We start from the raw sequence: 115,343 nt of genomic DNA, 5'->3' as shown, positions 1-115,343 counted from the left end.
GATAAACGCCAGGGAGGTCATGACAATCGGCCGCAGCCGCAGGCGCGCGGCTTGCACCGTGGCGTCCACCAGGTCGTGGCCTTCGTCGTACAGGCTCTTGGCGAACTCGATGATCAGGATCGCGTTCTTCGCCGACAGGCCAATGATGGTGATCAGCCCGACCTTGAAGAACACATCGTTGGGCATGCCACGCAAGGACACCGCCAACACCGCGCCCAGCACCCCCAGTGGCACCACCAGCAGCACCGACGTCGGGATCGACCAGCTTTCATACAGCGCAGCCAGGCACAGGAACACGATCAACAGCGACAGCCCCAGGAGCATTGGCGCCTGGCTGCCCGAGAGGCGTTCCTGCAGCGACAGCCCGGTCCATTCCTGGCCCAGCCCGGTTGGCAGTTGCTCCACCAGGCGCTGCACTTCGGCCATGGCTTCGCCGGTGCTGTGACCCGGGGCCGGCTCGCCGGAAATGCTAATCGCCGGGTAGCCGTTGTAGCGGGTCAACTGCGCCGGGCCCTGGACCCAATGCGCGCGGACGAAGGCCGACAGCGGCACCATCTTCCCGGCGTTGTTGCGCACGTGGATCTTCATCAGGTCGGCAACCTGGCTGCGCTGATCGCCTTCGGCCTGAACCACCACCCGCTGCATGCGGCCCTGGTTGGGGAAGTCATTGATGTAAGCCGAACCAACGGCCGTGGACAGCACGTTACCGATATCGGCAAAGGAAATGCCCAGGGCGTTGGCCTGCTTGCGGTCCACCTCCAACTGCACCTGAGGCGCTTCGGCCAGGGCGCTTTCACGGACGTTGGTCAGGATCGGGCTTTTTTCCGCCGCCGCCAGCAACTCGCTGCGCGCTGCCATCAAGGCCGCATGCCCCAGGCCGCCCCGGTCCTGCAAGCGGAACTCGAAGCCGCTGGAGGTGCCCAGGCCGTCGATGGGCGGCGGCAACACGGCGTAGGCCACCGCGTCCTTGATCTCGCTGAGGGCCGCGTTGGCCCGATCGGCAATCGCCATCGCCGAATCGTCGCTGCCCCGGGACGACCAGTCCTTGAGGGTGGTAAAGGCCAGCGCCGCGTTCTGCCCGCTGCCGGAGAAGCTGAAGCCGAGGATCACCGTGCTGTCGCCGACCCCGGGCTCACCGGCGTTGTGCGCTTCGATCTGTTCCACCACCTGTACCGTGCGGTTCTTGCTGGCACCGGGTGGCAACTGGATATCGGTGATGGTGTAGCCCTGGTCTTCCACCGGCAGGAACGAGGAGGGCAGGCGGCTGAACAGCAGTCCCAGGCCCACCAGCAGCACGCCATACACCAGCAGGTAGCGTCCGCTGCGTTTCAGCGCGTGCACCACCCAGCGCTGGTAGCCCTCAGTCAGGCGTTCAAAGCGGCGGTTGAACCAGCCGAAGAAACCGCGTTTTTCCTGGTGTTCGCCTTTGGCCAGGGGCTTGAGCAGGGTCGCGCACAGCGCCGGGGTCAGGGTCAGGGCGAGGAAGGCCGAGAACAGGATCGAGGTCGCCATCGACAGCGAGAACTGCTGATAGATCACCCCCACCGAACCTGGCATGAAGGCCATGGGGATAAACACCGCCACCAGCACCAGGGTGATGCCGACAATGGCCCCGGTGATCTGCTGCATGGCCTTGCGCGTGGCTTCCTTGGGCGACAGGCCCTCGTTGGCCATGATCCGTTCGACGTTCTCCACCACCACAATGGCGTCATCCACCAGGATGCCGATGGCCAGCACCATGCCGAACATGGTCAGCACGTTGATCGAGAACCCCAGCAGCAACATGGTGGCGAAGGTGCCCATCAGCGCCACGGGCACTACCAGGGTCGGGATCAGGGTGTAGCGGATGTTCTGCAGGAACAGGAACATCACCGCGAACACCAGCACCATGGCTTCGACCAGGGTGTAGACCACCTTGGTGATCGAGACCTTGACGAAGGGCGAGGTGTCGTAGGGGATCTTGTATTCCACGCCCGCCGGGAAGAAGCGCGCCAGCTCGTCCATTTTCGCCCGCACCCGGGTCGCGGTGCTCAGGGCATTGGCCCCGGGCGACAGCTGCACGCTGACCGCGGTCGACGGTTTGCCGTTCAGGCGCGTGGAAAACTGATACTCCTGGCTGCCGATCTCGACCCGTGCCACATCGCCGATGCGCACGGTGGAACCGTCCTGATTGGCCCGCAGCACGATGTCGGCGAACTCCTGGGGCGTCGACAGCTGGCCCTTGACCAGGATCGAGGCGGTGATTTCCTGGGTCGAGCGGGTCGGCAGGTCGCCGATGCTGCCGGCCGAGACCTGGGCATTCTGCGCGGCGATGGCGGCGCTGACGTCAGCCGGGGTCAGGTTGAAACCAATCAGCTTCTGCGGGTCGACCCAGATGCGCATCGCCCGTTCGGAACCATACAGCTGCGCCTTGCCGACGCCATCCAGGCGGCGGATCTCGTTCATCACGTTGCGCGCCAGGTAGTCGCTGAGGGCCACGTCATCCAGGCGTCCGTCGCTGGAGGTCAGGGTGATCAGCAGCAGGAAGCCCGCCGAAACCTTTTCCACCTGCAAGCCTTGCTGGGTCACGGCCTGGGGCAAGCGCGGCTCGACCGCCTTGAGCCGGTTCTGCACGTCGACCTGGGCCATCTCCGGGTTGGTCCCGGGCTGGAAGGTGGCGGTGATGGTGGCGCTGCCGAGGCTGCTCTGGGATTCGAAATACAGCAGGTGATCGGCGCCGTTGAGCTCTTGCTCGATCAGGCTGACCACGCTTTCGTCCAGGGTCTGGGCCGAGGCGCCGGGGTAGGTGGCGTAAATTTCCACTTGCGGCGGGGCGACGTTGGGGTATTGCGCCACCGGCAATTGCGGAATGGCCAGGGCACCGGCCAGCAGGATGAACATCGCGACCACCCAGGCGAATACCGGGCGGTCGATAAAGAATTGCGGCATGGGGGTTCCTACCTACTGAGCAGCCTGGGCGAGGGGGAGAGGGCTGTCGTCGATCTGTACCAGCTCGCCGGGGCGGGCGTGCTGCACGCCTTCAACCACAATGCGGTCACCGGGCTTCAAGCCCTGGGTGACAATCCAGCGGTCCTGCAGCACCTGGCCCAGTTGCACCGGGTGCTGGCTGACGCGCAGTTCGCTGTCCACCAGCAGCACCTGGGCGATGCCGGCGCTGTCACGCAGGATGGCCCGTTGCGGCACGCTGATGCCTTGCTGGTTCACTGCCTGTTCCAGGCGCACCCGGACAAAGCTGCCGGGCAGCAGGTCGAGGTCGGGGTTGGGGAATTCGCTGCGCAGGATGATCTGCCCGGTGCTGGGGTCGACGCTGATATCGGCGAACAACAGCTTGCCCGGCAGCGGGTAGAGGCTGCCGTCGTCCTGGATCAGGGTGGCCTTGGCCTGGTCCTGGCCAACCTGCTGCAACTGCCCGGCGCGGAAGGCCCGGCGCAGGTCGTTGAGTTCGCGGGTCGACTGGGTCAGGTCGGCATGGATCGGGTCCAGCTGCTGGATCAGCGCCAGGGGCGTGGTTTCGTTCTGCCCGACCAGTGCGCCTTCGGTCACCAGGGCGCGGCCGACGCGCCCGGAAATCGGTGCGGTGACGGTGGCGTAGCCCAGGTTGAGCCTGGCCCGCTGCACCGCCGCCTGATTGGCCGCGACCTCGGCGGCGGTCTGGCGCGCATTGGCCCGGGCGTTGTCGTATTCCTGGCCGCTGATGGCCTGGTCGTCGACCAGTTGCGCGTAGCGCTGTTCCTGCAGGCGTGCCTGGAAGGCATTGGCTTCGGCCTTGCGCAGGCTGGCCAGGGCGCTGTCGAGGTCGGCCTTGAACGGCGCCGGGTCGATGCGGAACAGCACCTGGCCCTGCTTGACGTCACTGCCCTCGCGGAAGGTGCGTTGCAGCACCACGCCGGCCACCCGGGCGCGGACCTCGGCGATGCGCGGCGCGGCAATCCGCCCGCTCAGCTCACTGCTGATCGACAGGGGCCGGGCCTCGATGGTTTCGACCCGGACCTTGGCCGCAGGCGGTTGTTGTTCGCTGTCGGCGGAAGGGCCACAGGCGCTCAGGGTCACGGCCAGGGCGACCAGGCCAAGTTGCGCAAACAGGTTTTTCGACATGCTGATACCCCAATAATGACCCCGGCATGCTAAGGGCAAGGGTCAAGGGGCGCTGTGAAGCTCTGTAGGTGCTGTGTGAAAAAGTGTGAAGCGGGCACGCGCTGGGGCCTGAGGTTGTATATCCTCTGTGCCCCTCGTGAACTTTCGCCGCATGCTCGTCGGCAATTTCTGGACGTCCCCATGCCCAATATCCTTCTGGTCGAAGACGACACCGCGCTGTCGGAGTTGATCGCCAGCTACCTGGAGCGCAATGGCTACCAGGTCAACGTGATCAGCCGCGGCGACCAGGTGCGCGAACGGGCGCGGGTCAGCCCGCCGGACCTGGTGATTCTCGACCTGATGCTGCCCGGGCTCGACGGCCTGCAGGTGTGTCGCCTGTTGCGCTCCGACTCGGCGACTCTGCCGATCCTGATGCTCACCGCCCGTGACGACAGCCACGACCAGGTACTGGGCCTGGAAATGGGCGCCGACGACTACGTGACCAAACCCTGCGAGCCCAGGGTCCTGCTGGCCCGGGTACGCACCCTGTTGCGCCGCAGCAGCCTCAGCGAACCCCAGAGCGCCAGCGACCGGATCCTGATGGGCAACCTGTGCATCGACCTTTCGGAGCGCAGCGTGACCTGGCGCGAGCAGCCGGTGGAGCTGTCCAGCGGCGAATACAACCTGCTGGTGGTGCTGGCGCGGCATGCCGGTGAAGTCCTGAGCCGCGACCAGATCCTGCAACGCCTGCGCGGCATCGAGTTCAACGGCACCGACCGTTCGGTGGACGTGGCGATTTCCAAGCTGCGGCGCAAATTCGACGACCACGCCGGCGAGGCGCGCAAGATCAAGACCGTATGGGGCAAGGGCTACCTGTTCAGCCGCTCCGAGTGGGAATACTGAGTCCATGCTGCGGATCCTGATCCGGCTGTACCTGATCACCATCGTCACCTTCAGTGCCGCCATCTACCTGATCCCCGACCTGGTGGTCAGGGTGTTTCACGAGCGCTTTCTGAATTACAACCTGGACCAGTCCCGGGGCCTGCAAAACCTCATCATCAAGCAGTTCCACGCGGTGCCGGCCGAGCAGTGGCTGAGCCTGGCAGCACAGATGGACCAGGAGTTCCAGCCGCTGCACGTGGCCCTGGTGCGCATCGACGACCCCGACTTCAGCCTGTACGAGCGCGAGCGCCTGGAGCGCGGGGAAAATGTCGTGCGCGTCGGCGATTGGGGCTGGCGGACCCTGGCGGTGGCGCCGCTGGATGGCCAGCAGGCGGTAAAGCTGGTGGTGCCGCCGGACCCGCTGGACGTCAACCTGCTGTACTGGAGCATCAACGTGCTGATCGGCGCGGCGTTGCTGGCGTGCCTGCTGTTCTGGCTGCGCCCGCACTGGCGCGACCTGGAGCGGCTCAAGCGCACTGCCGAACGCTTCGGCAAGGGCCACCTGGGCGAGCGCACGCACATCGCCCCCAGTTCCAACATCGGCAGCCTGGCCCATGTCTTCGACACCATGGCCGGGGATATCGAAAACCTCCTCAACCAGCAACGGGACTTGCTCAATGCGGTGTCCCATGAGCTGCGCACGCCCCTGACCCGGCTCGACTTCGGCCTGGCCCTGGCGCTGTCCGACGAGCTGCCGGCGCCGAGCCGCGAGCGCCTGCAGGGCCTGGTGGCCTATATCCGCGAACTGGATGAACTGGTGCTGGAACTGCTGTCCTACAGCCGCCTGCAAAACCCGGCGCGCCTGCCGGAGCAGGTCGAGGTGGCACTGGACGAGTTCATCGACAGCATCCTGGGCAGTGTCGACGATGAGCTGGAATCACCGGACATCGTCATCGATGTCCTGCTCAACGGCGCCCTGGAGCGTTTCACCCTTGACCCGCGCCTGACTGCGCGGGCGATCCAGAACCTGTTGCGCAACGCCACACGCTATTGCGAGAAGCGTATCCAGATCGGGGTCCAGGTCAGTGCCGAGGGCTGCGAGATCTGGGTCGATGACGATGGCATCGGCATTCCCGAGGCCGAGCGCGAACGGGTGTTCGAACCCTTCTACCGCCTCGACCGCAGCCGCGACCGCGCCACCGGTGGTTTCGGCCTGGGCCTGGCCATCAGCCGCCGGGCCCTGCAAGCCCAGGACGGCACGCTGACCGTCGAGGCCTCGCCATTGGGCGGAGCGCGCTTTCGCCTGTGGCTGCCCAACCCCTAGCGGGTTCCCGGTGCTGGTGCCGAGCTGAAACTGACATTTTCTTCATGGGCCGCCAGGGGCGGGCAGGGCTAAGCTGAGCGCCATCGGCGATCCATCAGGAGCAGCGGACCATGAGCGAATCAACCCCAGCCATTCACCACTCGGCCGCTGACGGCTACAAAGGCGCGGCGGACACCTATGTGCGCGGCCGCCCGGATTACCCGCCACCACTCGAACAATGGCTGCGTGACACCCTGGGCCTGGGCCCCGGCCAGGTGGTGCTGGACCTGGGCGCGGGCACCGGCAAGTTCACCGGCCGGCTGCTGGCCACCGGCGCCAAGGTGATCGCGGTGGAACCGGTGGCGCAGATGCGCGCCAGGCTGGCGGCGGCCTATCCCGCGGCCGAGGCGCTGGATGGCAGCGCCCTGGCGATCCCCCTGGCGGATCAGTCACTGGACGCGCTGGTCTGCGCCCAGGCCTTCCACTGGTTTGCCAGCCGCGAGGCGCTCAGCGAAATGCAGCGCGTGCTCAAGCCTGGCGGCCGGCTGGGCCTGGTGTGGAACCTGCGCGATGCCCGGGTGCCGTGGGTCGCGCGCCTGGACAAGATCGTCAACGCCCTGCAGGGCGATACCCCGCGCTACTACACCGGAGCCTGGCGCGCGGCCTTTCCCCACCCTGGCTTTACCCCGTTGCAGGAACAGCACTTCAGTCACGGCCACAGCGGCGCGGTGCAGGACGTGTTGTTCAATCGGGTGCGCTCCACCAGTTTTATCGCCGCCCTGGGGGAGACGGAGCGGGCGCTGATCGATCGCCAGATCCAGGTCCTGATCGACAGCGAGCCTGAGTTGCGAGGCAAGACGCAGCTTACGGTGCCCTACGAAACCGCGGCCTTCTGCGCGATAAAACGTTGAGCCGGCGGAGGCGATAGCGGCCTGCAACTGGCCGCCAGGGCGCTGCCAGTCCCGCTTTTGGCCGATGCGCTGCCTTACTGGGTGGCGGCGGTGCTTGCTATAGTTCGGCCCTCATTTTCTGCCCAGTAAAGGATCACTGCCATGTCCGAATATCAAGCCTTTCGCGTCGAACTTGCCGACAACATCGCCCATGTGCAGATCAACCGCCCGGAAAAGATCAACGCCATGAACGCTGCGTTCTGGAGCGAGATCGTCGACATCTTCCGCTGGATCGACGACACCGACGCCGTACGCGTGGTGGTGCTCAGTGGCGCCGGCAAGCATTTTTCCTCGGGCATCGACCTGATGATGCTGGCCGGGGTGGCCAACGAACTGGGCAAGGACGTGGGGCGTAACGCTCGTCTGCTGCGGCGCAAGATCCTCAACCTGCAAGCCTCGTTCAATGCCGTGGACAGTTGCCGCAAGCCGGTGCTGGCGGCGATCCAGGGTTATTGCCTGGGCGGTGCCATCGACCTGATCGCCGCCTGCGACATGCGCTATGCCGCCGAGGATGCGCAGTTCTCGATCAAGGAAATCGACATCGGCATGGCCGCCGATGTCGGCACTTTGCAACGTTTGCCGCGTATCATCGGCGACGGCATGTTGCGTGAACTGGCTTACACTGGCCGCACCTTCGGCGCCGAGGAAGCGCGCGGCATGGGCCTGGTCAATCGCACCTACAGCGACGCCGCCAGCCTGCTTGACGGGGTGATGGGCATTGCCCGCGAGATCGCCGCCAAGTCGCCGATCGCCATCAGCGGCACCAAGGAAATGATCAGCTACATGCGTGACCATCGCATCGACGATGGCCTGGAATACATCGCCACCTGGAACGCCGCCATGCTGCAATCCACTGATTTGCGCGTGGCCATGGCCGCCCATATGAGCAAACAGAAACCCGAATTTCTGGATTGAGTGACTATGACTTCACGCTGGACCACAGCAGTACTGGATATCGACCTTCCCGGCGGCTGGGCCGTGGCCCGCAGCCGGGATGGTTTTCTGTGCGACGACAACGGCGCGCTGTTTCCCCGGGAATGGCTCAAGCGCCAGGACCTGTCGATCCTCACCGAGCACGGCATCGGGCATCTGGATGGCGAGCCGGTGTACCTGCTGGAGCTGAGCCATTCCAGTGAGGTGCCGGGCTGCAACTGGAAAGGCTTGCGGGCATTCATGCTCGAAGGCGACCACACCCTGTACAAGGTCCTGGGTTATGCCGCGCAGATCGGCACCTGGGCCCGCGAGCACCGCTTCTGCGGCAACTGCGGGCAGCCGATGCATCAAGTACCCCGGGAGCGGGCGATGTACTGCGAGCCCTGCGACTTGCGCAGCTACCCGCGGATTTCGCCGAGCATGATCGTGCTGATCACCCGGGGTGACGACGTGCTGCTGGCACGCTCGCCGCGTTTTGTGCCGGGGGTCTACAGCACCCTGGCCGGTTTCGCCGAGCCTGGGGAGTCGGCGGAGGAATGCCTGATTCGCGAAGTGCGCGAAGAAGTGCAGGTCGAGGTGCAGAACATCCAGTACGTCGGCAGCCAATGCTGGCCGTTTCCCCACTCGATGATGCTGGGCTTTCACGCCGAGTATGCCGGTGGCGAGATCGTGCCCCAGGCCGATGAGATCGAAGACGCGCAGTGGTTCAACATCCGCAGCCTGCCGCCATTGCCTGCCTCGCGCTCGATTGCGCGCTACCTGATCGACCTCTACGTCGCCCAGCGCCTGGGCCTACCCGAGCCCATCCTCCCAACCTGAGCAGAGCGCCTGTAGCCGCTGCCGCAGGCTGCGCTGGCCATTCGCAACAACGCAATACTTCAGGAATAACGCTGGCGCCTGTACCGGCCAGCGCAGCCTCGTGCTGCTCGGCAGCGGCTACAGCTGGCCATTCGCAATAACGCAACGCTTCAGGAATGACGCTCGCTGTCAGGCGACGCTGAACCAGTGTTGCCAGGCCAGGCGTACGGTCAGGCCCAGGACCACGGTGATGAACACCGGGCGAATGAATTTGGCGCCGCCACTGATGGCGGTGCGGGCACCGAAGAAGGCGCCGACCATGACCGAGAGGCCCATGCACAGGCCGATGATCCAGTCCACCTGCCCGGAAAACACAAACACCGACAGCGCCGCGGCGTTGCTGACGAAGTTCATGCTGCGCGCCACACCGCTGGCCTTGACCAGGTCGATGGGGTAGAGCAGCAGGCTGCTGACGGTCCAGAAGGCGCCGGTGCCGGGGCCCGCAATGCCGTCGTAGAAGCCCAGGCTGAAGCCCTGGGTCGATTGCCATTTCTTCTTGATCGGTGCATCGCTGTCCAGCGGTGCCTTGGGCGTGCCACCGAACAACAGGTACAGGCCGCAGGCAAAAACAATCACCGGCAGCATCTTGTTCAGCCACTCGGCAGGCAGGTAATGGGCGACCACCGCACCCGCCAGTCCGCCCACCAGGGTGCCGACGATGGCGTGGGTCCACTGCCGTGGGTGGAACAGCTTGCGGCGGTAGAAGGTAAAGCTGGCGGTGGCCGAGCCGAAGGTCGAACTGAGCTTGTTGGTGCCCAGCACCAGGTGGGGCGGCAATCCGGCGGTGAGCAGTGCCGGGGTGGTGAGCAGGCCGCCACCGCCGGCAATGGCGTCGATAAAGCCGGCGATAAAGGCTACGAGGGTGAGAATGGCGAGGGTGGTCAGGTCTACGCTGAGTTCGAAAGGCATGGGTTCGGCTTATTTCGGCGGGAAGCGCAAAGGGGGGCTGCGCGAAAGACCGACATATTACCTGCAACCCAGGTCGCCATGCGACCGTGACCGACGCTATTGCACACTGGCCGCAGCGCGGGCCCCTTCACCAAAGGGCCCCGGCTGCATCGTCCTAGGCTTTCTGCGGGCCGTTGCCGATCTGCCAGACAAAGGGAGGTTCGCTGCCGTTGATCACCCAGTCGCCGATGATCCGTGCCTTGTAGATCACCGGGTTGTGCGAGGACACGGTACGGGCATTGCGCCAATGGCGGTCGAGGGCCTTGCCCTGGCGGATGTCTGACGCCCCGAGGGCGTTGAACAGCTGGGTGGTGGCGCGCTGGATCAGTTCGCTGACCACCACCTGGGCGGTGGCCGATTCGATTTCCGCGGCGACGTTGGCTGCACGCTCCAGCGCCTCATCCCCGGCAAAGCGTGCCAGGTAGGCACGTTGCGCCGGCTCTGCGGCGCGCACCGCGCTGGCTTCGGCGGCGTACACCCAGGCCGCGACTTCGCCGACCACCTGCTGCACCTGGGGGTCTTCGCTGACCCGCGGCGCATTGCCGTGGCTGTAGATGCGCTTGCGGCTGCGCACTTCATGGGCCACGTCGCGCAGCGCGGCGCGGCCGATCCCGGCCAGGGTGGCCAGCAGCACCAGTTGGTAGAAGGCGGTCTGGTACTTGAAGCGGGTGGCGAAGTCGATGACGTTCTCGGCATCGACCACGGCATCGCGAAAGCGCGAAGTGCCGCTGCCCGTGGTGCGCTGGCCGAAACCGTCCCAGTCATCGCTGTGCTCGATGCCCGGCTGGCGCGCACGCACGGCCGCGATCACATCGCCGCCGGTGTCGCTGCGCTGGGCGTAGACGTCGATCCAGTCCGAGAAAATGCTCCCGGTGCTGTAGAACTTCTCGCCATTGAGCTTCCAGGCGTCGCCGTCGGGCGAGACCTTGGTCACCACATCGCCAATCGCCACGTTGCCGATCTCGGTCCAGGCGCAACCGACGATGTCGCCCTCGACGAAACGCTTGAACCACAGGTCCCGTCCCGGACCCGGGGCGGCGTTGAGGCGGTCCTCGGCAAAGGCGAAGTGCCCGCGCAGGGCCTGCGGCACGTTGGAGTCGGCTTCAGCCAGCTCGATCAGCAGCTGGAACAGTTGCGGCAGGGACGCGCCGCCGCCACCGTATTCCACCGGCACCCGCACCGCGCCGAACCCGGCCTGCTTCAGCCACTGGATCGGTTCATGGGGCAGGCTGCGGCTTTGTTCGCGTTGCACCGCGCCGTCGGCGATCTGCTTGAAGATCGGGCGAAAGCGCGCGGCCAGGGCCTCGTAGTCGACGCCAATGGACAGCGGGTTGATTACCTGGTGTTCGGTCATGGGACGGTTCCTTGAATCGGCAGTTGAAGACAGGTGTCTGTCCAGACGTTTGCACACTCCATGCCGCAGTCGCCGGCCCCGGTTTTTCTGGGGCCGGCGCTGGCTGTCGGGCTGGCAACTGTTGCTCGGCCAACAGCGCTTCAACAAATCGCTGTCTTTCATGGTCAGTGGCCGGGGTTTGGCGCGGCCTCCAACCGGCCGCGAACGCCCCCCGCCAAACAGCGCCCGATGGCCGTACTCCGCCCGCTACAGGCCATGGGAGTCGGGCCAGCGGGCGCAGCGCTGGCAACTGGCACGCTTGCTGCTCTGCTACCCGTACCTTCTCAAGTCCCGAGGACAAGCCAATGAGTCAGCAAGCCGTCAAATTTGCCTACTGGGTGCCCAACGTCAGCGGTGGGCTGGTGGTCAGCAAGATCGAACAACGCACCGACTGGGGCATCGACTACAACCGCAAGCTGGCGCAACTGGCCGAAGCCGCCGGTTTTGAATACGCCTTGACCCAGATCCGCTTCACTGCCGGTTATGGGGCCGAGTTCCAGCATGAATCCGTGGCGTTCAGCCATGCGCTGCTGGCCGCCACCAGCACGCTCAAAGTGATCGCGGCGATCCTGCCCGGGCCATGGCAGCCGGCGCTGGCGGCCAAGCAATTGGCGACTATCGACCAACTGACCAATGGCCGCATCGCGGTCAACATCGTCAGCGGCTGGTTCAAGGGTGAGTTCCAGGCCATCGGCGAGCACTGGCTGGAGCACGATGAGCGTTATCGCCGTTCCGAAGAGTTCATCCGCTCGCTGAAGGGCATCTGGTCCCAGGACAACTTCACCTTCAAGGGCGACTTTTACCGGTTCGACAACTACAGCCTCAAGCCCAAGCCCCTGGGCCAGCCGGAAGTCTTCCAGGGCGGCAGTTCACGTGCGGCGCGCGACATGGCGGCGCGGGTGTCGGACTGGTACTTCACCAACGGCAACACGCCGCAGGGGATCAAGGCCCAGGTCGACGACATCCGGGCCAAGGCCGCGCTGAACAACCATTCGGTAAAAGTCGGGGTCAATGCCTTTGTCATTGCCCGGGATACCGAGGAAGAGGCCCGCGCAGTGCTGGCGCAGATCATCGACCAGGCCGACCCCGAGGCCGTCAACGCCTTTGGCGATGCGGCAAAGCAGGCGGGCAAGGCCTCACCGGAAGGCGAGGGCAACTGGGCCAAATCCACCTTCGAAGACCTGGTGCAGTACAACGACGGCTTCAAGACCAACCTGATCGGCACCCCGCAGCAGATCGCCGAGCGCATCGTCGAACTCAAGTCGGTGGGGGTGGACCTGGTACTGGCGGGCTTCCTGCACTTCCAGGAAGAGGTGGAATACTTCGGCAAGCGGGTGTTGCCACTGGTGCGCGAGCTGGAAGCCAAGGCCGCGGCACAGCGCGAACAGGCCGCCTGATTCGCCGCGCGGGGCCGCCAGTGCCCCGCGCAGGCCTTGGTTACAACCCCAGCTCGCTGAGGCCCGGATGCTCGTCCGGGCGCCGGCCCAAAGGCCAGTGGAACAGCCGTTCGCTGGCCTTGATCGGCAGGTCGTTGATGCAGGCGTAACGCTTGGCCATCAGGCCCTGTTCGTCGAACTCCCAGTTTTCATTGCCGTAGGAACGGAACCAGTTGCCGGAGTCGTCATGCCATTCGTAGGCATAACGCACGGCGATGCGGTTATCGGCAAAGGCCCAGAGCTCCTTGATCAATCGGTAGTCCAGCTCCTTGGCCCATTTGCGGGTCAGGAAAGCCTTGGCTTGGGCGCGGTCATGGATGAATTCGGCGCGATTGCGCCATTGGGTGTCCAGGGTATAGGCCAGGGACACGCGCTCGGGGTCGCGGGAGTTCCAGCCGTCTTCGGCCAGGCGAACCTTCTGCAGCGCCGACTCGCGGCTGAACGGGGGCAGGGGCGGGCGAACTTCTGGGGCAGATGACATCGGGCGTCTCCAGTCAGGGTTGCGTGCAGGGTGTGTTTACACCCTTGTCGCGCTGGCGCCAACTGCCGGCCAGCCGCGGCGGGTCGTCGGTGGCATCGATAGCGGCCGTGACCACAGCCACAAGACCCGAGCGGTCGCTTGGTGTAAGCTCGTCGGCTCTTTGGATTTCGAGCCACTGCGAGCCCTATGCCGTCGCTTTTCAAACGCTCCCTGCTGCCCAAACTGCGCAGCTTTCCGTTGACCGCCGATGCCGTCACCATTCTTTCCGGCGCTGCCGAGTTCCGGCGCTGCTTGCTGGAACAGATCGCTCAGGCTACCCAGCGCATCTATATCGTCGCCCTGTACCTGCAACAGGACGAAGCCGGGCAGGAAATCATGGATGCCCTGCACGCCGCCAAGGCTGCCCGCCCCGAGCTGGACGTGGTGGTCGTGGTGGATTGGCTCAGGGCCCAGCGCGGCCTGATCGGCGCCGGCAAGCAGCCGGGCAACTCGGCCTGGTATCAGGACATGACCCGTACCCACGCCAGCGAAGTGCCGGTGTACGGGGTGCCGGTGCAAACCCGCGAGCTGTTCGGCGTGTTGCACCTCAAGGGCTTTGTGATCGACGACTGCGTGATCTACAGCGGCGCCAGCCTGAACAACGTCTACCTGCACAAATTCGACAAATACCGTTTCGACCGTTACCACCTGTTGCGCAACCAGGCCCTGGCCGACTCGATGCAGCACCTGGTGCAGCACGGCCTGGTGGCCTCGCGTGCGGTGCATCGCCTGGACCTGCCCGGCCTGCCGACCACCCGCAGCCTGCGCAACGACATCGGCGACCTGCGCAGCCGCCTCAAGCATGCGGCCTACGACACCAGCGCCGGGAGCGTGATCAAGGGTGAATTGTCGGTCAGCCCGTTGCTCGGCGTGGGCAAGAACAACCCGCTGAGCCGGGTGATCTGCGAACTGATCGCCAGCGCCCAGCAGCAGTTGACCATCTGCACCCCGTATTTCAACCTGCCGTTGGCGGTCACCCGCGAGATCAACCGGGCCCTGGCCCGTGGGGTGAAGATCGACATCATCGTCGGCGACAAGACCGCCAACGACTTCTACATCCCGCCGAGCGAGCCGTTCAAGGTCATCGCCGCGCTGCCTTACCTCTACGAGATCAGCCTGCGCCGCTTTGCCAAGCGTCATCAGCGGGCGATCGACAGCGGCCAGCTCAACCTGCACCTGTGGCGCGACGGCGATAACACCTACCACCTCAAGGGCATGTGGATCGACCAGCGCTACACCTTGCTCACCGGCAACAACCTCAATCCGCGGGCCTTCCGTCTCGACCTGGAAAACGCCTTGCTGCTGGACGACCCCAAAGGCGAGCTGCTGGAACCGCGCGGCGTCGAACTGGAGGAGATCTTCCGTCACACCCGGCGCATCGAGCACTTCCAGAACCTGGAAAGCCTGGTCGACTACCCGGCGGCGGTCGGCAAATTCCTGCGCCGGGTCAGCCGGGTACGGATCGAACGCCTGCTCTATCGCATCCTCTGATCCGGCCGGCGCCGGTGACCACAGCCCTGGGCTGCGGTCATGGGCGCTGCCCGGTCAAACGGGCCGGGGCGGGGTTTTGCTGTCCGGCCACAGGGCGACCAGGATCAACAGCAGCGCTGCCATCAGGTACGGCAGCCGTGGCTCGACGGCATAGATCAGGGCGCCCGTCAGCGGTCCGATCACCGCCCCGAAACCTTGCGCCGCGCCAATCGAGCCGGCGGTAGCCCCTTGCTCCGACGCCTCCACGGCATTGGCGGCGAGGGCCGAGAACGAGGGGAAGATGCCGCCCATGCCCGCCGCCGCTACAAAGTACGCCAGCCACAGGCCCCAGGCGCTGTCCACCAGCATGCTCCCGGCATAACCGCAGGCAGCAATCAGGGCGCCGACGCGGATCATCCGCAACGGCGGCCATTCCAGCTTGCGCACCACCAATTGCGCGCAAATCAGCGCCACTCCGACCATGGCCAGGGCGATGCCGGCGGCTTGCGCGGCGTCGGCCGGGTTCAGGCCGAGACGGTCAAGGGCGTAAAAGCTGACGGTGATCTGCGACACCGACACACACAGCATGGCCACGAACGCCACCGCCATCGGCTGGCGCAGGCGCGGATCGGACAGGCGCACCGAGCGTGGCGGCTGCTTGAGGTGCAGCTCCTGGCGCGGCAGCTTGAACAGCAGCACCAGGAAGGCAATCAGCGGCAACAGGGCCATGGCATACAGCGGCAGACTCAGGCTGATTCTGGCCAGCATCGCGGCCAATGCCGGCCCCAGGACCAGGCCCACGGCATTGGCGGCGCCCAGGGTGGCCATGGCGCGGGCGCGGTGCTCGGGTTCGACGTTATCGGCGATCAGGGCGAAACCGCCCACCGGCACCGCGGCATAAAAAACCCCGACCAGGCCACGCCCGAGCATCAGTCCGATAAAGGCCAGCCACATGCTTGGCAGCACCCGCAGGGAGACGTCGATAAACAGGCACAAGGCCCAGTAGGCGAGGGTGAAGCCGGCCGTGCCGACCAACAGCACCCGACGCCGGCCAAAGCGATCGCTGGCCGCGCCCCAGGGCCGGGCCAGAAGCACCCAGATCACCCCGGACACGGTCACGGCGGCGCCGGCCTGCCAGGTGGCCAGTGCCAGCTCGCGCGACAGCGGGCCGATCAGCGAGACGAAAGCCATCATCGACATGGTGCAGGCCATGTACGCGATCATCAGTGGGAACAGTTTGAACGGGGTGGCGGTCAGCGGCTTAGAGGTGGTGGCCGTTGAACTGGGCATAAAAAATCATCCATGAGGAGCGGGCGTTTCGCGACCTTATACAAGCAGCGGGCGAAGGATCAGGGGTGTTGGCGCGGCTGATGGTAGCCCGACCGGGCGCGCGCGGGTACCGGCGAGTGTGTGCAGATGCTTAAGGGGCAAAGCCGCCGCCGGCATAGTCTGCCGGCGCGACAGGGGCAGTGGGGGTCAGTTCAGGCCCAGTTTGCCGCGCAGGGTCGACAGGTCTTCGGCCAGGGTGTTGACCGGGCCGACCAGCGCCTTGCGATCGTTTTCCTTGACCTTGTCATAGGTCTGGAACCCACCGTCGGCGGTTTTGTACTTGGCCAGGATCTTGTTCACCGTGGCGAAGTTCTTGTCGACCTTGGCCACGAAGGCCTTGTCCTGCTTCTCGATCTGCGGACGGAACAGGTCAACGATTTTCTTCGCGCCGTCGATGTTGCCCTGGAAGTCATACAGGTCGGTATGGCTGTAGCGGTCTTCTTCACCGGAGATCTTGGTCGCGGCCACTTCTTCAAGCAGGGCGGCGGCGCCACCCACGACTTTTTCCGGAGGGAAGGTCAGGCCGGCCACGCGGCTCTGCAGGTCCTTGACGTCCTTGTTCAGGCCGTCGGCCAGTTCGTCCAGGCCCTGGGTGCTGTTTTCCGAGAACAGCGAATATTCCAGGCGGTGGAAGCCGGTGAAGTCCTCGGCCTTGACGCCTTTCTCGTGGTCGTCGACCCGGGAGTCGATGGACGCATCGAGGTCACTGAACAGCTCGGCAATCGGCTCGATCGACTCGTAGTACACACGGGTCGGGGCATAGAGCTTCTTGGCAGTGGCCAGGTCGCCTTTTTTCACGGCGTCGGTGAATTGCTGGGTGTGGCTGGCGAGCTCGTCGAGCTGTTCGGTGACGTAGATCTTGTAGTCGGAAATCGGCCCCACCAGTTCCAGCGGCGACGTGGCGGCAAACGCCGACAGCGGAACATGGAGCAAGCCAAGGGTCAGCAACACAGCGAGAGGCGACTTTTTCATGGGACGTTTCCGTGGGGGGTGGGTTGTTTCAAGCAGAGGTTTTGGGTTGTGTGGCGTTGAGCAACGTGCGACCGATAAAGTCCTGGTCGCCGGTCACCCCCGGCAGGGTGAAGAAATAACCGCCGCCGACGGGCTTGAGGTATTCCTCCAGGGGCTCGCCGTTGAGCCGGGTCTGGACCGCAATGAAGCCTTGCTCCAGGTCAGCCTGGTAGCAGATGAACAGCAGCCCCATGTCCAGCTGGCCGTTCTTGTTGACGCCGTTGGAGTAGTTGAACGGGCGGCGCAGGATCAGGTTCTTGTCGGTTTGCGCGGTGCGCGGGTTGGCCAGGCGAATGTGCGCATCGAGCTTGGTCAGCTTGCCGTGGGGGTCCTGCTGGTAGTCGGGGACCTGGGTTTCGTGCTGGCCGCCCATGGGCGCGCCGGTGGTCTTGATTCGGCCGATGATGCTTTCCTGCTCCTGCAGCGGCGTGCGGTCCCAGCGCTCGACAAAGTTGCGGATGATGCGCACTGCCTGATAGCTGCCGTGGGCGGCCCAGGCCGGTTCGTCGCTGCCCGGCTGGACCCACACCAGCCGCGTCATGGCGCTCTGGTCGTTGGAGTCGGGGTTGGCCGAACCATCGCGAAAACCCAGGAAATTGCGGGCGCTCTGCGCCGGTTCGCCGGCGCGGACCGGGGCCTGGGGCGGTACGCTGCCTTCCTGTTTCCAGCGCACCAGCAGCAGGTCCGGCAGGTTTTTCACGATGTCGCGCAGGGCGTGAATGTTGGTGTCGGTGGTGTTGGAGCAGAACTGCAGGCTCAGGTCGCCATGGCAGCAGTCGGCTTCCAGGGCGTCGTTGGGAAAGCCGACCATGCGGATCAGGCGCTTGGGTTTGGCGTCGCCCAGGCCGAAACGCTCGTCGAACAGCGACTCGCCGACCGAGACGGTGATGGTCAGGTTGTCCGGGGTCACCACCGGACCCAGGATGCCGGAGTCGGGCGGCGGCAGTTTCGGGTCGATCTCGGCCACCGGGCCGCCGCGCATCAGGAAGCTGATGCGCTCGTTGAGGGTGCGGAACAGGCGCTCCAGGTCGTCGCGGTCGCTGGCCAGGACGTCGAACGACACCAGCATGCCGGCTGCCGGGCGCGGGGTGACGATGCCGCTCTGGTGCTGGCCGTGAAAGTCGTGGCGGTCCTGGGTTTTGTCGCTGCTCGGCGCCTCGGTGACCTGGGCCGGTGTGCTGGCCGCCATCGCCGGGCAGCTCAGGGCCGAACCGGCCAGGGCGACGCCGGCGGCGCCCATGCCCAGTAGGACGCGGCGACGCTGGGCGGAAAATGACGGGTGTTGCTGATCTGAATCGTTCATTTCACAAAGTCTTCTGCTTACAGGCCGGACAGGCCAAGGGCGGGATCGATGGCATCCAGTGCGTCGGCCAGTTGCTTGGCCTGGTCGGCAATCTGCTGGCGCTGAGTGGCACTGACGCTGTCGTAGGTGCGGTAGCCGTCGTCCACGCGCAAGGCGGCGAACCGGGCATCCAGCCCACTGATGGCGCTGTCGATCGGCGGCAACAATTCAGCGGCGGCCTTGCTCAACAGAGGGCGCAACAGGTCGACGACCTTGCGCGTGGTTTGCAGGTTGCTGGCAAAGCCATTGAGGTCGCTGTGGCTGTAGCGTTCTTCCTCACCGCTGACCGCGCGCACTTCAGCCAGGCTGCGCAGGTTGCGGGCGACCACGCTGACCAGTTGCTCGGGTGGCAATGACTGGGCCAGCAGTTGCTGCTTGAGGCTGCTGACATCGTCGAACAGGCGCTGAGCCACGGGGGCCATACCGCTCAGGTCGCGTTGCTGGAACAGGGCGTATTCGAGGCGGTGGAAGCCCTGGAATTGCGGGTCCTGCTCGCGCTTTTCAAAGTAATCGGCGCGGGCATTGATCGTGTTGTCCAGCTCGGCCAGGCGTTGCGCGGCCGGGGCCAGGCGCTGGTAGGCCGCACGGGCCGGCAGGTACAAGGCCTGGGCCTGTTGCAGGTCGCCCGCCGCCACGGCTTGCTGCAGGGCGCCGACCGCCTTGATCAGGGCGCTGCTCTGGCTGCTGAGGTAGACCCGGAACTCCGACAGCGGGCCGATAAACGCCACCATCGAAGGGCGCGCCTTGGCATTGGCGTCGGACTCGGCCGTCGGCGTCACGTGCAGGGTGCCGCGCGGGTTGCTCAGCAGGCCGCAGGTGATGGCGTAGTCGCCGGGCAGCAGGTTGGCGTTGATCACCTGGCTCAGGCCCGGGGCGATGTTCTCGCGCTCTTCGACCACCAGCACGCCGTCAAGGATTTCCCATTCCACGGCGCGCTCGGAGCGGTTGACGATCCGGAAGCTGGCTCGCCCGGCCGGCACGCTCAGGGCGTTGGGCTCGCAGCTGTGGGGGTGGATGGTGACAGTGATTTCACCCTGGTTCTGGTTGCTCAGGCGCTTGCTGGCCGCGAGCTGCGAGGCGTAATAGAACAACCCGCCGGCGGCGATCATCACGATCACCGAACCGGCTACCGCCCAGCGCAGAGCGCGGGGTGGCGAGGCCTTTGGGGATGCTTGCTGGGTCATGGAGAACCTTACTGGCTGGAAACGGAAGACGAGGCGCTGGCCGGTTTGGCGGGTGGGGCGCTGGGCAGGAAGAACAGCACCAGGGTCACCACCAGGTACAGCAGGTAGGCGCCCAGGGTGCTGATGGTCGGCGCATCCTGGTAGCCGAACATGCCGGCCAGGACCGAACCCAGCGGGCCATCCATCGGCAGGCTGGCGCTGAAGTCGAAGAGCACGGTTTGCAGGTGGTTCCAGACGCCTGCTTCATGCAGGGCCTGCACCGAGTTGGCGAGGATCCCGGCGGCGACCACCAGGATAAACAGCCCGGTCCAGCGGAAGAACGCGCCGAGGTTCAGGCGCATGCTGCCGGTGTAGATCAGGAAGCCGACGATAATCGCCAGGATCAGCCCGAGCAGGGCGCCTATGGGGGCGGCTGGGCCTTCGCTCTGCTGGAACACCGCCAGCAGGAAGAACACGGTCTCCAGGCCTTCGCGGGCCACGGCGAAAAACACCATGGCGATCAGCGCAGTGACCTGGTGCTTGGAGCCCGCCAGAGCATGGTCCAGGGACACATGCAGCGAATGCTTGATGGAGCGCGCCACCTTGCGCATCCAGAACACCATGGAGCTGAGGATGCCCACCGCCACCAGCCCGACCACGCCTTCAAACAGCTCCTGCTGTTTTTGCGGGAATTCCGCGCTCATCAACTCCAGGCCGCCGCCTACCAGCAGGGCCAGGGCCGCGGCGAGAAAGACGCCGATCCACACCGCGGGCATCCACTGGCCACGACCGGTCTGCTTCAGGTAGCTGGCGATAATGCCAACGATAAGCGCGGCTTCAATGCCTTCGCGCAGCATGATCAAAAAGGGAACGAGCATTCAGCACCGGAGGGGAAGGAGTCTGGGTTTCAATTTGTAACATAATGATACTCATTGCTGAATGACTATTATTGGCATCTCCTGAACATGGGCTGAACGGGATTCGTTTACAAATAGCCAGGCCCCGGCTGTGACGGCGTAGCGTTGAATCTGGCGGGAATTGCCGTTCGTCGCCCACCACGCGCCCCGGGGCCGTGCGCGGCAGGCGAAGCGTGGATTGATCGAGGAGGAGGGGCCAGAAGGCCGATTTAGAGCGTCAGAAACGGCCTAGCCGAGGTTTTGCTCGGTCAGCCGTTGGACCGCCAGGCGGCGGTAATGGGAGGGGGTCATGCCCTTGAGTTGCTGGAAGCGCCGGTTGAAGTTGGAGATGTTGTTGAAGCCGGATTCGAAACACACATCGGTCACCGGCTTGTCGCCGTCGGCCAGCAACTCGCAGGATTTGCTGATCCGCAGGCGATTGACAAACTCGACAAAGCATCGCCCGGTGGCCTGCTTGAACACCCGGGAGAAATAGGTGGGTTTCATGCCCAGGTAGTCGGCGACTTCTTCCAGCGGCAGTTCCCGGGCGTAGTGAGTAAAGATGTAGTCCACCGCGCGGTTGGTGCGATCCACATTGTGTTCGTCGGCCAGTTGCACATTGGTTGCGCCGGACAGCAACTGGAAGTCGTCACTGGCTGCCAGCAGCTCCAGCAGGATGAAAAAGTGCCCCAGGCGCGTGACGCCGCTGGAATCGGCGATGCGCTGCATCAGGTTCATGGCCTGGGCAATGGTGCGCTTGCAGCGGAACTCGATGCCGTATTGCGCGCGTTCCAGCAGCGGGGCGAGGTTTTTCAGCTCGGCGAATACCTGGTAGCCGCTTTCGAACAATTCGTCGGTGAAGTTCACCAGCATGTCGCGCTTGGGCACCACTTCATCCTCGGCCACCTGGCTGATCCAGTTATGGGGCAGGTTGGGGCCGGTGAGGAACAGGGATTCGGGGTAGAAGTTGCCGATGTAGTCGCCGATGAACACCTTGCCCGAGCTGGCGACGATCAGGTGCAGCTCGTATTCCTTGTGAAAGTGCCAGCGCACCAGGGGGCAGGGAAAACCGTGCTGGCGATAGATGATCGACAGGCCGTTGTGGTCGTCCATCAGCTCATAGGAAGGGTCGGTGATTTTCGCGGATCGGCTCATGGCGCAGGGCTTTTCTTGTTGTTGGCCCGACGGATAATGCCCTCTGCCACCTCCTGGCACCAGTGCCAGGCTGCGTTGGCCATCTGTGGCGATGCATCTTCATCTGACACGGCACGGCGCCCTCACGGGCCAGCGCAGCCCGCGGCGGCTACGGAGTTGGGATGCGGTTTTTGGCTTCGATCCACTGGGCCATGTACTGGGTACTTTTGTGGTGATGGTGGCGCAGCATGGCGCCGGTGAAGTTGTCGCGGCGCAGTTGGGCCAGGTTGGCCCGGCATTCGGCCAGGCGCTGGATCAGGGCCGGGCCATGCACGGGCTGGCGGTAGCGGGCGGCGAGCAGTTGCTGGCCCCGTTGCTGGGCCTGAAGCCAGGCTGCCGGGTCTTGATACAGGCGCACTGCCGCTTCTGCCAAGGCCGTGGCCGATTGCGCGATGGCCCCCGGCCAGGGTTCGTCGGCGTGCATGGCTTCGGCGCCGACCGGGGTGGTGATGCTCGGCGTGCCGCAGAGCATGGCATCCACCAGCTTGCCCTTGATCCCGGCGCCGAACCGCAGGGGCGCCAGGCAGATGCGCGCGGCACTCATCACCTGCAGCGCGTCCTCGGCCCAGTTCATGATGTGAAAGCCTTGCCCCGGGTTATGCAGCGCCGCCGCCTTGGGCGGGGTGTAGGCGCCATATAGATGCAGCTGGGCGCCGGGCAATTGCTGGCGGATCAGCGGCCACAGGCTGTTCTTCATCCACAGCACCGCATCCCAGTTCGGCGCGTGGCGGAAGTTGCCGATGCTGAGAAAGTGCGCGCGCTCTTCATAAGGCACAAAGCGCTCGGGCACCTGCTCCAGCATCAGCGGGCACCAGTGCAGCAGGGCTGGCGGCAACTTGAAGTGCTCGACCAGCAGTTGGATTTCAAACTCGGAAATCATCAGGTTCAGGTCGCAGCGATAGATCGCGGCAATCTCGCGCTTGGCCAGGTCGGTCTCGGCCATGTTCTCGAACTCTTCGCGCAGCGCCGGGGCGAACAGGGCACTGAAGTCGTCGCTGTCAGTGCTGTCTTTCAGGCGCTGCTTGAGCCGGTCGTGGCGCGCGTGGCGCAGGCTCTGCAGGTCGGAGGTCTCCAGTACGCGCAAGGCGTTCGGGCAATGCTGCTCGACGCGCCAGCCAAACTGCTCCTCCATCATGAACTGATCGAACAGCACGATATCCGGCGCCAGCTCGGCGACAAAACGGTCGAAGCTGCTGTTGTTGAGCTCGATCGGGCACTCGCGAATGCCCAGGGCCGCCAGGTCTTCCTTGTGCTCGCCCTCATTGGCCGGGCTGCTGAAGGTGATGTCCCAGCCCTGTTCGAGGAAGGTCTGGAGTATCTGCATCATGTGTCCGCCCGCAGCGGAGGAACGGGGTTCGGGCCAGACGTAACCAATGATCAGGACTTTGGTTGCGGCGGTCGGACTCATGAGCGGGTATTCCTGGCAGGCGAGGGAAGAAATCGGGGCGCAATTAAACCACAGCTGGGCACAGGCGCCGCGATCAACGCAGCGCCTTCAGCAAGGCTCGGGCGGGAGGGGCAGGCTCAGCCTGGGTCTTCAGGCGCCGCCATCAGGCGAGGATGGAACGCACCTTGTCACGCAATTGGTCGATGGAGAACGGCTTGCCGATGACCGACATGCCGGGCGGCACTTCGATGTTTTCGGCATAGCCGCTGGCAAACAGAATCGGCAGGCTCGGGCGCAGTTCCCGGGCGCGTGCGGCCAATTGCTTGCCGTCCATGCCGGGCAGGCCGACGTCGGTCATCAACAGGTCGATGCTCAGGCCGGTGTCTTCGAGCAGTACCAGGGCGGCCTCGCTGCCGTCGGCTTCCAGTACCTTGAACTCAAGCTCTTCGAGCACGTCGACGATCAGCATGCGCACGATGGTGTCGTCTTCGACTACAAGGATGGTGGAAGCGATGCTGGACATAAAAGGACACTCTCGGAAAATTGAAATCGGTAGGCCGGGGCCGGAAAATCGCGGCCTCTTGCATCAGTAAGTCGCGACTGATCACAAGTTCCCGAAGCTGTACAAAAAACCTTTGCTGTACAACCGGCGCCCAGAATAACTGCTCTTGCGCCAGCAGGGCAGTGCGCAACGATAAATTGCCGGGCAAAACTCGCAGAAAAATAGCTCCAGGGGCCCTTTGTGGGGCAAACTCCGTGTTTTTTTACACTTCACCAAGGCCAAATCATGATCCGTCCGTCTTCGGTTGATGAACAGAGTTTTCGCAAACTCCTGAGTCGCAACATCTCTCTGCCATTGGGTGTCGGGGTGTTGAGTGCGGTTTTTTTCGTGTCCCTGATTACCTACCTGTTGTCGGTGATCCAGTGGGTCGAGCACACCGACCGGGTGATCAATAACGTCAACGAGGCCTCGAGGCTGACCGTTGACCTGGAAACCGGCATGCGTGGGTTCCTGATCACCGGCGACGAACGCTTCCTTGACCCCTATGAAGTGGCCAAGCCACGGATCATCGACGAGCTGCAAAGCCTGCAGCAACTGGTGGCGGACAACCCGCAGCAAGTCGACCGCTTCCGCCGCCTGGAAGCCTTGCAGGTCGAGTGGAACAAGTACGCCCAGGGCATGATCGACCTGCAGCGCCAGAGCGGTGACTATCGCGGCGCGGTGAAGGCCGGACGGGGCAAGCGCCTGACCGATGAAATCCGCAGGGAATACGACGAAGCCGTGGCCATGGAGCAGCAGCTGCGGGTGGCGCGCAATGAAGATGTCCGGCGCACCACCATTCTCAGCGTGACCCTGTACCTGGTATTCGTCCTGGGCCTGAGCGGGCTGCTGGCCTACATCGGCCGGCGTGACTTGATGGCCCTGTCGAAAAGCTACAGCGACAACCTCGAGTCCCAGCAACGAAGCGCCCGGCGCCTGGAGCAGCAAGCCTGGCTGCGCAATGGCCAGACCGAACTGGCCGAGCAGGTCCTGGGGCAACTGACCCTGAACCTGCTGGGGCGCAACATTCTGCAATTCTTCGCGCAATACCTGGGCTCGCCGGTGGCGGCTATCTATGTGCGTGAAGAGCACGGCGGCCTGAAACGGGTGGCGAGCTACGGTTTTTCCCGGGAGCAGGAGCAACAGGAACAGTCGATCTACAGCGGCGAGGGCATTGTTGGCCAGGCGGCCCAGGAAAACCGTCTGATCCGCCTGGACGAGGTGCCGGTGGACTACTTCAAGGTCAGCTCCGGCCTCGGCGACGGCGCGCCACGCAGTGTGCTGGTGGTGCCGACCAGCAACGACGAGCGGGTCAACGGGGTGATCGAGCTGGGCTTCCTGCGGGCCTTGACCGACCGCGATATCGAATTGCTCGAACTGATCGCCGACAACATCGGCACCTCCATCGAGGCGGCGCGCTATCGCCAGCGCCTGCAGGAAGTCCTGGCTGAAACCCAGCAGCTCAATGAAGAGCTGCAAGTGCAGCAGGAAGAGTTGAAAACCGCCAACGAGGAACTGGAAGAGCAGTCGCGGATCCTCAAGGAGTCCCAGGTCCACCTCGAAACCCAGCAAGTGGAACTGGAGCAGACCAACGAGCAATTGGCCGAACAGGCGCAGACCCTTGCCGAGCAGCGCGACGCCATGGACCGCAAGAACAACGAGCTGAACCAGGCGCAGACCCAGCTCGAAGAACGTGCCGACGAGTTGCAGCGTTCCAGCAAGTACAAGTCCGAATTCCTCGCCAACATGTCCCACGAGCTGCGCACGCCGCTCAACAGTTCGCTGATCCTGGCCAAGCTGCTGGCGGAGAACCCCCAGGAAAACCTCAGCGCCGAGCAGGTCAAGTTTGCCGAGTCGATCTACTCGGCCGGTAACGACTTGCTGAACCTGATCAACGACATTCTAGATATTTCCAAGGTCGAAGCCGGCAAGCTGGAAATGCGCCCGGAAAACGTCAGCGTGCCGCGCCTGATCGAAGGCCTGCGCGGCATGTTCCAGCCGCTGACCCTGGACAAGGGCCTGGCGTTCGAGGTCCAGGTGCAGCCCGGCACGCCGCAGATGCTGTTCACCGACCGCCAGCGCGTCGAGCAGATTCTGAAGAACCTGCTGTCGAACGCGGTGAAGTTTACCGAGAAAGGCCAGGTCAGCCTCACGGCCTTGCGTCAGCCAGGTGTCGGCATTGCCTTTACCGTGCGTGATTCCGGGATCGGCATCGCCCAGGATCAGCAGCAGAGTATTTTCGAAGCCTTCCGCCAGGCCGACGGCACCACCAACCGGCGTTACGGCGGCACCGGCCTGGGCTTGTCGATCTCCCGCGACCTGGCGGCCTTGCTCGGCGGTTCGATCACGGTCAGCAGCGAGCCGGGGCAGGGCAGTATCTTCACCCTGCAATTGCCTGAACACTACATCGAGCAGGCCGAAGGCAGCCCGTTGCCCGAGGCACCGACGGCGGTGGTCAGCACCACGCCGTTCACGCCACGGCCGGCCCCGGCGCCGTTGCCGGAGGTGGTTGAAGTGCCGATCGCGCGCTTTGCCGACGACCGCGACAAGGCTCCTTTCGCCACACGCTGCATCCTGGTGGTGGAAGATGAGCCCAATTTTGCGCACATCCTCTATGACCTGGCCCATGAACTGGGCTACCACTGCCTGGTGGCCCACGGCGCCGATGAAGGCTACAGCCTGGCGGCGCAGTTCATCCCCGACGCGATCCTGCTCGACATGCGCCTGCCGGACCATTCCGGGCTGACGGTGCTGCAGCGCCTCAAGGAGCATGCCGAGACCCGGCATATCCCGGTGCACGTGATTTCGGTGGAAGATCGGGTCGAGGCCGCCATGCACATGGGCGCCGTCGGCTATGCGGTCAAGCCCACCACCCGTGAAGAGCTCAAGGACGTGTTCGCGCGCCTGGAAGCCAAGCTGACGCAGAAGGTCAAACGCGTGCTGCTGGTGGAAGACGACGACTTGCAACGCGACAGCATCGCCCGCCTGATCGGTGACGACGACATCGAAATCACCGCCGTCGGCCTGGCCCAGGAAGCCCTGGACCTGCTGCGCCAGAACATCTACGACTGCATGATCATCGACCTGAAACTGCCGGACATGCTGGGCAACGATCTGCTCAAGCGCATGTCCACCGAAGACATCTGTTCGTTCCCGCCGGTGATTGTCTACACCGGTCGCAACCTGACCCGCGACGAAGAGGCCGAGCTGCGCAAGTACTCGCGCTCGATCATCATCAAGGGCGCCCGCTCGCCGGAGCGCCTGCTGGATGAAGTGACGCTTTTTCTGCACAAAGTCGAATCCCAGCTGTCCCATGAACGACAGAAGATGCTCAAGACCGCCCGCAGCCGCGATCGGGTCTTCGAGGGGCGCAAGATCCTGCTGGTGGACGATGACGTACGCAACATCTTCGCCCTCACCAGTGCCCTGGAGCAGAAAGGCGCGGTCGTGGTGATTGGCCGTAACGGCCACGAGGCGATCGCCAAATTGAATGAAGTCGAGGACATCGACCTGGTGCTGATGGACGTGATGATGCCGGAGATGGATGGCTATGAAGCCACGATCGAGATCCGCAAAGACCCGCGCTGGCGCAAGCTGCCGATCATCGCAGTGACCGCCAAGGCCATGAAGGACGACCAGGAACGTTGCCTGCAGGCCGGTTCCAACGACTACCTGGCCAAGCCGATCGATCTGGATCGCTTGTTTTCGCTCATTCGAGTCTGGTTACCCAAGATGGAAAGAATCTAGTGGAGCGCAATACCGAAATCGAACTGCGTTTGTTGATCGAAGCTATTTATCTCAAATACAGCTACGACTTTCGCGACTACTCCGGCGCTTCGATCAAGCGCCGGGTCAACCATGCCTTGCGCCAGTTCGAATGCAAGACCATCTCGGCCTTGCAGGAGCGGGTGCTGCATGACCCGACGGCGTTCATGCAACTGCTGCAGTTCCTGACGATTCCGGTCAGCGAGATGTTCCGCGACCCGTCGCATTTTCTGGCGATCCGCCAGGAAGTGGTGCCGCTGCTCAAGACCTATCCCTCGATCAAGATCTGGATCGCCGGCTGCAGCACCGGTGAAGAGGTGTATTCCATGGCCATCCTGCTGCGCGAGGAAGGCTTGCTGGAACGCACCATCATCTACGCCACCGACATCAACCCCAGCTCGCTGGAAAAGGCCAAGCAGGGGATCTTCTCCCTGGAGAATATCCGCGCCTACACCCACAACTATCAGCAGGCCGGTGGCCAGCGCTCGTTTGCCGATTACTACACGGCGGCCTACGACTATGCGATTTTCGACAAGACCCTGCGCGAGAACGTGACCTTTGCCGACCACAGCCTGGCCACGGACAGCGTGTTCTCCGAGACACAATTGATTTCGTGTCGTAACGTATTGATTTACTTCAATAAAAAGTTGCAGGATCGGGCGTTTGGGTTGTTTCATGAGTCCTTGTGCCATCGCGGCTTCCTGGTGCTGGGCAGCAAGGAAACCCTGGATTTCTCCGCCTACGGCAAGCATTTCGAACCCCTGGTCAAACAAGAACGGATCTACCGCAAGTTATGAGCCACGGTGTTATCGAACCTGAAACCCTGCCTCGGGTCGAGGCTGTAGTCGTCGGCGCCTCGGCTGGCGGTGTCGAGGCGCTGTTGAGCATCTTTGGCGAGCTGCCACGGGGCTTTGAGCTGCCGATCATTGTCGTGCTGCACCTGCCGGACGAGCGCCGCAGCCAGTTGGCCGAGGTCTTTGCCAAGCGCGTCGCGCTGCCGGTCAAGGAGGCCGAGGACAAGGAATCGGTGACCCCCGGTACCCTGTACTTCGCCGCGCCCGGTTATCACCTGTCGGTGGAGCAGGATCGCAGCCTGTCCCTGAGCCTGGAAGCGCGCCTGCATTACTCGCGCCCGGCCATCGATTACCTGTTCGAGTCCGCCGCCGATGCCTATGGGCCTGCCCTGGCGGCAGTGCTCCTGACCGGGGCCAATCAGGATGGCGCCCGGGGCCTGGCCGAGGTCAAGCGGCGCGGCGGCCTGACCGTGGTCCAGGACCCGCAGGAGGCCCAGGTCGCGACCATGCCGGACGCGGCGCTGGCCCTGCACCAACCGAACTATATTCTCCCTTTGCGCGGCATCAGCCGTCTGCTTGTCGAGCTGGAACGAATCGCATGTTAAGTACAATTCAAGCCAAGCTGCTGATCGTCGACGATCTGCCGGAGAACCTGCTGGCTCTCGAAGCGCTGATCAAGCGCGAAGACCGCACCGTGTACAAGGCGCTGTCGGCTGACGAAGCGCTGTCGTTGCTGCTGCAGCATGAGTTCGCCATGGCCATTCTCGACGTGCAGATGCCGGGCATGAACGGGTTTGAACTGGCCGAACTGATGCGCGGCACGGAAAAGACCAAGAACATCCCCATCGTGTTTGTCAGCGCCGCCGGGCGCGAGCTCAATTACGCCTTCAAGGGCTATGAGAGCGGGGCCGTGGACTTTCTGCACAAACCGCTGGATATCCATGCGGTGAAGAGCAAGGTCAATGTGTTCGTCGACCTGTATCGCCAGAGCAAAGCCATGAAGCAGCAGGTCGAGGCCCTGGAGCAGAGCCGGCGCGAGCAGGAAGTGCTGCTCAAGAAGCTGCAGGCGACCCAGAACGAACTGGAGCAGGCAGTACGCATGCGCGATGACTTCATGTCGATCGTGGCCCATGAAGTGCGCACGCCCCTCAACGGGCTGATTCTCGAAACCCAGCTGCGCAAGATGCACCTGGCGCGGGACAACGCCGCCGCGTTCACCCTGGACAAGATGCACGCCATGGTCGACCGCGATGAGCGCCAGATCAAAAGCCTGATCCGCCTGATCGAAGACATGCTCGACATCTCGCGCATCCGCACCGGCAAACTGTCGATCCGCCCCAGCCGCTTTGACCTGTGCCAGTTGGTCCGGGGCCTGCTGGAAAACTTCGCGCCCCAGGTCGATGCCGCCGAGTCGTCGGTGAGCCTGTGCGCCGAGGACAGCGTTGAAGGCCAGTGGGATGAGTTTCGCATCGAGCAGGTCATTTCCAACCTGCTGACCAACGCCCTGCGCTACGGCGCCAAGAGCCCGATCGAAGTTCGGGTCTACCGCCAGGGCGACGAGGCGCGGGTGGAGGTGCGTGATCACGGGATCGGCATCAGCGAAGACAACCAAAAGCGAATTTTCCAGCAGTTCGAGCGGGTTTCCGGGAGCCCGGTGGCCGCCGGCCTGGGCCTGGGATTGTTCATTTCAGAGCAGATCGTCGCCGCCCACGGCGGTTCCATCACGGTCCAGAGCCGGATCGGCGAAGGCGCGCTGTTTCGCGTGAGCCTGCCGCTTGGGGAAAACCACTAAACTCGACGCAACCTCTGCGTGACCCAGTGGTCGTATCAGCAGCAATTGACCGAACAAAGGCGCCCCATGAGTGAAGATGCACAAGACGTCGTATTGATCGTCGAAGATGAACCGGTGATTTTGATGTTGCTCGCTGACTACCTGTCCGGCCTGGGTTACCGGGTCCTGCAGGCAGAAAACGGCGAACAGGCGTTCGAGATCCTTGCCAGCAAACCGCACCTGGACGTGATGATCACGGATTACCGTCTGCCTGGCGGGATTACCGGGGTGATGATTGCCGAGCCGGCAGTCAAGCTGCGCCCGGACCTGAAGGTGATTTTCATCAGCGGCTACCCGACCGAGATTCTCGAGTCCGGCAGCCCGATCGCCAAGACCGCGCCGATCCTGGCCAAGCCGTTCGACCTCAACAGCTTGCAGGAACAGATCCAGGAACTGCTCGCCTGAGCGCCGGCCTGATGCCCCAGGGCATCAGGCCTTGATCATTTCCCGGACCTTGGCGGTCAGCAGGTCGAAGGTGAAGGGTTTGGTGATCATCTGCATCCCCGGGTCGAGGAAGCCGCCACGCACCGCCGCGTGTTCGGCATACCCGGTGATGAACAGAACTTTGAGCTCGGGGCGGATCTGCCGCCCGATCTCCGCCAGTTGCCGGCCGTTCATGCCGGGCAGGCCCACGTCACTGATCAGCAGATCGATGCGCTGGCCCGAGTCGAGAATCGGCATCGCCCCCACGGCATCGCCGGCTTCGACAAAGTTGTACCCCAGCTCGCTCAACACCGCGCTGACCAGCACCCGGACCGCCGTGTCGTCTTCGACAATCAGCACCGTCTCGCCGTTCTGGGCGTAGGGCAGCAGTTGCGGTGCCAGGTGTTCGTCCTGTTGCACGTCGCCGCTGAAACGCGGCAGGTACAGGCTGACGTCGGTGCCCCGGCCCAGGGCGCTGGAGATGCTGACATGGCCGTGGGACTGCTTGCTGAAGCCGTAGATCATCGACAGGCCCAGCCCTGTGCCCTGGCCGATCGGCTTGGTGGTGAAAAAGGGATCGAACACCCGGTTGATGATGCTTTCCGGCATGCCGCAGCCGTTGTCGCTGACGCGCAGGACCACGTAGTCGCCGGGTTCCAGGTTGTCATGGGCCTGGGTGAAGGCGGAGTCCAGATGCTGGTTGAACGTCTCGACCAGCAGCCGGCCGCCATTGGGCATGGCGTCGCGGGCGTTGAGCACCAGGTTGAGCAGGGCGCTTTCCAGTTGATTAGGGTCGGCTTCGGCGACCCACAGGGTGGGGTTGAGCTGCATCTCCAATTGCGTGCTTTCACTCAGGCTGCGGTGCAGCAGCTCAGCCATGGACGTCACCAGGGTGTTCATCTCCACCGGTTTGGAATCCAGGGACTGGCGCCGCGAAAATGCCAGCAATCGATGAGTCAGGCCGGCGGCGCGGTTGGCGGAGGTCACGCCGAGGTCGATCAGGCTGTCCAGGTCTTCGGTGCGGCCCCGGGCCAGGCGCCGCCGCAGCAGCTCCAGGCTGCCGATGATGCCGGTCAGCATATTGTTGAAGTCGTGGGCAATGCCCCCGGTCAGTTGCCCGACCGCTTCCATTTTCTGGGATTGACGCAGGGCTTCTTCGTTGTGCCGTAGCTGCGCGGTGCGCTCCTCGACCTGCTGCTCCAGGGTTTCCAGGGTGCTTTGCAGACGCAGTTCGCTCTGGCTGAGGTCGATCAACCGGTCCCGCGCTTCATACTGCCGCCGGCGTCCGCGCAGGGCGGTGCTGACCAGGCTGATCAGGGTGGCCGGGTGAAACGGGCGTTCAAGGAAGGTCACGTTACCCAGGTTGCCCAGGCCCGAGGACGGGTTCTGCTCCGGCCCGCCATGGTGGGTCAGGAGCACGATGGGCAGGTCGGACCATGCAGGTTGCTGCTCCAGGTGCTGCAACAAGGGTTCGATATCGGCCCCGCGCAGGGCCTCGGCGGAAATAATCAGCAGCCCGGCGCCGTGCTCCAGTTCCTCGCACAGCGCCGTCAAATGGGGGGTGATCACCCCGTGAAAGCCCGCTTCCTTGAGCATCAGTTGCGCCAGTTGGCTATCACGCCCCAGTGGCGTGAGCACCAGGGCGCGTTCGGAGAGCGGCTCGATAACGGTCACGGCTGCTCATCCTCGAGCAGCGGATTGCTCTCGCCCAGGTACGTAGGCACGCCGCGCAACACGCCCTGGAATGCGGCCAGGGGTTCGCCGATGGTCATGCCCTGGCTGCCGATACGGTATTCACGGATGGTCGATTCATGGCTGCCGGTACGCTTCTTGATAATGGAAATGGCCCGGCGCACCTTGCCCAGGGCCTCGAAGTAACGCAGCAGGATCACGGTGTCGGCCAGGTAGGTGATGTCCACCGGCGCCTGCATATCGCCGACCAGGCCGTGCTGGGCCACGGTCATGAAGGTCGCGGCGCCCTGGCGGTTGAGGTACAGCAGCAGCTCGTGCATGTGCAGCACCAGGGCGTTCTCTTCAGGCATGGCGGCCTGGTAGCCGTTGATGCTGTCGATGACCACGGTCTTGATATTGTCTTTGTCGACGCAGCGCCGGACCCGGTGCGACAGTTCGCCCGGCGACAACTCAGCGGCGTCGACCTGCTCGATCATCAGGTTGCCGGTGGCTTGCAGGGCCTCGAGGTCGATGCCCATGTTTTTCATGCGTTCAAACAGCAGGCCGAGTTCTTCGTCGAAGATAAACAGCGCGGCTTTTTCACCACGGGCCACGGCAGCGGCGGCGAAAACCATGGAGATCAGGGATTTGCCGGTACCGGCCGGACCGAGGATCAGGGTGCTGGAGCCGGTCTCGATACCGCCGCCGAGCAGGGCGTCCATTTCCCGGATGCCGCTGGTCAACTGTTGACGCACATAGCGCCCACGGTGCTCGGCGGCCACCAGCCGTGGGAACACGTGGACGCCGTCGCCCATGATGGTGAAGTCATGGAAGCCGCCGCGGTATTTCTGCCCGCGGTACTTCACCACGCGGATCCGTCGCCGTTCGGCGCCGTAGTTGGGGGTCAGCTCTTCGAGCCGCACCACGCCGTGGGCCACGCTGTGGACGGTCTTGTCCAGGGATTCGGTGGTCAGGTCGTCCAGCAGCAGGACGGTGGCGTCGTAACGCACGAAGTAATGCTTGATGGCCAGGATCTGGCGGCGATAGCGCAATGAGCTTTGCGCCAGCAGGCGGATCTCCGACAGGCTGTCGAGCACCACCCGGGTCGGCTTGACCCGCTCGACCACTTCGAAAATCTGCTTGGTGGCTTCGCCCAGCTCGAGGTCCGAGGAGTACAGCAGGCTTTGCTGGTGCTCGGCGTTGAGCAGGCTTTCCGGCGGGGTGAGTTCGAAGATATGGATGTTTTCGTCCAGCTCCCAACCGTGGGACTGCGCGCCCTGGCGCAGTTCACGTTCGGTTTCCGAGAGGGTGATGTACAGCGAACGTTCGCCGGCGCGGGCGCCAGCCAATAGAAAATGCAAGGCCACGGTGGTTTTGCCGGTGCCAGGCTCGCCTTCGAGCAGAAACACATGCCCGCGGGATAAGCCGCCGGAAAGAATATCGTCCAGACCTTCGATGCCGGTGGCGGCTTTGGCGCTGATCAACTCGGTGGATATCGTCAAGAAATGCCCTCGCGTGGCGACTGATCGTAATAGGCAGTGGCGCGCGAACGCCCTTCAAAACACTGCCTCAATACTTGACCGTCGCCGATGATGGCGGTTCAACATTTATTGTCCGTAGAGGCCGGAGGCGGGGGCTGTCCGGCGTTTACGAGGTATTGCAGAAGTTCAGCGCCCAACGACCTCCGTAGCCGCTGCCGCCAGGCTGCGCAGGCTCTTCAGGACGCTGGAGTGTGTCAGGTCGCAGCCTGGCGGCAGCGGTTACAGGCCTTGCTGCAAGGCCGGGTCGTCGGGGTTTTGCTGTTCGAGTTGGGCCAGCAGCACCTGGACGTTTTGCAACTGGCCGCTTTCTTTCCAGTAGCTGATCAGCAGCACCCGCGCCTTGCGGTTGGCCGGTTGGCGCTGGACGATTTCTTCCAGTTGTTTCTGCGCCGCTTCCAGCTCTTGCTCGCTGTGCAGGGTGGTGGCGAGGTCGTAGCGGTAGTCCGCGTTGTTCGGCTCCAGCTCCACTGCGCGCGACAACCCGAGCAAGGCAAATTCGCCCTGTTGGTGGTGCAGCAGCCACAGGCCCAGGGCGTGTTGCAGATAGGCCGAGTCCTGCTGCGCCTGTAGCTGCTTGGCCAACAGCTGACGCGCGGCGTCGCTGCGGCCCTGTTTATCCAGCACCTCTATTTGCAGCACCACGGCCTGCAGGTTATCCGGTTGCAGGCGCAGGGCCTGCTCGAGGGCCTGCTGGGCTTTGACCAGGTCGGCGTTGTGCAGGTACAGGCGCGCCAGTTGGTACTGGGCTTCGACATCGTCGTCCCGGGTCTTGAGGACCTGGGTGTATTCGTCGATCACCTGTTGCAGGGGCCCGAAATACAGCCCCTGGTCGTCCGGCGACAGCCCGAGCAACGCGGTGGCGGCGGCAAACCGCACGTCCTGTTCCCGGTCTTCCAGCAGCGGGCCCAGCAGCAGGCTGCGCTGGCCGTTGGGCACCAGCCCGAGCACGCTTTGAATGGCCGCCTGGCGCACTTCGGCGCTGGGGTGGTAGAGGTCGGCGTCGGCCAGTTTCAGGGCTTGCGGGCTGGGGTAGTTGGGCAGCTCATTCAACAGCCGGATGCGTCGGACATCGCTCAAGTCGGGGCGCGCCAATTGCTGATAAAGCACCCGCGCCGCGCCCCCCTGGCCGTTGCGTGCCTGCTCCAGAGCCTTGGCATAGCCATGCTTGATCGCCTCCGGCACTTGCGGCGGGCTGCTGCGCAGCATGAACCAGCCCAGGCTCAGGGCCAGGACAACAAGCAGACTGATCAGCAGGTAGCGACGGGGAGGGGACATGCAGGATTCCGGAGCAGAGCGACTTTTTCTAGAGGCGCAAGCTTCGGTCAGGAACCGGCTGGAGTCAAACCCGGACTCAGGTCAACACGTACTCCACCGGCTCCAGCGGCGGCGGCAGCGGGCTTTGCCCCAGCGCTGCCAGGACTTCGCGTTCGAGGGTGCGCAGGATCGCGTTGCACGGCAGATCGTTCTCGTCAAAGCCGAACGGGTCTTCCAGGTCGTCACCGATTTCGTCGAGGCCGAAAAAGGTGTAGCTGACGATCGCGGTAAAGATCGGCGTCAGCCAGCCCAGGGGTTCGGCCATGGCAAACGGCAGCAGGATGCAGAACAGGTAAATGGTGCGATGCAGCAGCAGGGTGTAGGGAAAGGGCAGCGGCGTGCTCTTGATCCGCTCGCAACTGGCCTGGACCTGGCTCAGGCTCACCAGGCGGGTTTCCAGCTGGGTATAACGCCACTCGCTGATCAGGCCCTGTTCGGCCAGGGCCGAGCAACGCCGCCCCAGGCCCTGCAGCAGGTTGTCGGTGATATTCGGATGACTGCGGTCGAGGGGTTCGCTGACCCAGGGCTGGCCGGCGCTGACTTCGTCTTCCAGGCGCAGGCGGGCGATCAGGCTGTGGGCGAAACCGCACAGCTCGCGCAACAGGCTGTCGCGCTGCGGGCTGTATTGAATGATCAGGGTTTCGCGGATCAGCGAGCGCACCTCGATGATCAACTGGCCCAACTGTTTGCGACCTTCCCACCAGCGGTCATAGCAGGCGTTGTTGCGAAAGCTCATGAAGATCGACAGCGACAGGCCGAGCAAGGTGAAGGGCGTGGCATTGACCTTGGAGAAGTACGCCGGGTGCAGGGTTTCCACCAGCACGATCACCGAGGCCAGCAGGGTCACGAGGAGGCTGCGCAGGGCGATACGCTTGGCAATCGACCCTTTGAGGGAGAACAAAATGCCGATCAGGTTCGGCTTGGGGCGGACAATCATGGAGGGGCTACGACCAATGGCGGACACGATGCCGCAGGGCTTGCACGGCGGGTTAAGGCTAGAACCCGAGCCCTGGGTTGTCCAATCGCTACGGCTGACAGGTTGATCAATATCATCTATCAGCGATCATCTCTTCATAAGCCAAAGAGCCCTCAGCGTTAAACCCGAGACCAAAAAAAGCCCCGCGACCGAATGGGGCGCGGGGCAAAAAATTGGTTGGTTGCGGCCAACCAAAGGAGCTCTGTCTGTTACTTGCTGGCCACCGTCTCGGGCTGCCAGCCGCCACCCAGGGCCTTGTAGATGGCGACGATGCCGCGATACAGGTCGACTTCGGCCTGGGCCTGGGAGTCTTCGGCGGCCAGGCGTTCACGCTGGGCGTCGAGCAGGACCAGGAAATCCACCGTGCCTTCGCGATAGCGGATCTGTGCCAAGTCGGCTGCGGCGCGACTCGATTCACTCTGGCGAATCAGCGAGATCAGCCGTTGCTGGCGCTTGCCGTAGTCGCTGAAGGCGTTTTCCGACTCTTCCAGGGCCAGCAGGACTTGCTGCTCGTAGGTCGCCAGGGCGCCATCGGCATTGGCGTCAGCACCGCGCAGGCGGGCCCGCACGCTGCCCAGGTCGAATGCAGCCCAGGTAATGCTCGGGCCCAGGGCCCAGGCATTGGCGGCCGAGGAACCGATCTGCGAACCGCGCCCGGCGGTAAAACCGAGGAAGCCGCTGAGGCTGACCCGTGGGAACAGGTCGGCCTTGGCCACGCCGATCCGTGCCGTCGCCGCCGCCAGTTTGCGTTCGGCGCTGAGAATGTCCGGACGACGTTGCAGCAGTTCACCCGGGTCGCCGATCGGCAGCGCCTTGGCGATTGCCGGCAATTGCGCCGGGCTCAGGTCCACGGTGAGCTTGTCCGGGCGTTCGCCGAGCAGGGTGGCAATGCGATTGCGCTGGCGTACCTGTTCCGCTTGCAGTTGCGGCACGCTGGCTTCGACCGACGCCAGGCGCGCATCGGCGCGCACCACGTCAAGCTGATCACCGACCCCGGCGTCGCGCAGGCTCTCGGTGATCTTGCGCGACTCCTGCTGGTTGTTCAGGTTGGCCAGGGCGATTTTTTCCCGCAACTGGGCGCCCCGCAGTTGGCCGTAGGCGTCCACCAGCTCGGCGATCATGGTCACTTGCAGCTGGTACAAATCAGCCTCGGCGGCCTGCTGGTCGGCGTCGCTGGCTTCCAGGTTGCGCTGGATGCGGCCGAACAGGTCCAGCTCCCAGGCCATGTCCAGGCCCAGGTCGTAGCGCTCGCTGCTGACACGCTTGGTGGTCTGGCCAGGGATCTGCCCCTTGGCCAGGTCACTGCTGGCGCGGCTGGTGATGGTCGGCATGGCGTCATTGCTGGCGTCGTCCCGAATCGCCCGGGCCGCACGCAGCCGGGCAAAGGCTACCCGCAGTTCGCGGTTGCCCTGCAACGACTGGGTCACCAGCTGGTTGAGGACCGGGTCCTCGAATTGCTGCCACCAGATACCTTCGAAGCGTGCACGGTCAAAATTCTTCTGTCCGGCGGCGCCATCGGTGGCGGCCGTGATATGGGCCGCCTCCAGGTTCTCGGTCTTGTAGTCCGGGCCGACGGCACAGGCGCTCAGCGCCAGTACCAGAAGGCTTGGCAGGAAGACTTTCGGGCTCATTGTTGCGCCTCCAGTTTCAGGGCGCGGGCGGCTTTGCGGGCCTCACCGCGCTCCACATAGTTGCGGATCAGGACGTAGAACACCGGAGTCAGCAGCAGACCGAAGAAGGTCACCCCGAGCATCCCGGAGAACACCGCGACACCCATGGCGTGACGCATTTCCGCGCCGGCACCGCTGGAGAACACCAGGGGCACCACACCCATGATGAAGGCGAGCGAGGTCATCAGGATCGGCCGCAGACGCAGGCGGCAGGCTTCCAGCACCGCAGCCAGCGGGTCCAGGCCTTCCTCTTGCTTATCCTTGGCGAACTCGACGATCAGAATCGCGTTCTTGCACGCCAGGCCCACCAGTACGATCAAGCCGATCTGGGTGAAGATGTTGTTGTCGCCCCCCGACAGGATCACCCCGGTAATGGCCGAGAGCAGGGTCATCGGCACGATCAGGATCACCGCCAGTGGCAGGCTCCAGCTTTCGTACTGGGCGGCGAGCACCAGGAACGCCAGCAAGACGCAGAGCGGGAACACAAACAGCGCGGTATTGCCCGAGAGGATCTGCTGGTAGGTCAGGTCGGTCCACTCGTAGGTCATGCCGTTGGGCAGTTCTTCCTTGAGCAGTTTCTCGATGGCTTTTTCGGCTTGGCCGGAGCTGTAGCCTGGGGCCGCCGCACCGTTGATTTCAGCGGTGATAAAGCCGTTGTAGTGCATCACGCGGTCCGGGCCCGAGGTGTCGCTGACCTTGATAAAGGTCGCCAGGGGGATCATCTCGCCTTTGTTGTTGCGCACCTTGAGCTGGCCGATCTGGTCCGGTTCGAGGCGGAACTGCTGCTCTGCCTGGACGTTGACCTGGTAGGTGCGGCCAAAACGGTTGAAGTCGTTGGCATACAGCGAACCCAGGTAGATCTGCAGGGTGTCGAAGATGTCACTGACGGCGACGCCGTGGGTCTTGGCTTTTTCCCGGTCGATGGCGGCATCGACCTGGGGCACGTTCACCGTGTAGCTGGTGAACAACCCGGCCAGTTCCGGCACGTTGTGGCTCTTGTTGATGATGTTCATGGTTTCTTTGTACAGCTCGTCATAGCCCAGGTTGCCCCGGTCCTCGATCTGCAGGCGGAACCCACCGATGGTGCCCAGGCCCTGTACCGGCGGCGGCGGGAAGATCGCCATGTAGGCTTCTTCAATCCCGGCGAACTGGCCGTTCAAGGCACCGGCGATGGCACCGGCCGACTGGCTTGGGTCCTTGCGCTCGTCAAACGGCTTGAGGGTGACAAACACGATGCCGGCGTTGGTGCTGTTGGTGAAACCGTTGATCGACAGGCCAGGGAAGGCCACGGCCGCCTCGACGCCGGGCTGTTTCAGCGCCAGGTCGGACATGCGTTTGATCACTTCCTCGGTACGGTCCAGGCTCGCCGCATCCGGCAGTTGAGCGAAGGCCACCAGGTATTGCTTGTCCTGGCCGGGTACGAAGCCGGTCGGGGTGCTGGAGAAACCGAAGAAGGTCAGGACCATCAACCCGGCGTAGAGCAGCAGGGCGATGCCGCTGCTGCGGATGACCCGGCCCACGGTGCCGACGTAGCCATGGCTGGCACGGTCGAAGAAGCGGTTGAATGGACGGAACAGCCAGCCACCGAAAATCTTGTCCAGCGCCTTGGAGAAGCGGTCCTTGGGCGCGTCGTGGCTTTTCAGCAACACCGCTGCCAGGGCCGGCGACAGGGTCAGGGAGTTGAAGGCCGAGATCACGGTCGAGATGGCGATAGTCAAGGCGAACTGTTTGTAGAACTGCCCGGTCAGCCCGGAAATAAAGGCCGCCGGGATAAACACCGCACACAGCACCAGGGCCGTGGCGATGATCGGGCCGGTGACTTCACGCATGGCACGCTGGGTGGCGTCCACCGGGTTCAAGCCGAGTCCGATGTTACGTTCGACGTTCTCCACCACCACGATGGCGTCGTCCACCACGATCCCGATGGCCAGTACCAGGCCGAACAGCGACAGGGCGTTGAGCGAGAAGCCGAACAGGTGCATCACGGCGAAGGTCCCGATCAGCGAGACCGGTACCGCCACCAGCGGAATGATCGAGGCGCGCCAGGTCTGCAGGAACAGGATCACCACCAGCACCACAAGAATCAGTGCTTCGAACAGGGTATGCACCACAGCCTCGATCGAGCCACGAACGAAGATCGTCGGGTCGTAAACAATGCTGAAGTCCATGCCTTCGGGGAAGTTCTTCTTCAGCTCGGACATCTTGTCCCGAACTTCATTGGAGATCTGGATCGCGTTCGAGCCTGGGCGCTGGAAGATCGGGATCGCCACCGCCGGCTGATTGTTCAGCAGGGAGCGCAGGGCATATTGGCTGGAGCCGAGTTCGACCCGCGCGATGTCCTTGAGTCGGGTGATTTCACCGTTGTCGCCGGAGCGAATGATGATGTTCTCGAACTCTTCCTCGGATACCAGACGCCCCTGGGTGTTGACCGACAGCTGGAAGCTGGTGGCGTTGGGGGCGGGCGGCGCGCCCAGGGTACCGGCGGCGACCTGGCGGTTCTGCTCGCGAATCGCGGTGACCACGTCGGTTGCGGTCAGGTTGCGTGAAGCGGTCTTGTTCGGATCGAGCCAGACCCGCAGCGAGTAGTCGCCCATGCCGAACAGCTGCACGTCACCGACACCGCCCAGGCGCGCCAGCTCGTCCTTGATATTGAGCAAGGCGTAGTTGGACAGGTAGAGCATGTCGTAGCGTTTGTCCGGCGAGGTCAAGTGCACAACCATGGTCAGGTCGGGCGAAGCCTTGTCGACGGTGATACCGATCCGCGTCACTTCTTCGGGCAGCTTGGGCTCGGTGCGGGTCACGCGGTTTTGCACCTGCACCTGCGCGTTGTCCAGGTCGGTGCCCAGGGCGAAGGTGATGGTCAGGGTGATTTTGCCGTCGGCGGTCGATTGCGAGGACATGTAGAGCATGTTCTCGACGCCGGTGATGGCCTGCTCCAGGGGAGCGGCCACGGTTTCGCCGATGACCTTGGGGTTGGCCCCGGGGAAGTTGGCGCGTACCACCACGGTCGGCGGCACCACTTCCGGGTATTCGCTGATTGGCAGCTGGAACAGCGAGATCGCGCCGGCAATCAGGATCAGCAGCGAAAGCACCGCAGCGAAGATCGGCCGTGAAATGAAGAATTGGGAAAAATTCATCGGAGTATCGTCCCTTAACCGCGTGGAGTCGCAGCGCTGGCCAGTTTCACTGCCGAGCCAGGCGCGCTTTTGGCGGGCGTGACTGGGGGCAGGTTGCTGGCTTCCAGTGCTTGTCGTTGTTGCGCCAGAGCGGCGAGGGTTTCCTTGGAGGCCATGGGGATCACTTCAGGCGTGACCGGCGAACCCGGACGCACCCGCTGCAAGCCCTTGACGATGATGGTGTCGTCCTTGTTCAGGCCGCTGCGCACGATGCGCAGGCCTTCGATCTTCGGCCCCAGTTCGACGGCGCGGTAGGCGGACTTGTTGTCGCCATCCATCACCAGGACGAACTTCTTGCCCAGGTCGGTGCCCACCGCTTCGTCGTTGATCAGCACGGCGGAATAGGTGCCGCTGCCCACCAGTTTCAGGCGTGCATAAAGGCCCGGGGTGTAGGTGCCGTCGCTGTTGTCGAACACGGCGCGGCCGCGGATGGTGCCGGTTTTCGGGTTGACCTGGTTGTCGACGAAGTTCATCTGGCCCAGGTGCGGGTTGCCGTCTTCGTTGGACAGGCCCAGGTACACCGGCGTGGTTGCACCGCGCTGACCCTGGCGTGCGAGCTGGGTGTACTTGAGGAACACGCGCTCATCGGCGTCGAAGTAGGCGTAGACCTTGTCGGTGGAGACCACGCTGGTCAGCGCGGTGGTATCGGCGGTCACCAGGTTGCCGGCGGTGATTTCCGCACGGCTGACGCGACCGCTGATAGGCGAGGTCACGCGGGTGAAGCTCAGGTTCAGTTTGGCCAGGTCCAGTTGCGCCTGGATCGCGCCGACGGCAGCCCGGGCTTCCTGGGAAGCGCTGGTGCGCGAGTCGGCCAATTCGGCGGAGATCGCATTGCTGGCACGCAGGCGTTCGCCGCGCTGGGCTTCGTTTTCACTGCGGGTGGCGTTGGCACGGCCTTGGGCGACCAGGGCTTCCAGACGGCGCACCTCAGCCTGGAATGGGCGTGGATCGATCTGGAACAACAAATCGCCCTTTTTCACCAGGGCGCCTTCGGTGAAGGCCACTTGATCGATCTGGCCGGAAACCCGTGGGCGGATTTCAACGGTTTCCGGGGCTTCGAGGCGCCCGGTGAATTCGTCCCATTCATTGACCGGCTGTTCCAGCACCTTGGCCACGCTGACTTTGGCAGCGGGCATGCTGGCGGCGGTTTCCGGGGCTTTACCGCAAGCACTCATCACCAGCACGGCCAGGGCCGCGAGTGGATAGCGCAAGAGTTTGAGTGACTGGTCCATGGTTCATCCGCCAAGGTAATTTAAGATGGGCGGATGATGAGCGGCAGGCTGTTATCGCACGAATCGAATGAAGCGAAGGTAACTATCATCGGGAATGATAGAGAGGCCCAGGCGAGCCCCCTAGCATGCGCCTTTCGTTAGGGGGCTATCAATTACAGGCTGCGCAATTCAGTGTTTCCATTCGTGCAACGATGCTGCAGGGCAGGGCGGCAGCAGCCCTGGGCAGATGCTGGTCATTTCAAGCCGTTAAGGCATTGCGTTTGGCGAACTCCGCCAGGTCCACCAGGGACGTGGCATTCAGTTTCTGCAGCAGACGGGTCTTGTAGGTACTGATGGTTTTGTTGCTGAGGAACAGCATTTCGCTGATCTGCTTGTTCGAGTAGCCCTGGGCCAAGTGCTGCAAGACCGTCAACTCGCGATCAGTCAGGGACTGAATCTGCATCAGCTCGGTGAGTTGTTCCGCCGGATTGACCGTGTCCGAGGCCAGTGGAGGAAAGAAGGTATACCCGCTGTCCACCGCCTTGATCGCGGTAATCAGATTGTCCATACCTTCTTCTTTATTGACGAAACCACGGGCGCCGAGCTGGATACAGCGGCGGCACACCGAGTCGGCAGGTTGCGAGGTCAATATCAATATTTCACTGCGCACATTGAGTGTCTTGATTCGGGTAATAACGTTGAAACCATCCAGTTTTGGAATGCCGATATCGAGAATCACCACCTGCGGTGTCAGCTCACGTACCAACTGAACCGCATCGATACCGTTGTCGGCTTCACCCACCACACGCATGCCGTTTTTTTCCAGCAGGGCCCTGACGGCAAATCGAATCACCGGATGATCGTCAACTATCAGAACACTGTGCATGGTGTGGTTTAACCTCTTGAAAATACGTCGGTCAGGGGACGTCTTATTGGGGGGGAAAGCTGACGCCATTATTAGCCGAGCCGGACAGCGGAGTACTTGCGCCTAGTTTAGCTTCGGAAAATTCCTGGATGACATAGGAAATTTCCCATTTAGGCCTCGGATGCAGCCTCGCACACTGATCATCTCCCCCTTTTTATGTGTAGACCTGCGATGCAAGACTTGATTGTTTTGGTGCTCGAGGATGAACCCTTTCAGCGCCTGGTTACCGTGACCGCGCTGGAAAAGCTGCTGCCGGGCCGTGTTCTGCAAGCGGCGGACGGTGATAAGGCGGTGGCTATCCTGGCCGAGTGCAGCCACGTGGATATTGTTCTCTGTGATCTGAAAATGGCCGGGATGGATGGCCTGGCCTTTCTGCGTCATGCCAGCAACAGCGGCAAGGTGCGAGGGGTGGTGCTGTGCAGCGAGCTTGAACCTATCCTGCGCCAGGCCACGGTGTCGATGATCCATTGCCTGGGCCTGCCGTTCCTCGGCGATTTGGGCAAGCCCTTCAACATGGAGGGCTTCTGCCTGCTGGTCAAACGCTACCAGGCGCGTTGCAATGCCGCGCCCATCTTGCTGTCGCCGGCCGAGATGCCAACGCTGGGCGACGTGCGGCAGGGCCTGGACGACCACCAGTTCGAGGCCTATTACCAACCCAAAGTCACCCTGCATGGGCAAGTCCTGGTGGGTGCAGAAGTGCTCGCGCGTTGGGCGCACCCGCAGTTGGGGATCTTGGCCCCCGCGCACTTTTTACCGGTGATGGAGCAGCACAACCTGATCGACAGGATGTTCTGGCGTCTGTTCGAACAGGGGTTGGCCCTGCACCAGCGGCTGGCGGCCCAGGGCCGGGGGATCAACCTGGCGTTCAACCTGCACCCGGCGCAGTTGGCCAACGCCGTATTGACCGAGCGCATTCCGATGCTGCTCAAGCGTGCCAAGGTTCCGCCGGCCAGCGTGATGTTCGAGATCACCGAGTCGGCGCTTATCAGTGCTCCGGCCAGCAGCCTGGAGAACCTGGTACGGCTGCGCATTCTTGGTTGCGGCCTGGCCATGGATGATTTTGGCGCCGGATACTCCTCCCTGGATCGGCTCAGCGAGCTGCCATTCAGCCAGATCAAGCTCGACCGGGCGTTCGTGCACAAAATGCAAAGCCAGCCCCGCAGTGCCGCGATTGTCAGTTGCTCGGTGGCACTGGCGCGGGCACTGAACATTTCGCTGGTCATAGAAGGGGTGGAAACCGTCGAGCAACAGGCTCGCCTGATCGAGTTGGGGTGCAGCATCGGCCAGGGCTTCCTGTTCGCCCGCCCCATGCCGGAAAATCACTTTATCGACTACTGCCTGGGCCGGGCGGCCAACCATGGGCCAGGCATCGATGATTAAGCCTGGCCAACGGCTTTGATCTATCATTGCGCGAGCCGCGACGGCTGCGTTTAGCCACAATACGGCTCCCGTATTCCCAGGCACTTTCGGTCTCTGAACTCCCATGTATTTACGCTCTTTCTGGCTGTCCTTGTGCCTGCTTTCCATCAGCGCCTCAGTGGCGGCGGCTTCGCCGGCTTTAGTGCCCAAGGCGCTCTCCAGTCAATTGCGCATCGACCGTCACGATATGGCGATTTCGCCTGACGACTGGCGCTGGCTGCGGCACAAGGCCGAACTCAAGGTCGGTGTGTCGCCCAGCGAGTCGCCGCCATTCTCGGTCAATGCCCAGGGCAACCAATACGAGGGCATCAGCGCCGATGCCACCCACCTGGTTGCACAGTTGCTTGGCGTCCAAGTGAAAATCGTCGCGTTCGCCAACGATCAGGATGCCGAGCAGGCCCTGCAAGCGGGCAGCATCGATATGGTCAGCCGCCACGGCAGCTCGTTGCCCAGTCAAGACCTTATTTTCAGCATGCCCTATGCTCGGGATCGGCTCGCGCTATTCAAACGCAACGCCGAGCCACAGCGTTCCCCCCTCGATCTGGCCGGCGTACGCGTGGCCGTCACGGGGGAGCACCTGACGGAGTTGCAGCAGCGCTACCCGAGTGCTGATTTCAGGGTTTTTGCCAGCCATGAGCAGGCGATTGCCGCCGCTGCCTTTGGCCAGGCCGATGCTTACCTCGACGACCTGTACAGCGCCTATTATCAAATCAATCGTGCGTTCTACGGCTATGTGCGTTTCGAGCGCTTTGCCGATCTGCCCCTGGGTGGCTACAGGTATGCGTTGCGTGGCGATAACACGCGCTTGCAGCACCTGGTGGATGTAGCCATCGAGACCATTGGTCATGATCAGTTGAACAGCCTGGCCAAGCGCTGGGTCGGCAACAGCTTTATCCCCGGTGAAGAGCCCATCCATCTGACCCCGGAACAGTTGCGCTGGATCGAGCGGCATCCGGTGGCGCGACTGGTGATCAATGACGACCTGGCACCCGGCGCCTATTTTGATTCCAACGGGGTCTTTTCCGGCGGGGTGATCGATATGCTGGAAGTGATCACCCTGAGTACCGGCCTGGACTTTCAAGTGGTCTCGCGCAGCGGCGGCTACCCGCAGATCATCCAGGCTCTGCAGCAGGGCGAAGCCGATCTGGCGCTGATGACGGCGAGCCCTGAGCGGGAAGAGTACCTGCGCTTTTCCAGGCCGTTGATTGCCGGCCCCTTTGTGTTGCTCAGCAATATCGCGCAGCAAGGCAAGCTGGGCGACCTGGTCAATAAGCGCGTGGCCATTCCTTCCGGTCACGTCGCCCTGCAGCGCCTGCGCCAAAGCTATCCGCAAGCGATAGTGATCGAAGCCGGCAGCACCCTGGACTCGATGAACCTGCTCTATGAAGGCAAGGCCGATGCCGCCGTCATCGCGCTGCCCGCAGCACGCTATTACACCGAGCGGCTGTTTCGCGACAAGTTGGTCATCAACCGTGACATCGACCTCGGGCCGAGTTCGGTCAACTTTGCCTTGCGCCGCAGCGATGCGGAGCTGCAGTCGATCATCGACACGGTTTTGCAGAGCATTGCGCCGGATGAATTGAACGCGATCTCCAATCGCTGGCGCTCCCCGCCAGGCATGAGCGGGCAGACCTGGGTCGATTACCAGCGGGTGATCAGCGAGGTGATCGCCGCGGCTTCGCTGCTGGTGCTGTTGTCCCTGGTGTGGGTGATTTACCTGCATCGACAGATCAAGGCGCGGCGCAACGCCGAGCGGATGCTCAACGATCAGTTGCGGTTTGTCGAAACCCTGACCGACTGCATGCCGCCACCGATGTACGTCTGTGACAGCTCTGGCTGCGTGCTGTCGTGCAACCGCAGCTACCTGAAAAGTGTCGGCCTGGACAGCGAGCAGGTGCTGAACAAGAGCGTGCACCAGTTGCCCGCGGAAAACTTCGAAGGCCCGGCTGATTTTCATCGTGACTTGCAGCAAGCCCTGAGCGAGGGGCAGACGGTCGAGTCGGTGCATGCCGTTCAACTGCAAGGCCGGGAAGTCTGGATCAGCCATTGGGCACATCCGTTTCAGAACGCCCAGGGCGTTTTCAAGGGCGTTATCTGCGGTTGGATCGACATCACCGAACATCGGCAACTGGTGCAGCAGTTGCAGGAGGCGAAAAACCACGCAGACGATGCCAGTCGGGCCAAGACCAGCTTCCTGGCAACCATGAGTCATGAAATTCGCACGCCCATGAATGCGGTCATCGGCATTCTGGAGCTGGCGCTCAAGCGCGCCGACAGCGAGCCCATCGATCGTTCGAGCATCGAAATCGCCCACACCTCGGCCAGAAGCCTGCTGGAACTGATCGGCGATATCCTCGACATCGCCCGTATCGAATCGGGGCGCCTGAGCCTTTCGCCCAAGCGCGCCAACCTGCGCGAACTGGTTGAGTCGGTCGCGCGGGTATTTGAGGGGCTGGCGCGACAGAAGCGCCTGAATCTGGTGCTGGAGATCGATTCGGGCATCAATTGCGATGTGCTGGTCGATGCCCTGCGGTTCAAGCAGATCCTCTCCAACCTGGTCAGCAATGCGATCAAGTTTACTGAAGAGGGCATAGTCAAGATCAGTGTCGTGGGCACCTTGACCGACAGCAGCCTGCTCAATGTGAGTATTCGTGTCGAAGACAGCGGCATCGGTATCAGCTCGGCCGATCAGCAACGACTGTTCCGGCCGTTTTTCCAGGTGCAGCGCACGATGCAGCACACCGAAGGTACGGGCCTGGGCCTGGTGATCTGCCGCTCGCTGTGCGAAATGATGGGGGGGCGGCTGAACATTAGCAGCACCTTGGGCCGGGGTACGCAGGTCGAAATCGAGCTGCGGGTGCAAGTGCTTGAGCCCATCAGCGTCACGCAGCTCTCGGCGCTACCACTGTCTCGGCAGCGTTATCGCCTGCAGGTGCTGGTGGTGGATGACCACCAGGTCAATCGCCAAGTGCTGTGCCAGCAACTGGAGTTCCTCGGCCACGATGTCAGCGAGGCGGAAAATGGCCAGAAGGCCTTTGAATGCTGGAGCGAGCAGCCTTTCGACATTGTCATTACCGACTGCCACATGCCAGTCATGAACGGCGTCGAGCTGACTCGGGCCATCCGTCGAGTGGAGCAGGAGCGGGCGCTGGAGCCTACGGTGATTCTTGGCCTTACCGCAGACGCCCAAGCCGAAGAGCTTGAACTGTGCATTCTGGCGGGCATGAACGATTGCCTGATCAAGCCCGTCGGGATTGATGACCTGGACGCTCGCCTGCTGGCGCTGCACCAGGCCGATCAGCTCGAACATTTCTCCTTGCAGCCACTGGACGCGACACCCGTGGTGGTGCAACTGGTCGATCTTGGCCCGCTGGAGTTGTTGATCAGCAACGAACCGGTGAAATTCCGACAGATCCTGGATGAACTGATCAACAGCAATCGCAGGGACTGCCAACGGATGTTCACGTTGTTGCAAGAAGGCGAGATCGACAAACTTTCGGAGCTGGCACATCGCATCAAGGGAGCTGCGCGGGTGGTGACAGGCGAGCAGTTGGTGGCGTGCTGTCGGCGCCTGGAAGCAGCATGCGAAGACTCGCAGGTGACCTCGGCGCAGCTCAGGCAGGTGGTGGAGGAGGTCGAAACGGCTATCAATGACCTGGAGCGGGCGCTGCTGAATCTCCAGCAGCGCTGAGGTGCCGTAGCAGATGGCGCTATGTCCGCTTGATGCTAGGCACCCATTCATCCCAAAACCGTAGGGCCTCGGCATCAGTGCCAAAGCTGGCGCCGTTGTCCAGGCTGCTGAACTCAACGACCGTGTGTGTTCTTGAGTCAAATAGGGGGGATTTGTAAGTGGTTAATGTTTAGAGGTTTATTGTTTGATGGGGTCGAACTGCTTTTCTTTGATAAACAGCGCGGGAATAATTCCGCAAATGAAATAGGCCGCCCCCATGATCAAGAAGCCGGTTCCAATGGACGCATAGGTGGCCAGGAAACCTATGGTTGCCGGAGCAATGGCGGCTCCAATACGCCCGATGTTATAAGCACCGCCCACGGCCGTTCCTCGAAACTTCGCTTCAAAGCTTTCCGTCATGTAGGTCGCGTTGACGGCATAGGGGATCCCGTACAGAAACCCAAAGGTCACCATTAGCGGCAAGATTGTTTCCGGTGTTTGAAACAACACGATGATGGGCAGGAATGCAGCGGTTGACAGTGTCCCAAATGCAAAGGTGGCTCGGCGGCCGAATTTATCCGCGGCGATGCCGGCTAATATTTTGCCTAATATCATGGCGGTGTAAGTTCCAACCATATAGGAAGTCATGGACTTGAAGTTGATCCCCAGTTCACCTTCGAGATATGAAGGCATCCAGTTGTTCACGCCAAAGTAACCAAACTGCAGGAAGCAGGCAGTGAGCGCCCAGAACATAAACATGCGGTTGGCGGCCGGGTCATTCCATATCTGTCTGAAGGTGCCAGCGCTTTTGCTGGGGGTGCATGTTCGCGGTTGAGTCCCTTTGTTTTTCAACCGCTCGGCGCGTGCTTTTAACCAGGTGTCTGATTCCGGAACAAAGATCTGCATGAATATCGCGAGCACCACGGGAATCGCGGACACATAAAATAACCAGCGCCAGCCGTGCTCGGGCAAGATCCAGCCTGCAAGCAAGGTCGCGACTATATAGCCGACCGAGTAGCCCGCCTGCAGGGTGCCAAGGACCGTGGTTCTATAACGCGTGGGCACGTATTCCGCCATAAGTGTCGTACAGGCCACATAAACCGCGCCCAAGCCCAGGGATGCGATAAAACGTATAACTGCAAATTGGCTGTAGCTATTCGCCAGCCCCAGGGCACCGCTGGCCAGGCTGAATAACACAATGCTCCAGATAATGGTCTTGACCCTGCCGAAGCGGTCACACAACCATCCACCGTAAATGCCACCAATGGCCATGCCGGCCAATGTCAAACTGCCTAAAGTCCCGGCCTCAAGACTGCTCAGCCCAAACTCTGATTTCAGGCTGCTTAAACTATAGGAAAGGAGCATCAGGTCGGTGCCGTCAGCGACTAGGCAGATAAAGCAAAAAAAGAAAACTGCAATCCAGGTTCGATCTTTATTCAGTGTTAGTGCTTGTGTCTGAGCAATATTGTTCATAGGTATGCCTGTGTTTTTTATTTTTATAAGGGTTTGACGTTATATGGGGTAAATATCTATCGGCACAGTGCGAGGTTGTGACTCGTCATCACGCCACTATCGTTAGTCGCTTTGTTGAAGTCGCTCAGGACCGCTTTATGCCATTTGCAACCAAGGGTGCCTGTCAGGTCCGTTTGTAGTGCGTGTTATTTGTATTTCGCCTGGGGCCACGATTTTTAGTTTTAAGGGTGATTTGAAAAGTACTCGGGAACTTCAAACCTGCACGTAGCTCTTGTGCGGAGGTGCGTAGGTCTCCAGTGGATTTACAGCGTTCACGGCGTAGGGCTTTTTTGCTTTGGGCGATTCCAGATCACGCCGGCAGCAGCCAAGTGTCGCAACTCATCAGTCGAGAGGTTGATCCACTGGCTCAGAATTTCTTCGGTGTGCTGGCCAAGCCTTGGCGGCTCGCGACGATAGTCGGCAGGTGTTTCGGAGAGCTTGCCAGGATAGGCCAGGGTGGGGATGTCAACGTTATCGTCTCGTACGAAATGGTGGACCGATTTTCTTGCTTCGATAAACGGGTCGGCAAAGACCTGGTCGATGGTGTTGACGGGGCCTGCGGGGACCTTGGCAGCGACCAGTTGCGCTATCAGTTGGTCACTGCGCCACGTTCCTACGATCTCTTCAAGTTCGGCTTCCAGTGCATCGCGGTGAATGACGCGCCCTGAGTTCTCCATGAATCGCTCGTCACGCGCGAGGTCGGGACGACCCAGCACCTCGACCAGTGCTTTGAACTGGTGGTCGTTGCCCACGGCGATGATCAGGACGCCATCCAGGCTTTCGAACGTGCGATACGGAACCACGGTCGGGTGCGCATTGCCCATGCGCCCCGGCACTGTGGCGCCCACCAGCCAGCTCATGGCCTGATTGGCGAGCATGGCAATCTGGGTATCGAGCAACGAACAGTCGATGTGCTGGCCGATGCCGGTTTTTTCTGCGTGACGCAGGGCGATCAGCACCGAGACGTTGGCGTAGATGCCGGTAGTCAGGTCGGTGATGGCGACCCCGACCTTGGTGGGAGCGGCATCCCGATCGCCGGTGATACTCATGAGGCCGCCCATGCCTTGGGCGATGAAGTCGTAACCACCGCGGTCAGCGTACGGGCCGTCCTGGCCGAAGCCGGTGATGGAGCAATAGACCAATTTAGGGTTGATTGCGCGCAGGCTCTCGTAGTCGAGCTGGTATTTTTTCAGCCCGCCGACCCGGAAATTTTCAACCAGGATATCGGCCTGTGCCGCAAGGCGCCGGATCAGGTCGGCGCCTGCCGGGTCCGCGATATCGATCGCCGCGGAGCGCTTGTTGCGGTTACAGCCAAGGTAATAGGCGCTTTCACCTGGCCCGCCCTCGCTGTCCTCGGGAAGGAACGGAGGTCCCCATCTACGGGTGTCGTCACCCACCCCGACCATTTCGATCTTGGCCACGTCGGCACCGAAATCTCCCAATATCTGCGTGCACCACGGGCCTGCCAATACGCGGGAGAGATCCAGTACACGCACGCCCTCCAAGGGGCGCTTGCTGGTGTTGGTGTTCATTTGTCAGTCATTCCTCAGCTCTAGAAAAAACAGGCCTCCGTCGTTGTCGGCGGTGTGAGTCGTGCTGTGGATGTCGAAGCTACTTCAAGTTGATTTTGTTTTCAATATGGAGAATGCTATTCAGCATGATGACTGGCACAAGGTATTTCAGTGCCAGGCTTAATCAGGGGTAAGGCCTTGATTCATCTGGATGTTGACGGATTTTTTTCAAGTTGAGCTCATTGTTTGTAGGGATTTTCCTTGGTTTTTCCGTTTTATCGTGCAGGGCAAGCTGGCGATGGATACAGGGCTGCGCATTTTGCTAATTTTCTGATGGTTGAGTGAGGTTCAGAATGGTGATTTTAAAAGACAAGGTCATTGTGGTGACGGGCGCCGGGGGCGGCATTGGGCGGGCCATGGCGCTGGAGATGGCGCGCGCCGGTGCGGCGGTGGTCATAAACGACGTCGGCGTGTCACTGGGAGGCGAGGGCGGTTCCTCCTCGCCGGCTGAGGACACCCTGAAACTGATCGAGGCCGAAGGCGGGCGTGCGGTCATCAATACCGACAGCGTTGCCGAGTGGAGTGGCGCGCAACACATCATCGCTTGCGCGCTGGATAGCTTCGGTCGGATCGACGGCGTGGTGAACAACGCGGGGATTATTCGTGACGTGATTTTTCACAAGATGAGCCCGCAAGACTGGTTGTCGGTGATCCAGGTCCACCTCAACGGCAGCTTTTTCGTCAGCCGTGCGGCGGCCGAGTACTTTCGCCAGCAGGAAAGCGGCGCCTTCGTGCACATGGTCAGCGCCTCCGGGTTGATCGGCAACGTCGGCCAGGCCAACTACTCGGCGGCCAAGCTGGGCATTGTCGCGCTCTCCAAATCCATCGCCCTCGACATGCAGCGCTTCAACGTGCGCTCCAACTGCATCGCGCCATTTGCCTGGAGCCGCATGACCAGCGCTATCCCGCAAGCGAGCCCGCAGGAGAAGGCGCGGGTTGAGCGCCTCAAGCAGATGACCCCGGAAAAGAACGCGCCACTTGCCGCGTACTTGCTGTCCGATCGGGCCAAGGATGTGAACGGGCAGGTGTTCACCGTGCGTCGCAACGAAGTGATGCTGATGAGTCAGAGCCGCCCGCTGCGCTCGGTGCAACAGAGCGAAGGTTGGAGCCCGCTGAGCATCGCGGAACATGCCATGCCGGCGTTGGCCGATGGCTTCACGCCCTTGCAGGTGAGCGCCGACGTGTTCTGTTGGGACCCGGTCTGAGCGCTCAGTCAGCAGCCACTCGATAAGGAAATAGAGCCATGCGCTTCAAGGGTCCGCAACAACGCTGTCTTGCCCGCTTACCGGAGGCTTGGCGATGAGCACTGAGCAACCTGAGGCACTCCAGGCCTGGCTGGGGCGCCGCGAAGTCTGCGAGGCGCTGCTCACCGAGCAGATGCTCGAGGCCTATCGCGCCACCCTGGGCCCGCATCTTTGGCCAACCGAAAGTCATGCGCCGCCGGGCCTGCACTGGTGCCTTGCTCCGTCCACGGCTCAGGCCGGCATGGATGCGCTGGGGATTGATGGGCATCCGCAACGTGGCGGCTTTTTACCGCCGGTGCCTTTGCCTCGGCGCATGTGGGCGGGGGGCGAAGTGCAAACCCTGGCCCCGCTGCCGCTCGGCCAGCCCATCCAGCGGGTGTCGACCATTGCCGATATCCGCTTCAAGAGCGGGCGCAGCGGCCAGTTGTGTTTCGTAACGGTCGAACATGAGTTGTCCTGCGCCGGAAGGTTGGCCATTCGCGAGCGCCAGGACATCGTCTATCGGGGCGCCGCGAGCTGCACTGCAGCCCCAGCCCCAGCCGAGGCCGCACCGCCGCGGCCGGGCCAGCGGCAATGCTGGGTGCAGACACCGCCAACCCTGCTGATGCGTTACAGCGCGCTGACCTTCAATGCCCACCGCATCCACTACGACTTGCCCTACGCCATCGGTGAAGAGGGTTACCCCGGGCTGGTGGTCCATGGGCCGCTGCAGGCCAGCGTGCTCTTCAACCTGATGGCCAGCCATGCCGGGCGGGTGCCGCAACGCTTTGCCTACCGTGGTCTAGCGCCCTTGATTGGCGGGCGGGCGTTTCGTGCCGCGGTGGATTGGCAGCAGCAGGGCGCGAGCCTCAAGGGGTGGACCCAGGATGCGGATAACCAGGTGAGCATGGAGGCCAGTGCGACATGTTGAGCAGCTCTTTTCGGGCGCCGATTGCGGCCTTGTTTGTGCCGGGCGACCGCCCCGAGCGGTTTGCCAAGGCTGCCGCCAGTGGGGCCGATGCCGTGGTTCTGGATCTGGAAGACGGCGTGGCGCCGGAGGCACGCGAAGCGGCCCGCCGCTCCGTGATCCGGCATGGGATTCAATCGGTGCCGGTCATTATTCGGATCAATGCCGCCGCCAGCGAGGCCTTCGAGGGCGATCTCATCGCGCTGCGCGCTGCGCGTTTTGATGGGCTGATGCTGGCCAAGGCCGAAACGGCCGCCGATATCCAGCGCGTGCACGATCTGCTGGGGCGCCAGGTGCCGGTGATTGCACTCGTGGAAACCGCCAGCGCCTTTATTGACCTTGCCAGCCTGCTTCAGGCTCCGGGTGTGGTGCAAGCGGCCTTGGGTGCGCTGGATCTTGCCCTGGACCTGGGCTGCCAGCCGAGCTGGGAGGCGCTGGCCTACTGCCGCGGGGCGCTGGTGTTGCAGTCGCGCCTGGCGGGCTTGCCGCCGCCGTTGGACGGTATTGCCACGCGTTTTGACGACCCGAAAGCGGTGCGCCACGAGGCATTGCTGGCCGCCGGACTTGGCTTTGGCGGCAAGCTGGCGATTCACCCACGCCAGGTGTTGCCGATCAAGCAGGCGTTCGTGCCGGATGCCCAGGCGATTGCCTGGGCGCGCGCTGCGCTGAAGGCCGGTGACAGCGGCGCCGCGGTGCAGCTCGATGGCGAGATGATCGACCGTCCGCTGATCGAGCGTGCCCGACGCATTCTTGCCCGGGCGAGCAACACCGGGGGCTGCGCAGTATGAACGCCTGGTTCGGCACTGCCCGGATAGCCGCTTCCAAGCCCCCGGTCGAGGGTGCCTGGTCAAAGGTCCTGAATGGGGGGCGTATCCCGCTTTGCGGCTCCTCGAAATCATTTCTCTAACAAGGTGAGTGAACACTATGCGTGAAGCAGTTATTTGTGAGCCGATGCGTACTGCGGTGGGTCGCTATGGCGGCATCTTTCGTGACGTTCCCGCTGTCGAGCTGGCAGCGCAACTGATCGGTGAGTTGGTCAAGCGCACCGGGCTACCTCCCGAGGTGATTGACGACGTTATTCTTGGCCAGTGCTACCCCAACGGCGAAGCCCCCGCTATTGGGCGGATCGCGGCGCTGGATGCCGGGCTGGGGGTTCGAGTCCCTGGTTTGCAGCTGGATCGGCGCTGCGGTTCCGGCCTGCAAGCGGTGATCGATGCTGCAATGCGAGTGCAGACCGGGGCCTGTGATCTGGTCATTGCTGGCGGTGCGGAAAGCATGAGCCAGGCTGAACACTACGTGCTGGGCAATCGCTGGGGCTTGCGCGGGGATTCCAGCCCATTGTGGGACCGCATTGCACGGGGGCGTATCACCTCGGGTGGCAAGCACTACCCGGTGGCGGGCGGCATGCTGGAGACCGCAGAAAACCTTCGGCGTGAGTACGCCATCAGTCGGCATGCGCAGGATGAAATGGCGCTGCGCTCGCACCAGCGGGCGATTGCCGCCCAGGCTAATGGCAGTTTTGAGGAAGAGATCGTTCCGGTCGCGGTCAAGACCCACAACGGGGTGATGCAGGTCAGCATCGACGAGCATCCACGGGCCGATGTGTCGATGGAAAGCCTGGCTGCACTCAAGGCGGTGCGCCTGGGCGCCGACCCCGAAGCCACGGTGACCGCGGGCAACGCCAGCGGCCAGAACGACGGCGCCGCCGTGTGCATTGTCACCACCCGTGAACAGGCCGAGAAGTTTGGATTGCGGCCTTTTGGCCGGCTGGTCAACTGGGCGGTGGCGGGAGTTGAGCCTGAGCGCATGGGCATCGGCCCGGTGCCGGCCACCGAGTTGGTACTGCGCCGTGCCGGGCTGACGCTCAAGGACATGGACCTGATTGAAATCAACGAAGCGTTTGCGTCGCAAGTCCTGGCATGCACCAGCGCCTTGTCGTTCAACGCAGGCGATTATGAGCGCCTGAACGTCAATGGTTCGGGTATTTCCCTGGGCCATCCGGTTGGGGCGACAGGGACCCGGATTCTGGCGACCATGCTGCGCGAACTGGGGCGGCGTAATGGTCGCTACGGCCTGGAGACTATGTGTATCGGTGGCGGCCAAGGGCTGGCGGCGATCTTTGAGCGGGTGAGTTGAGCGCTGTACGCAAGAGCCAACCCGTCAATAGATTCAGCGGCAGGAGCCAGGTCCCATGTACCCGTTCTTGAAAGGTTTACGTGTCATCGAATGTGCGTCCTTTATCGCCGCGCCTTCCTGTGCCCTGCATTTGCAACAGCTGGGCGCCGAGGTGATTCGCATCGACCCCATCGGCGGCGGCCCTGACTTTAAGCGTTGGCCGGTATCCAATTCAGGTGCGAGCTTGTATTGGGAGGGCCTGAACAAAGGCAAGCAGTCCGTGGCGTTGGACCTGTCGCGCGCCGAAGGTCGGCAGTTGGCCATCGACCTGATCACCGCGCCGGGGGCGAATGCGGGGATTTTCGTCACCAACTTTCCGGTGGGCGGTTTTCTTGCCCATGAAGCTTTGTGCAAGCAGCGCGCGGATTTGATTACGGTGCGGGTCATGGGCTGGGGGGACGGTACGTCGGCGGTCGATTACACCGTCAATGCTGCGATTGGCGTGCCCTACATGACGGGCGATGAGGCCAATGCAGAGCGCCCGGTCAACCATGTGTTGCCGGCTTGGGATCTACTGACGGGAGCCTACGCGGCTTTTGCGACGCTGGCGGCAGAGCGTCAGCGGAACCTGACCGGGCAAGGGCAGGAGGTTCGAATCCCGCTGTCCGACGTGGCCATGGCGGCACTGGGCAATACCGGGCAGATCGCCGAAGCCCTGCACAGCGGCGATCGGGCTCGTCAGGGCAATGCGTTGTTTGGCGCTTTTGGGCGGGACTTCGTAACGGCTGATGGCCAGTACCTGATGGTGGTCGCGATTACCGCCAGGCAGTGGAAAGGGCTGCTGAACGCTCTGCAGCTCAAACAGCGGATCGAGCAACTGGAAGGTGTGCTTGGCGTTTCTTTTGAGCGTGATGAAGGGCAGCGCTTTATCCATCGTGATGCCTTGTTCCCGATCTTCGAGCGCTGCATTGCCGAGCTCACCCTGGAACAGGTGACGGCCCGCTTTGCGGCCAATGACCTGTGCTGGAGCCCTTATCGCACCTTGGGCGAGGCGATGCAGGTCGACCCGCGCCTAGCGCTTTCTGCGCCGCTCTATACGCAACTGAGCCACCCCAGCGGGCTGACTTACCCAGCCCCCGGGCCGGCCGCGACTTTCGTCGGCACCCCGCGCGATGCCGGTGTGCGGGCGCCTTATCTCGGGGAAAACACCGATCAGGTCCTGGAGCAGGTGCTGTCACTGACCTCGGCGCAGATCGCCCAACTGCATGACAGCGGGTTGGTGGCGGGCAGCCGGCATGGATAACGGCGGTGCCTGGTTGGCAACTTCATGAATGCATTTATTGATTGAGACGGTTATGACAACAACAACTTCTTTTACCGCTCATTTGCAGGGTGCTGCGCAGGCGGCGCAACACTATGGCCACACCCTCCACGGGGCGGCTCGTGAGTTTTTCTGCAGTGACGGCCCGCCCGCTTCGGCCGTGCTCAAGCAGCATCAGCGCCTGCTCCATGGTTTGGCCTGGGTGGCGACGACTGTGGAGGCGATTGTTCGATCTGCCGAGTGGGGCCGGCAATTGGCGGCCAAGGGACACCTGGGCAAAGTGGATGAAATGGCCCTGGCCGTAGGCATCGCCGAATACCTGGCTCAGCTCGCTGGCGGCATCCCCATGGGGCAGAACGAGATATTTCGCCCTTGGGAGCTGGGGCTGGAGCCTGCGGCCCGGCGGCTTGCCGAACACCCGGATGTGCGCGCTCTGCAAGCCGCCGGTGGGGCGGCGGGGCGCTTGGCCCTGGTGCAGGCCTGGCGTGAGGGCGACAGGGTCAGCGAAACCCTGTTCGATCAGGATCTGGACCTGATTCGCGATCAGTTTCGGCGCTTTACCGCCAACGAAATCATCCCCTATGCCCATCAGTGGCACCTCAACGATGAGTTGATCCCCGATGCGTTGATTGCCCAGTTGGCGGAGCTTGGGGTGTTTGGTATCTGCATCCCTGCTGAATACGGCGGCATGGGGCTGGGCAAGCGAGCAATGTGCATCGTCACCGAGGAGCTCAGTCGTGGCTGGATCGCGGCAGGCTCGCTGGGCACACGCTCGGAAATCGCCGGTGACCTTATCGACTCGGTCGGCACCACCGAACAAAAGGCCCGTTGGCTGCCGGGGATTGCCTCGGGAAAAATCTTGCCAACGGCGGTGTTTACCGAGCCCAACAGTGGTTCCGACCTGGCCTCGCTGCGTACCCGCGCCAGTCGCACGGCCGATGGCAGCTGGCGCATTGACGGCAGTAAAACCTGGATTACCCACGCCGCCCGCAGCGACTTGATGACCTTGCTGGCGAGGTCAGAACCCGGGGTTGAGGGGCATGCCGGACTGTCGATGTTTTTGGCGGGGAAACCTCGGGGTACTCAAGCCGAACCGTTTCCTGCGGCGGGTATGACTGGCGGGGAGATCGAGGTCCTGGGGTACCGGGGCATGAAAGAGTATGAAATCGGCTTTGATGGTTTTGCAGTCGACGCTGACGGGCTGCTGGGTGGGGTGCAGGGCCAGGGCTTTCGGCAACTGATGCAAACCTTCGAGGGGGCGCGGATACAGACCGCGGCCCGGGCGGTTGGCGTTGCTTGGCGCGCGTTCGACCTGGCCTGGCAATACGCACTCGACCGCCAGCAGTTCGGGGCACCGATTATCGAGTTCCCTCGGGTGTCGGACAAGCTCGCGATGATGCTGGCCGAGGTGATCATGGCCCGTCAGCTCACGGTGTTTTCAGCGACCGCCAAGGAGCAGGGCCGGCGCTGTGACATCCAGGCCGGCATGGCCAAGTTGTTGGCTGCCCGGGTGGCGTGGAGCAACGCCGACGCGGGTTTGCAGATCCATGGTGGCAATGGCTATTCGTTGGAGTTCGAAATCAGCCGCGTGCTGTGCGACGCCAGGATCCTCAGCATCTTCGAGGGGGCTGCGGAAATTCAGGCCCAGGTCATCGGCCGCGGCCTGTTAGCCCAGGAACCCTGAGCATAGGTCGGAGGCAGACGAGTCAAGGGCGGTCAGGCAGCGGCCGATCGAACAATAAAAAGGCACCGAACAGGTCGACAGTTTTCGCAAGGCCGGTTGTCTGGGCCGATGGCGCTCAGCGCAACTGTCGATAAAAGGAGTCTAAAAAGCGAGGTAACCATGACACACCCTATGCACAACCTTCAGGCAGAAATGACAGAAATACTGGTCGCGATCGAGGATTCGGCGGAAAAATTTCTCAAGGACCGCGGAGGCCTGGATGTGCCTCGGCAGCACCGTGTATTCGAGCCCCAGGAATTGCCAAAACAGGAGTTCGGCCGTGACGACTGGCAGCAGATCGTCGCCCTGGGCTGGCCGGCCATGCTGGTGCCCGAGGCACTCGGCGGGCTGGAGCTGGGCCTTGATGCCGCGTCGTCGGTGGCGCGTAAAGTCGGGCGCTGGCTGGCGCCCGAACCGTTCACGGCGGTTGCTGGCGTGGTGGCGACGCTGCTGGCTGGTGCGTTAACCGCTGCATCTCGTGAACTCCTGGACGGGGTGTTAAGCGGCGAGCGTATCGTCGGCATCGCTCTGGATCTGGATGAGCGACTGAGTGCGTCGTCCATGGCCTGTCGAATCGAAGTTGGAGCAGAGGGGGAGCGTCGCCTGTATGGCGTGGCGCCGTATGTGGTGCCGGTCGATCCGGCCGATGGCTGGCTGATCGTTGCGCTGGATGAGCAAGGGGCGCCGATATTGCTGTACGTGGCAGCCGACAACGCAGGCCTTCGGGTCGAGCCGCAGATCGAGGCTGACGGGCGCTATCGGGCCCGCTTGTGCTTCGACGGTGTTCGCCTGTCGCGGCCGGCTATTGTGGCCCAGGGGCCTGAGGTCGTTGAGCTGCTGGGCCGAGCCGCCTCGATCGGTCGCCTGTTGTACGGCGCCGAGTTGCTGGGGGCCGCCGAGCAGATGCACGAACTGACCCGGGACTACATCTCGCAACGTCACCAGTTTGGCAAGCCGATCGGCAGTTTCCAGGTATTGCAGCACCGCTGTGTCGATGTGCTGATTCAGATCGAGCTGGCCCGTGCCAGCCTGCGCCAGGCTGTCGCGTGTGCCACGGATCAGGCGCTGAACATTGCCTCGCTGCAAGCCAATTTATGCGCCGGCCACGCGGCCATGGAGGCCGGTCAGGCGGCGGTCCACCTCCATGGCGCCATGGGCGTGACCGATGAGTGCGACGTAGGGCTTTATTTCAAGCGTGTGTTGGCGCTACTGCCACGTTTCGGTTCGGAGCAGACCCTGAAGCTGCGCTGGTTCGAGCTGACGCGAAATGACAACCCCGGGGACCCGGTGGTCAACGACTGGAGCGGTGAGTTTCCGAGGCATGACGATTGGGACTGTTGGTCAGACGGCGAATTTCGCCGCATGTTGCGGGCCTTTCTCGTCAGGCACTACCCAACACCCCTGCGGCATATGCCGCGCCGGGTGCATTGGCACGAAATCGGCGATTGGTACCGCTGCCTGTCCCAGCAGGGCTGGATCGCCCCAGCCTGGCCTGAAGCCCATGGCGGCATGGGGCTGCCCGCCGCCAAGCTGATCGCCTGGCACGAGGAGTTCGAAGCCTACGGCGTAGCAAGAGCCCCGGACCAGGGGATTTTGATGGTGGGGCCGGTTCTGATGCGGTTCGGAAGCGCCGAGCAGCAACAGCGTTTTCTGCCGAAAATCTTGAGCGGGGAGAACATCTGGTGCCAGGGTTATTCCGAACCCAATGCCGGCTCGGACCTTGCCAGCCTGCGCGCTGAGGCGCTGCTCGAAGGCGAGCACTTCATTGTTTCGGGCCAGAAAACCTGGACCACCCTGGCCCAGGATGCCACCCACATTTTCCTGCTGGTGCGCACCGACAAGGCGGCCAAACCGCAGGCAGGTATCAGCTTCCTGCTCTGTGACCTGAACTCACCGGGTATCAGCGTGCGTCCGATACGTGATCTCGCCGGGCACTGTGAGTTCTGTGAGGTGTTCTTCGACAAGGTGCGTGTGCCCCATGCAAACCTGGTGGGGCAGGTGAACCAAGGCTGGACCATTGCCAAGGCGTTGCTCGGGTTCGAGCGCCTGCACTTGGGGAGCCCCAAGCAGTCGCAGCATGCGTTGGGGCATTTGAAGGCGCTGGGGCAGCAGCTTGATTTGATGGACGACTCTGCCTTTCGTACCCGTTATGCCGAGTTGGCCCTGGATGTGGCGAACCTCACCGCGCTTTACACCCAGTACGCCGACTATGTGAAGCGCGGCGAACCTCTGCCGCCCTCGGTGTCGATGCTCAAGATCTGGGCGACTGAGACTTACCAGCGCATCGGCCTGGCCATCGTGCGCAATGCCGGCTCACTGGGCGCATTGTCCGGGGCGACGGCGACGGGAGACGGCCAGCAACACCTGCTGGCCGCGCTCTACAACGGCAGTGCCGCGAAGATCTACGGTGGCTCCAACGAAGTGCAGCGCAATATCCTGGCGCGCACGGTGCTGGAGCTACCGAGTTGAGGGGTAAATGGCGGTCAACCGCTTGCTGCTCAATGGCCGGCGGCAGGAACATCAAGCACGGGTGGCGGTGTAGCCACCCGGCTTTAACGTCAGCGATGGCCGAGGAGTACCGCAAATGATCGACAGACGTCATATCGGCGCCTTGGTTTCCAGTCACACGCAAGTGGTCGAGGCCGGCCGTCTGCGCTTTTTTGCCAAGGCGACCCAGCAGGCTGCGTGCTACAGCGACGAAGCGGCAGCGCTGGATGCGGGCTATCCGCGGTTGCCGGTGCCACCGACCTTTCTCTTTTGCCTCGACATGGAAGCCGGCGGCTCGGCGGCCACCCTCAAGCACTTGGGCCTGGATAACGGACGGATCCTGCACGGCGAGCAGGGTTTTACCTATCACCGCATGGTCTTTGCCGGTGAGCGCCTGAGTTTCGAGACCAGGATCGTCGACATCTATGACAAGAATGAGGGGGCTCTGGAGTTTGTGGTTCGCGAGACCCGTGTCACCGATGCCGATGGGCATTTGGTCGCGCAAATGCGCAATAGCCTGGTCATACGCCATTGAGGAGCCGTAGGTGAAACTTTCCGAAATCGAAATCGGCCACTGTTTGCCGCCGTTGACTGCCGAACCCATCAGCCGCCTGACACTGGCGTTGTATTGCGGCGCCTCTGGCGATCACAACCCGATCCATGTGGATATCGACTACGCCAAGCAGGTCGGTAGGTCCGATGTGTTCGCCCACGGAATGCTGTCCATGGCCTATCTGGGGCATGTGTTGACCCGCTGGGTGCCCCAGGAACGTTTGCTTCAGTTCTCGGTGCGGTTCGTGGCGCTGACCCAGGTCGGCGATGCTCTGAGCAGTTCCGGCAAAGTAGTTGAGATAGACATGGCTGCCGGCACCGCACGCCTGGAGATCACCAGCCGAAACCAGGCAGGTGAAATTAAGCTGTCAGGTGAAGCCGTGGTGGCCTTCGATGCGTGAAAGCGCTAGGCGCGCATGCGCCCGTTGACTGAGGTTTAGTAACCCTTAGAATTCATTCGCCATAAAGAATATTAATTCGAATAGTGAATATGACTTCAGAAAAAGAAAGCAACACCGCGACGGCGAGCGCCCCCGGTCCTAAAGAAGTCGGCGCGGTGGTCAACGCCATCCAAATCCTCCGTCACCTCGCCCAATGCACCGAGCCCAAAGGCGTTGCGGCTATTGCCCGGGCAACGGGCATCAGCCCCAGCAGTGCTTTCAACATCCTGCGCACCCTGACCAATGAACAGTGGGTGTCCTTCAGCGATAGCGGCAAGACTTACAGCCTGGGGCTGGGGCTTTCCGAACTGGCAGTCAGTTTTATCGGCCGCAGCTACGCTGACCTCATCCAGCCAGAGCTTGAGCGCCTGAGCCTGAACCACCGCATCATGGTCTTGCTGTGGGAGGTCACCGGCGATAACTACATGCACGCCATCGCCCGTGCCATCCCGGCCGTGGCGCATATCGACGTCAATCTCAAAACCCGCATGCCCGAGTTGTTGGGTGCCAGCGGGCGGTGTATTGCGGGCCTGCGCAATCTGCCGGAAGACGAACTGCGCCGGCGTTTCGCCCGCCTGCATTGGGAAAGCCCGCCGAGCTTCGAGAGCTATTTGGACGAAGCTCGTCAAACCTTGCACACCGGCTGGGCCATTGATGATGGCAACCTGTATCGCGGCGTCAGCGTGGTATCCAGTGCCGTGACTGACCACCACAACCAACCGCGTTTCGTGGTTTCCGGTATTGGCATCAGCGCCCAGTACGATCGCACTCAACTGGAGGCTCTGGGCGAGGCGCTAAGCAGCACGTCAGGGTTTATCAGCCGGGCATTGTTTCCTGGGGAAAAGCGCTGACCGCTCAACGCAGCTCGAGAGGCCCTCGCTTGCGGGCCCCAATACGGGAAGTGAGAGGCTCTCGGAATCTGCAAGGATAAAACAACACCGCCGGGGCCCTTATACGGGCCCCGGCAGTGCCGTACCAGTATTGAGCGGTCACACCGCCGTCCATCAGGAAGTCGCTGCCGGTGATGAATGTCCCTTCGGGGCCCATCAGCAGCGCCGCGACCGCCGCGCTTGGCCGCGCAGGATTCGATCATGCGGCGATACCCATCCCCACGCGGGCCCTTGAGTTCATCCCGGGCCAGGGGGGGAAGATAATGCCCGGGCGGATGGTGTTGACACGTGCGCCGCGCTTGTCCCAGCGAACGGCTTGCGCCGCCACGCGCAGCGAGTTGCCACGATCTGGTAGGCGTTCAGGGAGTCGGTGACCCGCTCGGGTGCAGCATTGGCAGCGCAAGAAGCGCTTCAGTCGGGGTCAACGCCAAGGCTTGGTTCTGCTCGGCGCTGAGCGCCGGCAAGCGGTGCCCTGACTGCGAGGCGATAACGATGTCCCCCTTTGGCGATGACCTCCAAACAGCTCCAGCACCAGGGCAGTGCCATATAAATCGACCAGGAGGATGGTGGCAGGCGTGGCCTGAGACGGAGAAACGCCTGCGGCGTGGATGACGCCGGTGATGTCGCCCATACGTGTCGTCTGGGCGACGAGTGCCTGGACCGACTCGCGGGATGAGACATCAACCCTGGCTGTTGTGACCTCGAAACCTGCGTCGCTCATGACCTTTGCGGCAGCGTCTGCAGTTGCTTGCTGCAGTCTGCCAGCAACACCTGTTTGCCAGCGCTGACGCGCCGAGCGATGGCTTGGCCGATCGAGCCGGCTCCGATAACTACAGTGACCTCGGTCATCTTTATGTTCCTGGGCGGGTGTGAGGCCACTTTAGGGCGCGCAGCGCTTGATGATTAGCCTTCCAGCAGCGCGTGGCCTTGTGAGCTCAATTCAGCAGTTGCCCCGTTCAAGCCCGGGCATTGGTGAAACACCCTCATGAGCCTATGCAGTCATGACCTGATTGAGTCGCCCCAGGTTTCGTAGCCAGCTCTTTTCTTAAACCCGGCTCAAGGGTTCTCTCGTAAACCCGGTCAGTAAAGATGTTACGCATTGGCCAACATTGCGTTGTGCCTGGATGTTCGCCGCGCAAAAGCTTTCAGTCTCGTTCTAAAGTGCGCACCGTCGCGGTCGATAATTCAGGGTACGCATGGGCTCTATCTCCTCATAACAACACATGCGACGTTCAGCACTAGCGTTTCCCCTTGCCAAAACTATAAATACCCGCAGGTGAAGTCATGAATATCAAGCAGAAGCTGACCTGGGCGTTCGCGGCTATCGCGTGCGTCCCGGTCATCCTGGTCGCCATTTTGGTAGTGCTGAATCTGCGAGAAGGGGCCCTGGCCAATTTCCTCGACAGCAGCGGTCGCGAGATCCGCCAGATCGACAATGGCATGAAGCAGTTTTTCGACGGCATCAGCCAAAACGTCGACTACGTAGCCAAGGACCCGCGCGTTGTCGCGGCCAAAGACCTCAAGAGCTACGCGGGCGCCGAAGCAGCGCAAATCCCCCTCACTCAGACCAACAAAGAGCTGCTGGCGATATTCGACCAGTTCGCCAAAAGCCATCCGAGTACCGCTTACCTGTCCCTGGGGCTGAGCGATGGCGGCTACGCCAGTTGGCCGGACGACACCAAACTGAACAACTACGACCCGCGCGTACGTCCCTGGTACAAAGCGGCCATCGCCGCGCCAGGCGCCACCGTGCGTACCGGTGCCTACTATTGGGCGCCGGACGATGTGACGCTGATCGGCACCGTGCACACTGTCGCCGACGCCGCCGGGAATATCCTGGGAGTGGTTGGCCTGGACGTGTCGCTCAAACAGCTCACCGAACTGGTGCGCAACATCAAGCTGGGCGACAGCGGCTACCTGATGCTGGTGGAAGCCAACGGCAACGTGCTGGTAGACCCCAGCGACGCCAAGCACAACTTCAAACCCCTGGCCGACCTGGGCCCCAACTACGCCGAACTCGCCAAGCGCGGCGACGGTGTGACCCAGATCGAGATCGATGGCGTGCCCTACATGGCCAACGTGGTCAGTTCCAAAGACCTGGGCTGGCGCTTTATCGGCCTGATCAAGCGTGACGAAGTGCTGGCCGACGCCACCCGCCTGACCTGGTTGATCGCCGCCATTGCTGCGGCCTTGGCGTTGGTGTTCGCGATAGTGGGCGCCAGCTTTGCCAGCGTCATCGTGCGTCCGATTCGCGGCGTGGCCGACGGCCTGCAAGAAATCGCCGAAGGAGAAGGCGACCTGACGCGCCAACTCAAGGTGCAGGGCAAGGACGAAACCGCCAGCCTGGCGGGCTGGTTCAACCAGTTCCTGAGCATGATCGCGCAATTGGTGCAGCGCATCGGCAGCGCTTCATCTGACCTGCAGACCGCCGCCGCCGACACCAGCGAAGTGGCCAACAACATGAACCAGGCCGCAGGTCGCCAGCGGGAAGCCGTGGAACTGGTGAGCACGGCGTTCAACGAAATGGTCGCTACTGCCAACGAAGTCGCGCGTTCGTGCAGTGCCGCCGCGTCGAGTGCCGACGAAGGTTATCGCGACGTACACGACGGCCAGCAACACATCGGCGAAGCCACCGGCAGCGTGCTCAAACTCAGCGAAGACCTGCAAAAGTCGACCCAGACCATGCAGCTGCTGGAGCAGGACAGTCAGAACATCAACACCATTCTCGACACCATCCGCTCGATTGCCGAGCAGACCAACCTGCTGGCGCTCAACGCGGCAATTGAAGCGGCGCGCGCCGGTGACCAAGGCCGAGGCTTCGCCGTGGTCGCCGACGAAGTCCGCGCCCTGGCCCGTCGAACAGCCGACTCCACCGGCGAGATCGACAGCTTGCTGGGCAATCTCGCCCGCCGCACCCAGGAGGTCACGCAACAGATGCAAGGCAGCCTGCAGGTGTCCCACGCCAGCGTGGAACGCATCCAGCAGGCACGTGACAGCTTCGACAAGATCCGTGGCTCGGTGGACTCGATCCGCGACCAGAATACCCAGATCGCCACAGCCGCCGAGGAGCAGCACCAGGTGGCCGAAGAGATCAATCGGCACATCGCGCAGATCCATGCCGATGCCCAACTGGTCGAAGGCTTTGCCCAGTCCTCACAGACTGGCTCGGGTCGATTGATAGAAATTTCCGGTCAGCTCAAAGGCCTGGTGGGTCGTTTCAAGTATTAGGATTCCCACCCGGATGAAAGCGGTGAGCACTCACCGCTTTCACTTGGCCGATCTACGCAGTTTTTATCGCTGAAAGCCTCAGGCCGCTCTATCGAATCGCAGAGAGTCCGGTCAGAACCATCCTCATCAATAGCCCGCTTGGCCTTAGGCAGGGGGGCATGCTTTGCAAACCCTCTAAAGCATGCCCGCAGATTTGCCCCCGATTATGGCAATCCACTGGAAGTGAATGGATCTTGAGGGGCTATGACAAGGCAGAAATGATCAGTCGAACAGCCTGCCCGACGACGCCTAAAGACTCTCAGGGTCGCCAAAGAACATCTGAATCCGCGAGCGCAACCAACGCTCTCCCGGATCGTTGTCCTGAGAGCCGCGCCAGGCCATGTGCAGTTCAAAGTCGCGTACCGGCAGCGGCGGGTCTTCGGCGCGTACGCCGCCGGCGGCGGTCAGGGCTTCGGCGGTGTAGTCGGGAACTGTGGCCAGGATATCGGTGCCCGCCAGCAGGGTGCTCAAGCCGTTGAACTGCGGTACGGCAAGCACCACATGGCGTTTGCGTCCGAGTTTTTCCAACTCTTCATCGATAAAACCGCTGAGGTCGCCGGCGAACGAGACCAGGGCATGGGGGCGGGCGCAGAAGTCATCCAGGCTCAAGGCGCCGGGTACGGTGTCGGCGCGCAGCAATTTGGGCAGGCTGCGGCGCAATACCTTGCGCTTGGCGTTGGCCGGCAGGTCGGTGGTGTAGCTGACGCCAATCGAGATTTCGCCCGAGGCCAGCAGCGCCGGCATCAGCAGGTAGTTGGCGCGCCGTACCACCAGCACGATTCCGGGAGCTTCGGCGCGAAGGCGCTTGAGCAGCATGGGCAGCAGCGCGAACTCGACATCGTCCGACAGACCGATGCGAAACACGGCGGTGCTGGTGGCCGGGTCGAATTCGGCGGCGCGGCTGACCGCGGTCGAAATCGAATCCAGGGCCGGCGAGAGCAGGGCGAAGATTTCCACCGCTCGCGCCGAAGGTTCCATGCTGCGGCCGGTGCGCACGAACAGGGGGTCGTCGAACAGGTTGCGCAGGCGCGACAACGCCGCGCTGATGGCGGGCTGGCCGAGGAACAATTTCTCGGCGGCACGGGTCACACTGCGTTCATGCATCAATGTTTCGAACACGATCAACAGGTTCAGGTCGACACGACGCAGGTCATTACGATTCATCTGGAGTCCTGGCAGAGTCAGCAAACTTGACGAGAGCGGCCATATAAGAACAATGGCCGGCGTGAATCTTACGGGGAAAGGCTGCTACTCTGCACCGGCTAATTGAGTTTCCTGCCAGGCAGGTTCGCTCTGGCGCGCGGTTTATAAGGGTTACCGGAGCTGCGGAATCAATGACAGGCATGTCGACTATTAATAGCCACTGATGGTCTTGCTGTAAAAGCCCAGATAAAGTTCAGGGCATTAGAGGTTACTTTGACGAGGTTTGCGATGTCCCGCACGATCCGTTTTCACAAGTTTGGCTCGGCCGAGGTGCTCAAATGCGAAGAGCATGCGGCCGCTTTGCCTGCGCCAGGCGAAGTGCAGGTGCGCGTCGAGGCGATTGGCATCAGTTGGTATGACATTCTCTGGCGCCAGAACCTGGCCTCGTCCCATGCTCGCCTGCCTTCAGGCCTGGGCCATGAGATGGCCGGTGTGGTCACCGCAGTCGGTGATGGCGTCGACGACCTGGCAGTGGGTGACAAAGTCGCCAGTTTCCCTGCCGAAAGCCCCAATGATTACCCGGTATACGGCGAGCAGATCGTATTGCCGCGTTCGGCCCTGACCCGTTACCCAGACATTCTCAGCCCGATCGAGGCCAGCGTGCATTACACGCCGCTGCTGATTGCCTATTTCGCCTACGCCGATCTGGCACGAGTCAAACCCGGGCAGTTCGCCCTGGTTACCGACGCCAGCCATTGCGCCGGGCCGTCCTTTGTCCAGTTGGGCAAAGCCCTTGGGGTGCGGGTGATTGCCGCGACCAAGACCGCGGAAGAGCGCGAGTACCTGCTGTCCCTGGGCGCCGAGAAAGTGATCGTCACCGAAGAACAGGACCTGCTGATGCAGATCAACAAGTTCACGGACGGCCGTGGCGTGGACGTGGTGTTCGATGGCTTGGGTGGCCCGCAGATGTCACTGCTGGGCGATGTTCTGGCGCCGCGTGGCAGCCTGGTCTTGTATGGCCTGCAGGGCGGCAACCAGACGCCGTTCCCGGCCTGCGCGGCGTTCCAGAAGAACATCCAGTTCTTTGTGCACTGCATCGGCAACTTCACCGGCAAGCCGGAGCTGGGGATCGTCCAGGACCAGGTGGCACTGCAACGGGCCTTGCGTGACATCAACCAGCTGACCGCGGACCGCGTGCTGGTGCCGTTGAAGACCCGGGTGTTCCCGTTCAATGAGTTTGTCGAGGCGCACCGTTACATGGATGAGTGTCCATGCCGCGAGCGGGTTGCGCTGCAGGTCGAATCGGCCTGATCTCCACGCCAGGGTTCGCCACCACGAACCCTGGCGTTTTTTATCGCATAGGTGCTTCAAGCGCCGGTCTTTTATCTTCCCTCCTGATCACTCCAGCCCGTCCCGGGCATCGCTTGAGTGTTTGTCGTGCAAATTCTGCAAGTTCCTCCCATGCCACGGGATAGATCCCGTCGCGCGATGGTCAAACTGCCAGTAAACTGCCTTCCACTCCCGAATCATCCTTTTCCAGAGGTTTTGCATGACACTCAGTCCTTTTGCGGGCAAGCCGGCACCAGCTGAATTGTTGGTCGATATCCCGCGACTGGTAACGGCCTATTACACCGGCCAGCCCGATGCTTCGGTTTCTACCCAACGTGTTGCCTTTGGTACTTCGGGGCACCGTGGCAGCTCGTTCGATCTGAGTTTCAACGAATGGCACGTACTGGCCATCAGTCAGGCCATCTGCCTGTATCGCGAATCCCAGGGCATCGATGGGCCGCTGTTTGTCGGCATCGATACCCATGCGCTGTCCACGCCTGCCGGCGCCAGCGCCCTGGAAGTCCTGGCCGCCAACGGTGTGGCGGTCATGATTGCCGCCGGGGATGAGTACACGCCCACTCCGGCAGTTTCCCACGCCATCCTGTGCTACAACCGCGGCCGTACTTCGGGCCTGGCGGACGGCATCGTCATCACCCCATCGCACAACCCGCCACAAAGCGGCGGTTACAAGTACAACCCCACCAACGGTGGCCCGGCCGATACCCATATCACCAAGTGGATCGAAGCCAAGGCCAACGAATTGCTCGCGGCCAAACTCGCCGGGGTCAAGCGCATCAGCTACGAGCAGGCGCTGAAAGCCGATACCACCCACCGCCACGATTACCTCAACACCTATGTCGCCGACCTGATCAATGTGATCGACATGGACGCCATCCGTGGCGCCAAGCTGCATCTGGGCGTCGATCCACTGGGTGGCGCCGGTGTGCGCTATTGGTCGGCAATCGCCGAGCACTATCGCCTGGACCTGGACGTGGTGAACAAGCAGGTCGACCCGACTTTCCGTTTTATGTCGGTGGACTGGGACGGGCAGATCCGCATGGACCCGTCCTCCAGCTACGCAATGCAGGGGCTGATCGGCCTGAAGGATCGCTTCGATGTGGCCTTTGCCTGCGACCCGGACCACGACCGCCACGGCATCGTCACCCCGAGTGGTGGCCTGCTGGCGCCGAATAATTACCTGGCAGTCACCATCGACTACCTGTTCCAGAATCGTCCGCAATGGCGCGCCGATGCCGCCGTTGGCAAAACTGTGGTCAGCAGTGGCCTGATTGACCGGGTTGCCAAGCGCTTGGGCCGCCGTTTGTATGAAGTGCCGGTAGGCTTCAAGTGGTTTGCCGATGGCTTGTTCGATGGCTCGCTGGGTTTTGGCGGCGAAGAAAGCGCCGGGGCCTCGTTCCTGCGCAAGGATGGCGGTGTCTGGAGTACTGACAAGGACGGGTTGATCCCAGCCTTGCTGGCAGCAGAAATGACCGCCCGTACTGGCCGCGATCCCAGCCAGGCTTACCGTGCCCTGTGTGATGAGTTGGGCGAACCGTTCTCGGTGCGAGTCGATGCCAAGGCCAATCCGCAACAGAAAGCCCTGCTCAGCAAGCTTTCGCCGCAGCAGGTCACCTCGACCCAGCTGGCTGGCGAAGCGATTGAGCAGATCCTCAGCCACGCGCCGGGTAATGATCAGGCCATTGGCGGGCTCAAGGTCATGACCGCCAACGGCTGGTTCGCCGCGCGGCCTTCGGGCACTGAAGACATCTACAAGATCTACGCCGAAAGCTTTATCGGTGATGACCACCTCAAGCAACTGGTGCAGGAAGCCCAGACCCTGGTGGATGGCGCCATCAGCGGCAACTGACAGGCAGATAAAAAAAGGGCGACCCCCAGGGTCGCCCTTTTTAATGGCCTGTGTTTTATCAGGCCAGGTCCACCAGCACGATTTCACTGTCTTCGATTGCCGTCACCCGCAAGAGGCGTTCCTCGGCGACCGCTACACCGTCTCGAGCTTGTGCGCGCAAGCCGTTGACTTCAATCACCCCGGTAGCGGGCACCAGATAGGCACGCCGGCCCGGGTCCAGTGCATATTCGGCTGATTCGCCAGCCTTGAGGTTGGCCGCCACCAGGCGCGCATCGGCGCGAATCCGCAGGCTCTGGTCATCGCCTTGCTTGCCGCTGGCCAAGGTCACAAACCCTTCGCGCTGGCCTTTGGGGAAAGGCTTGGCGCCCCAGGACGGCGCTGCGCCGGCCTGGTTGGGGATGATCCAGATCTGAAAAATCCGGGTTGGCGTCGACTCCAGGTTGTACTCGCTGTGGGCGATCCCGGTGCCGGCACTCATCACCTGCACGTCGCCGGCTGCGGTCCGGCCTTTATTGCCGAGGTTGTCCTGGTGAGTGATGGCGCCTTCACGCACATAGGTGATGATTTCCATGTCGCGGTGCGGGTGCTGGGGGAAGCCGGTGCCAGGGGCGATCACGTCATCGTTCCACACCCGCAGGTTGCCCCAGTTCATGCGCGCCGGGTCGTGGTATTCGGCGAACGAAAAGTGGTGGTGAGCATCCAGCCAGCCATGATGGGCGCCGCCCAGGGATGCAAAAGGTCTGAGTTCAAGCATGATCGTCTCCTGTAAGGGGTCGGCCTGGTCGCTGCCGTAGAGCGCCGATCCCGGTTGATGGCGAGCATCATCTATCAGCCATGTATCGATAAAAAGCGCAAAAAATGCCGTAATCCAATCTATAAATTAGATGTTTATGCGGGCGGATTGCTGCTGTCGAATCTTCAATTCATCGCTTAAGTGGATGACCTGTAAGCATTTCGCTAGAAGTCAGGGGCAAATGCAGCGACCATAGCCCACACAGCCTCACACCCTGGAGTCAGCGTGCCGCAACACACCCCCGATCTTCCTCCCGAGCTTTTGCCATTGGCCGAAATGCCGCTGTTCAAGCGGTTGGCAGCCAGGTTTTTCGGACATGGCCTTACCCGCCTACGCGCCCAGCATCGGGCTTCCTGGCTGCATGGTCAGGCGGATGGCTTTCGCAGCGGGCATACCGCTGGCGTCGAGTATGGCTATAAGGAGGGCAAGCTCGAAGGCATCGAGGAAGGCCGCCAGGTGCTGTTGATCCGCGATACGCGCAATACCGAGCACCGTGCTCCCGGCGTAGATGACTTGCTGTTCGATGACTGGCGCCTGCCGCTGAGTGCGGAGTTGAAGAAGCGCATCAAGGCCGATGTCGCGCGCTTGCTGCCGGCCCATGCCCAGCCGAGCACGGCGCAGTGGAAGATGATTTTCAGCGATACCCCGTCCACTTCCGTGATCGCCGGCGCCGGGGCAGGCAAGTCGACTTCCCTGGTGCTGCGCATCCTGCTGCTGCATCACTACCTGGGCTTTGAGCTCGATTCCTTGACGGTGGTGACCTTTACCCGTGAGTCGCGCAAGGACTTTATCCAGAAGCTGACCCAGGTGTTCAGCCTTTGGGGCCTCAGCCTGGGTTTGCGCGAGGCGCGGGAAGTAGTGCGCACCTTTCACTCGCGGATTCTGCCGATGGTGCGCAGCCTGCCGGGGTTCGAACGTCTGCAGGCGTTTGAAAACCTCAGTGAGCGTGGGCCGGGCGCGGATGAGGAGGTGGAGAGCAACCCGTTCGACCTGCGCATCAACGACGCCCAACGGCGTCACCTGAATGCCTGCTACCACACCTTGCATGGCCGCGATGAGCGCTTTCGCCAGGCGATCAAGCCGCTGTTGCGCCATGCCTTGCAGCTCAAGGAGCTGGAGCGCGATCACCCTGATGTGCAAAAGCGCATGGCGGTCACCGAATTGGCCGCCAAGCGCGACGAAGAGCTGTGCGACACCCTGGAAGACCTGTGGTTTCGAGCCGGTGCCTGGCCGATCAAGGGCATCGAGCCCAATCGGCAAAGCATCGAAATCAACGGCTCGCGTTTCCATTGCCATGGTTATGCGGCCGAGCTGGATGCTTGGGTGGTGCTGGGCTTCGACCCAAGGGAAAACCCCCAGGTCAGCCGTCCCGGGGCCAAGCTCACGGTGCGCGCGGAATGGGCGGTCAAACGCACCCTGTTTCAAGCTTTCTGTCATAAGCCTTTGATATGGCTTGATTCCTATGACTCGGCGAAGCGCGTCCTGTCGTCATTGGCCGGGGATGCCAGCGCGGGGCCGGGTTTCGATTACAAGGTCAAGGGTGAGCTGGCTTCGGCGCCATTGCTGGACTGTTTTGTCGGTGCCGCAGGCTTTATCGAGAACCTCGGGCTGGATGTGTGCGATGCGGTCGGGCGCATGAGCTTTGCCAAGGATGACCCGGATCGGCATTTCTTCGAGGCGCTCAGCCTGTTCTGGCGGGCCCTGGAAGACCATCTGCTGGACCAGTCACCGCCGATCATGAGCTACAACCGCATGTTCGCCTTGTTCAGCGAGCATTCGCCGGAGAACCTCAAGCTGCTGAGCAATGAGCGCCTGCGCCCTTTGTCGCATCTGATGATCGACGAATTCCAGGACGTTTCGCCGCAGATCGTCTCCTGGCTTCGCGCCTGCCTGCGAGAAATCCGCAGTCGCGGCCCGGCCATGCATATAGGGCGCGGGGCCCAACGGTCGTCCCTGCTGTGTGTGGGCGACGACTGGCAGTCGATCTACGGCTGGCGCGGCAGTTCGCCGAAGTATTTCATGGAGTTCAATAAGGAATTCCCGTCGCCCAGCACCACCCGGGTCATGCTCAGCGAGAACTACCGCAGCCATCAGCACATCATCGATGCCGCGGAGCACATCGTCCGGGCGGCGCCGGCGATCAGCGGGAAAAAAGCCAAAGCCAGTGGGGCCGAGCAGGATCTGCGCCCGGTGCAGGTGCTGGACCGCGATGACGCAGGCTTGGGCAAGCGCCTGGCCGAGCACTATCAGAAGGGCGATTCAATCTTGATGTTGTTTCGAAAAAGTAGCGATAAGTTATTGATTGAAGAGCATATTAATCAAATAGTTAATGTTGATTCTAGGTTGCCGATCGAAGCCCGCAGGCTTAAGCAACTGACCTATCACAGCTCCAAGGGCTTGCAGGCGGACGCCGTGTTCCTGCTGGGTGATTGCCAGCACTTGACCAGCTCGCCCTACAAGAATCAGGTCTACCGCATGGCCGGCCTGGGCAAGGACGGCGACGCCGAGCCCTACGACAGCGCGCAGAAGGATGAAATCCTGCGCCTGGCCTATGTCGGCATCACCCGTGCGGTGAAGCACTGTTACTGGTATGTCGATGGGCAGGAGTCCGCGGCGGCCAATGCACCCAAGGCGTCTGATCGGGTTGCGCGGGGCAAAGCGTTCTTCAACGATCTGCGTGCATGAAAAAGCCCGCTGTATAAGCGGGCCTTGGCTCAACAGGATGGGTGGTCAGGCCTTGAGTGCCAGAGGCGGCATGAAGGACTCAAGTTCATCTTCCACCGCCTCGATTATTCGCTCGACGTCGGTGGCGTTCATCACGGTGGCGCAGGGGATGCCGGCTATGGCGATCATGGTTTCGCCACTGACGCGATCAAAAAGCCGGGCGATCATGCTGCCGGGCGCGTCCATGCTGGCCTCGAAACCCATGGGGTGAAAATGCCAGCGCATCAACTGGCATGCGTTGGGAAAGGTGACCTTGCTGACGGAAACTCTATTCATGAGATGCCCACCTGGATCATTGAGCGCTTCCTTTTGCTCGCGGTAGGTAAGGAGGGACCGTCGATGGTCCTTCCTGTGGAGTGTGTAAAAGTAGCACCCGCTTGTGACACTCCGCGGTTTTTTTTCAGGCCGTTTGGCGATTGCCTGGCAGAATTTTGATGCAGGTCATGTCCTCGCGGTTTTTGGGCACAATGCCAGTATTCCCACGGCCGGGATTGCCCATTGAAGCCGCCTGCCAACTTCGGCAAGCTCTGTTTTTATTTCGCCGAGTGCCCTATGTCCGCCTTTGATGACGGCCCGCAGCAAACCCAGGCCACCGCCGAAACCGTGATGCGCTATCACCTGTGCTGGAAACACCGGGATCTGGATGGCGTAATGGCGCTTTACCATCCCGAGATTCAATACAGCGACTTTTTCCAGAACCGCACCCTGGGCCTGGATCAATTGCGTGAGTACGTGGCCAGCAGCATGCCACGGGACCCGGACGAAGCCCTGGAGCACAGCGATCGCATCCGCGTGGATGGCAATACCGCGTTTATCCAGTATCAGGTCACATTGCGTGGCGGCCGAGGCCTGGTGTCATTTCGCGCCAGCGAGGCGATTACCGTGCGCGACGGGCTGATCTGGCGCGTCAACGAATACGCCTCCCTGGTGCACGAGACCCTGCCGGACAAGGCGCGCCACAGTACGCGCCCAGCTGCGAGCCGCCTGGGATTGTCGCCGCGCCAGCTGAGCTTCATGGCCGAGGACTTGCAGCAGTATTTCGAGCGGCAACAGCCGTATCTGGATCCTGAGCTGGATTTGCAGCGGGTGGCGAAGGAGTGCGGTTACAGCCGCAATCAGATTTCCTACCTGCTCAACCAAGTGCTGGGCCAGAGCTTCTATCGCTATGTGAATCAGGCGCGCTTGCAGCATTTGCTGCTGGCGCTGGACCAGGCGACGCCCCCGCTGCGTGTCGATGAGCTGGCCTTTGCCGCCGGTTTCAATTCGTTGTCGGCGTTCTACAGCTGTTTTCGCCAGCACACCGGCCAGTCGCCCAAGGCCTATGCCAAGCAAATTTCTTTGCGTGCACGCGCGCAAGACAACGCCTGACCCCAGCCACTAGGATCGCCGCTATCGAAAATTCGGTTGCGGAGTTGTTGCATGCCAGCATGGCGCACGATCAGTTTGTGGATGGACCAGCTCGACGAGCCGCTGCTGGCACGGCCGTCTCTTGAGCAGGATCTGGATGTCGACGTAGCCATCATCGGTGCCGGTTACACCGGGCTGTGGACGGCTTACTACCTCAAGCACCAGGCGCCGCAGTTGCGCATTGCCATTGTCGAGGCCCAGACCGCCGGCTTCGGTGCCTCAGGGCGCAATGGCGGCTGGCTGATGGGCAATCTGTTGGGGGAGGACAGGTTGCTGGCCGGCTTGTCGAGCGAACAGCGTCGAGCGTCCTTTGATCTGCTCCACGGCATTCCGGATGAAGTGGCAAACGTCATCGAACGTGAAGCTATCGACTGCGATTACCGCAAGGGCGGGGTGTTGTACTGCGCGGCGCGCTATCGCGAACAGGAAACCAGCCTGCGTCAATACCTGGCCAAGTTGCATGCCCAGGGCCTTGGCGATGCCGACTACCACTGGCTCAGCCCCGAGCAACTGGGCCAGCAGGTGCGTATCGCCAACGCCTACGGCGCCATCTATTCCCCTCATTGCGCGACCATCCATCCCGCCAAGCTGGTGCGTGGCCTGGCGCGGGTGGTTGAAGGCATGGGCGTGCAGATCTACGAGAACAGCCCGGTCACCCATTGGCAGTCTGGCGGGCTGCGGACGGCCAAGGCCCAGGTGCACAGCCGCTGGACGGTGCCGGCGGTAGAAGGCTACTCCGTGACCTTGCCGCCCCTGGGCCGCTACCAGATGCCGGTGCAGAGCCTGCTGGTGGCCACCGAACCGCTGTCCCAGGCACTGTGGGACGAGATCGGCCTGGAGCACGGGCAAGCGTTCAGTGAAAGCAGCCGTCAGGTGACCTACGGCCAGCGCACCCTGGATAACCGCCTGGTGTTCGGTGCCCGTGGCGGATACCGCTTTGCCGGCAAGCTGCGGCATGACTTCACCTTGAGCGACAACGAAGTCGGGTTGCGCCGCTATCTGTTCGGCGAGCTGTTTCCACAGCTGAAGAATGTGCGCATCACCCACTCCTGGGGCGGCAACCTGGGCATGTCCCGTCACTTCAAGCCCCATATGCTCTGCGACCGGCGCCATGGTATTGCCCTGGCCGGTGGCTACGGTGGCGAAGGGGTTGGCGCCAGCAACCTGGGCGGCCGCACCCTGGCCGATCTGATTCTTGAACGCGAAAGCCCACTGGTGTGCCAGCCCTGGGTCATGGCCAACGGTAGTGTGGATGGCTTGCGCCCCTGGGAGCCCGAACCGTGCCGCTGGCTGGGCTACAACGCGATCATTCGCAGTTTTGTCCATGAAGACCAGACCCTGGCCAACCCGGCCAGCCCACCGTGGCGGCGCAAGCTGGCCAGTCGCGTGGCCGGTTTCATGGAAGGTTTCATGCACTGACTGTGCGATTTCCAACCCATAGGTAGAACCATGAGCATCACTCAATTCAAGAACACCGCCACGGCTGTCCTCGATCAATCGAACCCGGTCGCCGTGCCCCTGGGCAGCCCGGTCGCCGTCACGTCGGTGACCTGCGTCGAGCGCAACGACGGGGTCGAGACCGGCATCTGGGAGTGCACGCCGGGGCGCTGGCGGCGGCAGATCGTGGCCCAGGAGTTCTGCCACTTTATTCAAGGCCGCTGCACCTTTACCCCGGACAACGGTGAAACCCTGACCATAGAAGCCGGCGACGCACTGATGTTGCCGGCCAACAGCACCGGAATCTGGGATATCCAGGAAACCGTGCGCAAGACCTACGTGTTGATTTTCTGATCCTTTGATCCCTGATCCCTTGATTGCCTGCCAATAAAAATAGCCCATACCCAGGAATCGCCCCATGACCCGCATGACCCCAGCTTCGCTGCTGTTCGCTCCCCTGATGCTTGTCGCTGCACTCGGCCAGGCCGCCGAGACGGTGAAGATCTATAACTGGTCGGACTACATCGCGCCGGACACGATGAAGAACTTCCAGAAGGAAACCGCCATCGGTTTCAGCTACGACGTCTATGACAGCAACGAAACCCTGGACGGCAAGTTGATGACCGGTAAATCCGGGTATGACGTGGTGTTTCCGTCAAACCACTTCATGGCCCGGCAGATCCAGGGTGGCGCCCTGAAAACGCTCGACAAGAGCCAGTTGCCGAACTGGAAGAACCTCAACCCGGTACTGCTCAAGGCCCTGCAAACCAACGACCCGGGCAACGCGCATGGGTTTCCCTACCTATGGGGCAGCACCGGCATCGGCTACAACATCGCCAAGGTCAAGGCGGTGCTGGGCGACAATGCGCCGGTGGACTCCTGGGACCTGATTTTCAAGCCCGAAAACATGCAGAAGTTGCAGAAGTGCGGGGTGGCGATCCTCGATAACGGTCCCGAGTTGCTCCCCGCCGCCTTGAACTACCTTGGGTTGCCTCACCACAGCCAGAACCCGGCGGATTACAAAAAAGCCGAGGAGCTGCTGATGAAAGTGCGGCCTTACATCAGCTACTTCCATTCCTCCAAATACACCAGCGACCTGGCTAACGGTGATATCTGCGTGGCGGTGGGATTCTCCGGCGACATCCTGCAGGCTGAAAGTCGGGCCAAAGAAGCCAAGAATGGCGTGGAAATCGGCTATTCGATTCCCAAGGAAGGCGCAGCCATCTGGTTCGACATGGTGGCGATGCCGGCCGATGCCCCGGATGAGAAGGCGGGTTACGCCTTTATGAACTACCTGCTGCGCCCTGACGTCATGGCCGCTATCAGCAACTACGTGCATTACGCCAACGGTAACCAGCAGGCAGACAGCTTGATCGACCCTGCAATCAAGAACGACACCAAGGTTTATCCGAGCCCGGACATGATGGGCAAACTGTTTGCCCTGGAAGCCATGCCGCTGAACATCGACCGGATCCGTACCCGGCTGTGGAACAAGATCCGCACCGGCAGTTGAGGGCGGCGGGCGAGTTGGGCTGGAGTGCCGAACCTGCCCGTGGATCCTGGCGTCCACGCACGCCTCGGCAGCGGCTACAACCTTAGTAGCCGCTGCTGCAGGCCGCGCTGTCCCTCGGCAGCGCCGTCATAACTCCAGGGTTCGCACCAAGCCCCTCTTGCTTCAGCTCAGTTGCGCATTCTCGGGCAGCAGAGCACCACCATCGACAATCAGGGTTTGCCCGGTGATATAGCCGGCGTTGCGCGATGCCAGAAACAGCATGGCGTAGGCAATGTCCTCGGGGCTGCCCAGGCGTTTGAGCGGGATATGCTCGGCCAGCTCTGGGGAATCACCGAGGTTGGCCATGGCCTGGGTGGCAATCAGGCCGGGCTCGACCCCATTGACCGTGATTCCGTATTCGGCCAGTTCCAGCGCCGCGCTGCGGATAAAGCCGTTGACCCCGGCCTTGGACGCGGCGTAGTGGGCCAGCCCGGGAATCGCCGTGCGTGGGCCGGTCACCGAGGAGGTGATGACGATGCGCGGGTGCTGGGCGAGGCGCAGGGTCGGCAAGGCGGCCTGGGTCAGCCAGAAGCAGCTCTTGAGGTTGACCGCCAGGGTCTGTTCCAGGGTGTCATCGCTCAGGTCGATCAGCTTCTGCATCGGAAACACGCCGGCGTTGTGCAGCAGCAGGTCCAGTCCGCCAAAGGCTTCAAGGGTGGCCTCGACCGCCTGATTGGCCGCGCTGCGACTGCCGAGGTCGACCGTCAGCAACTCGGCCTGGCCCCCGGCCTCGCGTATCAGGCGCAGGGTTTGTTCACCGCTGGCCTGGGAGCGGGTCGCCAGCATGACCTTGGCTCCCTGTGCGGCAAACACCTGGGCAATCGCCCGGCCAATGCCCTGGCCGGCACCGGTGACCAGGGCGATACGTCCTGTCAGGTCCTGGCTCATGAAGCAGCCCCCTGAAGGTTGGTCTGGGCAAGGACCTGGCTCAGGCACTGGTCCAGCAAGCGATTGTGCAGGTCGACGTCCTGCGCGGTGGTGGCCGGGCACATCAGGGCCATGTTGTGAAAGGGCGTCAGCAATACCCCACGGTTCAGCAGGTACAGGTGCAGGTACGCCTCGATCAGTCCATGGCGCGCGTGATGGGCTTCGCCGCCATTGCGCGGTGCGTGGTCCATAAACAGGTATTCGACCCGCGCGCCGATGCGGGTCACATGCCAGGGCAGGCGATGGGTGTCGATGATGCGCTGGACCCCCTCACGCAGCCGCTCGGCCAGCGTGATCATGTGGGCATAGTTGGCCTCTGTCATCACGTCGCTGAAGGTCGCGCGCATGGCGGCCATTTGCAGGGCGTTGCCGGCCAGGGTGCCGCCGAAGCCAAAATGGTTGATTGCCTGCCCCGGCTGGAAATGCGGCAGCACCTGCCAGATCCGCTCGGCCATGGCCTGGCTGCAGCCCCATACCGCAGCGGGAATACCCCCCGCGATGCATTTGCCGAGCACAAAGAAATCCGCCTGCAAGCCGTGTTCGCCGCTGTAACCACCGGGGCCGCAGGAAATGGTGTGGGTTTCATCGATGATCAGTGGCACATCGAAGCGTTGGGTCAGTGCTCGCAGGCCCTCGTGAAAGCCCGGGGCCGGCGGCACCATGCCGACGTTGGTCATGAAGGGTTCGGTCAGTACCGCGGCCACGTCACCCTGGGCCAGGGCGGCTTCGAGGGCGGCCAGGTCATTGAATTCCACCAGACGCGTGGTGGTGGCATGTTTGATTCCGTTGGCGTGCACCCCTTCGCGGGGAATCATCTGTCCGGCGCTATCGAACTCCACCTGGGACTCGTCGACGCTGCCGTGGTAATTGCAGTTGAACACCAGCACCTTTTCGCGGCCGGTGATCATCCGGCACAGGCGCAGGACGAAACGATTGGCGTCGGTGGCCGATGTCGTGACCTGCCAGTAAGGCAGGCCGAAACGGCGCACCAGTTCCTGGCCCACCCACAGGCTATCGGCGGTGGGCAGCATCAGGGTCGAGCCGTGGAGCGCCTGATGGCCAATGGCTTTGGCGACCGCCGGCTGGCTGTGCCCGAACATGGCGCCGGTATCGCCCAGGGCGAAGTCGACATAGGTGTGCCCGTCACAGTCGGTCAGGGTCGCGCCCTGGGCATCGGCGACCAGAATCGGGTACAGCCCCGGCCATTGCTGCATCCAGTGCAGGGGCGCGCCGTACAGCCAATGCTTGAGGTTTTCCTGGTAGTGCTCGCCGGAACGGGGGTGGCGTTCGGCGAATTGTCGCAGCTCGGTTTGGTAGCAACTGGCGACACGTTCGAGATCAAGGCCGAGGGTCATGGGTAAGGCTCCAGTTCAAAGGGGCTTAACGGTATTCGGTGCGGTTGAGCACGCAGGCGAGGGCGCCCACCGGGAAGTTGGCGGCGCTGCTGAAGTCGTCGCCCTGGTAGCCGAAGATCTTGCCGTCGGTCTTGCCGGCTGCCAGGTCAATCAATACCAGGCCCAGGGTCGGGACGATCTTTTCCCGCCAGACAAACAGGTAGAGCTGCTCGGCGACCTTGTAGTAATGGCAGCGGTCGGTATCCGCCAGCCCCTGTTCGACGCCCGCCAGGCACTGCCAGCTGTAGAAGTTCGAGTTCAGGTACACATGCTCATAGGCTTCGGTGGCGCTGTAGATGTACTGGTTGCGCAGGCCAACCAGCTCCAGGGTCGGCGCGTGTCGAGGGGTATCGGCGGTGCAGGGCGAGTCGATGCTGCCATGCAGGAACTGCGCGCTGACCGCCGTCAGCTCCCGGCCGGACAACGCGCGGCTGAACAGGTCGACTGCGGCTTCGGCCTGGGTCGGCATCTGCCCGATCACGGCGGTGAATAGGTTGTGCATCAGGTCCAGCACCAGGCTGACCGAATGGGTCCGGCCGTCTTCCTGCTTGAGAAAATCCACCAGGTAGATGCCCGGCCGGATTGAGCTGGCGCGATAGGGCGCATCGCCACTGGCGCCTTTATCGGCGGTTTGCCAGTGCAGGGTCTCGGCCCCGAAGTGGTGCTCGATCAGCCAGCCGTTGGCGAAGTGCAGCGTGAGGCGACGGCCCTTCAGGTCATCGAGTGCCGGGAGGATGTGATTGTCGCTGGCAAAGCCATCGGCCAGGGCGCCAACGGTGATCCATTCAGGTTGTGTCTGGGTGGTCATGGGCTGGGTCTTGTCGGTTGAGGGAAGGTCTCAATAGTCGTCCCATCGACCCGCGTCGCCCATCAACCGGATGGTTGAGTTCTAGAGGAATAGCGCCTTGACCAGCTCGGTGCGGTTGCCGACAGCGGTTTTGCGAAACAGGTTGATCAGGTGGGTCTTGACGGTCGGCAGGCCTAGGCCCAAGTGCTGGGCGATGGCTTTGTTGCTGGCGCCCTCGCGCAGCAGCCAGGCGATTTCCTGCTCCCTTGGGGTGAGTGCGGCCAGGCGTTGGTCGGATTGGGAGTAGGGCGCCTGGGCGGCGATTTCCAGCAGCCCCTGCAAGGCGTGCAGGGTTGTCAGCTCATCAGGGCTGAAGCGCCCGAGGCTGGCATCACGCAGCAGGGACAAGCCGGCAATCGGACGTTGACTGTCGCTGGCCAGGATCTCCACCACATCGCACACCCCGTTGCGTTGTAAAAAGCCCTGGTAGACCTCGGTCTCGTGGCGGCCCTGCTGGGCCATGCCCATGTGCAGCGACAGCACCGGGCTGCCCGCCGCTGCGCAATTGCGGGGGCGTAACGGGTCGTAGTGGCGGTAGCGTTGCAGGTAAGCGTCGTGCATGTGCGGGGTCATGCGGTGCAGCGAAAAGTGTTGTGCCTGCAGTTGCTCGTCGATGCGATAGAACGCACAGAGGGTGGCCGGCACGACCTGGGTAAATGCCCGGATACAGCGCTGGCCGAGTTCGAGGGCATCGGGCAGGGCGGGTGACTGGCTCATCGATGACTCCCTGGGTTGAGGCAACCACTCAAAGGGACGATAAGGCCCGAGGGGGCCTTATCGAGCGCAGCAATCGCTGGGTAGCGTCAGCGGCGGGCCTGGGACAGGCCCAGTTCCAGGGCATTGACGATGACGTCAATCTGCTCCTGCTGGATCACCAGAGGTGGCGAGAGAATGATCTTGGTCCCCACCGGGCGCACCATGACACCGTTGTCGCGGGCGATCTGTGCCACCTGGTTGGCGTAGCCACTCATGGGGTCGATTGGCTCGCGGGTGGTTTTATCGGCCACCAGGTCGAGGGCGATCATCAGGCCCTTGCCGCGTACTTCGCCGACACTGTCAAAGCGTTCGGCAAAGGGCTGCAGGCGCTTGAGCATGTAGTCGCCCATTTTCGCGGCGTTGGCCGGCAAGTCGTCCTTGACCACGATATCCAGGCAGGCCAGGGCTGCGGCGCAGGCCACCGGGTGCCCGGAGTAGGTGTAGCCGTGCATGATGGCGCCGGTGAAGTTGCTGTTCTTCTCGAACGCCGCTTCGACCCGTTCGTTGACCACAGTGGCGCCCAGGGGGATGTAGCCCGAGGTGATGCCCTTTGCCAGGCACATGATGTCGGGTTTTACGCCCCACAGGCGGCTGCCGAACATCGAGCCGCTGCGGCCGAAACCGGTCACCACTTCGTCGGCGATCAGCAGCACGCCGTACTTGTCACACACCTCGCGGATCAGCGGCCAGTAGTTGGCGGGCGGCACAATGACGCCGCCGGCGCCCTGGATCGGCTCGGCGATAAAGGCCGCGACGGTGTCGGGGCTCTGGAACTGGATTTCCCGTTCGAGAATGTCGGCGCAGATCTTGCCGAGTTCTTCCGGGTCCTGGCTGTAGGGGTTGCGGTACAGCCATGGGGTGTCGACATGGAAGCAGCCCGGCAGCAGCGGCTCGTAGTTGCGGCGGAACACGGTGTTGCCATTGACCGAGGCACCGCCAAAGTGGGTGCCGTGGTAGCCCTGGCGCAGGGAGATGAACTTGGTGCGATCAGCCTGGCCTTCGAGTTTCCAGTACTGGCGGGCCAGCTTCAGGGCGGTTTCGATGGCGTCCGAGCCGCCGCTGCTGAACGCCACGCGGCGCATGCCTTCGGGTTCCAGCAGGTTCATGACCACTCGCGACAGCTCTTCGGCACGGGGGTGGCTGACGCCGTCGAACAACTGGAAATACTCCAGCTCATCCAACTGCGCGGTGATCGCCGCTTTCACTTCCTTGCGGTTGTGGCCGACGTTGACGTTCCACAACCCGGCAACGCCATCCACCAGTTGGTGGCCCTTGTCGTCATACACATAGCAGCCATCGCCACGGACAATACGAATCGGCTCGCGTTGCTTCATTTCGTTGGGGTGCAGCATGGGGTGCCAGAAGCGGCTTTGTTCGCTCACGTTGAGTCTCCTGATAACGCACGGACAGCGTGGGTCTATTAGTGCGTCATTTATACCCCTGGCGCTTGCCTCTGTGTGCCAGGGTTCTTGATCGTCACTGCCAGACTGATGCAAGGCATGACGCCGCGCGCCGCGATCATGGGTGGCTGATGGTGCGGGGCAGCGATGGGCTGGCAGCCAGTGCCAAGTTTCCCGGCAGCCAGGATCAAGACGACGTTCGGCTTTGCGCTCAGAGTCTGTCTCGAACTAGGTCTATTTCCGAGGATTCCAGATGAGCGTTGCCATCGACCCACGTGTCGCAGCATTTATAGACAGTCAGCATGGACTGCTGATTGACGGTCACAGCCAGCCAGCGTTATCCGGTACCCGGATGCCGGTCTTCAACCCCGCGACCGGCGAGGAGCTGACCCGGGTGGCCGCGGCTGCCGCGGCGGATGTCGACCTCGCCGTGGCCGCTGCACGCCGGGCCTTCTGCGGCAGTTGGGCGGCGCAACGCCCGGCCGACCGTGAGCGCCTGCTGCTGAAGCTGGCCGACCTTCTGGAAGCCAATGGCGAACACCTGGCACAGCTCGAAACCCTCAACAACGGCCAGTCGATCCACCTTGCCCGCGCCCTGGAAGTCGGCGCCGCAGCGGAGTTCACCCGCTATATGGCGGGCTGGGCGACCAAGATCGAGGGCAAGAGCCTGGACGTTTCGATCGCTGCGGTGCCCGGCGCCAAGTACCGCGCCTATACGGTGCCGGAGCCGGTGGGGGTGGTGGGGGCCATCGTGCCGTGGAATTTCCCATTGCTGATGGCGATCTGGAAGATCGTTCCGGCATTGGCCTGTGGCTGCACGGTGGTGCTTAAGCCGGCAGACGAAACACCGTTGACGGCCTTGCGCCTGGGGCAGCTGTGCCTGGAGGCGGGCATCCCTGAAGGCGTGGTGAACGTGGTGACCGGTACGGGCGCCGAAGCCGGCGCCGCGTTGGCCGGTCACCCGGGAATCGACAAAGTGGCGTTCACTGGCTCGACCCAGATCGGCAAAGTCATTGGGCATGCCGCAGTCGACAACATGACTCGGTTTTCCCTGGAACTGGGCGGTAAATCCCCGGTGATCGTGCTCGATGATTGCTCTCCCGAGGTGGCGGCCGCCGGCGCTGCGGGGGCCATCTTCTTCAATCAGGGACAGGTGTGTACCGCAGGTTCGCGCCTCTATATCCAGCGCGCAATTTTCGACCAGGTGCTGGAGCGGCTGGCAACCATTGCCGGTGGGCTGAACATTGGCCCGGGGCTGGATGAACAGGCGCAGATCAACCCGCTGATTTCGGCAAAACAGCAAAAACGCGTGCTGGGCATGATCGAGCGCGGTGTGGCCGAAGGCGCGCGGGTGGTCTGCGGTGGCGTTGCCCATGGCGAGCAGGGCTTCTATGTGCGCCCGACGGTGCTGACCGATGTCACTGCCGAGATGCAGGTGGTGCGTGAGGAGATCTTCGGTCCGGTGGTGGTGGCCATCCCGTTCGACAGCCTGGATGAAGTGGTCGAGTTGGCCAACGACAATCAATACGGGCTGGGGGCGAGCATCTGGTCCAACGACCTGGCCAAGGTCATGGCCCTGATTCCGCGAATCAAGGCCGGTACGGTCTGGGTCAATACCCACAACATGCTCGATCCGTCGATGCCGTTTGGCGGTTACAAGCAATCGGGCATCGGTCGCGAGATGGGCCATGCGGCCATTGAGGCGTATACCGAGAACAAGTCGGTGTGCATCGCCTACTGATTGGCTGCTGGCCTCGTCAGGTCGACGATGGAGACGTCGATGGCCCTGTTGCACGACGGTGCCTGCTCGGGTTCTCGAGCCGGTTCCGTTCAAGCTGCGTCAGACAGCAAAGCACTTCGCGCACCTTCGGGTGCGCCCTTGAAATGCCTAAAACAACAAACACCAACGCATGCTTTCGAGGTCCAGAACCATGTCATTCAACGACAAACTCACCCGACACCTGAACCAGGGCGTGGTCGGTTTCCCCACGGCGCTGGCCAGCGCGGTCGGCCTGATCATGGCCAGCCCGGTGATCCTCACCGCCACCACCGGCTTCGGCCTGGGTGGCGGCGCCTTTGCCGTGGCGATGGTGATCGCCATGGTGATGATGCTCGCCCAATCGACCACCTTCGCCGAAGCCGCGTGCCTGCTCCCCACCAACGGTTCGGTGTATGACTACCTGGCCTGTGGCCTGGGACGGTTTTTCGCCATCACCGGGACCATTTCCGCCTACCTGATCGTGCATGTGTTTGCCGGCACGGCGGAAACCATCCTCAGCGGCATCATGGCCCTGGTCAACTTCGAGTCACTCAACACCATGCTCGAGCAAAGCGGCAGCGCCTGGCTGGTCGGGGTCGGGCTGGTGATTTTCTTCGGTTTGCTGAATGCCGTGGGCATCACCGCGTTCAGCCGCGCCGAGGTGATCCTGACCTTCGGCATGTGGACCACCCTGATCATCTTTGGCGTGGTTGGCGTGATCAAGGCGCCGGCAGTGGAGCTCAATGGCTGGTTTGGCGAGTCCATGGTCGGCACCGACCTGCCGACGATCCTGTCACTGGTGGGCATGGCGATGTTCATGTTCGTCGGCTGCGAGTTCGTCACGCCCCTGACCCCGGATGTGCGCAAGGCGGCCAAGACCATTCCCCGAGCTATGGCCCTGGGCCTGGTGGGCGTGGCCACGTGCATGTTCATCTACGGCGCGGCGATGAAACGCCAGGTGGCCAATATTCCCCTGAGCGCAGACGGCAGCGTGCACCTGCTGGATACGCCCATGGCCATCCCGCAGTTCGCCGAGCAGATCATGGGCCCCTTCGGGCGCATCTGGCTGGGTGTGGGCCTGCTGTTCGCCGGCGCTGCGACCATCAATACCCTGATGGCCGGCCTGCCACGGATTCTCTACGGCATGGCCCTGGATGGCGCCTTGCCCAAAGTCTTTACCTACCTGCATCCGCGCTTCAAGACGCCGTTGCTGTGCATTGCCGTGGCGGTCTTGATTCCGTGCCTGCACGCCTGGTGGCTGGGTGGCAGTACCGACAACATCATGCACCTGGTACTGGCGGCGGTTTGCGCCTGGAGTACCGCTTACCTGCTGGTCACGCTGTCGGTGGTGGTGTTGCGCATTCGTCGGCCGGACTTGCCACGGGCCTACAAGTCGCCGTGGTTCCCGCTGCCGCAGATCGTCTCTTCGGTGGGCATCCTGCTGGGCATGTGGTTTATCACCCCGCCGGGGATGAATCCGCGTGATATCTATGTGCCATTTGGCAGCATGCTCGGCCTGACGGCGATCTATGCCCTGGTCTGGACCGTGTTTGTGCAAAAGGTCAATCCATTCCGCCCGGTGCCGGTGGAAGAGGTACTGGAGAAAGCGTTCAACCTGCAATCAGAGGTGCACAACGCGCCGGGAGCGATGCCTGATGAACAGTTCAAGCTGGCGGCAAAACCTCTCTGATTTCTGGGACCGGCCGCCTTCCGGCTATCGCCCCGGCGTTACCCTGGGGCAACTGCGGCGCGATCTCGCGGGCCTGGAGTGTGCGGTCGCAAGCCCGACTCGGGCGCAATTCAGCACGGGCGACCTGGAGTTCGAAGTGGAGGAGCGGGCCCAGGCCCAGTTGCTGATGCACATCGTGGTGTGCGAGTTCGTGCTGCGGGTGCCCAGCCAGCAGACCGAGGCGGCGAAAATCGTGCTGCGCCACACCGGGGCGATCCGTCGCCAGGGTGTGGCTGCGCGGCTGAGTGAGGGTTCTGCGCAAGCGATGGCGCCGCTATTGGCGCGCTTGCACGCCGATGCGCCCTTGCTCGCCGCGTTGCTGCCCCTGGACTTCAAGCGCCTGGAACTGCAACGCGACGCGCAGGGCTGGCAGGTACGCCTGGAGCATTTCGGTGCCAGTGAAGTAGTCAATCGCCTGCCCGGGTTTCGTCGCTACATCCGTCTGACCCAGGAGCAGCGCGCCGCGTTGCTGGCCACCTTCACCCGGTTGTACAGCCTTCTAGGAGAGTTCTGACGTCCATAACCGTCTTTGCTGGCATACGCCGTGCTTAAGCCATAACAAACTATCCATCGTGCCAAGGCGCCTTGCCTGGCAAATAGATAACATGTTAATGATATCGCCATAACAACAAAGGCGGTCTCAACCGGCTTCTGGAGGTGCACATGCTTGCTTCGCATAGTTTCGGTTCCTGGGTCGGCGCGCTGCAGGGTGTGTGCGGTCGTTTTGACGCACGCCCGGCGCTGAACTCGGCGTTGTTTATCGGAGAGGTCGGGCTGCTGGATTACGCAGGCCTGGAAGTCGCGCAGATCCGCACCAATGCCGGGCTGATCTCGCGCAAGAGCACCAGTGTCGATCAGGACGACGACCGCCACTGCTTCCTGATCATGCAGCGCAGCGGCCATGCCCAGTTGCGCCAGGGCGGCGAGACCATCGAGCTGGCGCCCGGCGACATGGCGTTGCTGGACTCGGCCGGCGCCTGTGAAATCGTGCCCCACGGCCTGATTGAGCACTCTTCGTTCCACCTGTCCCGGGATGAGGTGTACCGCCATCTTCCGGCCCATCAGCGCAAGTTCGGCAAGCTGTCGCAGAACTGCGCCAGCGGCCGGCTGATGCGCATGCTGGTGGAGCAGATTTGCGCCGGCGAGCTGCAAGGCTGCGCCGCCCAGCAGGAGGGCGAGGCGTTGCAGGAAGCCTTGATCGCCTTGCTCGGCCCCACGCTGCGCCAGGCCAACAGCCACAGTCTGGACGGTTACGACAGCCTGCATGGGGGCAGCCTGTGCAGCCAGGCACAGCAATTGATCCGGCAGTCGCTGAACGAACCCAATCTGAGCCCGGTGTCCCTGGCCAATCAGATGAATATCTCCGTGCGCCAGTTGTACCGCCTGTTTGAGGAGCAGGGTGACAGCGTCTGCCGATTCATCCAGCGTTCGCGGCTCAATCGCAGCGCCGCCGACCTCAGCAACCCGCGGCTGCGCAATGAGTCGATCACCGATATCGCCTTTAAGTGGGGCTTTACCGATTCGGCGCATTTCAGCCGCACCTTCAAAAAGCACTTTGACCAGTCACCACGGGATTACCGCGCCCATTCGTTGAACGGCTAGGCGCGGTTCCCGGCACCAGGTCGATCTCTGGCCCGTGCCTGCTGTTGCGGAAAACCCCTGGCTTCAGGGGTTTTCCAGGTCATGCCCCAGGGATTGGATAAACAGCGAAAACAGCTCGGGTTGGGAAGATATATCGAGCTTGGCGTACAGGTGACGCCGGTGAACCTTGATGGTGTCCGGGGAGATTTTAAGGCGCTCGGCCATGGCCTTGGAGGAAAAACCGCGCAGGATCAGGCGCGCGATTTCCAGCTCCCGGTCCGACAACACCCCACAACCGAAATGGCTCAGCGCATCACGGATCTGGCTGGCCATTTCCTCGGCGGGCGCGGGCAGGGCGCGCACCGCGCTTTGCTGCCAGTGCTGCTGCATCAGCGGCAGGACCCAGGCGGAAAAAGTGGTCAATTGGCCGACTTCTTCGGCGCTGAACAGCCGTTGCATGCCCAGGGACAACGACAGGGTGCCGCCCTCGGGGATCTGCAGGATCAACTGCAGCTCGTCTTCGAGCACGTTGTCGTGGAAGTAGTTGAGGAAGTATTCGCTCTGGCGAAAGTGATCGGGGGCGACTTCCTCCAGGCGGTACAGGCCGCTGGGATAACCCTCGCGACAGGCCTGGAAAAACGGGTCCAGCAGGTACAAGCCATTGAGGTAGCTGAGCATCGATGCCGGCTTGCTCGTGGGCTCGGCGTCGTATTCCTCCAGGGCCTGGGGCAGGCCATCCCGGGGGTAGAAAATCGCCAGGGCGTTATCGAACGGCGAGGCCTGGTGCAGCAGCAGGATCAGCTGCTTCCAGAAGCGAGGCGTGCCGATCTGCGTCAGGGTACGGCCCAGCGCGGCATGCATGCCGACTTCGCGGAACAGAGTGCTCAAATACGTGGCTCCACTTCAGGGTGTGCGGTGATGGGCGTCGGTGCAGGGTTTCGGGCATTTGCGCCACGGCGTCAAGGGGGAGTACTCCAATAGGGGAATTGGTCGGGTTGCCCCGGCGCTCTAGAGTAGCGTCCATCAAGTGCGGCCCAGAACGCACCCAGCCGATTTATTTTCGTTTCTGCCTCAGACCAAAAATAACCACGAGGATAACGATATGAGCTCTCCCGCTGCGCCCGACGGCGCACTGAAACCTACCCTGAGTGTGTTCGATGTGGTGGCCATTACCGTGTCCGGTGTGACCCCCGCCAGTTCCGTGTTCGTGATTGCGCCCTTTGCCATCCATCAGGCCGGCAGCGGGGTGTTCCTGGCTTTCGTGATGGCCGGGTTGCTGGCCCTGATGTTCGCCTTTTGCTACGCCGAACTGGGCCGCGCCCACAACAGCGCCGGCGGCGAGTACGTGTATGCCAAGCGGGTGTTCGGCGGCATGGCCGGTTACGCGACCTTTCTCACGGTGCTGGTGATGTTGCTGTTTATCCCGCCGGTGCTGGCCACCGGTGCCGCCACCTACCTGAACAATGCCCTGGGCACCCAGTACGACTCCCAGACCGTCGCCCTGGTCATCGTGGTCTGCAGTTACTTGCTGGGCATCCTCAATATCAAACTCAACGCCTGGATCACCGGGACCTGCCTGTTGCTGGAGATTGCCGCGTTGCTGGTGATCGTGTGCCTGGGCTTTGGTAACGCCACGCAACCCTTGAGCATCCTGGTGCACCCGCAAATCGTCGAAAACGGCGTCTTGCACCTGGCGCCCTGGGCCCTGGTGATCGGTGCCGTGGGCATTGGCCTGTTTTCCTACAATGGTTACGGTCCGGCGGTGCTGCTGGCCGAAGACATGAAATGCCAGGGCCGTGGCGTGCACAAGGCAGTGCTGTGGTCCCTGGTGCTGGTGGTGATCATTGAGCTGGTGCCGCTCACCGCGCTGTTGATCGGTGCGCCGTCCCTCACTGCGATGCTCGCCAGCCCCGACCCGATTGGCTATCTGCTGACCAGCCATGGCAATGAAACCCTGTCACGGGTGGTCAGTGCCGGGATCTTCCTTTCGGTGTTCAACGCCATTGTCGCCATCGTGATCCAGATTGGCCGGGTGGTGTTCAGCAGCGGCCGCGATGCGCTCTGGACCCCGAGCATCAATCGCCTGTTCACCCGTATCCATCCGCGCTGGGACTCGCCGTGGATGGCCACGCTGTTCCTGGCGGTGCCCTCGGCGATTCTCAGTTTCAGCTCCAACCTGGCGGACCTGACGTCATTCAGCGTGTTGCTGATCATGCTGGTGTACCTGATCGTGGCCCTGTGCGCCTTGCTCAGCCGGGTGCTGCTGCGCGATCGCGAGCATCCGTACCGCATGCCGCTGTGGCCGCTGCCGGCGTTGCTGGCGGTACTGGGCGCCGGTTACTTGCTGGTCAGTCTGTTTCTTGAAGCGTCGCTCAGGGACATCATGGTGATCATCGGCCTGCTGGCACTGTCGGTGATTCTGTATGGCACCAACGGTCGGTTCAGCCCGGCCTTTCAAAAACTGTAAGGAGTGGTTATGCGCGCACGTCAATTGGGGATCAGCCTGGGCCTGGGCACACCCGGCCCGTTCAATGCGATCACCGATGTACCGGGGGTGCGGGTCGGTCACAGCACGCTCAAGACCGAGATCGACGGCAAGCAGGTGCGCAGTGGCGTGACCTTGATCCAGCCGCGAGCCGGTCATGCTCGCCAGCAACCCTGTTTCGCCGGCTGCCACGTGCTCAATGGCAACGGTGACGCCACCGGGCTTGAGTGGATCCGCGAGGCCGGGCTGCTGGCGACGCCGCTGGCGATCACCAATACCCACAGCGTCGGCGTGGTCCGCGATGCCCTGATTGCCGCCGAGCGCGACAGCCTGGCGGACCCGGCGGTGTACTGGTGCATGCCGGTGGTGATGGAAACCTACGACGGCCTGCTCAACGATATCTGGGGCCAGCATATAGGCCCGCAACACCTGCGCGAGGCCCTGGCCCTGGCCGAATCGGGGCCGGTGGCAGAGGGCGCGGTGGGTGGTGGCACCGGGATGATCTGCCACGAGTTCAAGGGGGGTATCGGCACCGCTTCACGGCGGCTGCCGGCGGAGCAGGGTGGCTTTACCGTGGGTGCACTGGTGCAGGCCAACCATGGCAAGCGCCAGGAGCTGCGGGTCGACGGTTACCCGGTGGGGCGCCATTTGATGGGCATCGCTTCACCTTTCGACGAGGGCGGCACCCCGGGCATGGGGTCGATCGTGGTGATCCTGGCCACCGACGCGCCCTTGCTGCCCCATCAGTGCCAACGCCTGGCGCAGCGTGCGTCGATCGGCATCGCGCGCACCGGGGGCGGCACTGAAGATTCCAGTGGCGATATCTTCCTGGCCTTCGCCACCGGCAATCAGGACCTGCCCGCCGCCGACTATGGGCGCAAGGACCTGCCCCTGAGCACGCCGCTGGCCATGCTCAACAACGATCACATTTCCCCCTTGTTCAGCGCAGCGGCGGAAGCGGTGGAAGAGGCGATCATCAATGCCTTGCTGGCGGGAGAGCCGATGACCACCCGCAGTGGCACCCTGGTGCCGGCGCTGCATGCGCAAACCCTGCTGGAGGCATTGCAACGCAGCGGCTGGAAAGCAACTTGATGCAACTCTCAAGTTGCCGGTGGCGGCTCTAATTAGTGCCAGTTATTTAATTATTAAATTGTCGATTGTCGGACAATTAGTTGTCGGGGCGGATTTTAAGAATAATCTTTTACCGGCCCGATCATTATTTGCGGGAGTTTGTCTGGACAGAAAAGTTTGACGCCAAAAAAGTACTAGACGCCTTGTTTAAAATTGTGTCAGTTTTCTTGCGCCTGCATTGGGCGAGTGATAGGACGATCTCGCCAGGGATTGTTGCTATCGAAAAAAACTGCTCCATTGATTACAAGGAAGTGTTCATGTCGAAAGTACAAGACAACGCTATTGCTGCTGCCGAACAAGCCCTGCTGCCATTGGCTGCTGCAAGTTCGGCGTATAACCAGATCAATAGCTTCAGCCATCAATATGACCGTGGCGGTAACTTGACGGTCAATGGCAAACCCTCCTACACGGTCGATCAGGCCGCAACCCAGTTGCTGCGCGATGGCGCCGCCTACCAGGACCTCAACGGCAGCGGCAAGATCGAGCTGACCTACACCTTCCTGACGTCGGCGTCCTCGAGCACGCTGTACAAGCACGGGATCTCCGGGTTCAGTCAGTTCAGCGCCCAGCAAAAGGCCCAGGCCGCGCTGGCCATGCAGTCCTGGTCGGACGTGGCGAATGTCACCTTCACTGAAAAGGCCTCCGGGGGCGATGGTCACATGACCTTCGGCAATTACAGCGGCGGCCAGGATGGTGCGGCGGCCTTCGCCTACCTGCCGGGGACCGGTGCCGGTTATGACGGCACCTCCTGGTACCTGACCAACAGCAGCTACACCCAGAACAAGAACCCGGAGCTGAACAACTACGGCCGTCAGACCCTGACTCACGAAATCGGCCACACCCTGGGCCTGGCGCACCCCGGCGACTACAACGCGGGCAACGGCAACCCGTCCTACAGCGACGCGACCTATGGCCAGGACACCCGTGGCTACAGCGTCATGAGCTACTGGAGTGAAAGCAATACCAACCAGAACTTCAGCAAGGGCGGGGTCGAAGCCTACTCGTCCGGCCCACTGATGGACGATATTGCCGCGATCCAGAAGCTCTACGGCGCCAACACCAGCACCCGTGCGGGCGACACCACCTACGGCTTCAACTCCAACACCGGGCGTGATTTTCTCAGCGCCACTTCGGCGTCGGACAAGCTGGTGTTCTCGGTCTGGGACGGGGGCGGCAACGACACCCTGGACTTCTCCGGTTTCACCCAGAACCAGAAGATCAACCTCAATGACGCCTCGTTCTCCGACGTTGGCGGCCTGGTGGGCAACGTCTCCATCGCTAAGGGCGTCAGTGTCGAAAACGCCATTGGCGGTTCGGGCAATGACCTGCTGATCGGTAACAACGGGGCCAACGAGCTGCGTGGCGGTGCCGGCAACGACATCCTCTACGGCGCCGGTGGCGCGGACAAACTCTGGGGGGGTGCCGGTTCCGACACCTTCGTGTTTGCCGCCAGTTCCGACTCCAAGCCGGGTGCGGCCGACCAGATCATGGATTTTGTCAGCGGCCTGGACAAAATTGACCTGACGGGCATCACCAAAGGCGCTGGCCTGCACTTCGTCAACGCCTTCACCGGTGCGGCCGGCGACGCAGTGCTCAGCACCTCGGGGGGCATCAGCACCCTGTCGGTGGACTTCTCCGGGCACGGCGTGGCGGACTTCCTGGTCAGCACCGTGGGCCAGGCGGCAGTCAGCGATATCGTTGCCTAAATGAGCTGCAAGGAGGGGGGCGCGAAAGCGTCGCCCTCTGTGGTTGCAATGGCCGGGCGCCTGAGTGAGGCTAGCCCGCGGATGGAGCCCCCGATGACCCGCAACGCCTTGATCTGCAAGCCCCGCGTGTGGCTGTTCACGACGCTGATGATGTTTTTTGGAGATGTAACCATGGCAAGCAGCCTGAGATTGGCCGACCCCTCTGAACTGGCCGGAAAGTGGCAATTGCAACAGCCGGCGCAACCGGCGCAGCAATGTGCCCTTGAACTGTTGCCCAACGGCACCCTCGGGGCGGGCGCCGACTGCCTGACCCAATGGCTGGGGGCGACCGCCATCGGCTGGTTTCCCGAGCCCGACGGCATCGCCATCACCGGCGCCGAAGGCTCGAAGATCATCTTCCTGAGTCGACACAAAGAGGGGCTTTATCAAAGCACCTTGAGTTCCGGACTGGTGATCGTACTGCAGCGCGCAGGGCACTAGCCTTAGTTAAAAAGAGCCCACGTCAATGGCGCAAGTCATACAAGGCTGTCAGCCATTGACCATTGACTGCTAAATAAGGACAACACTGACTCGTCTACAAGTAGAGCCTGTTGTTGTATGCCCGCTTTATATATAAACAGCGCCCGTATTGCGTCGGGCGATGCATGTCTTCCTGCGCCGCAAGGTTCAGGTTATTAGTTCAGGGAAGATCAACAAAGATGGCGAAGACCACTCAAGCCGCGCCCTTATTCAAGGCACTCGGTGATTACAAGGGTATTCTGATCAGCGTCGGGTGTTTCACGGCGTTGATCAATGTACTGATGCTGGTGCCATCGATTTACATGCTCCAGGTTTATGACCGGGTTCTCACTTCGCAGAACCAGACCACCTTGCTGATGCTGACCCTGATGGTGGTTGGCTTTTTTGCGTTTATCGGCCTGCTTGAAGTGCTGCGCAGCTTTATCGTGATTCGCATCGGCAGCCAGTTGGAGCGGCGCTTCAACCTGCAGGTCTATCAGGCGGCGTTCGAACGCAACCTGGCGCGTGGTGAAGGCCACGCCGGCCAGTCCCTGGGCGATTTGACCCAGATTCGCCAGTTCGTCACTGGCCCGGCGCTGTTCGCTTTCTTCGATGCCCCCTGGTTTCCTGTCTACTTGCTGGTGATCTTCCTGTTCAACACCTGGCTTGGCGTGCTGGCTTCGGCCGGGGCCGTGCTGCTGATCGGTCTGGCCTGCCTCAATGAAGCCCTGACCCGGCAACCCCTGGGCCAGGCCAGCGGTTACTCCCAACGTTCCACGCAACTGGCCAGCAGCCATTTGCACAACGCCGAAACCATCCAGGCCATGGGCATGCTCGGGGCATTGCGCAAGTGCTGGTTCGAGGTGCACTCGCGGTTTCTCGGGTTGCAGAACCAGGCCAGCGATACGGGCGCGGTCATCAGTTCCCTGAGCAAGACCTTGCGCCTGTGCCTGCAATCGTTGGTGCTGGGGCTGGGGGCGTTGCTGGTGATCAAGGGCGACATGAGCGCGGGGATGATGATCGCCGGCTCGATCCTGATGGGGCGCGTACTGAGCCCCATCGATCAACTGATTGCGGTGTGGAAACAGTGGAGCACGGCCAAGCTGGCATACCAGCGCCTGGACGCGCTGCTGCAGGAGTTCGGCACCCGCCAGAGCGCCATGGCGCTGCCGGCGCCCAAGGGCCAGGTCAGCTTCGAGCAGGTCAGCGCCGGGCCACCGGGCCGGCGCCTGGCGACCCTGCAACAGGTCAGCTTCAGCCTGGGGGCCGGCGAGGTGCTGGGGGTGCTTGGCGCCTCGGGTTCCGGCAAGTCGACCCTGGCCCGGGTGCTGGTCGGGGTGTGGCCGACACTGGCGGGCACGGTGCGCCTGGACGGCGCCGATATCCATCGCTGGGACCGGGAGCAACTGGGCCCCTATATCGGCTACTTGCCCCAGGACATCGAACTGTTCAGCGGCAGCATCGCCGACAACATCGCGCGCTTTCGCGAGGCCGACCCGCAGCAAGTGGTGGCGGCGGCGCAGCAGGCCGGGGTGCACGAGATGATCCTGCGTCTGCCCCAAGGCTACGACACGCTGCTGGGGGATGAGGGCAGCGGCCTGTCCGGTGGCCAGAAACAACGGGTGGCCCTGGCCCGAGCGCTGTACGGCAAGCCGAGCCTGGTGGTGCTCGACGAGCCCAATTCCAACCTCGACACCGTGGGCGAAAGCGCCCTGGCCGCCGCCATCGCCCAGATGAAGGCCCAGGGCACCAGCGTGGTGCTGGTGACCCATCGTTCCTCGGCCCTGGCCCAAGCCGACAAGTTGCTGGTGCTCAACGAAGGGCGCTTGCAGGCCTTTGGCCCGAGCCAGGAAGTGCTCAAGGCCCTGGCCGGTGCCCAGGAAGCGGCCCGTGCGCCCAACCCCGCGCCGGCCGCGACCCCGGCCGGCTTGAGCATGAGCCGGCAATACCATGCGCCGAACCGGAGTAACGGCCCATGAGCCAGGACCAGCAGATGATCAATGACAACACCTACACAGCGCCGCGCCCGGAGCGCGACGCGCGGTTTTTTGCGCGCCTGGGCTGGGCCCTGGCGTTGTTCGGCGCCGGCAGCTTTTTTGCCTGGGCGGCCCTGGCGCCGCTGGACCAGGGGATCCCGGTGCAGGGCACGGTGGTGGTGTCGGGCAAGCGCAAGGCAGTGCAATCGATGAGCGGCGGGGTGGTCAGCCGGATTCTGGTGCGTGAGGGGGAAGCGGTGCGCCAGGGCCAGCCGCTGTTTCGCCTGGACCAGACCCAGATCGGCGCCGATGTGCAGTCGCTGCAAGCCCAGTACCGCATGGCCTGGGCCAGCGTGGCGCGCTGGCAGAGCGAGCGCGACAACCTCAAGCAGGTCGACTTCCCGCCGCAGTTGAGCGGCGATGCCGACCCGCGCCTGGCCCTGGTGCTGGAAGGCCAGCGGCAATTGTTCAGCAGCCGGCGCGAGGCGTTCTCCCGTGAGCAGGCGGCCATCGGCGCCAATATCGAAGGCGCCAGCGCGCAACTGGCCGGCATGCGCCGCGCCCGCAACGACCTGAACAACCAGGCCGACTCCCTGCGCCAGCAACTGGGCAACCTGCAACCTTTGGCCGACAACGGCTATATCCCGCGCAATCGCTTGCTGGAGTACCAGCGCCAACTGTCGCAAGTGCAGCAGGAACTGGCACAGAACAGCGGCGAAAGCGGCCGCGTGGAGCAGGGCATCCGCGAGTCGCGACTCAAGTTGCAGCAGCACGCCGAGGAGTACCAGAAGGAGGTCCGCAGCCAGTTGGCCGATGCCCAGCTCAAGAGCCTGACCCTGGAGCAGCAACTGGCCTCGGCCGGGTTTGACCTGCAGCACAGCGAAATCGTCGCCCCGTCCGCTGGCATCGCGGTCAACCTCGGGGTGCACACCGAAGGCGCGGTGGTGCGTGCCGGCGAAACCCTGCTGGAAATCGTGCCCCAGGGCACGCGGCTGGAGGTGGAAGGGCGCTTGCCGGTGAACCTGGTGGACAAGGTCGGCAGCCATTTGCCGGTGGACATCCTGTTCACCGCCTTCAACCAGAGCCGCACGCCCCGGGTGCCGGGGGAGGTCAGCCTGATTTCCGCCGACCAGATGCTCGATGAGAAAACCGGCGTGCCCTATTACGTGCTGCGCAGCAGCGTCAGCGACCAGGCGCTGGAAGCGCTCAATGGCCTGGTGATCAAACCCGGCATGCCGGCCGAGATGTTCGTGCGCACCGGCGAGCGTTCACTGCTCAATTACCTGTTTAAGCCACTGCTCGACCGGGCTGGTTCCGCGTTGACCGAAGAATAAGGAGGTTGCGTCGCATGAGTAAGCTTTCCATCTTCGCTGCCGTCCTGCTGCTGGTCTGTGGCAATGCCCGGGCCATGGGACCGTTCCAGATTTACGAGCAGGCGCTGCGCAATGACCCGGTGTTCCTCGGCGCCATGAAGGAACGCGACGCCGGCCTGGAAAACCGCGCCATCGGCCGCGCCGGCTTGCTGCCCAAACTGGGCTACAGCTACAACAAGGGCCGCAACACTTCCAAGGTGACCTACCTCGACACCGTGCGCGGCACCCAGCATGAGGACCGCAACTACAGCAGCTACGGCTCGTCCTTCACCCTGCAGCAGCCGCTGATCGACTACGAAGCTTACGCCGCCTACCGCAAGGGCGTGGCCCAGGCGCTGTTCGCCGATGAGAACTTTCGCGGCAAGAGCCAGGAGCTGCTGGTACGGGTGCTGACCTATTACACCAAGGCCCTGTTCGCCCAGGACCAGATCGACATCGCCCAGGCCAAGAAGCGCGCGTTCGAGCAGCAGTTCCAGCAGAACCAGCACATGTTCCAGCAGGGCGAAGGCACCCGCACCGACATCCTTGAAGCCGAGTCACGCTATGAGCTGGCCACCGCCGAAGAAATCGAAGCCCGCGACGAGCAGGATGCCTCGCTACGGGAACTGGGGGCGCTGATTGGGGTGCCGGCGGTGGATATCGGCGACTTGCAGCCGCTGGACCAGGGGTTTCAGGTGTTCGCCCTGACCCCGGCCAATTTCGCCACCTGGCATGAGCTGGCCCTGAGCAATAACCCGAACCTGGCCTCCGGTCGCCAGCGCCTGGAAGTCGCGCGTTACGAGGTGGAGCGCAACCGCGCCGGGCATATGCCCAAGCTCAACGCCTATGCCTCGGTGCGCCAGAACGAGTCGGAAAGCGGCAATACCTACAACCAGCGCTATGACACAAACACCATCGGCATCGAGGTCAGCGTGCCGCTGTACGCCGGTGGCGGGGTGTCGGCGGCGACCCGCCAGGCCAGCCGCTCCATGGAGCAGGCCGAGTACGAACTGGACTCGCAGACCCGCGAAACCCTGATCGAGCTGCGGCGTCAGTTCAGCGCCTGCCTGTCGGGCGCCAACAAACTGCGGGCCTATCAGAAAGCCCTGAGCTCGGCCGAGGCACTGGTGGTCTCCACCCGGCAAAGCATCCTCGGCGGCGAACGGGTCAACCTTGATGCGCTGAACGCCGAGCAGCAGCTCTACAGCACCCGGCGCGACCTGGCCCAGGCGCGCTACGACTACCTGATGGCCTGGACCAAGCTGCATTACTACGCCGGCACCCTGCGCGAAGCGGACCTGGCGCGGGTCGACGAGGCCTTTGTGCCGCGCGGCCCGCACTGACGGGCCCCGGGCAGACACGATCAGCACACGAGAGGAAACCCCCATGGGCATTTTTGCTTACAAGCAGTTCTCCGAGCAGGAGGCCAAGGCGCAGTACAGCGCCGCCATGACCCTGGCGCTCTATGCCTACGCCCCCGACGGCCAGCCCCAGCCCGGCGGCTGGCTAGCGATTGGTGCCCAGGCCCTGGGTTACCAGGGCCGGGTCGGGCCCCAGGGCACGTTTTTCGGGGAACAGGCCGGCTTCACCAGCGCCGAGGCCGAAGTCCTTGGCCAATACGATGCCAATGGCCAACTGACCTCGATCGGCATCGCCTTTCGTGGCACCGGTGGCCTGGGTTTCAGCGACACCCTGGGTGATATCAAGAACAACCTGCTGGCGGCGATCGGTCCGGTGGATTACGCCCAGAACTACACCCAGAACGCCTTCAACCAACTGCTGCAAGACGTGGCGACTTTCGCCCAGGCCCAGGGCCTGGGGGCCAAGGATGTGCTGGTCAGCGGCCACAGCCTGGGCGGCTTGGCGGTCAACAGCCTGGCGGCCCTGAGTGGCGAGCACTGGGGCGGGTTTTATCAGCAGGCCAACTACGTGGCTTTCGCCTCGCCGACCCAGAGCCCGGCCACGCCCCAGGTGCTGAACATCGGCTTTGAAAACGACCCGGTGTTCCGGGTGCTCGACGGCACCCGTTTCAGCACGACCTCCCTGGGCAGCCACGACCAGCCCCAGCCCTCGGCGACCAACAATATCGTCAACTTCAACGACCATTACGCCAGCACCCTGGAGAATCTGCTGCCGCAAAGCATTCTCAACCCGCAGTCGTGGCAGGCCCACGGCTCGGCGGGGTATGCCGATGCGCTGAACCGGGTGATCGACTCAAGCTTCTACGGGCTGACGAGCAAGGATTCGACCCTGGTCATCTCCAACCTGTCGTCGTCCAACCGTGGCAACACCTGGGTCGAAGACCTCAATCGCAACGCCGAGGCGCATACGGGCAGCACCTTTATCATCGGCAGTGACGGCAACGACCTGCTCAAGGGCGGGCGTGGCAATGACTTCCTGGAAGGCCGCGACGGCGATGACCGTTTTCGCGATGACGGCGGCTACAACGTGATGCTCGGCGGCAAGGGGCACAACGTCCTCGAACTGCGCCAACCCCTCGATCACTTCACCCTGGCCAACGATGGCGACGGCACCCTGTATGTACGCGATGCCTACGGCGGCATCAGCCTGACCCGGGACATCGGCGCCCTGGTCAGCAAGGAGCTGGGTTTTGCCTGGGGCCTGTTCAGCAAAGAGGTGAGCCACGCGGTCACTGCTGGCGGGCTGTTGGCCGGTGACCAGCTGACGCCCTACAACCATTCGCTGAACGGCGATGCCTACGGCAATTCATTGGTGGCCAGCGGCGAGGGCGACTGGTTGTTCGGCCTTGGCGGCGATGACCTGCTGCGCAGCGAGCACGGCCAGGTGACCTTCGTCGGCGGTGCCGGCAACGATGAGCTTTACGCCAGCGGCGGCGGCAACACCTTCCTGTTCAACGGCGCCTTCGGCTTCGACACCCTGCACGGCTATCAGGGCAGCGACAGGCTGGTGTTCCTCGGTGTCGAAGGGGCGGGGCAGGGCTACGACTACAGCCAGCACCTGACGCAGAGCGGCCAGGACACGGTGCTGAGTGTGGGCGACTACTGCGTGACCCTGGTCGGTGTCGCCCCGGACAGCCTGGTCGGCGCGGGGCTGGTCTTCGCCTGAGCAGGCAGTGCAAGCGTGCGCCGCCGGCTTGCTGGCGGCGCCGGTTCCAGCCCGGTTTTCCCAAAAGAGAGGCACCACCATGGCGGTCTATGACTACAAAAACCTCGGCAGCGAAGGCAGCAAGGCGCTGTTCGCCGATGCCCTGGCAATCACCCTGTATTCCTACCACAACCTCGATAACGGCTTTGCCGTGGGTTATCAGCACAACGGTTTCGGCCTCGGCCTGCCGGCGACCCTGGTCAGCGCGCTGATTGGCAGCAGCGACTCCCAGGGGGTGATTCCCGGCGTGCCGTGGAACCCCGACTCGGAAAAAGCCGCCCTCGACGCCTTGCACCAGGCCGGCTGGACCCCCATCAGCGCCGCCCAGTTGGGGTATGGCGGCAAGGTCGATGTACGCGGTACTTTTTTTGGTGAAAAGGCCGGCTACACCACGGCCCAGGCCGAAGTCCTCGGCCAGTACGACGCCAATGGCCAGCTGACCTCGATCGGCATTGCCTTTCGCGGCACCAGCGGCCCGCGCGAATCGGTGATCAGCGACTCCATCGGCGATGTGCTCAACGACCTGCTGGCGGCCCTGGGGCCCAAGGACTACGCCAAAAACTACAGCGGCGAAGCATTCGGCGGCCTGCTGGGCGATGTCGCGGCCTTTGCCCGGGCTAATGGCCTGAGCGGTTCGGATATCGTGGTGAGCGGCCATAGCCTGGGCGGGTTGGCGGTCAATAGCCTGGCGGACCTGAGCGAGGGGCGCTGGGACGGGTTTTTCAAGGATGCCCGCTACCTGGCCTACGCTTCGCCGACCCAGAGCGCCGGCGACAAGGTGCTGAACATCGGCTTTGAAAACGACCCGGTGTTTCGTGCCCTGGACGGTTCGACCTTCAACCTGTCGTCCCTCGGGGTGCACGATGCGCCTCACGACTCGGCCACCAACAACATCGTCAGCTTCAACGACTTCTATGCCTCCAGCGCCTGGAACCTGCTGCCGTTCTCGATTCTCAATGTGCCCACCTGGCTCTCCCACCTGCCCAGCGGTTACGACTCCGGCATGACCCGGGTGTTGAACTCGGCGTTCTATGACTTCACCCACCAGGACTCGACCATCATCGTGGCCAACCTGTCGGACCCGGCACGGGCCGGCACCTGGGTCCAGGACCTCAACCGCAATGCCGAGGCGCACCAGGGCAGCACCTTTATCATCGGCAGCGACGGCAACGACCTGATCCAGGGCGGCAAGGGCAATGACTACCTGGAGGGCGGCGCGGGCAACGATACGTTCCGCGATGGCGGCGGTTACAACATGCTGCTCGGTGGCCAGGGGCACAACACCCTGGAGTTGCAGCAGTCGGTGCACAACCTGGTGTTTGCCAACGATGGCGCCGGCAGCCTGTACATCCGCGATGCCCAGGGCGGCCTCAGCATCACCCGGGATATCGGCACCTTGACCAGCAAGGAGTCGGGCGCGTTGTGGGGGCTGTTCAAGGACGAAGTCAGCCACCAGGTCACGGACAAGGGCCTGCTGGCGGGCACGGTGCTGACCGCCTACGCCAAGTCCCACAGTGGCGACGCCGGCGCCAACCAGGTCCGGGCCGACGCCGCGGGTGACTGGCTGTTCGGCCTGGGAGGCAACGACCATCTGCTGGGCGAGCTCGGTCATCATGTGTTTGTCGGCGGCGCCGGTGATGACCTGCTGCAGGCGGGGGGCGGCCACAACACCTTTGTCTTCAGTGGCGACTTCGGCCATGACCGGCTGGTGGGGTATCAGGCCAGTGACAGCCTGGTGTTCATGGGGGTGGCCGGGGTGGCGCCGAACGACAGCTACCGTGCCCACGCCACAGCGGTGGGCAATGACACGCTGCTGAGCTTTGGCCAGGCTTCGGTGACCCTGGTGGGCGTGGGCCTGGAGCAATTGAACGGCGCGGGCATCGTCCTCGCCTGAGGCATCGAGGCGGGCGGCGCGGGTTTCGCACGCGCCGCCACCGCCAATCACTGGTAGCCGATCACGATCGGCTCGCGGCGCAGCACCTGGACCGATGCCGGTGAGGTGGGCGTGACCTGCACCCCAAGTAATGACTCCAATACCTTGCACCTGGGGCTACCGCCCGAGGGCGCTCATGGTGAGCGCTGGGAAAGCATAGCCAACATGACGCACACCGCGAGGGCGGTCCCGGCGCCTTTATCCAGGGGCGCGGGCAGGGACTAAAGCGTCAGGCAGCCCATGCGTTATTCAGGCACGGGCGATGGCCACAAGTTGTCGCACCGGCCCAATGGACAGCAGGAGACAAGTCAGGTGAGTAACAACAAGAGGTGTGCAATCGGTCTGGTGCTGAGCCTGCTGGCAGGCACGACGCTGGCGGACGAGCTGCCGCACAACTCGATTTTGCAGCGTTATGGCGTGACCCCGGAGCAATTGCCGGCCGGGGCCAAATTGAAGGTCGAACCCAAGCAACAGCCGGCCCCCAGCCGTTTTCACATCGCCCCGGAGCAACCCTGGGCCCAGGTCCGGCTGGGGGACGGCCAGCAGCCGGAAACCACGGGCAATATCAGCATCGACAATGCCGCCAGGCAGGAATACGACCGCTGCCAGAAGGTTCGCGGCGAGTTGTACAAGCGCAATGCCCAGCAGAGCATTTCCTGCGATGGCAGTGTCCCGGGGCTCGGCCTCTACCGCTGATTGCCCTTGATCGGAGGCGGTTATTGTTCCTGGCGGACGGTGGCGACATCGTCCGCCTTGATGCGAATTTTCTTGCCGGAAATATCGACGAACTCATAGAAACCATCGGCGGTGCGAGTCTTTGGCACATCCTTGGTCAGGTACTGGGTGCCGTTCTGCAAGGTCACCACGGTGGGCGAAGCGCAACCCGCCAAGGCCAGGAGTGCGGTGGCCGCCAGGGCCAGGCCCAGGGTTTCAAACTTCATAGACAAACCTCTCGTTCATGCACGTTGAAGGTGCACAGTGTGCCGTATTTTCATGACGCTATAGTCATTCTCCGTCGCGACAACCCTCGGAAAATACTGTTCGTCCAGGGCCGGCAAGCCAGGACGCCATTTATCCAATAGTGTTTGCCAGGCACGGCGCCCAGCTGTTATCTGTATGCATAACCAGTGTCTTTTTCCGCGGTGCCTGCCTTCTGTGACTTCCAACCCCCTCGAAAACCCGTTCTATTACCTGCACAACTTTCAGCAAGTGCTGGCCTGGATCGAGCAGCGGTATGCCGACCTGCTGTGCCCTGAAGAGCAGCGCTTCATCGCGGATTTCGCCGGTTTGGCGCAACCTGCCCAGGCATTGCTGGTACGCCTGGTGATGCGCAAGGGCCGGCATTTTCGCGCCGCCAAGCTGAGTTATGCCGAGATAGGCGATATCACCCTGGCGGCCACGCCCCTGGTGCGCCTGGGCTGGCTCGATCCGCGGGCCGAGGTGTCCCTGGACGAGCTGTTCGGCCTGTTGCAAAAGGCCGAAATCCTGCAGTGTTTTGCCGCCATGATCGATCAGCCCAAAGCCCGGAAAAGCGATTGGCTGGCGCTATTGACCGAGCATGGAGGCCCGTCCCGGGCCTTCGCCGAGTGGTGCCCGCAGCTCGATGATCAGTTGCTGAGCCTGACGGTCATGGATCTGTGCGATCGCCTGCGCCTGATGTTTTTCGGCAACCTGTACCAGGACTGGTCGGAGTTCGTGCTGGCCGACCTTGGCATCTACACCTACGAAAAAGTCGAGTTCAGCGCCGATTCCCGTGGCTTGCGCAGCCGCAGCGACGTGGATGGCTTTATCTATTTGCAACAGTGCCAGGAAGCTTTCGAAGCCGGGCACGAGCTGGCTGATGTGCTGGCGCGGATCCAGGCCTTGCCCATCGACAACCCCTGGCTGGAAAAACGCCGCGCCAAGCTGCTGTTTCAACTGGGCCAGCACTGCGAGCGCCTGGCGGACTGGGCGCTGGCCCTGGCGATCTATAGCGGCTGTGCCTACCCCGGGGCGCGGATGCGGCTGATCCGCGTGCTGGAACGCAGCGGCGACTATCCCCAGGCCCTGGCACTGGCCGAGGTGGCGGACCAGGCACCGCAAAGCGCAGCCGAACAGCAACTGCTGCTGCGGGTGTTGCCGCGCCTGCGGCGCAAGCTGGGCGGGCCGGTCCAGCGCCGGGTGCCGGGCCGCGAGCCACAACGCCTGGACCTGAACCTGGCCCGCAGCGATGAGCTGCTGTCGGTGGAGTACCACGTCCAGGCCCACCTGCATGCCGAACAGGCCCCGGTGCACTACGTCGAAAACAGCCTGATCAATTCGCTGTTCGGCCTGCTGTGCTGGCCGGCGATCTTCGCACCGTTGCCCGGGGCGTTCTTTCACCCGTTCCAGCGCGGGCCGGTGGACCTGTTGAGCGAAGATTTCCATCCGCGTCGTGCCGAGTTGTTCCAGGCCTGCCTGGCCGAGTTGGATGACGGGCGTTACATCCGCACCATCCGCCAGCGCTTCGTGGCCAAGTGGGGCGTGCAATCACCCTTCGTGTTCTGGAGCGCGCTGACTGAAGAGCTGCTCGAGCAGGCCCTGGACTGCCTGCCCGCGACCCACCTCAAGCACTGGTTCGAGCGCCTGTTGCTGGATATCCGCGCCAATCGTGCGGGCATGCCGGACCTGATCCAGTTCTGGCCCGAGCAAAAGACCTACCGCATGATCGAGGTCAAGGGCCCGGGCGATCGCCTGCAGGACAACCAGTTGCGTTGGCTGGAGTTCTGCCACCAGCACCAGATGCCGGTGGCGGTGTGCTATGTGCAATGGCAGGAGCAGCCGGCTTGAACTACCGCATCGCGGTGCGGGCGCTGTGCGAGTTCACGGCCAAGGTCGGTGACCTCGACTTGCGTTTCACCCCATCGCCCACGGCGCTCGAAGGCATCGCCGGCCATCGCACGGTGGCCGCCCGACGCAGCCCCGGCTACCAGAGCGAAGTGGCCCTGCAAGGCCAGTACGGACCGTTGACGGTCAAGGGCCGGGCCGATGGCTACGACCCCACGCAAAACCTGTTGGAAGAGGTCAAGACCTACCGTGGCGACCTCAGCCGCATGCCGGCCAACCATCGGCAACTGCACTGGGCCCAGGCCAAGGTCTATGGCTGGCTGATGTGCCAGGCCCTGGAGCTGAGTGAGATCCGCCTGGCGCTGGTGTATTTCGACATTGTCAGCGAGCAGGAAACTGCCCTGGTCGAGCCCTTTGAGGCGGCGGTGCTGGAGCTGTTTTTCAAGCAGCAGTGCGCAGTCTTTGTGCAGTGGGCCGAGCAGGAACTGGCGCACCGCAGCGCGCGGGACCTGGCAACCCAGGCCCTGGCGTTCCCCCATGGGCAGTTTCGCAGCGGCCAGCGCTCCCTGGCGGAGTCGGTGTACAAGGCGGTGAGCACCGGGCGCTGCCTGATGGCCCAGGCCCCGACCGGGATCGGCAAGACCATTGGCACCCTCTTTCCCATGCTCAAGGCCATGGCCCCGCAGCACCTGGACAAGCTGTTGTTCCTGACGGCCAAGACCCCGGGGCGCAAACTGGCGCTGGATGCGTCCCAGGTGCTGTTCGACAGCTGCCCCGAGCTGCCGTTGCGGGTGCTGGAACTGGTGGCCCGGGACAAAGCCTGCGAGCACCCGGACAAGGCCTGCCACGGCGAGTCCTGTCCCCTGGCCAGCGGCTTCTACGATCGCCTGCCGGCGGCGCGCCAGGCGGCCAGCCAGGTGCGCCTGCTGGACCAGCAGCACCTGCGGCAGATTGCCCTGGCGCATGAGGTCTGCCCCTATTACCTGAGCCAGGAAATGGCCCGCTGGAGCGACCTGGTGGTCGCGGACTACAACTACTACTTCGATTTCAGCGCCTTGCTGTTCGGCCTGGCCCAGGCCAATCAGTGGACCGTGGCGGTGTTGGTGGACGAGGCGCACAACCTGGTGGAGCGCGGGCGATCGATGTACAGCGCCAGCCTCGACCAGTACCAGATGAACACGGTGCGGGCGGCGGCGCCCGAGGCGCTGAAAAAGCCCCTGCAACGCTTGAACCGCGAGTGGAACGCCCTGCACAAGGAGCAACTGGCGCCTTACCAGGCCTATGCCCAGGCGCCGGCGGCCTTGCTCAAGGCCCTGTCGCTGTGTGTTTCGGCGATAGGCGATTACCTCAACGATCATCCTCAGGGGCTGGATGCCAGCCTCCAGGGTTTCTACTTCGAGATGCTGCAGTTCGCCCGGGTTGCAGAGTTGTTCGATGAGCACTTTGTGTTCGATATCAGCAAGCGTGAACTCAATGCCAAGCGCAGCCTGTCCCAGCTGTGCCTGCGCAATGTGGTGCCGGCGGGGTTCATTCGCCCGCGGTTGACGGCGGCGCGCAGTTGCGTGCTGTTTTCCGCGACCCTCAACCCGCGGCATTACTACAGCGACCTGCTGGGCCTGCCGGAGACCACGGTCTGGGTCGATGTCGAGTCGCCCTTCGACGCGGCGCAACTGGAGGTGCATATCGTCAAGCGCATCTCCACCCGCTTTGTGCATCGCCAGGCGTCCCTGGCGCCGATTGTCGAGCTGATGGCTCGCCAGTTCCGTCAGCGTCCCGGCAATTACCTGGCGTTCTTCAGCAGTTTCGATTACCTGCAGCAGGTGGCGCAGTTTCTGGCCCGAGAGCACCCGGACATTGCCCTGTGGCTGCAATCGCGGGGCATGGACGAAGGGCAGCGCCAGGGCTTTCTCGATCGGTTCAGCAGCGAAGGCCAGGGCATCGGGTTTGCGGTGCTGGGCGGGGCATTTGGCGAGGGTATCGATTTACCGGGGTCGCGGCTGATCGGGGCCTTTATCGCCACCCTGGGCCTGGCCCAACTGAACCCGGTGAACGAGCAGTTGAAGCAGCGCATGGCGGCGATCTTTGGCGCCGGCTATGACTACACCTACCTCTACCCGGGGCTGCAGAAAGTGGTACAGGCCGCGGGCCGGGTGATTCGCAGCCAGCAGGATCGCGGGGTGGTGATGTTGATCGATGATCGTTTTGGCGAGGCACGGATCCAGCAACTGCTGCCGCGCTGGTGGGCCTTGCAGCCCGATCTGCCGCTGCCGAGTTGAGTTCATTCGAGCTGAGCTCATTGCTCCAGCTGATCAAGAAACAGCGTCAGCCGTTGCGCCAGCTGCCGGGCCTGTAACTCCAGGCCGGAACCGGGGCGCTGCTCGCGCAGTTGGTTTTCCAGCTCGACACAGGCGCGCGCCAGGGGCAGGGCGTTGACCACGCCCATGGCCCCGGCAACGCTGTGAAAAGATTGCGCCGCCTGCAACGCATTGCCCGTGTCCAGGGCGACGTCAATGCGCTGGATATCCGCACGCAGGGTGCTGATAAACACGTCGCGCAAGGCCACGGGCAGTAGCAGCGCATCCATATCGGCGGCGAAAGGTGGGCTAGACAAGGGCATGGGCTATAGCCGCTCCGAGTGGGTGGCAGGGGTTGCGGGTTGGGCCATTGCGCGTGCAACAGCAGCAGGTTCAGGTGTCCGGTGGTCCGGGCTGCGGCGGCGCCTTGGCGTAAGGCGCCAGGTAACTGAGCAGCGTGCGCAGGGAGAAGGGTTTGACCAGGCAGCGCTCCATGCCGGCTGCCAGGCATTGGGCTTCTTCGCCGTGCATGGCGTTGGCGGTTGCACCGAAAATCGGCGTGCTGCAACCGAGTCGCCGCAGCTCCCGGCTTAATTCATAGCCATTGAGCCTGGGCATGTTGATATCGGTCAGGACCACATCGAAGCGCTCGTTGTGCCACAGGCTCAAGGCTTCGTCGCCATTGCCGGCCAGTTTTACGCTGCAGCCCAGCTCTTCCAGCTGGTCCTTGAGGATCAACTGGTTGATCACGTTGTCTTCGGCCACCAGCACATGCAGGCCCAGCTTGGGCAGGTGTTGGCTCTGGATCAGCGTTTCGTCCTCGGTGGCGGGCTGCCCCTGGGCCTGGCTGACGGCCCGGTGAATGGCCCGCAGGTCGCTGATGTCCACCTGCCAGCCACGATCGCGGGGCGGCTCGTGATGCCCGATGGCGCAGGCCAGGACCAGCGGCCCCTGCCATTCGGGTTCGAGCCGATGCTTGATGGCGCCCGGGTGCAGTTCGAGCAACACGCAACCACTGGCGGCATCGATGTAGCCAGGCAGGCGCAGGTGCACCCGCGCGCCCCAGCGTCGCAACCAGCCCGCCAGGCTCTCCGCCAGCTCGCGCACTGGAGACCGCACGTAGATTATCTGGGGCCCGAGCAGGGGCATGAAAGAGGTTTGGGCCGTGTCCATCGCCCGTTGCAACGGCAGGCTCAGGCTGAAGCTGCTGCCCAGCCCAAGCTCGCTGACCACGCGCATGTCACCGTTCATCAACCGTGTCAGGCGCAGGCAGATGGGCAGGCCCAAACCGGTGCCGGCGACCACGTTGGTATTGCCCGAGGTCTGGAAAAACGGTTCGAACAGCAGCATTTGGTCCTGCTCGGTGATGCCCTTGCCGGTATCGCTGACCTGCCACTCGATGGTGCAGCGGTTGCCCTCCAGTTCAACCAGGTGGGCCCGCAGCACCACGCGCCCGACATCGGTGAATTTGAGTGCATTACTCAACAGGTTGCCGAGTATCTGCCGAATGCGCGCGACATCACCGACCAGCCGTTCCGGCAGTTGCCACTCCAGGCAGGCATACAGTTGCAGGCCCTTGGCCTGGGCAGCGGCGGCATAGCTCTGGACGATTTCGCAGGCCAGGTCCAGGGGCGAAAACTCGCGGAGTTCCAGTGCCAGTTGTCCGGCTTCGATTTTCGACACGTCGAGCACGCCGCAGATCATCTGCAGCAGGGTCGCCGACGAGCCTTCCATCGCCTGCAGGTAGTGTTTCTGCTGCTGGTCGAGCCGAGTGCGCCCCAGCAGTTCCAGGGTCCCGAGCACACCGTAGAGCGGGGTCCGGATCTCGTGGCTCATGGTGGCCAGGAACAGGGTCTTGGCCTCGTTGGCGGACTCGGCTAGGGACCGGGCTTCATCGAGTGCGGCTTCAACCTGCTTGCGGGTGCTGATGTCGCTGAAGGCGCAGAACAGCACGTCTTCGCCGCGGTAGCGGGTAGGCACCGAACTCAGGTGGAGGTGCCGGCCCTCGGCGGTTTCGACGTGATCGATGGGGGCGCTGCTGTCCGGATCGAACACCTGCCGGATCCAGCCATCCCGCCGCTGGCCAGGCGCTTTTCCTTGCCCCAGCCATTGTTGCGCCAGGGTGTTTTCCAGGACCACCTGGCCGTCGCTGCGGCGCAACACGCACAGGGCCACGGGGGCGGTCTGGATCACGTCACGGCTGAACGCCTCACTTTCCACCAGGGCCTGGATCCGGTTCAGCGCCGGGACGATAAAGTGCTGCGCCACACGCCGGGTCAGCAAGTGGATCAGGCCGGCGCTCAGCAGGCTGAACAGCAGCGCGCCCAACAGTTGCGGCCACAGGTCATGAAGCAGCTTGCGCAATTCGAAGGCGTAGATCAGTTGCCAATCCGTGGATTTGAGCTGCTTGCGGATCACCAACTGCTCGGGAAACCAGCCACCGCCGATCAAGCCGAAAAAGTTGTCGCTTTGCAGCTCAAGCAGGGCCTGGCTCAAGCGGTAGGTGGGGGTGTTGGTCAGGACCAGGGCGCCCTGGGAGTTGAGGATCATGAACTCCCCGGCGCTCTGGTCGCTGAGGGCCGCCAGGACTTCGTTGCCATCCATTTCCAGGCCCAGCCAGCCGGAATCGGCGACGAGAGGATCGAGGGCAAAGAAAATGTACAACTGGGTGGACTGCGCCGATTGTTCGGTCAACCACTGACCTTCGTCGCCGCGCGTCATCCGCGGTTCCTGCGCCACCAGGTGTTTTAGTACCGATGGCGGCACGGTGACTGCCTGCGGGTGGGCGCCGTACAGGCGTTCGACCCGAGGTTGAGGGGCTGCGCTGATGTACAGCAGGTTCAGTTGCTTGTGCTTGAGGTGTTCGCGCATGCGCTCGGTGAGCCAGATGCTCCATTGCTCGCCACCGGCATTGCCCTGTCGCAGCCTGATTTCGTCTTGGGTCGCGGGTGGCAGTTGCGCCTGCTCGGCGGTCTGGCGCACCGCCGACAGGCTGAGGCTTTCGAGCAGGGTTTCACGGGTGGTGAAGAAGGTTTGCGCCTGGACGATGGCGCCGCTCATGTAGTTGTGGCGCCGGGACAGGCTGTCGTTCAGGGTTGAGCGCACAAAGTTGTAGACGCCGATCAGAATGCCCGCGAGCAGCAACAACGCAAAAAGCCGAAGCAAGCGGAGAGCGACTTCGGGTCGGGAAAGGAGTGGATTTATCTGATGCAGGCAGCTTTTTAGTCTCATGCGCCAACTGTAAAGCTGGAGCAAGCTGCCCAGGCATCAGACGAATCTTAAATACATCGGTGTCAGAACTCTGCTAGTCGTCAGTCTTTTCTGAGTCGCACCCAGAAAGCGCCGATTCGGGCTCAAACCATGGCCAGGCGTCGTTTACGTGTAGGGGCGGCGAAGGCGCTGTCGATGGCGGCCAGGTCTTCGGCCTCCAGGTGCAGGCTGGCCGCGGCGGCGTTGAGTCGCAGGTGTTCCGGGTGCACCGCCTTGGGAATCGCGATCACCCCGTCCTGACGCAATACCCAGGCCAGGGACACCTGGGCCGTGGTCACCTGGTGGCGCTGGGCAATCTGTGCCAGCAGCGGATGGGCGAGCAGGGCGCCGGCCTGGGCCATCGGGCAGTACGCCATGATCGGCAGGCGCTGTTGCTGGCTCCAGGGCAGGAGGTCAAACTCGATGCCGCGCTCTTCGATGTTGTACAGCACCTGGTTGGTGGCACAGGCCGGGGTCGCCAGTTCCTGCAAGTCGTCCAGGTCGAAGTTGGACACGCCCCAGCGCCCGATCTTGCCGTCGGCCCGCAGGCGTTCAAAGGCCTCGACGGTTTCTTCCAGGGGGTACTGGCCGCGCCAGTGCAGCAGGTACAGATCGATGCAGTCAGTGCCCAGCCGTTTCAGGCTGCGCTCGCACGCCTGGGGGATACCCTGGCGGCTGGCATTGTGCGGGTAGACCTTGCTCACCAGAAACACCTGTTCGCGCCGCCCGGCAATGGCTTCGCCGACCACCGCCTCGGCGCCGCCCTCGGCGTACATTTCGGCGGTGTCGATCAGGCTCATGCCCAGATCGATACCGGTGCGCAACGCGTGCACTTCCCGGGTCCGTTGATGGCGGTCCTCGCCCATGTGCCAGGTGCCCTGGCCCAGTACCGGGACGCTGACGCCCGCCAGTTCGAGCATTCGCATACACAACCTCCTGAAACAGCCTGATCAGCCGTGGGGCCTCAGAAAAACAAAGGGGCTGCGCGGGGTCAAGCCGATCGGCTTGGCGGGGAGGGGTTTCATATATCCAAAAAGAATAAAATACTAATTATTTATTCCTTTAAAACAGTTCGCCAAGGGTGCACTTTAGCCCTCAGCCACCCGGCGGATTTGCCGGGCCTCACACAGGAAGACCGAGCATGACCATTAAAGCGATCAACGTACGCAATCAGTTCAAGGGCGTGATCAAGGAGATCCACGAAGGCCAGGTGGTCTCGGAAATCGACGTGCAGACCGCCTCCGGCATCGTCACCTCGGTGATCACCACCCGTTCGGTGCGCGATTTGGAATTGAAGATCGGCAGCGAAGTCATCGCCTTCGTCAAATCCACCGAAGTGTCGATCGCCAAGCTCTGAGGCCGCCTTGAGCTCAAGGGTTGCGCGCAGGGGTTGCGGCGCGCATCGGACTTTTTCAATTCACAGGGGAGTGAAGCATGTCGCACTCGCTGGATATCACCGCGCTGCCTTCGCTGGACCTGGCGCTGCTGGACGGTAGCCCCGCGCAGCGCCAGGGGTTTCTTGAGCAACTGCGCCATGCGGCGCGGGACGTGGGGTTTTTCTACCTGACCAGGCACGGCATCGACAGCCAGTTGCTGCAACAGGTGCAGCAGCAGGCACGGCAGTTCTTTGCCTTGCCCGAGGCACAGAAACTGGCGGTGGGGATGATCAATTCCGCGCATTTTCGCGGCTATAACCGTGCGGCCTCGGAGATCACCCGTGGCCAGCCGGACTTGCGCGAGCAGTTCGACGTCGGGGCCGAGCGCCAGGCGCTGGCACTGGACGCCCACAGCCCGGCCTGGGCACGCCTGCAAGGGCCCAACCAATGGCCCGAAGCCTTGCCCCAGCTCAAGCCCTTGCTGCTGGAATGGCAGCAGGCGATGACCGCCATGTCCCTGCGCCTGCTGCGCGCGTTCGCCCTGGCGTTGTCCCTGCCGGAGCAGGCCTTCGATCAGTTGTACGGCGACAAGCCCAATGAACACATCAAGTTGATCCGCTACCCCGGCCGCGCCCCCGGCGAAAGCCAGCAGGGCGTTGGCGCACACAAGGATTCCGGGTTCCTGAGTTTTCTCTTGCAGGACCAACAGGCCGGGCTGCAGGTGGAGGTCGAGGACGGGCGCTGGATCGATGCCCTGCCACGGGAGAACTCGCTGGTGGTGAACATCGGCGAGTTACTGGAGCTGGCCAGCAACGGCTACCTGCGGGCCACTGTGCACCGGGTGCATTCGCCGCCGCCGGACCGTGATCGCCTGTCCATTGCGTTTTTCCTCGGCGCCCGGCTGGACGCGGTGGTGCCGCTGTATCCGCTGCCCGCCGAACTGCAACGCGAAGCCCGCGGCCCGGCCAGCGACCCGGCCAACCCGCTGCTGCGCGATGTTGGCTGGAATTACCTCAAGGGGCGCCTGCGCTCCCATCCGGATGTGGCGCAGCGCTTCTATGGCGACGCCTTGCTGCCCGCGGCGCTGAGTGCCTGACCTCTCTATTCGTTACCCGATCAAGGACTGCCCCATGTTGAAGAAAAGCGCATTGACCCTGGCGTTGTTGAGTGGACTGTCCGCCGCATGTGCCGTGCAAGCCGTGGAACCCCTGCGGGTCGCCGCCGACCCGGTGCCCCACGCGCAGATCCTGGCCTACGTGCAGAAGATCGACCCGCAATTGCAGCTCAAGATCATCGAGATCCCCAACGGCGTGAACTCCAACGAGTTGCTGGCCCACGGTGATGTCGACGCCAACTACTTCCAGCACCTACCGTACCTGCAATCCCAGGAGCAGGCCCTGGGCCAGAAGTTCGCGGTGGCCGCCACGGTGCACATCGAGCCCCTGGGGATTTACTCCCATCGCCACAAGAGCTTTGACCAGGTGCCGGTCAAAGGCACGGTGGCGGTGCCCAATAACGTCACCAACCTGAGTCGCGCCCTGTACCTGCTGCAAGACAATGGCCTGATCAAGCTCAAGCCCGGTTTCGACGACCCGGCCCACGACCAGGCGACCCCCAAGGACATCGCGCAGAACCCCAAGCAACTGAAGATTATCGAGATCGAATCGCCGCAGATCCCTCGGGCCCTGGACGATGTCGACCTGGCGGTGATCAACGGCAACTACGCCCTGGAAGCCGGGCTGGTGCCGGCCAAGGATGCCCTGGGCCTGGAGAAGGCCGCGCACAACCCTTACGCCAACATTCTGGTCACCACCCCCAAACTGCAGGATGACCCGCGGATCAAGCAATTGGCCAAGGACCTGAATTCACCGCAAGTGGCCAAGTTCATCACTGAAAACTACTCGGGGTCGGTGATCCCGGTAGCGGTTGCGGGCAGCCAGCCATGATCGAAGTCGAGCAGTTGAGCAAAAGCTACGGGGCCGGGCAGGCGCCGGCGCTGGACCGGGTGTCGTTGAGCATCCCCGATGGCGCGGTGTACGGCATTCTCGGGCGCAGTGGGGCGGGCAAGTCGACCCTGTTGCGTTGCCTCAACCTGCTCGAACGCCCCAGTTCCGGGCGCATCATCCTGGACGGGCAAGACCTGACTACCCTGGGCGACAAGCCCCTGCGCCAGCAACGCCAGCGCATCGGCATGATCTTCCAGGGCTTCAACCTGCTGCATGCGCGCACGGTCAGGGACAACATCGCGGTGCCCCTGGAAATCGCCGGCATGCCCAAGGCCCAGCGTCTGGCGCGGGTCCGCGAGTTGCTGGACCTGGTGGGCCTGGGCGACAAGGCCGAGGCCTTTCCCTCGCAACTGTCGGGTGGGCAGAAGCAGCGCGTGGGCATTGCCCGGGCCCTGGCCGCGCGCCCGGCGTATTTGCTCTCGGATGAAGCCACCAGCGCCCTCGACCCGGAAACCACGGCGTCGATCCTGGAGCTGTTGCGCGATATCAATCGCCAGTTGGGGGTGACCATTGTCCTGATCACCCACGAGCTGGAGGTGGTCAAGTCGATCTGCGACCACGCCGCCTCCCTGGCTCAGGGGCGCCTGGTGGAGGCCGGGCCGATCCGCCAGTTGCTGGCCGACCCGGATTCAAGCCTTGGGCGTTCGTTGTTGCCCGGTTACCAACGGGCGCTGGGA

The 115,343-nt window shown here is 62.8% G+C and carries 87 protein-coding genes and 4 pseudogenes (2 of these 91 cut by a window edge); 54 read left to right on the top strand and 37 right to left on the bottom strand.

All coding sequences use genetic code 11. From position 1 onward, the window contains the following. Both CF161_RS18015 and CF161_RS18010 read right to left on the bottom strand, forming a co-directional pair. Positions 1 to 2,928: the 5' portion of an efflux RND transporter permease subunit gene (locus CF161_RS18015; RefSeq protein ID WP_020298022.1), read on the bottom strand. 171 nt of this gene lie to the left of the window's left edge; only the first 2,928 of its 3,099 coding nucleotides appear in the window; its start codon is at positions 2,926 to 2,928; its stop codon lies off the left edge, out of view. A gap of 12 nt (positions 2,929 to 2,940) precedes the next feature. After that, on the bottom strand, positions 2,941 to 4,095 hold the full coding sequence (locus tag CF161_RS18010) for an efflux RND transporter periplasmic adaptor subunit (protein WP_020298021.1): 1,155 nt from the start codon (positions 4,093 to 4,095) through the stop codon (positions 2,941 to 2,943). A gap of 180 nt (positions 4,096 to 4,275) precedes the next feature. Here CF161_RS18010 and CF161_RS18005 point away from each other — a divergent pair, with 180 nt between their 5' ends. From CF161_RS18005 to nudC, 5 genes are all read left to right on the top strand, one after another. Next, entirely contained in the window at positions 4,276 to 4,977 is a 702-nt protein-coding gene (locus CF161_RS18005; RefSeq protein ID WP_020298020.1) for a response regulator transcription factor, read from the top strand. Between the two features lie 4 nt (positions 4,978 to 4,981). Then, on the top strand, positions 4,982 to 6,280 hold the full coding sequence (locus CF161_RS18000) for an ATP-binding protein (RefSeq protein ID WP_020298019.1): 1,299 nt from the start codon (positions 4,982 to 4,984) through the stop codon (positions 6,278 to 6,280). A gap of 110 nt (positions 6,281 to 6,390) precedes the next feature. Continuing rightward, on the top strand, positions 6,391 to 7,170 hold the full coding sequence (locus CF161_RS17995) for a class I SAM-dependent methyltransferase (protein WP_020298018.1): 780 nt from the start codon (positions 6,391 to 6,393) through the stop codon (positions 7,168 to 7,170). A 141-nt stretch (positions 7,171 to 7,311) separates the two neighbouring features. After that, on the top strand, positions 7,312 to 8,124 hold the full coding sequence (locus tag CF161_RS17990; RefSeq protein ID WP_020298017.1) for a crotonase/enoyl-CoA hydratase family protein: 813 nt from the start codon (positions 7,312 to 7,314) through the stop codon (positions 8,122 to 8,124). A gap of 6 nt (positions 8,125 to 8,130) precedes the next feature. Continuing rightward, positions 8,131 to 8,961 (top strand): NAD(+) diphosphatase, encoded by an 831-nt coding sequence (nudC, locus tag CF161_RS17985; protein ID WP_020298016.1) that lies wholly within the window; start codon positions 8,131 to 8,133, stop codon positions 8,959 to 8,961. Between the two features lie 168 nt (positions 8,962 to 9,129). Here nudC and CF161_RS17980 read toward each other — a convergent pair whose 3' ends face one another. Together CF161_RS17980 and CF161_RS17975 are read right to left on the bottom strand one after the other, a co-directional pair. Continuing rightward, positions 9,130 to 9,909 (bottom strand): TSUP family transporter, encoded by a 780-nt coding sequence (locus tag CF161_RS17980; protein ID WP_020298015.1) that lies wholly within the window; start codon positions 9,907 to 9,909, stop codon positions 9,130 to 9,132. 154 nt (positions 9,910 to 10,063) lie between these two features. Then, positions 10,064 to 11,302, bottom strand: coding sequence for an acyl-CoA dehydrogenase family protein (locus CF161_RS17975; protein WP_020298014.1), 1,239 nt, complete (start codon positions 11,300 to 11,302; stop codon positions 10,064 to 10,066). Positions 11,303 to 11,646: 344 nt separating this feature from the next. On the opposite strand from CF161_RS17975, the gene sfnG reads away from it, so the two are divergent. Then, entirely contained in the window at positions 11,647 to 12,738 is a 1,092-nt protein-coding gene (sfnG, locus tag CF161_RS17970) for a dimethylsulfone monooxygenase SfnG (protein WP_020298013.1), read from the top strand. 40 nt (positions 12,739 to 12,778) lie between these two features. Here the strand turns inward: sfnG and CF161_RS17965 are convergent, their stop codons facing one another. Next, the gene (locus CF161_RS17965) at positions 12,779 to 13,258 is read right to left on the bottom strand and encodes a nuclear transport factor 2 family protein (protein WP_020298012.1); all 480 of its coding nucleotides are present in this window, start codon (positions 13,256 to 13,258) and stop codon (positions 12,779 to 12,781) included. Positions 13,259 to 13,444: 186 nt separating this feature from the next. On the opposite strand from CF161_RS17965, the gene pssA reads away from it, so the two are divergent. Further along, on the top strand, positions 13,445 to 14,788 hold the full coding sequence (pssA, locus tag CF161_RS17960; RefSeq protein ID WP_020298011.1) for a CDP-diacylglycerol--serine O-phosphatidyltransferase: 1,344 nt from the start codon (positions 13,445 to 13,447) through the stop codon (positions 14,786 to 14,788). A 54-nt stretch (positions 14,789 to 14,842) separates the two neighbouring features. Here the strand turns inward: pssA and CF161_RS17955 are convergent, their stop codons facing one another. The 8 genes from CF161_RS17955 to CF161_RS17920 form a co-directional block, all read right to left on the bottom strand. Continuing rightward, positions 14,843 to 16,057, bottom strand: a complete 1,215-nt coding sequence (locus CF161_RS17955; protein WP_020298010.1) for an MFS transporter — start codon at positions 16,055 to 16,057, stop codon at positions 14,843 to 14,845. Between the two features lie 186 nt (positions 16,058 to 16,243). Then, the gene (efeO, locus tag CF161_RS17950) at positions 16,244 to 17,068 is read right to left on the bottom strand and encodes an iron uptake system protein EfeO (RefSeq protein WP_020298009.1); all 825 of its coding nucleotides are present in this window, start codon (positions 17,066 to 17,068) and stop codon (positions 16,244 to 16,246) included. Between the two features lie 28 nt (positions 17,069 to 17,096). Continuing rightward, positions 17,097 to 18,410: an iron uptake transporter deferrochelatase/peroxidase subunit gene (efeB, locus tag CF161_RS17945; RefSeq protein ID WP_020298008.1), complete on the bottom strand. Its 1,314-nt coding sequence runs from the start codon at positions 18,408 to 18,410 to the stop codon at positions 17,097 to 17,099. A 17-nt stretch (positions 18,411 to 18,427) separates the two neighbouring features. Further along, positions 18,428 to 19,633 (bottom strand): iron uptake system protein EfeO, encoded by a 1,206-nt coding sequence (gene efeO, locus CF161_RS17940; protein WP_020298007.1) that lies wholly within the window; start codon positions 19,631 to 19,633, stop codon positions 18,428 to 18,430. Positions 19,634 to 19,641: 8 nt separating this feature from the next. After that, entirely contained in the window at positions 19,642 to 20,490 is an 849-nt protein-coding gene (gene efeU, locus CF161_RS17935) for an iron uptake transporter permease EfeU (protein WP_020298006.1), read from the bottom strand. A 267-nt stretch (positions 20,491 to 20,757) separates the two neighbouring features. Then, positions 20,758 to 21,663, bottom strand: coding sequence for an AraC family transcriptional regulator (locus tag CF161_RS17930; RefSeq protein WP_020298005.1), 906 nt, complete (start codon positions 21,661 to 21,663; stop codon positions 20,758 to 20,760). A 148-nt stretch (positions 21,664 to 21,811) separates the two neighbouring features. Further along, complete coding sequence (locus tag CF161_RS17925) at positions 21,812 to 23,110, bottom strand: glycosyltransferase (protein ID WP_020298004.1); 1,299 nt, start codon at positions 23,108 to 23,110, stop codon at positions 21,812 to 21,814. Positions 23,111 to 23,252: 142 nt separating this feature from the next. Further along, complete coding sequence (locus tag CF161_RS17920; RefSeq protein ID WP_020298003.1) at positions 23,253 to 23,612, bottom strand: response regulator; 360 nt, start codon at positions 23,610 to 23,612, stop codon at positions 23,253 to 23,255. Positions 23,613 to 23,876: 264 nt separating this feature from the next. On the opposite strand from CF161_RS17920, the gene CF161_RS17915 reads away from it, so the two are divergent. The 5 genes from CF161_RS17915 to CF161_RS17895 all read left to right on the top strand — a co-directional run bounded on the left by CF161_RS17915 (position 23,877) and on the right by CF161_RS17895 (position 30,425). Then, complete coding sequence (locus CF161_RS17915; RefSeq protein WP_020298002.1) at positions 23,877 to 27,377, top strand: response regulator; 3,501 nt, start codon at positions 23,877 to 23,879, stop codon at positions 27,375 to 27,377. After that, positions 27,377 to 28,192 (top strand): protein-glutamate O-methyltransferase CheR, encoded by an 816-nt coding sequence (locus CF161_RS17910; protein ID WP_020298001.1) that lies wholly within the window; start codon positions 27,377 to 27,379, stop codon positions 28,190 to 28,192. The genes CF161_RS17915 and CF161_RS17910 overlap by 1 nt, the downstream gene beginning before the upstream one ends. After that, positions 28,189 to 28,794, top strand: coding sequence for a chemotaxis protein CheB (locus tag CF161_RS17905; RefSeq protein ID WP_020298000.1), 606 nt, complete (start codon positions 28,189 to 28,191; stop codon positions 28,792 to 28,794). Before CF161_RS17910 ends, CF161_RS17905 begins: the two co-directional genes overlap by 4 nt. Next, the gene (locus CF161_RS17900) at positions 28,788 to 29,981 is read left to right on the top strand and encodes a hybrid sensor histidine kinase/response regulator (protein ID WP_020297999.1); all 1,194 of its coding nucleotides are present in this window, start codon (positions 28,788 to 28,790) and stop codon (positions 29,979 to 29,981) included. Before CF161_RS17905 ends, CF161_RS17900 begins: the two co-directional genes overlap by 7 nt. A gap of 66 nt (positions 29,982 to 30,047) precedes the next feature. Beyond that, complete coding sequence (locus CF161_RS17895; RefSeq protein WP_020297998.1) at positions 30,048 to 30,425, top strand: response regulator; 378 nt, start codon at positions 30,048 to 30,050, stop codon at positions 30,423 to 30,425. Positions 30,426 to 30,449: 24 nt separating this feature from the next. Here CF161_RS17895 and CF161_RS17890 read toward each other — a convergent pair whose 3' ends face one another. From CF161_RS17890 to CF161_RS17855, 8 genes are all read right to left on the bottom strand, one after another. Beyond that, the gene (locus tag CF161_RS17890; RefSeq protein ID WP_020297997.1) at positions 30,450 to 32,117 is read right to left on the bottom strand and encodes an ATP-binding protein; all 1,668 of its coding nucleotides are present in this window, start codon (positions 32,115 to 32,117) and stop codon (positions 30,450 to 30,452) included. Beyond that, entirely contained in the window at positions 32,114 to 33,616 is a 1,503-nt protein-coding gene (locus CF161_RS17885) for an ATPase domain-containing protein (protein ID WP_043229744.1), read from the bottom strand. Before CF161_RS17885 ends, CF161_RS17890 begins: the two co-directional genes overlap by 4 nt. Before the next feature lie 258 nt (positions 33,617 to 33,874). Further along, positions 33,875 to 34,930 carry a lipopolysaccharide assembly protein LapB gene (locus CF161_RS17880; protein WP_020297995.1) on the bottom strand — a complete coding sequence of 352 codons (1,056 nt, stop codon included), beginning with the start codon at positions 34,928 to 34,930 and terminating at the stop codon, positions 33,875 to 33,877. 76 nt (positions 34,931 to 35,006) lie between these two features. After that, complete coding sequence (locus CF161_RS17875) at positions 35,007 to 35,906, bottom strand: bestrophin family protein (protein ID WP_020297994.1); 900 nt, start codon at positions 35,904 to 35,906, stop codon at positions 35,007 to 35,009. 248 nt (positions 35,907 to 36,154) lie between these two features. Continuing rightward, a complete protein-coding gene (locus CF161_RS17870; protein ID WP_020297993.1) occupies positions 36,155 to 37,576 on the bottom strand; it encodes an efflux transporter outer membrane subunit in 1,422 nt (473 codons plus the stop codon). Further along, positions 37,573 to 40,752, bottom strand: coding sequence for an efflux RND transporter permease subunit (locus CF161_RS17865; RefSeq protein ID WP_020297992.1), 3,180 nt, complete (start codon positions 40,750 to 40,752; stop codon positions 37,573 to 37,575). Before CF161_RS17865 ends, CF161_RS17870 begins: the two co-directional genes overlap by 4 nt. Before the next feature lie 14 nt (positions 40,753 to 40,766). Continuing rightward, complete coding sequence (gene mexE / locus CF161_RS17860; protein WP_020297991.1) at positions 40,767 to 42,023, bottom strand: multidrug efflux RND transporter periplasmic adaptor subunit MexE; 1,257 nt, start codon at positions 42,021 to 42,023, stop codon at positions 40,767 to 40,769. Between the two features lie 238 nt (positions 42,024 to 42,261). Beyond that, positions 42,262 to 42,888 carry a response regulator transcription factor gene (locus CF161_RS17855; protein ID WP_020297990.1) on the bottom strand — a complete coding sequence of 209 codons (627 nt, stop codon included), beginning with the start codon at positions 42,886 to 42,888 and terminating at the stop codon, positions 42,262 to 42,264. Between the two features lie 210 nt (positions 42,889 to 43,098). Between CF161_RS17855 and CF161_RS17850 the strand changes: the two genes are divergently transcribed. Both CF161_RS17850 and CF161_RS17845 read left to right on the top strand, forming a co-directional pair. Then, on the top strand, positions 43,099 to 44,307 hold the full coding sequence (locus CF161_RS17850; RefSeq protein ID WP_020297989.1) for an EAL domain-containing protein: 1,209 nt from the start codon (positions 43,099 to 43,101) through the stop codon (positions 44,305 to 44,307). A 103-nt stretch (positions 44,308 to 44,410) separates the two neighbouring features. Beyond that, positions 44,411 to 48,037: a transporter substrate-binding domain-containing protein gene (locus CF161_RS17845; protein ID WP_043229741.1), complete on the top strand. Its 3,627-nt coding sequence runs from the start codon at positions 44,411 to 44,413 to the stop codon at positions 48,035 to 48,037. 177 nt (positions 48,038 to 48,214) lie between these two features. Here the strand turns inward: CF161_RS17845 and CF161_RS17840 are convergent, their stop codons facing one another. Both CF161_RS17840 and CF161_RS17835 read right to left on the bottom strand, forming a co-directional pair. Beyond that, positions 48,215 to 49,489, bottom strand: coding sequence for an MFS transporter (locus tag CF161_RS17840; RefSeq protein ID WP_020297987.1), 1,275 nt, complete (start codon positions 49,487 to 49,489; stop codon positions 48,215 to 48,217). Between the two features lie 311 nt (positions 49,490 to 49,800). Next, positions 49,801 to 51,060, bottom strand: coding sequence for a CaiB/BaiF CoA-transferase family protein (locus CF161_RS17835; protein WP_020297986.1), 1,260 nt, complete (start codon positions 51,058 to 51,060; stop codon positions 49,801 to 49,803). A gap of 332 nt (positions 51,061 to 51,392) precedes the next feature. On the opposite strand from CF161_RS17835, the gene CF161_RS17830 reads away from it, so the two are divergent. From CF161_RS17830 to CF161_RS17785, 11 genes and pseudogenes are all read left to right on the top strand, one after another. Then, complete coding sequence (locus CF161_RS17830) at positions 51,393 to 52,304, top strand: SDR family NAD(P)-dependent oxidoreductase (RefSeq protein ID WP_020297984.1); 912 nt, start codon at positions 51,393 to 51,395, stop codon at positions 52,302 to 52,304. Positions 52,305 to 52,398: 94 nt separating this feature from the next. Next, on the top strand, positions 52,399 to 53,253 hold the full coding sequence (locus CF161_RS17825; protein WP_020297983.1) for a MaoC family dehydratase N-terminal domain-containing protein: 855 nt from the start codon (positions 52,399 to 52,401) through the stop codon (positions 53,251 to 53,253). Further along, positions 53,247 to 54,077 (top strand): CoA ester lyase, encoded by an 831-nt coding sequence (locus CF161_RS17820; protein ID WP_020297982.1) that lies wholly within the window; start codon positions 53,247 to 53,249, stop codon positions 54,075 to 54,077. Before CF161_RS17825 ends, CF161_RS17820 begins: the two co-directional genes overlap by 7 nt. 136 nt (positions 54,078 to 54,213) lie before the next feature. After that, positions 54,214 to 55,425, top strand: coding sequence for an acetyl-CoA C-acetyltransferase (locus tag CF161_RS17815; protein ID WP_020297981.1), 1,212 nt, complete (start codon positions 54,214 to 54,216; stop codon positions 55,423 to 55,425). A 55-nt stretch (positions 55,426 to 55,480) separates the two neighbouring features. Beyond that, complete coding sequence (locus CF161_RS17810) at positions 55,481 to 56,707, top strand: CoA transferase (RefSeq protein ID WP_020297980.1); 1,227 nt, start codon at positions 55,481 to 55,483, stop codon at positions 56,705 to 56,707. Between the two features lie 52 nt (positions 56,708 to 56,759). Continuing rightward, positions 56,760 to 58,409 (top strand): acyl-CoA dehydrogenase family protein, encoded by a 1,650-nt coding sequence (locus CF161_RS17805; RefSeq protein ID WP_043229737.1) that lies wholly within the window; start codon positions 56,760 to 56,762, stop codon positions 58,407 to 58,409. Between the two features lie 108 nt (positions 58,410 to 58,517). After that, a pseudogene (locus CF161_RS33695) lies at positions 58,518 to 59,669 on the top strand (acyl-CoA dehydrogenase family protein); the annotation flags it as partial. 141 nt (positions 59,670 to 59,810) lie between these two features. Further along, positions 59,811 to 60,917: an acyl-CoA dehydrogenase family protein gene (locus tag CF161_RS33440; RefSeq protein WP_256206424.1), complete on the top strand. Its 1,107-nt coding sequence runs from the start codon at positions 59,811 to 59,813 to the stop codon at positions 60,915 to 60,917. A 115-nt stretch (positions 60,918 to 61,032) separates the two neighbouring features. Then, positions 61,033 to 61,470, top strand: a complete 438-nt coding sequence (locus tag CF161_RS17795; protein WP_020297977.1) for a MaoC family dehydratase N-terminal domain-containing protein — start codon at positions 61,033 to 61,035, stop codon at positions 61,468 to 61,470. Between the two features lie 10 nt (positions 61,471 to 61,480). Beyond that, positions 61,481 to 61,888, top strand: a complete 408-nt coding sequence (locus CF161_RS17790) for a MaoC family dehydratase (RefSeq protein ID WP_020297976.1) — start codon at positions 61,481 to 61,483, stop codon at positions 61,886 to 61,888. 89 nt (positions 61,889 to 61,977) lie between these two features. Beyond that, positions 61,978 to 62,778, top strand: coding sequence for an IclR family transcriptional regulator (locus CF161_RS17785; protein ID WP_020297975.1), 801 nt, complete (start codon positions 61,978 to 61,980; stop codon positions 62,776 to 62,778). 118 nt (positions 62,779 to 62,896) lie between these two features. Here the strand turns inward: CF161_RS17785 and CF161_RS17780 are convergent. Beyond that, positions 62,897 to 63,666, bottom strand: a pseudogene (locus tag CF161_RS17780) (SDR family oxidoreductase); the annotation flags it as partial. 435 nt (positions 63,667 to 64,101) lie between these two features. Between CF161_RS17780 and CF161_RS33690 the strand changes: the two are divergent. Both CF161_RS33690 and CF161_RS33685 read left to right on the top strand, forming a co-directional pair. Then, positions 64,102 to 65,181 (top strand): annotated as a pseudogene (locus CF161_RS33690) (cache domain-containing protein); the annotation flags it as partial. 327 nt (positions 65,182 to 65,508) lie between these two features. Next, a pseudogene (locus CF161_RS33685) lies at positions 65,509 to 66,045 on the top strand (methyl-accepting chemotaxis protein); the annotation flags it as partial. A 288-nt stretch (positions 66,046 to 66,333) separates the two neighbouring features. On the opposite strand, the gene CF161_RS17770 reads toward CF161_RS33685, so the two are convergent. After that, the gene (locus CF161_RS17770) at positions 66,334 to 67,248 is read right to left on the bottom strand and encodes a LysR family transcriptional regulator (RefSeq protein ID WP_020297972.1); all 915 of its coding nucleotides are present in this window, start codon (positions 67,246 to 67,248) and stop codon (positions 66,334 to 66,336) included. A 267-nt stretch (positions 67,249 to 67,515) separates the two neighbouring features. Here CF161_RS17770 and CF161_RS17765 point away from each other — a divergent pair, with 267 nt between their 5' ends. Continuing rightward, a complete protein-coding gene (locus CF161_RS17765) occupies positions 67,516 to 68,538 on the top strand; it encodes a zinc-dependent alcohol dehydrogenase family protein (protein ID WP_020297971.1) in 1,023 nt (340 codons plus the stop codon). A 238-nt stretch (positions 68,539 to 68,776) separates the two neighbouring features. Then, positions 68,777 to 70,423, top strand: coding sequence for a phosphoglucomutase (alpha-D-glucose-1,6-bisphosphate-dependent) (gene pgm, locus CF161_RS17760; protein ID WP_020297969.1), 1,647 nt, complete (start codon positions 68,777 to 68,779; stop codon positions 70,421 to 70,423). A gap of 58 nt (positions 70,424 to 70,481) precedes the next feature. Here pgm and CF161_RS17755 read toward each other — a convergent pair whose 3' ends face one another. Beyond that, entirely contained in the window at positions 70,482 to 71,177 is a 696-nt protein-coding gene (locus CF161_RS17755) for a pirin family protein (protein WP_020297968.1), read from the bottom strand. A gap of 264 nt (positions 71,178 to 71,441) precedes the next feature. On the opposite strand from CF161_RS17755, the gene CF161_RS17750 reads away from it, so the two are divergent. After that, the gene (locus CF161_RS17750; protein WP_043229736.1) at positions 71,442 to 73,901 is read left to right on the top strand and encodes a UvrD-helicase domain-containing protein; all 2,460 of its coding nucleotides are present in this window, start codon (positions 71,442 to 71,444) and stop codon (positions 73,899 to 73,901) included. Between the two features lie 45 nt (positions 73,902 to 73,946). On the opposite strand, the gene CF161_RS17745 is transcribed toward CF161_RS17750, so the two are convergent. Further along, positions 73,947 to 74,216, bottom strand: a complete 270-nt coding sequence (locus CF161_RS17745; protein ID WP_020297966.1) for a DUF1652 domain-containing protein — start codon at positions 74,214 to 74,216, stop codon at positions 73,947 to 73,949. A 276-nt stretch (positions 74,217 to 74,492) separates the two neighbouring features. Between CF161_RS17745 and CF161_RS17740 the strand changes: the two genes are divergently transcribed. The 4 genes from CF161_RS17740 to CF161_RS17725 all read left to right on the top strand — a co-directional run bounded on the left by CF161_RS17740 (position 74,493) and on the right by CF161_RS17725 (position 78,297). Continuing rightward, on the top strand, positions 74,493 to 75,308 hold the full coding sequence (locus tag CF161_RS17740) for an AraC family transcriptional regulator (RefSeq protein WP_043229792.1): 816 nt from the start codon (positions 74,493 to 74,495) through the stop codon (positions 75,306 to 75,308). A 51-nt stretch (positions 75,309 to 75,359) separates the two neighbouring features. Next, positions 75,360 to 76,766 (top strand): FAD-binding oxidoreductase, encoded by a 1,407-nt coding sequence (locus CF161_RS17735; RefSeq protein WP_020297963.1) that lies wholly within the window; start codon positions 75,360 to 75,362, stop codon positions 76,764 to 76,766. A 30-nt stretch (positions 76,767 to 76,796) separates the two neighbouring features. Then, positions 76,797 to 77,138, top strand: coding sequence for a cupin domain-containing protein (locus CF161_RS17730; RefSeq protein WP_020297962.1), 342 nt, complete (start codon positions 76,797 to 76,799; stop codon positions 77,136 to 77,138). Between the two features lie 73 nt (positions 77,139 to 77,211). After that, a complete protein-coding gene (locus CF161_RS17725; protein ID WP_043229790.1) occupies positions 77,212 to 78,297 on the top strand; it encodes a polyamine ABC transporter substrate-binding protein in 1,086 nt (361 codons plus the stop codon). Positions 78,298 to 78,459: 162 nt separating this feature from the next. Here the strand turns inward: CF161_RS17725 and CF161_RS17720 are convergent, their stop codons facing one another. From CF161_RS17720 to CF161_RS17700, 5 genes are all read right to left on the bottom strand, one after another. Beyond that, complete coding sequence (locus tag CF161_RS17720) at positions 78,460 to 79,224, bottom strand: SDR family oxidoreductase (RefSeq protein ID WP_020297960.1); 765 nt, start codon at positions 79,222 to 79,224, stop codon at positions 78,460 to 78,462. After that, positions 79,221 to 80,618, bottom strand: coding sequence for an aspartate aminotransferase family protein (locus CF161_RS17715; protein WP_020297959.1), 1,398 nt, complete (start codon positions 80,616 to 80,618; stop codon positions 79,221 to 79,223). Before CF161_RS17715 ends, CF161_RS17720 begins: the two co-directional genes overlap by 4 nt. 25 nt (positions 80,619 to 80,643) lie before the next feature. Continuing rightward, positions 80,644 to 81,465 (bottom strand): molybdenum cofactor biosynthesis F family protein, encoded by an 822-nt coding sequence (locus tag CF161_RS17710; RefSeq protein ID WP_020297958.1) that lies wholly within the window; start codon positions 81,463 to 81,465, stop codon positions 80,644 to 80,646. 81 nt (positions 81,466 to 81,546) lie between these two features. Beyond that, positions 81,547 to 82,221 carry a LuxR C-terminal-related transcriptional regulator gene (locus tag CF161_RS17705; protein WP_020297957.1) on the bottom strand — a complete coding sequence of 225 codons (675 nt, stop codon included), beginning with the start codon at positions 82,219 to 82,221 and terminating at the stop codon, positions 81,547 to 81,549. An 86-nt stretch (positions 82,222 to 82,307) separates the two neighbouring features. Next, positions 82,308 to 83,642 carry an aspartate aminotransferase family protein gene (locus CF161_RS17700; protein ID WP_020297956.1) on the bottom strand — a complete coding sequence of 445 codons (1,335 nt, stop codon included), beginning with the start codon at positions 83,640 to 83,642 and terminating at the stop codon, positions 82,308 to 82,310. A 271-nt stretch (positions 83,643 to 83,913) separates the two neighbouring features. Here CF161_RS17700 and CF161_RS17695 point away from each other — a divergent pair, with 271 nt between their 5' ends. The 4 genes from CF161_RS17695 (at position 83,914) to feaR (ending at position 88,750) form a co-directional block, all read left to right on the top strand. Continuing rightward, a complete protein-coding gene (locus CF161_RS17695; protein WP_020297955.1) occupies positions 83,914 to 85,401 on the top strand; it encodes an aldehyde dehydrogenase in 1,488 nt (495 codons plus the stop codon). 190 nt (positions 85,402 to 85,591) lie between these two features. Beyond that, positions 85,592 to 87,109, top strand: a complete 1,518-nt coding sequence (locus CF161_RS17690) for an APC family permease (RefSeq protein WP_020297954.1) — start codon at positions 85,592 to 85,594, stop codon at positions 87,107 to 87,109. Further along, entirely contained in the window at positions 87,075 to 87,662 is a 588-nt protein-coding gene (locus CF161_RS17685) for a DUF3156 family protein (protein WP_020297953.1), read from the top strand. The genes CF161_RS17690 and CF161_RS17685 overlap by 35 nt, the downstream gene beginning before the upstream one ends. A 149-nt stretch (positions 87,663 to 87,811) precedes the next feature. Next, positions 87,812 to 88,750 carry a transcriptional regulator FeaR gene (feaR, locus tag CF161_RS17680; protein WP_020297952.1) on the top strand — a complete coding sequence of 313 codons (939 nt, stop codon included), beginning with the start codon at positions 87,812 to 87,814 and terminating at the stop codon, positions 88,748 to 88,750. Between the two features lie 63 nt (positions 88,751 to 88,813). Here the strand turns inward: feaR and CF161_RS17675 are convergent, their stop codons facing one another. Beyond that, positions 88,814 to 89,617: a helix-turn-helix transcriptional regulator gene (locus tag CF161_RS17675; protein ID WP_020297951.1), complete on the bottom strand. Its 804-nt coding sequence runs from the start codon at positions 89,615 to 89,617 to the stop codon at positions 88,814 to 88,816. Between the two features lie 214 nt (positions 89,618 to 89,831). On the opposite strand from CF161_RS17675, the gene CF161_RS17670 reads away from it, so the two are divergent. The 10 genes from CF161_RS17670 to CF161_RS17625 all read left to right on the top strand — a co-directional run bounded on the left by CF161_RS17670 (position 89,832) and on the right by CF161_RS17625 (position 103,632). After that, on the top strand, positions 89,832 to 91,196 hold the full coding sequence (locus tag CF161_RS17670; RefSeq protein WP_020297950.1) for an APC family permease: 1,365 nt from the start codon (positions 89,832 to 89,834) through the stop codon (positions 91,194 to 91,196). 9 nt (positions 91,197 to 91,205) lie between these two features. Then, a complete protein-coding gene (locus CF161_RS17665) occupies positions 91,206 to 92,306 on the top strand; it encodes a P1 family peptidase (protein WP_020297949.1) in 1,101 nt (366 codons plus the stop codon). Between the two features lie 296 nt (positions 92,307 to 92,602). Beyond that, positions 92,603 to 94,051: a serralysin family metalloprotease gene (locus CF161_RS17660; RefSeq protein ID WP_020297948.1), complete on the top strand. Its 1,449-nt coding sequence runs from the start codon at positions 92,603 to 92,605 to the stop codon at positions 94,049 to 94,051. Positions 94,052 to 94,144: 93 nt separating this feature from the next. Continuing rightward, on the top strand, positions 94,145 to 94,531 hold the full coding sequence (locus tag CF161_RS17655) for an AprI/Inh family metalloprotease inhibitor (protein ID WP_020297947.1): 387 nt from the start codon (positions 94,145 to 94,147) through the stop codon (positions 94,529 to 94,531). Between the two features lie 218 nt (positions 94,532 to 94,749). Further along, positions 94,750 to 96,528, top strand: coding sequence for a type I secretion system permease/ATPase (locus CF161_RS17650; protein WP_020297946.1), 1,779 nt, complete (start codon positions 94,750 to 94,752; stop codon positions 96,526 to 96,528). After that, positions 96,525 to 97,859, top strand: coding sequence for an HlyD family type I secretion periplasmic adaptor subunit (locus tag CF161_RS17645; protein ID WP_020297945.1), 1,335 nt, complete (start codon positions 96,525 to 96,527; stop codon positions 97,857 to 97,859). Before CF161_RS17650 ends, CF161_RS17645 begins: the two co-directional genes overlap by 4 nt. 14 nt (positions 97,860 to 97,873) lie before the next feature. Continuing rightward, complete coding sequence (locus CF161_RS17640; protein WP_020297944.1) at positions 97,874 to 99,220, top strand: TolC family outer membrane protein; 1,347 nt, start codon at positions 97,874 to 97,876, stop codon at positions 99,218 to 99,220. Positions 99,221 to 99,263: 43 nt separating this feature from the next. Further along, positions 99,264 to 100,964, top strand: a complete 1,701-nt coding sequence (locus tag CF161_RS17635) for a triacylglycerol lipase (protein ID WP_020297943.1) — start codon at positions 99,264 to 99,266, stop codon at positions 100,962 to 100,964. A 79-nt stretch (positions 100,965 to 101,043) separates the two neighbouring features. Further along, a complete protein-coding gene (locus CF161_RS17630; RefSeq protein ID WP_020297942.1) occupies positions 101,044 to 102,897 on the top strand; it encodes a hemolysin-type calcium-binding bacteriocin in 1,854 nt (617 codons plus the stop codon). Positions 102,898 to 103,248: 351 nt separating this feature from the next. Then, positions 103,249 to 103,632, top strand: a complete 384-nt coding sequence (locus CF161_RS17625) for a hypothetical protein (RefSeq protein ID WP_020297941.1) — start codon at positions 103,249 to 103,251, stop codon at positions 103,630 to 103,632. A 20-nt stretch (positions 103,633 to 103,652) separates the two neighbouring features. On the opposite strand, the gene CF161_RS17620 is transcribed toward CF161_RS17625, so the two are convergent. After that, positions 103,653 to 103,877: a YgdI/YgdR family lipoprotein gene (locus tag CF161_RS17620; RefSeq protein ID WP_020297940.1), complete on the bottom strand. Its 225-nt coding sequence runs from the start codon at positions 103,875 to 103,877 to the stop codon at positions 103,653 to 103,655. Positions 103,878 to 104,091: 214 nt separating this feature from the next. Here CF161_RS17620 and CF161_RS17615 point away from each other — a divergent pair, with 214 nt between their 5' ends. Together CF161_RS17615 and CF161_RS17610 are read left to right on the top strand one after the other, a co-directional pair. Then, entirely contained in the window at positions 104,092 to 105,744 is a 1,653-nt protein-coding gene (locus CF161_RS17615; protein WP_020297939.1) for a VRR-NUC domain-containing protein, read from the top strand. Further along, positions 105,741 to 108,017 carry an ATP-dependent DNA helicase gene (locus tag CF161_RS17610; protein WP_020297938.1) on the top strand — a complete coding sequence of 759 codons (2,277 nt, stop codon included), beginning with the start codon at positions 105,741 to 105,743 and terminating at the stop codon, positions 108,015 to 108,017. The genes CF161_RS17615 and CF161_RS17610 overlap by 4 nt, the downstream gene beginning before the upstream one ends. A 17-nt stretch (positions 108,018 to 108,034) precedes the next feature. On the opposite strand, the gene CF161_RS17605 is transcribed toward CF161_RS17610, so the two are convergent. From CF161_RS17605 to CF161_RS17595, 3 genes are all read right to left on the bottom strand, one after another. After that, positions 108,035 to 108,358 (bottom strand): Hpt domain-containing protein, encoded by a 324-nt coding sequence (locus CF161_RS17605; protein WP_084471732.1) that lies wholly within the window; start codon positions 108,356 to 108,358, stop codon positions 108,035 to 108,037. Positions 108,359 to 108,428: 70 nt separating this feature from the next. Further along, a complete protein-coding gene (locus tag CF161_RS17600) occupies positions 108,429 to 111,266 on the bottom strand; it encodes a response regulator (protein ID WP_043229728.1) in 2,838 nt (945 codons plus the stop codon). A gap of 122 nt (positions 111,267 to 111,388) precedes the next feature. After that, on the bottom strand, positions 111,389 to 112,210 hold the full coding sequence (locus tag CF161_RS17595) for an aldo/keto reductase (protein ID WP_043229726.1): 822 nt from the start codon (positions 112,208 to 112,210) through the stop codon (positions 111,389 to 111,391). Positions 112,211 to 112,425: 215 nt separating this feature from the next. Between CF161_RS17595 and CF161_RS17590 the strand changes: the two genes are divergently transcribed. From CF161_RS17590 to CF161_RS17575, 4 genes are all read left to right on the top strand, one after another. Next, entirely contained in the window at positions 112,426 to 112,641 is a 216-nt protein-coding gene (locus CF161_RS17590; RefSeq protein ID WP_020297934.1) for a molybdopterin-binding protein, read from the top strand. A gap of 77 nt (positions 112,642 to 112,718) precedes the next feature. Beyond that, complete coding sequence (locus CF161_RS17585; protein ID WP_020297933.1) at positions 112,719 to 113,756, top strand: isopenicillin N synthase family oxygenase; 1,038 nt, start codon at positions 112,719 to 112,721, stop codon at positions 113,754 to 113,756. 34 nt (positions 113,757 to 113,790) lie between these two features. Next, positions 113,791 to 114,606, top strand: coding sequence for a MetQ/NlpA family ABC transporter substrate-binding protein (locus CF161_RS17580; RefSeq protein WP_020297932.1), 816 nt, complete (start codon positions 113,791 to 113,793; stop codon positions 114,604 to 114,606). Next, on the top strand, positions 114,603 to 115,343 hold the 5' portion of the coding sequence (locus CF161_RS17575) for a methionine ABC transporter ATP-binding protein (RefSeq protein WP_020297931.1). Its footprint extends 249 nt past the window's final position; 741 of the gene's 990 nt are visible here — the first part of the coding sequence; the start codon lies at positions 114,603 to 114,605; its stop codon lies off the right edge, out of view. Before CF161_RS17580 ends, CF161_RS17575 begins: the two co-directional genes overlap by 4 nt.

Origin of the sequence: Pseudomonas sp. CF161 (assembly GCF_000416215.1) — a bacterium.
In the GTDB taxonomy this organism is placed as follows: Bacteria; Pseudomonadota; Gammaproteobacteria; order Pseudomonadales; family Pseudomonadaceae; genus Aquipseudomonas.
Note: the sequence above shows the minus strand (reverse complement) of the source record. Positions and strands in the feature narration are given on the sequence as shown.

Excerpts from the sequence above, each read along its gene's own strand:
- CF161_RS18010 (WP_020298021.1), bottom strand. The coding sequence starts at position 4,095 with ATGTCGAAAAACCTGTTTGCGCAACTTGGCCTGGTCGCCCTGGCCGTG.
- CF161_RS18005 (WP_020298020.1), top strand. The coding sequence starts at position 4,276 with ATGCCCAATATCCTTCTGGTCGAAGACGACACCGCGCTGTCGGAGTTG.
- CF161_RS18000 (WP_020298019.1), top strand. The coding sequence starts at position 4,982 with ATGCTGCGGATCCTGATCCGGCTGTACCTGATCACCATCGTCACCTTC.
- CF161_RS17995 (WP_020298018.1), top strand. The coding sequence starts at position 6,391 with ATGAGCGAATCAACCCCAGCCATTCACCACTCGGCCGCTGACGGCTAC.
- CF161_RS17990 (WP_020298017.1), top strand. The coding sequence starts at position 7,312 with ATGTCCGAATATCAAGCCTTTCGCGTCGAACTTGCCGACAACATCGCC.
- nudC (WP_020298016.1), top strand. The coding sequence starts at position 8,131 with ATGACTTCACGCTGGACCACAGCAGTACTGGATATCGACCTTCCCGGC.
- CF161_RS17980 (WP_020298015.1), bottom strand. The coding sequence starts at position 9,909 with ATGCCTTTCGAACTCAGCGTAGACCTGACCACCCTCGCCATTCTCACC.
- CF161_RS17975 (WP_020298014.1), bottom strand. The coding sequence starts at position 11,302 with ATGACCGAACACCAGGTAATCAACCCGCTGTCCATTGGCGTCGACTAC.
- sfnG (WP_020298013.1), top strand. The coding sequence starts at position 11,647 with ATGAGTCAGCAAGCCGTCAAATTTGCCTACTGGGTGCCCAACGTCAGC.
- CF161_RS17965 (WP_020298012.1), bottom strand. The coding sequence starts at position 13,258 with ATGTCATCTGCCCCAGAAGTTCGCCCGCCCCTGCCCCCGTTCAGCCGC.
- pssA (WP_020298011.1), top strand. The coding sequence starts at position 13,445 with ATGCCGTCGCTTTTCAAACGCTCCCTGCTGCCCAAACTGCGCAGCTTT.
- CF161_RS17955 (WP_020298010.1), bottom strand. The coding sequence starts at position 16,057 with ATGCCCAGTTCAACGGCCACCACCTCTAAGCCGCTGACCGCCACCCCG.
- efeO (WP_020298009.1), bottom strand. The coding sequence starts at position 17,068 with ATGAAAAAGTCGCCTCTCGCTGTGTTGCTGACCCTTGGCTTGCTCCAT.
- efeB (WP_020298008.1), bottom strand. The coding sequence starts at position 18,410 with ATGAACGATTCAGATCAGCAACACCCGTCATTTTCCGCCCAGCGTCGC.
- efeO (WP_020298007.1), bottom strand. The coding sequence starts at position 19,633 with ATGACCCAGCAAGCATCCCCAAAGGCCTCGCCACCCCGCGCTCTGCGC.
- efeU (WP_020298006.1), bottom strand. The coding sequence starts at position 20,490 with ATGCTCGTTCCCTTTTTGATCATGCTGCGCGAAGGCATTGAAGCCGCG.
- CF161_RS17930 (WP_020298005.1), bottom strand. The coding sequence starts at position 21,663 with ATGAGCCGATCCGCGAAAATCACCGACCCTTCCTATGAGCTGATGGAC.
- CF161_RS17925 (WP_020298004.1), bottom strand. The coding sequence starts at position 23,110 with ATGAGTCCGACCGCCGCAACCAAAGTCCTGATCATTGGTTACGTCTGG.
- CF161_RS17920 (WP_020298003.1), bottom strand. The coding sequence starts at position 23,612 with ATGTCCAGCATCGCTTCCACCATCCTTGTAGTCGAAGACGACACCATC.
- CF161_RS17915 (WP_020298002.1), top strand. The coding sequence starts at position 23,877 with ATGATCCGTCCGTCTTCGGTTGATGAACAGAGTTTTCGCAAACTCCTG.
- CF161_RS17905 (WP_020298000.1), top strand. The coding sequence starts at position 28,189 with ATGAGCCACGGTGTTATCGAACCTGAAACCCTGCCTCGGGTCGAGGCT.
- CF161_RS17900 (WP_020297999.1), top strand. The coding sequence starts at position 28,788 with ATGTTAAGTACAATTCAAGCCAAGCTGCTGATCGTCGACGATCTGCCG.
- CF161_RS17895 (WP_020297998.1), top strand. The coding sequence starts at position 30,048 with ATGAGTGAAGATGCACAAGACGTCGTATTGATCGTCGAAGATGAACCG.
- CF161_RS17880 (WP_020297995.1), bottom strand. The coding sequence starts at position 34,930 with ATGTCCCCTCCCCGTCGCTACCTGCTGATCAGTCTGCTTGTTGTCCTG.
- CF161_RS17875 (WP_020297994.1), bottom strand. The coding sequence starts at position 35,906 with ATGATTGTCCGCCCCAAGCCGAACCTGATCGGCATTTTGTTCTCCCTC.
- CF161_RS17870 (WP_020297993.1), bottom strand. The coding sequence starts at position 37,576 with ATGAGCCCGAAAGTCTTCCTGCCAAGCCTTCTGGTACTGGCGCTGAGC.
- CF161_RS17865 (WP_020297992.1), bottom strand. The coding sequence starts at position 40,752 with ATGAATTTTTCCCAATTCTTCATTTCACGGCCGATCTTCGCTGCGGTG.
- mexE (WP_020297991.1), bottom strand. The coding sequence starts at position 42,023 with ATGGACCAGTCACTCAAACTCTTGCGCTATCCACTCGCGGCCCTGGCC.
- CF161_RS17855 (WP_020297990.1), bottom strand. The coding sequence starts at position 42,888 with ATGCACAGTGTTCTGATAGTTGACGATCATCCGGTGATTCGATTTGCC.
- CF161_RS17850 (WP_020297989.1), top strand. The coding sequence starts at position 43,099 with ATGCAAGACTTGATTGTTTTGGTGCTCGAGGATGAACCCTTTCAGCGC.
- CF161_RS17845 (WP_043229741.1), top strand. The coding sequence starts at position 44,411 with ATGTATTTACGCTCTTTCTGGCTGTCCTTGTGCCTGCTTTCCATCAGC.
- CF161_RS17840 (WP_020297987.1), bottom strand. The coding sequence starts at position 49,489 with ATGAACAATATTGCTCAGACACAAGCACTAACACTGAATAAAGATCGA.
- CF161_RS17835 (WP_020297986.1), bottom strand. The coding sequence starts at position 51,060 with ATGAACACCAACACCAGCAAGCGCCCCTTGGAGGGCGTGCGTGTACTG.
- CF161_RS17830 (WP_020297984.1), top strand. The coding sequence starts at position 51,393 with ATGGTGATTTTAAAAGACAAGGTCATTGTGGTGACGGGCGCCGGGGGC.
- CF161_RS17825 (WP_020297983.1), top strand. The coding sequence starts at position 52,399 with ATGAGCACTGAGCAACCTGAGGCACTCCAGGCCTGGCTGGGGCGCCGC.
- CF161_RS17820 (WP_020297982.1), top strand. The coding sequence starts at position 53,247 with ATGTTGAGCAGCTCTTTTCGGGCGCCGATTGCGGCCTTGTTTGTGCCG.
- CF161_RS17815 (WP_020297981.1), top strand. The coding sequence starts at position 54,214 with ATGCGTGAAGCAGTTATTTGTGAGCCGATGCGTACTGCGGTGGGTCGC.
- CF161_RS17810 (WP_020297980.1), top strand. The coding sequence starts at position 55,481 with ATGTACCCGTTCTTGAAAGGTTTACGTGTCATCGAATGTGCGTCCTTT.
- CF161_RS17805 (WP_043229737.1), top strand. The coding sequence starts at position 56,760 with ATGACAACAACAACTTCTTTTACCGCTCATTTGCAGGGTGCTGCGCAG.
- CF161_RS33440 (WP_256206424.1), top strand. The coding sequence starts at position 59,811 with ATGTTGCGGGCCTTTCTCGTCAGGCACTACCCAACACCCCTGCGGCAT.
- CF161_RS17795 (WP_020297977.1), top strand. The coding sequence starts at position 61,033 with ATGATCGACAGACGTCATATCGGCGCCTTGGTTTCCAGTCACACGCAA.
- CF161_RS17785 (WP_020297975.1), top strand. The coding sequence starts at position 61,978 with ATGACTTCAGAAAAAGAAAGCAACACCGCGACGGCGAGCGCCCCCGGT.
- CF161_RS17770 (WP_020297972.1), bottom strand. The coding sequence starts at position 67,248 with ATGAATCGTAATGACCTGCGTCGTGTCGACCTGAACCTGTTGATCGTG.
- CF161_RS17765 (WP_020297971.1), top strand. The coding sequence starts at position 67,516 with ATGTCCCGCACGATCCGTTTTCACAAGTTTGGCTCGGCCGAGGTGCTC.
- pgm (WP_020297969.1), top strand. The coding sequence starts at position 68,777 with ATGACACTCAGTCCTTTTGCGGGCAAGCCGGCACCAGCTGAATTGTTG.
- CF161_RS17755 (WP_020297968.1), bottom strand. The coding sequence starts at position 71,177 with ATGCTTGAACTCAGACCTTTTGCATCCCTGGGCGGCGCCCATCATGGC.
- CF161_RS17745 (WP_020297966.1), bottom strand. The coding sequence starts at position 74,216 with ATGAATAGAGTTTCCGTCAGCAAGGTCACCTTTCCCAACGCATGCCAG.
- CF161_RS17740 (WP_043229792.1), top strand. The coding sequence starts at position 74,493 with ATGTCCGCCTTTGATGACGGCCCGCAGCAAACCCAGGCCACCGCCGAA.
- CF161_RS17735 (WP_020297963.1), top strand. The coding sequence starts at position 75,360 with ATGCCAGCATGGCGCACGATCAGTTTGTGGATGGACCAGCTCGACGAG.
- CF161_RS17730 (WP_020297962.1), top strand. The coding sequence starts at position 76,797 with ATGAGCATCACTCAATTCAAGAACACCGCCACGGCTGTCCTCGATCAA.
- CF161_RS17725 (WP_043229790.1), top strand. The coding sequence starts at position 77,212 with ATGACCCCAGCTTCGCTGCTGTTCGCTCCCCTGATGCTTGTCGCTGCA.
- CF161_RS17720 (WP_020297960.1), bottom strand. The coding sequence starts at position 79,224 with ATGAGCCAGGACCTGACAGGACGTATCGCCCTGGTCACCGGTGCCGGC.
- CF161_RS17715 (WP_020297959.1), bottom strand. The coding sequence starts at position 80,618 with ATGACCCTCGGCCTTGATCTCGAACGTGTCGCCAGTTGCTACCAAACC.
- CF161_RS17710 (WP_020297958.1), bottom strand. The coding sequence starts at position 81,465 with ATGACCACCCAGACACAACCTGAATGGATCACCGTTGGCGCCCTGGCC.
- CF161_RS17705 (WP_020297957.1), bottom strand. The coding sequence starts at position 82,221 with ATGAGCCAGTCACCCGCCCTGCCCGATGCCCTCGAACTCGGCCAGCGC.
- CF161_RS17695 (WP_020297955.1), top strand. The coding sequence starts at position 83,914 with ATGAGCGTTGCCATCGACCCACGTGTCGCAGCATTTATAGACAGTCAG.
- CF161_RS17690 (WP_020297954.1), top strand. The coding sequence starts at position 85,592 with ATGTCATTCAACGACAAACTCACCCGACACCTGAACCAGGGCGTGGTC.
- CF161_RS17685 (WP_020297953.1), top strand. The coding sequence starts at position 87,075 with ATGAACAGTTCAAGCTGGCGGCAAAACCTCTCTGATTTCTGGGACCGG.
- feaR (WP_020297952.1), top strand. The coding sequence starts at position 87,812 with ATGCTTGCTTCGCATAGTTTCGGTTCCTGGGTCGGCGCGCTGCAGGGT.
- CF161_RS17670 (WP_020297950.1), top strand. The coding sequence starts at position 89,832 with ATGAGCTCTCCCGCTGCGCCCGACGGCGCACTGAAACCTACCCTGAGT.
- CF161_RS17665 (WP_020297949.1), top strand. The coding sequence starts at position 91,206 with ATGCGCGCACGTCAATTGGGGATCAGCCTGGGCCTGGGCACACCCGGC.
- CF161_RS17660 (WP_020297948.1), top strand. The coding sequence starts at position 92,603 with ATGTCGAAAGTACAAGACAACGCTATTGCTGCTGCCGAACAAGCCCTG.
- CF161_RS17655 (WP_020297947.1), top strand. The coding sequence starts at position 94,145 with ATGACCCGCAACGCCTTGATCTGCAAGCCCCGCGTGTGGCTGTTCACG.
- CF161_RS17650 (WP_020297946.1), top strand. The coding sequence starts at position 94,750 with ATGGCGAAGACCACTCAAGCCGCGCCCTTATTCAAGGCACTCGGTGAT.
- CF161_RS17645 (WP_020297945.1), top strand. The coding sequence starts at position 96,525 with ATGAGCCAGGACCAGCAGATGATCAATGACAACACCTACACAGCGCCG.
- CF161_RS17640 (WP_020297944.1), top strand. The coding sequence starts at position 97,874 with ATGAGTAAGCTTTCCATCTTCGCTGCCGTCCTGCTGCTGGTCTGTGGC.
- CF161_RS17635 (WP_020297943.1), top strand. The coding sequence starts at position 99,264 with ATGGGCATTTTTGCTTACAAGCAGTTCTCCGAGCAGGAGGCCAAGGCG.
- CF161_RS17630 (WP_020297942.1), top strand. The coding sequence starts at position 101,044 with ATGGCGGTCTATGACTACAAAAACCTCGGCAGCGAAGGCAGCAAGGCG.
- CF161_RS17620 (WP_020297940.1), bottom strand. The coding sequence starts at position 103,877 with ATGAAGTTTGAAACCCTGGGCCTGGCCCTGGCGGCCACCGCACTCCTG.
- CF161_RS17605 (WP_084471732.1), bottom strand. The coding sequence starts at position 108,358 with ATGCCCTTGTCTAGCCCACCTTTCGCCGCCGATATGGATGCGCTGCTA.
- CF161_RS17600 (WP_043229728.1), bottom strand. The coding sequence starts at position 111,266 with ATGAGACTAAAAAGCTGCCTGCATCAGATAAATCCACTCCTTTCCCGA.
- CF161_RS17595 (WP_043229726.1), bottom strand. The coding sequence starts at position 112,210 with ATGCGAATGCTCGAACTGGCGGGCGTCAGCGTCCCGGTACTGGGCCAG.
- CF161_RS17590 (WP_020297934.1), top strand. The coding sequence starts at position 112,426 with ATGACCATTAAAGCGATCAACGTACGCAATCAGTTCAAGGGCGTGATC.
- CF161_RS17585 (WP_020297933.1), top strand. The coding sequence starts at position 112,719 with ATGTCGCACTCGCTGGATATCACCGCGCTGCCTTCGCTGGACCTGGCG.
- CF161_RS17580 (WP_020297932.1), top strand. The coding sequence starts at position 113,791 with ATGTTGAAGAAAAGCGCATTGACCCTGGCGTTGTTGAGTGGACTGTCC.